This is a genomic window from Ruegeria sp. AA6 (assembly GCF_056542865.1).
In genome coordinates this window covers 115,344-230,686 of sequence record NZ_JBQGAN010000005.1, presented here as the reverse complement: position 1 = coordinate 230,686, position 115,343 = coordinate 115,344, and the positions used below count along the sequence as shown (strand labels likewise).

100 protein-coding genes, 1 tRNA gene, 1 pseudogene and 1 riboswitch (2 of these 103 cut by a window edge) are annotated in these 115,343 nt (G+C 57.6%); of the genes and pseudogenes, 51 read left to right on the top strand and 51 right to left on the bottom strand.

The features are described from left to right. From hisD to ACR0LN_RS09605, 6 genes are all read right to left on the bottom strand, one after another. Positions 1-106: the beginning of a histidinol dehydrogenase gene (hisD, locus tag ACR0LN_RS09630; RefSeq protein WP_480429362.1), read on the bottom strand. It extends 1,226 nt beyond the left edge of the window; only the first 106 of its 1,332 coding nucleotides appear in the window; the start codon lies at positions 104-106; its stop codon lies off the left edge, out of view. A 10-nt stretch (positions 107-116) separates the two neighbouring features. Further along, on the bottom strand, positions 117-647 hold the full coding sequence (locus ACR0LN_RS09625; protein WP_480429361.1) for an ester cyclase: 531 nt from the start codon (positions 645-647) through the stop codon (positions 117-119). A 128-nt stretch (positions 648-775) separates the two neighbouring features. Then, on the bottom strand, positions 776-1,930 hold the full coding sequence (locus ACR0LN_RS09620) for a carbohydrate ABC transporter permease (protein WP_480429360.1): 1,155 nt from the start codon (positions 1,928-1,930) through the stop codon (positions 776-778). A 1-nt stretch (position 1,931) separates the two neighbouring features. Then, the gene (locus ACR0LN_RS09615; protein WP_480429359.1) at positions 1,932-2,954 is read right to left on the bottom strand and encodes a carbohydrate ABC transporter permease; all 1,023 of its coding nucleotides are present in this window, start codon (positions 2,952-2,954) and stop codon (positions 1,932-1,934) included. Between the two features lie 69 nt (positions 2,955-3,023). After that, positions 3,024-4,235, bottom strand: a complete 1,212-nt coding sequence (locus tag ACR0LN_RS09610; RefSeq protein ID WP_480429358.1) for an ABC transporter substrate-binding protein — start codon at positions 4,233-4,235, stop codon at positions 3,024-3,026. Between the two features lie 48 nt (positions 4,236-4,283). Further along, positions 4,284-5,357 carry an ABC transporter ATP-binding protein gene (locus ACR0LN_RS09605; RefSeq protein WP_480429356.1) on the bottom strand — a complete coding sequence of 358 codons (1,074 nt, stop codon included), beginning with the start codon at positions 5,355-5,357 and terminating at the stop codon, positions 4,284-4,286. 164 nt (positions 5,358-5,521) lie between these two features. On the opposite strand from ACR0LN_RS09605, the gene ACR0LN_RS09600 reads away from it, so the two are divergent. After that, the gene (locus ACR0LN_RS09600) at positions 5,522-6,520 is read left to right on the top strand and encodes a nuclear transport factor 2 family protein (RefSeq protein ID WP_480429355.1); all 999 of its coding nucleotides are present in this window, start codon (positions 5,522-5,524) and stop codon (positions 6,518-6,520) included. 36 nt (positions 6,521-6,556) lie between these two features. On the opposite strand, the gene ACR0LN_RS09595 is transcribed toward ACR0LN_RS09600, so the two are convergent. The 4 genes from ACR0LN_RS09595 to ACR0LN_RS09580 are packed head-to-tail and all read right to left on the bottom strand — an operon-like array spanning position 6,557 to position 9,679. After that, entirely contained in the window at positions 6,557-7,573 is a 1,017-nt protein-coding gene (locus ACR0LN_RS09595) for a FecCD family ABC transporter permease (protein ID WP_480429353.1), read from the bottom strand. A 1-nt stretch (position 7,574) separates the two neighbouring features. Further along, positions 7,575-8,522: an ABC transporter substrate-binding protein gene (locus ACR0LN_RS09590; protein WP_480429352.1), complete on the bottom strand. Its 948-nt coding sequence runs from the start codon at positions 8,520-8,522 to the stop codon at positions 7,575-7,577. 18 nt (positions 8,523-8,540) lie between these two features. Further along, on the bottom strand, positions 8,541-9,326 hold the full coding sequence (locus ACR0LN_RS09585) for an ABC transporter ATP-binding protein (RefSeq protein ID WP_480429351.1): 786 nt from the start codon (positions 9,324-9,326) through the stop codon (positions 8,541-8,543). Next, positions 9,326-9,679 (bottom strand): DUF1636 family protein, encoded by a 354-nt coding sequence (locus ACR0LN_RS09580; RefSeq protein WP_480429350.1) that lies wholly within the window; start codon positions 9,677-9,679, stop codon positions 9,326-9,328. The genes ACR0LN_RS09585 and ACR0LN_RS09580 overlap by 1 nt, the downstream gene beginning before the upstream one ends. Positions 9,680-9,772: 93 nt before the next feature. Then, a riboswitch (cobalamin riboswitch) is annotated at positions 9,773-9,979 on the bottom strand. A gap of 220 nt (positions 9,980-10,199) precedes the next feature. Here ACR0LN_RS09580 and ACR0LN_RS09575 point away from each other — a divergent pair. Then, positions 10,200-12,110 carry a DEAD/DEAH box helicase gene (locus ACR0LN_RS09575; RefSeq protein WP_480429348.1) on the top strand — a complete coding sequence of 637 codons (1,911 nt, stop codon included), beginning with the start codon at positions 10,200-10,202 and terminating at the stop codon, positions 12,108-12,110. A gap of 140 nt (positions 12,111-12,250) precedes the next feature. On the opposite strand, the gene ACR0LN_RS09570 is transcribed toward ACR0LN_RS09575, so the two are convergent. Then, complete coding sequence (locus ACR0LN_RS09570) at positions 12,251-13,330, bottom strand: FAD-binding oxidoreductase (RefSeq protein WP_480429347.1); 1,080 nt, start codon at positions 13,328-13,330, stop codon at positions 12,251-12,253. A gap of 5 nt (positions 13,331-13,335) precedes the next feature. Continuing rightward, positions 13,336-13,710, bottom strand: a pseudogene (locus tag ACR0LN_RS09565) (SRPBCC family protein); the annotation flags it as partial. A gap of 35 nt (positions 13,711-13,745) precedes the next feature. Here ACR0LN_RS09565 and ACR0LN_RS09560 point away from each other — a divergent pair. The 3 genes from ACR0LN_RS09560 (at position 13,746) to ACR0LN_RS09550 (ending at position 15,665) form a co-directional block, all read left to right on the top strand. Further along, complete coding sequence (locus ACR0LN_RS09560) at positions 13,746-13,880, top strand: SDR family oxidoreductase (RefSeq protein ID WP_480429346.1); 135 nt, start codon at positions 13,746-13,748, stop codon at positions 13,878-13,880. Positions 13,881-13,891: 11 nt separating this feature from the next. After that, positions 13,892-14,770, top strand: coding sequence for an NAD(P)-dependent oxidoreductase (locus tag ACR0LN_RS09555; protein WP_480429345.1), 879 nt, complete (start codon positions 13,892-13,894; stop codon positions 14,768-14,770). A gap of 178 nt (positions 14,771-14,948) precedes the next feature. After that, positions 14,949-15,665 (top strand): GntR family transcriptional regulator, encoded by a 717-nt coding sequence (locus ACR0LN_RS09550; RefSeq protein WP_480429343.1) that lies wholly within the window; start codon positions 14,949-14,951, stop codon positions 15,663-15,665. A 53-nt stretch (positions 15,666-15,718) separates the two neighbouring features. On the opposite strand, the gene ACR0LN_RS09545 is transcribed toward ACR0LN_RS09550, so the two are convergent. Beyond that, positions 15,719-16,723 (bottom strand): Ldh family oxidoreductase, encoded by a 1,005-nt coding sequence (locus ACR0LN_RS09545; RefSeq protein WP_480429342.1) that lies wholly within the window; start codon positions 16,721-16,723, stop codon positions 15,719-15,721. 259 nt (positions 16,724-16,982) lie between these two features. Between ACR0LN_RS09545 and ACR0LN_RS09540 the strand changes: the two genes are divergently transcribed. Together ACR0LN_RS09540 and ACR0LN_RS09535 are read left to right on the top strand one after the other, a co-directional pair. Beyond that, on the top strand, positions 16,983-17,891 hold the full coding sequence (locus ACR0LN_RS09540; RefSeq protein WP_480429341.1) for a dihydrodipicolinate synthase family protein: 909 nt from the start codon (positions 16,983-16,985) through the stop codon (positions 17,889-17,891). Between the two features lie 4 nt (positions 17,892-17,895). Continuing rightward, entirely contained in the window at positions 17,896-19,419 is a 1,524-nt protein-coding gene (locus ACR0LN_RS09535; RefSeq protein WP_480429339.1) for an aldehyde dehydrogenase, read from the top strand. A 117-nt stretch (positions 19,420-19,536) separates the two neighbouring features. On the opposite strand, the gene ACR0LN_RS09530 is transcribed toward ACR0LN_RS09535, so the two are convergent. The 3 genes from ACR0LN_RS09530 to ACR0LN_RS09520 form a co-directional block, all read right to left on the bottom strand. Then, positions 19,537-20,772, bottom strand: coding sequence for an NAD(P)/FAD-dependent oxidoreductase (locus tag ACR0LN_RS09530; protein ID WP_480429338.1), 1,236 nt, complete (start codon positions 20,770-20,772; stop codon positions 19,537-19,539). 12 nt (positions 20,773-20,784) lie between these two features. Beyond that, the gene (locus ACR0LN_RS09525) at positions 20,785-21,819 is read right to left on the bottom strand and encodes a proline racemase family protein (RefSeq protein ID WP_480429337.1); all 1,035 of its coding nucleotides are present in this window, start codon (positions 21,817-21,819) and stop codon (positions 20,785-20,787) included. A 752-nt stretch (positions 21,820-22,571) separates the two neighbouring features. Beyond that, positions 22,572-22,656, bottom strand: a tRNA-Leu gene (locus tag ACR0LN_RS09520). Positions 22,657-23,305: 649 nt separating this feature from the next. Here ACR0LN_RS09520 and ACR0LN_RS09515 point away from each other — a divergent pair. The 12 genes from ACR0LN_RS09515 (at position 23,306) to ACR0LN_RS09460 (ending at position 39,120) form a co-directional block, all read left to right on the top strand. Beyond that, positions 23,306-23,788, top strand: a complete 483-nt coding sequence (locus tag ACR0LN_RS09515; RefSeq protein WP_480429336.1) for a hypothetical protein — start codon at positions 23,306-23,308, stop codon at positions 23,786-23,788. A gap of 2 nt (positions 23,789-23,790) precedes the next feature. After that, the gene (locus ACR0LN_RS09510) at positions 23,791-25,800 is read left to right on the top strand and encodes a dynamin family protein (RefSeq protein WP_480429335.1); all 2,010 of its coding nucleotides are present in this window, start codon (positions 23,791-23,793) and stop codon (positions 25,798-25,800) included. Positions 25,801-25,808: 8 nt separating this feature from the next. Then, on the top strand, positions 25,809-27,533 hold the full coding sequence (locus tag ACR0LN_RS09505) for a dynamin family protein (RefSeq protein WP_480429334.1): 1,725 nt from the start codon (positions 25,809-25,811) through the stop codon (positions 27,531-27,533). Positions 27,534-27,555: 22 nt separating this feature from the next. Continuing rightward, complete coding sequence (locus ACR0LN_RS09500; RefSeq protein ID WP_480429333.1) at positions 27,556-27,957, top strand: hypothetical protein; 402 nt, start codon at positions 27,556-27,558, stop codon at positions 27,955-27,957. A gap of 23 nt (positions 27,958-27,980) precedes the next feature. Beyond that, positions 27,981-28,841: a hypothetical protein gene (locus ACR0LN_RS09495; protein WP_480429332.1), complete on the top strand. Its 861-nt coding sequence runs from the start codon at positions 27,981-27,983 to the stop codon at positions 28,839-28,841. A 67-nt stretch (positions 28,842-28,908) separates the two neighbouring features. Beyond that, positions 28,909-30,951: a dynamin family protein gene (locus tag ACR0LN_RS09490; RefSeq protein ID WP_480429331.1), complete on the top strand. Its 2,043-nt coding sequence runs from the start codon at positions 28,909-28,911 to the stop codon at positions 30,949-30,951. Then, positions 30,948-32,234, top strand: a complete 1,287-nt coding sequence (locus ACR0LN_RS09485) for a dynamin family protein (RefSeq protein WP_480429330.1) — start codon at positions 30,948-30,950, stop codon at positions 32,232-32,234. Before ACR0LN_RS09490 ends, ACR0LN_RS09485 begins: the two co-directional genes overlap by 4 nt. 338 nt (positions 32,235-32,572) lie before the next feature. Then, complete coding sequence (locus tag ACR0LN_RS09480; RefSeq protein WP_480429329.1) at positions 32,573-34,681, top strand: protein kinase domain-containing protein; 2,109 nt, start codon at positions 32,573-32,575, stop codon at positions 34,679-34,681. 207 nt (positions 34,682-34,888) lie between these two features. Next, positions 34,889-35,893 carry an FHA domain-containing protein gene (locus ACR0LN_RS09475; RefSeq protein WP_480429328.1) on the top strand — a complete coding sequence of 335 codons (1,005 nt, stop codon included), beginning with the start codon at positions 34,889-34,891 and terminating at the stop codon, positions 35,891-35,893. Positions 35,894-35,896: 3 nt separating this feature from the next. Continuing rightward, the gene (locus ACR0LN_RS09470; protein ID WP_480429326.1) at positions 35,897-36,682 is read left to right on the top strand and encodes a PP2C family protein-serine/threonine phosphatase; all 786 of its coding nucleotides are present in this window, start codon (positions 35,897-35,899) and stop codon (positions 36,680-36,682) included. A gap of 21 nt (positions 36,683-36,703) precedes the next feature. Continuing rightward, positions 36,704-37,966: a type 2 periplasmic-binding domain-containing protein gene (locus ACR0LN_RS09465; protein WP_480429325.1), complete on the top strand. Its 1,263-nt coding sequence runs from the start codon at positions 36,704-36,706 to the stop codon at positions 37,964-37,966. A 44-nt stretch (positions 37,967-38,010) separates the two neighbouring features. Then, the gene (locus ACR0LN_RS09460) at positions 38,011-39,120 is read left to right on the top strand and encodes a peptidoglycan-binding protein LysM (protein ID WP_480429324.1); all 1,110 of its coding nucleotides are present in this window, start codon (positions 38,011-38,013) and stop codon (positions 39,118-39,120) included. A gap of 284 nt (positions 39,121-39,404) precedes the next feature. Here ACR0LN_RS09460 and ACR0LN_RS09455 read toward each other — a convergent pair whose 3' ends face one another. The 5 genes from ACR0LN_RS09455 to ACR0LN_RS09435 all read right to left on the bottom strand — a co-directional run bounded on the left by ACR0LN_RS09455 (position 39,405) and on the right by ACR0LN_RS09435 (position 46,314). Further along, on the bottom strand, positions 39,405-41,618 hold the full coding sequence (locus tag ACR0LN_RS09455) for an NADP-dependent isocitrate dehydrogenase (protein ID WP_480429323.1): 2,214 nt from the start codon (positions 41,616-41,618) through the stop codon (positions 39,405-39,407). Positions 41,619-41,969: 351 nt separating this feature from the next. Then, entirely contained in the window at positions 41,970-43,202 is a 1,233-nt protein-coding gene (locus ACR0LN_RS09450; protein ID WP_480429321.1) for an NAD(P)/FAD-dependent oxidoreductase, read from the bottom strand. 133 nt (positions 43,203-43,335) lie between these two features. Next, the gene (locus ACR0LN_RS09445) at positions 43,336-44,295 is read right to left on the bottom strand and encodes a dihydrodipicolinate synthase family protein (protein WP_480429319.1); all 960 of its coding nucleotides are present in this window, start codon (positions 44,293-44,295) and stop codon (positions 43,336-43,338) included. A 157-nt stretch (positions 44,296-44,452) separates the two neighbouring features. Next, a complete protein-coding gene (locus ACR0LN_RS09440) occupies positions 44,453-45,511 on the bottom strand; it encodes an ABC transporter ATP-binding protein (protein WP_480429317.1) in 1,059 nt (352 codons plus the stop codon). Continuing rightward, positions 45,508-46,314 carry an IclR family transcriptional regulator gene (locus tag ACR0LN_RS09435; protein ID WP_480429316.1) on the bottom strand — a complete coding sequence of 269 codons (807 nt, stop codon included), beginning with the start codon at positions 46,312-46,314 and terminating at the stop codon, positions 45,508-45,510. Before ACR0LN_RS09435 ends, ACR0LN_RS09440 begins: the two co-directional genes overlap by 4 nt. 139 nt (positions 46,315-46,453) lie before the next feature. On the opposite strand from ACR0LN_RS09435, the gene ACR0LN_RS09430 reads away from it, so the two are divergent. From ACR0LN_RS09430 to ACR0LN_RS09385, 10 genes are all read left to right on the top strand, one after another. Then, a complete protein-coding gene (locus ACR0LN_RS09430; RefSeq protein ID WP_480429314.1) occupies positions 46,454-47,713 on the top strand; it encodes an ABC transporter substrate-binding protein in 1,260 nt (419 codons plus the stop codon). A 97-nt stretch (positions 47,714-47,810) separates the two neighbouring features. Further along, positions 47,811-48,734 (top strand): carbohydrate ABC transporter permease, encoded by a 924-nt coding sequence (locus ACR0LN_RS09425; RefSeq protein ID WP_480429312.1) that lies wholly within the window; start codon positions 47,811-47,813, stop codon positions 48,732-48,734. Position 48,735: 1 nt separating this feature from the next. Further along, on the top strand, positions 48,736-49,584 hold the full coding sequence (locus ACR0LN_RS09420) for a carbohydrate ABC transporter permease (protein ID WP_170384570.1): 849 nt from the start codon (positions 48,736-48,738) through the stop codon (positions 49,582-49,584). Positions 49,585-49,605: 21 nt separating this feature from the next. After that, complete coding sequence (gene melA, locus ACR0LN_RS09415; protein ID WP_480429309.1) at positions 49,606-50,946, top strand: alpha-galactosidase; 1,341 nt, start codon at positions 49,606-49,608, stop codon at positions 50,944-50,946. Positions 50,947-51,003: 57 nt separating this feature from the next. Then, positions 51,004-52,710: an IlvD/Edd family dehydratase gene (locus ACR0LN_RS09410; protein WP_480429307.1), complete on the top strand. Its 1,707-nt coding sequence runs from the start codon at positions 51,004-51,006 to the stop codon at positions 52,708-52,710. After that, a complete protein-coding gene (locus tag ACR0LN_RS09405) occupies positions 52,710-53,477 on the top strand; it encodes an SDR family NAD(P)-dependent oxidoreductase (protein ID WP_480429305.1) in 768 nt (255 codons plus the stop codon). Before ACR0LN_RS09410 ends, ACR0LN_RS09405 begins: the two co-directional genes overlap by 1 nt. Positions 53,478-53,481: 4 nt before the next feature. Further along, complete coding sequence (locus tag ACR0LN_RS09400) at positions 53,482-54,375, top strand: 2-dehydro-3-deoxygalactonokinase (protein WP_480429303.1); 894 nt, start codon at positions 53,482-53,484, stop codon at positions 54,373-54,375. Further along, a complete protein-coding gene (locus ACR0LN_RS09395) occupies positions 54,372-54,977 on the top strand; it encodes a 2-dehydro-3-deoxy-6-phosphogalactonate aldolase (RefSeq protein ID WP_480429301.1) in 606 nt (201 codons plus the stop codon). The genes ACR0LN_RS09400 and ACR0LN_RS09395 overlap by 4 nt, the downstream gene beginning before the upstream one ends. After that, positions 54,974-55,834, top strand: coding sequence for an SMP-30/gluconolactonase/LRE family protein (locus tag ACR0LN_RS09390; RefSeq protein ID WP_480429299.1), 861 nt, complete (start codon positions 54,974-54,976; stop codon positions 55,832-55,834). The genes ACR0LN_RS09395 and ACR0LN_RS09390 overlap by 4 nt, the downstream gene beginning before the upstream one ends. Continuing rightward, complete coding sequence (locus ACR0LN_RS09385) at positions 55,831-57,750, top strand: beta-galactosidase (RefSeq protein ID WP_480429297.1); 1,920 nt, start codon at positions 55,831-55,833, stop codon at positions 57,748-57,750. Before ACR0LN_RS09390 ends, ACR0LN_RS09385 begins: the two co-directional genes overlap by 4 nt. A gap of 34 nt (positions 57,751-57,784) precedes the next feature. Here the strand turns inward: ACR0LN_RS09385 and ACR0LN_RS09380 are convergent, their stop codons facing one another. The 9 genes from ACR0LN_RS09380 to ACR0LN_RS09340 all read right to left on the bottom strand — a co-directional run bounded on the left by ACR0LN_RS09380 (position 57,785) and on the right by ACR0LN_RS09340 (position 68,713). Then, positions 57,785-59,047, bottom strand: coding sequence for an ABC transporter permease (locus ACR0LN_RS09380; protein ID WP_480429295.1), 1,263 nt, complete (start codon positions 59,045-59,047; stop codon positions 57,785-57,787). Then, positions 59,044-59,964 (bottom strand): ABC transporter permease, encoded by a 921-nt coding sequence (locus tag ACR0LN_RS09375; protein WP_480429293.1) that lies wholly within the window; start codon positions 59,962-59,964, stop codon positions 59,044-59,046. The genes ACR0LN_RS09380 and ACR0LN_RS09375 overlap by 4 nt, the downstream gene beginning before the upstream one ends. A 13-nt stretch (positions 59,965-59,977) precedes the next feature. After that, complete coding sequence (locus tag ACR0LN_RS09370) at positions 59,978-61,090, bottom strand: ABC transporter ATP-binding protein (protein WP_480429291.1); 1,113 nt, start codon at positions 61,088-61,090, stop codon at positions 59,978-59,980. A 118-nt stretch (positions 61,091-61,208) separates the two neighbouring features. Beyond that, a complete protein-coding gene (locus ACR0LN_RS09365; RefSeq protein ID WP_480429289.1) occupies positions 61,209-62,333 on the bottom strand; it encodes an extracellular solute-binding protein in 1,125 nt (374 codons plus the stop codon). A 145-nt stretch (positions 62,334-62,478) separates the two neighbouring features. Beyond that, positions 62,479-64,443: a beta-galactosidase gene (locus tag ACR0LN_RS09360; RefSeq protein ID WP_480429287.1), complete on the bottom strand. Its 1,965-nt coding sequence runs from the start codon at positions 64,441-64,443 to the stop codon at positions 62,479-62,481. Further along, positions 64,440-66,083, bottom strand: coding sequence for an amino acid ABC transporter permease (locus ACR0LN_RS09355; RefSeq protein ID WP_480429285.1), 1,644 nt, complete (start codon positions 66,081-66,083; stop codon positions 64,440-64,442). The genes ACR0LN_RS09360 and ACR0LN_RS09355 overlap by 4 nt, the downstream gene beginning before the upstream one ends. 59 nt (positions 66,084-66,142) lie before the next feature. After that, positions 66,143-66,892 (bottom strand): basic amino acid ABC transporter substrate-binding protein, encoded by a 750-nt coding sequence (locus ACR0LN_RS09350; RefSeq protein ID WP_480429283.1) that lies wholly within the window; start codon positions 66,890-66,892, stop codon positions 66,143-66,145. Between the two features lie 22 nt (positions 66,893-66,914). Further along, positions 66,915-67,961 carry a LacI family DNA-binding transcriptional regulator gene (locus tag ACR0LN_RS09345; RefSeq protein WP_480429281.1) on the bottom strand — a complete coding sequence of 349 codons (1,047 nt, stop codon included), beginning with the start codon at positions 67,959-67,961 and terminating at the stop codon, positions 66,915-66,917. Further along, on the bottom strand, positions 67,961-68,713 hold the full coding sequence (locus ACR0LN_RS09340) for a sugar phosphate isomerase/epimerase family protein (protein WP_480429389.1): 753 nt from the start codon (positions 68,711-68,713) through the stop codon (positions 67,961-67,963). Before ACR0LN_RS09340 ends, ACR0LN_RS09345 begins: the two co-directional genes overlap by 1 nt. Before the next feature lie 196 nt (positions 68,714-68,909). Between ACR0LN_RS09340 and ACR0LN_RS09335 the strand changes: the two genes are divergently transcribed. The 5 genes from ACR0LN_RS09335 (at position 68,910) to ACR0LN_RS09315 (ending at position 73,458) form a co-directional block, all read left to right on the top strand. Continuing rightward, positions 68,910-70,949: a family 1 glycosylhydrolase gene (locus tag ACR0LN_RS09335; protein WP_480429279.1), complete on the top strand. Its 2,040-nt coding sequence runs from the start codon at positions 68,910-68,912 to the stop codon at positions 70,947-70,949. Between the two features lie 39 nt (positions 70,950-70,988). After that, positions 70,989-71,915 (top strand): carbohydrate kinase family protein, encoded by a 927-nt coding sequence (locus ACR0LN_RS09330; RefSeq protein WP_480429277.1) that lies wholly within the window; start codon positions 70,989-70,991, stop codon positions 71,913-71,915. 15 nt (positions 71,916-71,930) lie between these two features. Beyond that, positions 71,931-72,602, top strand: a complete 672-nt coding sequence (locus ACR0LN_RS09325; protein WP_480429275.1) for a D-lyxose/D-mannose family sugar isomerase — start codon at positions 71,931-71,933, stop codon at positions 72,600-72,602. A gap of 114 nt (positions 72,603-72,716) precedes the next feature. Next, the gene (locus tag ACR0LN_RS09320; protein WP_480429273.1) at positions 72,717-72,974 is read left to right on the top strand and encodes a hypothetical protein; all 258 of its coding nucleotides are present in this window, start codon (positions 72,717-72,719) and stop codon (positions 72,972-72,974) included. Between the two features lie 10 nt (positions 72,975-72,984). After that, positions 72,985-73,458: a phage holin family protein gene (locus tag ACR0LN_RS09315; protein ID WP_480429271.1), complete on the top strand. Its 474-nt coding sequence runs from the start codon at positions 72,985-72,987 to the stop codon at positions 73,456-73,458. A gap of 3 nt (positions 73,459-73,461) precedes the next feature. On the opposite strand, the gene ACR0LN_RS09310 is transcribed toward ACR0LN_RS09315, so the two are convergent. The 4 genes from ACR0LN_RS09310 to fabI are packed head-to-tail and all read right to left on the bottom strand — an operon-like array spanning position 73,462 to position 79,217. Beyond that, positions 73,462-74,634, bottom strand: coding sequence for an acetate/propionate family kinase (locus ACR0LN_RS09310; RefSeq protein ID WP_480429270.1), 1,173 nt, complete (start codon positions 74,632-74,634; stop codon positions 73,462-73,464). Beyond that, complete coding sequence (locus ACR0LN_RS09305; RefSeq protein ID WP_480429268.1) at positions 74,627-76,021, bottom strand: bifunctional enoyl-CoA hydratase/phosphate acetyltransferase; 1,395 nt, start codon at positions 76,019-76,021, stop codon at positions 74,627-74,629. The genes ACR0LN_RS09310 and ACR0LN_RS09305 overlap by 8 nt, the downstream gene beginning before the upstream one ends. Continuing rightward, a complete protein-coding gene (locus tag ACR0LN_RS09300) occupies positions 76,018-78,441 on the bottom strand; it encodes a DUF3141 domain-containing protein (RefSeq protein WP_480429266.1) in 2,424 nt (807 codons plus the stop codon). The genes ACR0LN_RS09305 and ACR0LN_RS09300 overlap by 4 nt, the downstream gene beginning before the upstream one ends. Before the next feature lie 11 nt (positions 78,442-78,452). Then, complete coding sequence (gene fabI / locus ACR0LN_RS09295; protein WP_480429264.1) at positions 78,453-79,217, bottom strand: enoyl-ACP reductase FabI; 765 nt, start codon at positions 79,215-79,217, stop codon at positions 78,453-78,455. 321 nt (positions 79,218-79,538) lie between these two features. Here fabI and napF point away from each other — a divergent pair, with 321 nt between their 5' ends. The 8 genes from napF to ACR0LN_RS09255 are packed head-to-tail and all read left to right on the top strand — an operon-like array spanning position 79,539 to position 86,045. Beyond that, entirely contained in the window at positions 79,539-80,054 is a 516-nt protein-coding gene (gene napF / locus ACR0LN_RS09290; RefSeq protein WP_480429262.1) for a ferredoxin-type protein NapF, read from the top strand. Then, complete coding sequence (locus ACR0LN_RS09285) at positions 80,051-80,344, top strand: chaperone NapD (RefSeq protein ID WP_480429260.1); 294 nt, start codon at positions 80,051-80,053, stop codon at positions 80,342-80,344. Before napF ends, ACR0LN_RS09285 begins: the two co-directional genes overlap by 4 nt. After that, complete coding sequence (gene napA, locus ACR0LN_RS09280) at positions 80,341-82,833, top strand: nitrate reductase catalytic subunit NapA (protein WP_480429258.1); 2,493 nt, start codon at positions 80,341-80,343, stop codon at positions 82,831-82,833. Before ACR0LN_RS09285 ends, napA begins: the two co-directional genes overlap by 4 nt. A gap of 27 nt (positions 82,834-82,860) precedes the next feature. Continuing rightward, positions 82,861-83,679: a ferredoxin-type protein NapG gene (napG, locus tag ACR0LN_RS09275; RefSeq protein WP_480429256.1), complete on the top strand. Its 819-nt coding sequence runs from the start codon at positions 82,861-82,863 to the stop codon at positions 83,677-83,679. Beyond that, positions 83,676-84,593 carry a quinol dehydrogenase ferredoxin subunit NapH gene (gene napH, locus ACR0LN_RS09270; protein ID WP_480429254.1) on the top strand — a complete coding sequence of 306 codons (918 nt, stop codon included), beginning with the start codon at positions 83,676-83,678 and terminating at the stop codon, positions 84,591-84,593. The genes napG and napH overlap by 4 nt, the downstream gene beginning before the upstream one ends. A gap of 12 nt (positions 84,594-84,605) precedes the next feature. Further along, positions 84,606-85,043 carry a nitrate reductase cytochrome c-type subunit gene (locus ACR0LN_RS09265; RefSeq protein WP_480429252.1) on the top strand — a complete coding sequence of 146 codons (438 nt, stop codon included), beginning with the start codon at positions 84,606-84,608 and terminating at the stop codon, positions 85,041-85,043. 29 nt (positions 85,044-85,072) lie between these two features. After that, positions 85,073-85,774 carry a NapC/NirT family cytochrome c gene (locus ACR0LN_RS09260; RefSeq protein WP_480429250.1) on the top strand — a complete coding sequence of 234 codons (702 nt, stop codon included), beginning with the start codon at positions 85,073-85,075 and terminating at the stop codon, positions 85,772-85,774. A 13-nt stretch (positions 85,775-85,787) separates the two neighbouring features. Next, positions 85,788-86,045, top strand: coding sequence for a hypothetical protein (locus ACR0LN_RS09255; RefSeq protein WP_480429248.1), 258 nt, complete (start codon positions 85,788-85,790; stop codon positions 86,043-86,045). A gap of 29 nt (positions 86,046-86,074) precedes the next feature. Here ACR0LN_RS09255 and ACR0LN_RS09250 read toward each other — a convergent pair whose 3' ends face one another. Next, positions 86,075-87,007, bottom strand: coding sequence for a GlxA family transcriptional regulator (locus ACR0LN_RS09250; RefSeq protein WP_480429246.1), 933 nt, complete (start codon positions 87,005-87,007; stop codon positions 86,075-86,077). A gap of 97 nt (positions 87,008-87,104) precedes the next feature. Between ACR0LN_RS09250 and ACR0LN_RS09245 the strand changes: the two genes are divergently transcribed. From ACR0LN_RS09245 to ACR0LN_RS09235, 3 genes are read left to right on the top strand one after another with little or no spacing between them, the layout of a single operon-like run. After that, positions 87,105-88,265, top strand: coding sequence for an acyl-CoA dehydrogenase family protein (locus tag ACR0LN_RS09245; RefSeq protein WP_480429244.1), 1,161 nt, complete (start codon positions 87,105-87,107; stop codon positions 88,263-88,265). 2 nt (positions 88,266-88,267) lie between these two features. After that, on the top strand, positions 88,268-90,283 hold the full coding sequence (locus ACR0LN_RS09240; RefSeq protein WP_480429243.1) for an acetate--CoA ligase family protein: 2,016 nt from the start codon (positions 88,268-88,270) through the stop codon (positions 90,281-90,283). Positions 90,284-90,286: 3 nt separating this feature from the next. Continuing rightward, positions 90,287-91,066 (top strand): carnitinyl-CoA dehydratase, encoded by a 780-nt coding sequence (locus ACR0LN_RS09235; protein WP_480429241.1) that lies wholly within the window; start codon positions 90,287-90,289, stop codon positions 91,064-91,066. Between the two features lie 4 nt (positions 91,067-91,070). On the opposite strand, the gene ACR0LN_RS09230 is transcribed toward ACR0LN_RS09235, so the two are convergent. Continuing rightward, complete coding sequence (locus ACR0LN_RS09230; RefSeq protein WP_480429239.1) at positions 91,071-92,312, bottom strand: acyl-CoA dehydrogenase family protein; 1,242 nt, start codon at positions 92,310-92,312, stop codon at positions 91,071-91,073. A gap of 245 nt (positions 92,313-92,557) precedes the next feature. Between ACR0LN_RS09230 and ACR0LN_RS09225 the strand changes: the two genes are divergently transcribed. Continuing rightward, on the top strand, positions 92,558-93,166 hold the full coding sequence (locus ACR0LN_RS09225; protein WP_480429237.1) for a GntR family transcriptional regulator: 609 nt from the start codon (positions 92,558-92,560) through the stop codon (positions 93,164-93,166). Here ACR0LN_RS09225 and ACR0LN_RS09220 read toward each other — a convergent pair. From ACR0LN_RS09220 to ACR0LN_RS09170, 11 genes are all read right to left on the bottom strand, one after another. Beyond that, positions 93,163-93,927 (bottom strand): methyltransferase domain-containing protein, encoded by a 765-nt coding sequence (locus ACR0LN_RS09220; protein WP_480429236.1) that lies wholly within the window; start codon positions 93,925-93,927, stop codon positions 93,163-93,165. The genes ACR0LN_RS09225 and ACR0LN_RS09220 overlap by 4 nt on opposite strands. Further along, on the bottom strand, positions 93,924-94,544 hold the full coding sequence (locus ACR0LN_RS09215) for a pimeloyl-ACP methyl esterase BioG family protein (protein ID WP_480429234.1): 621 nt from the start codon (positions 94,542-94,544) through the stop codon (positions 93,924-93,926). The genes ACR0LN_RS09220 and ACR0LN_RS09215 overlap by 4 nt, the downstream gene beginning before the upstream one ends. Beyond that, on the bottom strand, positions 94,541-95,827 hold the full coding sequence (bioA, locus tag ACR0LN_RS09210; protein WP_480429232.1) for an adenosylmethionine--8-amino-7-oxononanoate transaminase: 1,287 nt from the start codon (positions 95,825-95,827) through the stop codon (positions 94,541-94,543). The genes ACR0LN_RS09215 and bioA overlap by 4 nt, the downstream gene beginning before the upstream one ends. After that, positions 95,824-96,444, bottom strand: coding sequence for a dethiobiotin synthase (bioD, locus tag ACR0LN_RS09205; RefSeq protein ID WP_480429230.1), 621 nt, complete (start codon positions 96,442-96,444; stop codon positions 95,824-95,826). The genes bioA and bioD overlap by 4 nt, the downstream gene beginning before the upstream one ends. Beyond that, complete coding sequence (locus ACR0LN_RS09200; protein ID WP_480429228.1) at positions 96,441-97,574, bottom strand: 8-amino-7-oxononanoate synthase; 1,134 nt, start codon at positions 97,572-97,574, stop codon at positions 96,441-96,443. Before ACR0LN_RS09200 ends, bioD begins: the two co-directional genes overlap by 4 nt. After that, positions 97,571-98,551 carry a biotin synthase BioB gene (bioB, locus tag ACR0LN_RS09195; RefSeq protein WP_480429225.1) on the bottom strand — a complete coding sequence of 327 codons (981 nt, stop codon included), beginning with the start codon at positions 98,549-98,551 and terminating at the stop codon, positions 97,571-97,573. The genes ACR0LN_RS09200 and bioB overlap by 4 nt, the downstream gene beginning before the upstream one ends. Before the next feature lie 147 nt (positions 98,552-98,698). Then, the gene (gene trhA / locus ACR0LN_RS09190; RefSeq protein ID WP_480429223.1) at positions 98,699-99,367 is read right to left on the bottom strand and encodes a PAQR family membrane homeostasis protein TrhA; all 669 of its coding nucleotides are present in this window, start codon (positions 99,365-99,367) and stop codon (positions 98,699-98,701) included. Between the two features lie 57 nt (positions 99,368-99,424). After that, positions 99,425-101,767, bottom strand: coding sequence for a fatty acid cis/trans isomerase (locus tag ACR0LN_RS09185; RefSeq protein ID WP_480429222.1), 2,343 nt, complete (start codon positions 101,765-101,767; stop codon positions 99,425-99,427). A gap of 58 nt (positions 101,768-101,825) precedes the next feature. Next, positions 101,826-102,905: a PLP-dependent cysteine synthase family protein gene (locus tag ACR0LN_RS09180; protein WP_480429220.1), complete on the bottom strand. Its 1,080-nt coding sequence runs from the start codon at positions 102,903-102,905 to the stop codon at positions 101,826-101,828. Positions 102,906-103,028: 123 nt separating this feature from the next. Further along, on the bottom strand, positions 103,029-105,089 hold the full coding sequence (locus ACR0LN_RS09175; protein WP_480429218.1) for an FAD-binding oxidoreductase: 2,061 nt from the start codon (positions 105,087-105,089) through the stop codon (positions 103,029-103,031). A gap of 73 nt (positions 105,090-105,162) precedes the next feature. After that, complete coding sequence (locus tag ACR0LN_RS09170) at positions 105,163-105,786, bottom strand: glutathione S-transferase family protein (RefSeq protein ID WP_480429216.1); 624 nt, start codon at positions 105,784-105,786, stop codon at positions 105,163-105,165. Between the two features lie 124 nt (positions 105,787-105,910). Between ACR0LN_RS09170 and ACR0LN_RS09165 the strand changes: the two genes are divergently transcribed. The 5 genes from ACR0LN_RS09165 (at position 105,911) to ACR0LN_RS09145 (ending at position 109,975) form a co-directional block, all read left to right on the top strand. After that, positions 105,911-106,798, top strand: coding sequence for a LysR family transcriptional regulator (locus ACR0LN_RS09165; protein WP_480429214.1), 888 nt, complete (start codon positions 105,911-105,913; stop codon positions 106,796-106,798). 146 nt (positions 106,799-106,944) lie between these two features. Continuing rightward, positions 106,945-107,613 (top strand): cupin domain-containing protein, encoded by a 669-nt coding sequence (locus tag ACR0LN_RS09160; RefSeq protein WP_480429212.1) that lies wholly within the window; start codon positions 106,945-106,947, stop codon positions 107,611-107,613. A gap of 20 nt (positions 107,614-107,633) precedes the next feature. Beyond that, a complete protein-coding gene (locus ACR0LN_RS09155) occupies positions 107,634-108,695 on the top strand; it encodes a flavin monoamine oxidase family protein (protein ID WP_480429210.1) in 1,062 nt (353 codons plus the stop codon). Between the two features lie 4 nt (positions 108,696-108,699). After that, complete coding sequence (locus ACR0LN_RS09150; RefSeq protein WP_480429209.1) at positions 108,700-109,287, top strand: TetR/AcrR family transcriptional regulator; 588 nt, start codon at positions 108,700-108,702, stop codon at positions 109,285-109,287. Between the two features lie 181 nt (positions 109,288-109,468). Then, positions 109,469-109,975, top strand: coding sequence for a hypothetical protein (locus ACR0LN_RS09145; protein WP_480429207.1), 507 nt, complete (start codon positions 109,469-109,471; stop codon positions 109,973-109,975). A 44-nt stretch (positions 109,976-110,019) separates the two neighbouring features. Here the strand turns inward: ACR0LN_RS09145 and dld are convergent, their stop codons facing one another. From dld to ACR0LN_RS09125, 4 genes are all read right to left on the bottom strand, one after another. Next, positions 110,020-111,723, bottom strand: a complete 1,704-nt coding sequence (gene dld, locus ACR0LN_RS09140; protein ID WP_480429206.1) for a D-lactate dehydrogenase — start codon at positions 111,721-111,723, stop codon at positions 110,020-110,022. Between the two features lie 18 nt (positions 111,724-111,741). Continuing rightward, positions 111,742-112,893: an alpha-hydroxy acid oxidase gene (locus tag ACR0LN_RS09135; RefSeq protein WP_480429205.1), complete on the bottom strand. Its 1,152-nt coding sequence runs from the start codon at positions 112,891-112,893 to the stop codon at positions 111,742-111,744. 12 nt (positions 112,894-112,905) lie between these two features. Then, complete coding sequence (locus tag ACR0LN_RS09130) at positions 112,906-114,969, bottom strand: TRAP transporter large permease subunit (protein WP_480429204.1); 2,064 nt, start codon at positions 114,967-114,969, stop codon at positions 112,906-112,908. Positions 114,970-115,084: 115 nt separating this feature from the next. Next, on the bottom strand, positions 115,085-115,343 hold the final stretch of the coding sequence (locus ACR0LN_RS09125) for a TRAP transporter substrate-binding protein (protein WP_480429203.1). The gene runs 791 nt beyond the window's last position; 259 of the gene's 1,050 nt are visible here — the last part of the coding sequence; the start codon falls outside the window, past its right edge — the gene reads right to left on this strand; the stop codon is at positions 115,085-115,087.

The window sequence follows — 115,343 nt, the reverse complement described above, 5'->3', positions numbered from 1 at the left end:
GGGTTTCGATGTCTTTCAGTGTGGCTTCGACCACGGCGCGGGTTTTGGCGTCATCTTCGGCCCGGTCAGCGTCAGACTTACCGCGTTTAAGATACTCGATTGCCATTTTTCAATCCTCAGTTTGCGGGCCGGGGCGGAACCTTTTCCCCCCGGTCAAATGCTTCCCAGCCTTCACCGTTGAACAGATCGACACCCAGCTGCGCCGCGACATGCGCGAAGTCCACATTCACCCAATTGTCTACGATCTTGCCGTCAACGACTTTCCAAAAGTCCATGTAACGGATTTCAACGCGTTTGCCGGTGGGGGCGATACCCAGAAACTCACCGGAATGGGTAGCTTCCTGACGACCAAACGCAGCCGCCCATTCGCCCATGTAAAGCCGGGCTTCGTCGATGCAGGTCTTGTCCGAAAACGCGGCCTGAAACGGGCGCTGCCAGTTGTCCTGAAACTCTTTCAGGCCGGTCTTGGTGCCGCAGCCCTGATTGCCCATCCAGCGAAATCCCTGGGCAAAGAACTCACCAATATCGTCAATGCGGTGGTCGTTCAGACCGTCCACCATGGTTTCAATCACACGGCGTGTCTCATCCGTTTTGCTGAGATCCGTGTCGCGGGTCAAAACCGCTTGTTCGGGGCGGGAACCTTTCATGTGTCATGTCCTTTCAGGTTTTACAGGGAAGAGAGTGGGGGAAAGGCCCCCAACACTCAGAAAATCCCTTGGCATCCTGTTCAGCGCCGGGTGGCGCGACATGGCGTTATGGCGGGCGTGGTTGCTCATCAGCCCTTCACCGCTCCGGCTGTCAGACCGCTGACAATCTGGCGCTGGAAGATCAGCACAAGGAAGATCAGCGGCGCGGTGATCGACACGGCGGCGGCCACGGCGACGACCTGATCGGTTGTGGTGGTTTCGCGGTTGAACATGCCGACAATGGCGGGAACCATGGTCTGGTTCTGCGCGTCCAGCAGCAGCGAGGTGACAAGAATGTCGTTATACGCCAGCAGGAAGCTGAACAACCCGGTGGTAATCACCCCCGGCCACATCACCGGCATGATCACCCGGCGGAATGCTTGAAAGTGATTGCAACCGTCGACTCGGGCGGCCTCGTCCAGTTCGGCGGGTATGTTCTGAAAGAACGAGCGCAGCATCCAGATTGTGAACGGCTGGTTGATCGCCACCAACACCGCAATCACGGCGAAGGGTTTGCCATAGAGTGTAGGCGCGTTTTCACCAAGGATCGGCGCAAGCCATTCGGACGAGCTGATGAATACCGGCAGGTAGCTGGCAACCAGCGCCGACGGAGGCAACGCGCGGAAGATCAACGCGACGATCAACAGCCAGAAGGCCAAGTTCGAACCTGATCGCGCCAAACCGTATCCCGCCAGCGTACCGACCGAAAGCGACAGAACAACAACACCCGTGGTTACGATCAACGAGTTCTTAAAGTTGTTCGAAAAACCCCGATCAATCCAGACAGTTTTATAGTGCTCGGTGGTCAAGCCTAATATGTCACGCCCCAGCGGGCCGAAAAGCGGGTTTAGAACGCTCAGAATCGCGGGCAGGATCACGAAGAATACCACCAGAAAACCCACTGCTACAGCAAGAATACCGATCACCCAGCCAAACCATTCCTGACCTTCCTTGGAAAAGGCTTTGACCAGCGAAGGCATCTTTTTGAATACCAGAGCAATCGTGCCCCAGATCACAGCTATGCCGAAGATGATATCCAACAGTGACAGCCCGTTACCGTTGGCCAGAGTCGTCGGGCCAAAGATCACGTTCAGGGCGTTGCTGTCGAAGGCATCGACCGGGGATTTGAAGCTCATCACCGTGATCCAGAAGATCGGGAAGATGGCAACAAGGCACCAGAAAGCCAGGAAGATGTTCGAGGTCAGCCGCAGGCTGAGTGGTTGGCGAAGCGCGCGCGAGGACATGTCAGTGACCTCCTTTGTGATCGCGCCATGTCCGGCGCAGCGGGAAGATAAGCAGGATGGCGATGCCAATCATGGTCAGCATGGCGCTGGCCGAGGCTCGGCTGATCGAGCGATTGCCGGCCTGATCCGGCACCAGGAAGTCATAGGTCAGCCATTGCAGCGAGATGACATAACCCTGGCTTGCGAAACCGACGATCTCTTCGAACACCCTGTAGCTGTCCATCAGGTGGATCATCGACACGAAGATGATCAGCGGCATCAGGTGCGGGATGACGATGTACTTCATCCGCTGCCAGCGGGTCGCTCCGTCGATGACGGCGCTTTCCAGACTGTCCTGATTGACAGTTTGCAGACCCGCATAGAACACGATGGCAGCAAAGGGCGCGACGTGCCATACGCGGTAGAGCATCATCAGAATTTCAATAGTCCAGGCTTGCGCAAACAGGGCTATATCCCGGTTTAACCACCACTCAATCAGCGCGGTCAGGATGCCGTCACCGCGGAACAGCCAGTTAACCGAAAGGACACCGATCACGGGGGTAATGATAAAGGGCAGCAACGAGATGAAAATCACCGGCCCCCGGATAGCCTGTGCGGCATTGTTGATCATAACCGCAATCCCCAGCCCGCAGACGATCACCAAAGGCAAGGTGATCAGGGTAAAGGTCAGGGTAAACCGCAACGCCTTCCAGAAATTGATCGTGGACAGCACATTCCAGCTGCCTTCGCTGATTGCGCGCCACGCCCGTTCCGGCTCCAGCACATTGCGATAGCTTTCCCACCCGACAAACCGGGTTTGAGTGATGATCTTGCCTTCCTCATCCAACTGCGGCTGCGAGACGGTCTCGGTCACACAGGTCTGGGTCAGAAAACCGGGTGTGCAGGTCTCGATTTCGACCGACTCATACAGCGGCTGAGTGACGTAAAAGCTTTGCTTGAACACGCTGACCAGCGGGAACGCGATAAAGAGAAGCATCATAAAGACAGAGGGGCCAACAAAGGCGGCAAATGTCCGGAAATTCATGGCTCTGCCTTTCTCATGGTTCTCAAGGGGGACAATGGAAGGGAGGGCCGGAGTCCTCCCCCGGGAGGATCAGTTGTTGATCAGACCAGCTTCTTTGGCAGCGGTCAGATACTCGGCTTCGATGTCCGCCAGAGTGGTCTGGGCATCTTTGGCACCGGTCAAATAATCGGCCAGACCGTTGCCAAGGGCACTGTGCAATACACCCATTGGAGCGGACGCTGGGTAGGCCTTTGCACCGTTTTCTGCCGAAGCTGCGGCACCGGCTGCCAGGTCACCGGGCTTGTAGGCCGGGCTCAGCCAAACAGCGACATCGTTGTTAGCGCTCACCATGTCCCCATCAATGCCTTCCATGACGACGCGGAAAGCAGCATCCGCTTCTTCGTCGCTCATGTTCGCGGCCAAAACGACTCCATCCCACCAAATGGTTGTCGATGGCGCGGCGGCACCCATCGGTGCGGAGGCCATGGTCACTTTGCCAACAACCTGGCTTTCGGCTTCGTCATTCATTGCAGCAGCACGGCTGGCCCACAGGTTCGCCATGGCGATCTTGCCCTGCTGGAACTGCTGCTGAACGTAGGTCGAGTCAGACACCAGATATTCCGGGTCCATGAACGCTGTCATCGCCTTCATGGTCTCCAGAGCTTTGACGCCCGTTTCGTTGTTAATCGAAGGTTGGTTGCCTTCGCCAAAGAACTCGCCACCTTCGCCCATATACATGTTGACGAATTCCTGAGCGAGGTTCCAACCGGTCTTGAAGGTGCCGCCAATCGGATATTCCATGACGCCGGCTTCTTTGATCTTGGCGGCGGCGGCCAGAACGTCGTCATAGGTCTTGGGCTCTTCGATGCCCAGATCGGCCAGAACGTCACTGCGATACATCAGGTGTTGCGCGTTCACCATCATCGCGATCGCCATGATCTGGCCATCCACTTTGATCAGCTGGTTGGGCAGAAGGTCCTGGCCATATTTCTCAACCAGATCATCCAGCGGGCGCAGCGAGCCCGCGTTCAGCAGCGGGATCATAGTTTCGTTAGCAACGCCACCGATCTGATAGAGTGAAGGGTTCGCGGCGAACGCTTCAGGCTGTTTCTCGCGGAATTCCTGATCCAACGAAGCGCTGAAGTTGCCACATTCAGCCATTGCTTCGGTGGCGGCTTTCCAGGCTTCAAACCCGGCCGAAAGCGATTTCAGCGGTACATCATTTTCAAAGGCGCAGTCGGCCCATGCGCCAGCGGCGGCAAGGGACATGGCACCAGCCATGAGGATCGTTTTGAGTTTCATGCGTTTCTCCCTGTCAGGATCGGTCCGTCGTCGACGTCCGGACCGGCGTTATGCCCGTATGGGCTGTTGTTGGGGTTGATCCCCGATCCGCGCACCACTTCCAGCTTCGAAGAGATGACAGATTTCCTTTGGCACCGAGAACGAGACCGGTTCGCCAATCTCGGCGCGGAAGGCCTTATCGGCCTTGACCGAAACCAGAGCGCCACCGACCCGGACCGAGATCATGGTCGCGTCGCCCAGCAATTCCAGCGTGTAGATCGGTGCGGTGATTTCGCCCTGCCCTTCGGCTAGGCTGGCATCCTCGGCCCGGAAACCGAGCGTCATCGGGCCGTCCGGTGCATCCACAGGGATGGCCACATGTTCAGCCCGGAACACACCACCCGAAACTTCACCATCCATCAGGTTCATCGCGGGCGAGCCGATGAAGCTGGCCACGAATGTATTCGCGGGGCGATCATAGATTTCAGTCGGGCTGCCCACCTGCTGCACCACACCCTGCTTCATGACCACCACGCGGTCTGCCAAGGTCATCGCCTCGATCTGGTCGTGAGTCACATAGATGGTGGTGACCGCCAATTCGTGGCTGAGGTTCTTGATCTGCGCCCGCGTCGACACCCGTAGTTTGGCATCAAGGTTCGACAGCGGCTCATCCATCAGGAACACGTTAGGTTCCCGCACAATCGCGCGGGCCAGTGCCACACGCTGCCGCTGACCGCCCGACAACTCGGCAGGTTTGCGATGCAGGAAATCGTCCAGCTCAACCATCGCGCTGGCACGACGTACTTTGTCGTCATGCGTCGCTGGGTCGATGCCGCGCACTTTCAGCGGAAAGCGGATGTTTTCATAGACATTCATGTTCGGGTAGAGCGCGTAGCTCTGAAACACCATCGCAACGTCGCGGTCCTTGGGCTCCAGGTCGTTGACCACTTTGCCATCGACCAGAATTTCACCCTCGGTCACGTCCTCAAGGCCAGCGATCATACGCATCGTCGTGGTCTTGCCGCAACCCGACGGGCCCAGCAGCACCAAAAACTCACGATCCGCAATGGTCAGGTCGAAATTGTGAACCCCGACAAAGGAACCCCAGCGTTTGCCGACGTTGCGCAATTGAATTTCCGCCATGGTGCCCCCTGAAAGGATTCGTTTGCATACGTTTGCAAAACTGTAATTCGCAGATATCAATTCAGGCAAGACTTTTTTGCATACGTATGCAAATATACGCTGAAACACCGAGTCGAACGCGAAGCGGAAGGCCCGTAACGCGTTGCTGTAAAACGGAAATACCCATGAGCTTCCAAACCGAAAAAAAGTTGGTTCAGTCTTTCTACGACGCGCTCGATAGCGCTAAAGGTCCCGAGATAACCGCTGTCATGACTAAATTCTGCGCATCGAATTTGCTTTGGCGTGGCTTCCATCCGTTCGACGAAATCTCCGGCCCGGACGAAGTTGCGCGCCAGTTCTGGCAACCTCTGAAACAGAGTTTGACACGACTGCAGCGCAGACAGGACATCTTTTTCGCAGGCAGAAACTCTCTCAGCGAAGGCGGCGTTTGGGTTGTGTCGATGGGACATCTGATGGGCCTGTTCGACGCGCCCTGGCTAGGGATACGCCCTACCGGTAAGATGGCCTTTCTGCGGTACTGCTCGTTCCACAAGATTTCAGACGGCCTGATCGTCGAAACGGCGATGTATTTTGACATTCCACACCTGATGGTGCAGGCCGGGCAAAACCCATTTCCACCACAAACTGCGGCGCATCTGGTACAACCCGGCCCTATGACACATGACGGTTTGTTGCTGTCAGACCAGCCTGCGGCAGAAGGCGAACAGACACTGGCTTTGATCAACGCGATGATCGCGGATCTTGGGCAATGGCACAGTGGTCTTTCCCTTGAGGATGAACTGGCCCAGACTTGGCACGATGATATGATCTGGTGGGGCCCCGAAGGCATCGGTGCCACCTACACGATCGAACGCTATGCAAAACAACATTCCGGCCCGTTCCGCGCCACGTTCACTGATCGCTCAAAAACAGATCACGTATGCCGTCTGGCCGAGGGTCATTATGGCGGATTCTTTGGTTGGCCAAACTTCACGGCTGTCCCGACCGGCGGCTTCATGGGGATGCCCGCCACAGGCAAACCCGGTGAATTCCGGGTAATCGACATCTACCGCCGCGCCGGAGACAAACTTGCTGAGAACTGGATATTCATCGACCTTCTACATTTCTGGAAGCAACAAGGCCTTGATGTCCTGGGCCGCGCCAGCGGAATTCAACCAGAATAGAGGAAGGGTCCTAGAGCAAAATCCGGTATTAGGCTTTCACCGCCTCTGAGACCTCGCTGTTCGAAACAACAACAAAAATACAAAAACTGACCCGATTGAGGTTGTCACGATTCCAACCGGAAGTTCCTGCGGGGCCAACAATAGCCTGCTCAGAATATCCGATCCCGTCAATAACGCGGCGCCAACCAAGGCCGCCGTTGGCAACAGGCGGTTATGCAAGGGTCCGGCGATGCCTCGGGCGATATGGGGGACCATCAGCCCGACAAAACCGATCACGCCGGCCACTGAAACGAAAACTGCCGTTGCCAGAGCCGCCACGAAAAACATGCTGAACCGCAGCCCTTGCACTGGCACGCCCAGCGTTGAAGCCGTCAAGTCTCCGGTCAGCAGAGCATCCAGCCACCGGCTGCGATACAGCGAATAGGTCAGGATCAGCAACAGACCGGTGCAGACAAGCGGGAACGTCTCCCAGCGCGCCAAACCAAGCCCACCCAACATCCAGAAAATGACCGAATGCGCGGCGCGGCTGTCACCTGCAAAAATCAGGTAGTTGGTGATGGCCGAGAACAGGAAAGACACCGCAAGACCGGCAAGGATAAGTTTTTCCGGCGCGCTTGTGCGCAGCCCATGAACCAAGGCAAGCACGATACCCGACGCCACCAAACCGCCGCAAAAGGCCGCCAGAGGCAGGGTCCAGAACCCCAGCAAGTCTCCGGTCACCGTGATGACAAACACCGCTCCGGCTGCCGCGCCCGAAGACAAGCCGAACAGAAACGGATCAGCCAAATCGTTGCGCGTTGTGGTTTGCAGGACGACCCCGACAATGCCCAAACCAGCGCCGATCACCGCAGCAAACAAGGCGCGCGGCAGGCGCAAGTCAAAGACAATACGATGCGCAGGTTCCATATCTCCTTCAACGAGGCCGGTGCCGAGAAGCACCGCGTTGAAAGCATCGACGGCAGGAATTTCCGTGGTGCCGTACACGGTTGAAATCAGCAAAAGGGCGGCCAGACCGACCGCCCCCAGCATGAGTACAAGGCCAAATCGGCCCATATTAGTTGATGCCCGGATGCATGGCCTGAACCATTTTTGAGATTGCTTCGATATTTGCAGGCCCCGGCGTCAGCTCTTCGTAACGCAGACCGATCCAGCGCTGGTTCTTGACGGCGTCGGTTTGCGACATCACCGGGTGTTCTTGCAGAAATTTGAACGTGTCCGCAGCGCCATTGCCGGTCTGGTAGTCCAGCAATACCAGGAACTCGGGGTTCGAAGCGGCCACGGCCTCCCACGAAGTCCGGCCCCAGCTGGTATCCATGTCATGGGTCACGTTTTCGCCGCCTGCCGCGGCAATCATCGCGTCGGGAATGGCGAACTTGCCTGCGGTGAAAGGCGCATCCGCCGGACCGTCCAGCAAGAATACACGGGGCTTGGGAAGATCCGTTGTCTGGGCCTCGATAGCCGCCAGTTCGTCTTTCCAGCCCTTCACCAGTTCCTCGGCCTTGTCTTCGACATGCATCACTTTGCCCAAGCGCAGAACATCATCGAACAGCAAGTCCATGCTGGCCTCTGGGCGATCTTTGTCCAGATGCACACAGCTTTCGGTCAGGATCATGGTCTTGATACCAAAAGGCTCCAGCGTGTCCGGGGTCACGTCGCCTCCGGGCTTCATGCCATAATACCAACCGGCGAAGAACAGGTCTGGTTCAACCGCCACAAGGTTTTCGACGGTCGGGTATTTTGGTGCAAGCTCGGGGATATCTCCGCGCAGCGTGTCGAATTCGGGGCTGGTCTTGTACCAGCCGGTGATACCGGTCAGGCCGACGATCTTGTCCTGCAGACCCAGCGCAAAGGCCATGTCGGTCATGTTCATATCATGCACGACCAGACGCTCGGGCTGGGTTTCGAACACCAGCGGTTCGCCGCAATTGTCAACCGTCACTTCATGAGCGGCAGCGCCGCCTGCCATTGCTGTGATCAGCGCCGCAGACCAGATGTGTTTCATTCGGGTTATTTCCTTCGATTATGTTGAAACGGTGGTTTTTCGAATATCCAGCGCCGGGATCACGCGGCCTTCGTGGTGAAAGCTCAGGTAATCGACGCCAAACGTATCGCGTACATGATCAGGCGTCAGCACATCGGCCACCGGGCCGAAACTGGTGAGACGGCTTGATTTCATAAGCGCAACATGGGTGGCAAATTCGGGGATCATGACCAGATCGTGGACGATCATCACCACTGTGATACCCAACTCGGCCACCAAAGACAGCATCCGCCCCTTGGCGTCCGGGTCTAGGTGGTTGGTCGGTTCATCCAAGAATAATAGCGATGGGTTTTGCGCCAGAGCGCGCGCAATATGCGCCCGTTGACGTTCACCCCCAGACAGGACAGCCATCTTCTTGTCCGCAAGCATGTCCAAACCTGTCAGTCGCAGAATTCTGGAAAGCTCTGCGGCATGCTCCCCGGCCGAGCGGTCCGAACGTATCGGTATCTGGCCCAAAGCGACGTAGTCCCGCAGCGACAGCCTTCCATCCGGCAATTCCTGCTGACTAACCACGGCGATCATGCGGGCCCGTTCGGCCGCCGACATCTGCCTAAGGCTGTGCCCTTTGATCTGAACATCCCCCAGCACCAGGTCCACCGCACCACATAGAAGGTTCAAAAGCGTTGTCTTGCCTGCACCGTTCGGTCCGGCGATGGCGAGAATAGCCCCCTCGCCCAGTTCGAAAGAAGCTTGCTGCAAAAGGACGTCCCCGTTCAGCGCAAAGTATTCAAGATCGCGGGCAGCCAAAAAGCTTGAGGTCGTCATCAGCTTACCTCCATCTCGATCCGGGGCATTCGAGACAGAGTTTTCTCGAACAACGGGCGCGGTCTGTCGGTCGCGTTGGTCCAACCATCAGTGCTTTTTTCGAATTGCTGTGCAAACTCAGCCAGTGCCTGGATGTCCTGCTCGGTCTCAATATCACCAAACAGGTATTGCGCTTTGTCAATCGCCTGAAAGCCGACGGTTGTTGGGCGGCCGCAACCAGCCATGCAGGAAACCATACGTATGGAATACCCGGGTGAAAGTTGGCCCGTCAGGGCATCACGAATTGCATTCGCTTGTTCTGCGCCTTTGCAGGTCTCGCATATCAGCAGGAAATGTTCGTTACTCGTTTGCATAGCCCGCTCCGCTTATTGCCGAAGCGAGATAGTTGCAATGTAATAACGTAACGCAGTCGCCACTTCGCCTCCTTCCGGGACACCCCGCCCCGGGTTGGTTAAAACGTGATGGCAGGTCTCCTGACTTGCGGGTCGATGCTTGGCCGTCCTTCCCGGCCCGTAGGCCAGTGGGTATTTGGCGTCGCTCACCGCTTACAGTTGCGGGGGCAGTTACGGACTTGGCGCCATTCGGCCAACCTCACCGTATTCCCTTTTCATCCCGCCGTAGCACCGGTGGGAACCATCAAGGGATACGACTGCCCGAGAACCGTGATTGGGTCAATACGGTTTTTCAAATGTAAAAGCAGTTTTCTCGGCTCTAACCCATAAGCCGTCGTTCGCCGAGATCGGAGCGCCCCTTCGCAATCGGCGCTTATCAACCCTATACATCCGCCTCTTCTCTCAGTATGGACAGCGCTTCGACGTTGATCCGTCTGTTGGACGCTCTGAGGGTGGCCGCAGCATCCAAAAGAGCCGAACCATGAAACAGACCATTGCAGATGCCCTTTCACGCAAAGGGTATACAACGCTGACTCCAGTCCAAGAGGCCGTATCAGCCCCAGAACTTCAAGGGCGGGACCTGCTGGTCTCAGCTCAGACCGGATCGGGTAAAACCATCGGCTTCGGGTTGACTATCGCATCTACCATTTTGGGTAAAGCTGAGGTCTTTGACGCCAGCGGCGCGCCATTGGCTTTGGTTATCGCACCGACGCGAGAGCTGGCCATGCAGGTGAAACGGGAACTTGGGTGGCTTTACGCGGATGCAGGTGCGTTTATTACATCCTGCGTTGGCGGCATGGACATGCGCGATGAGCGCAGGGCGCTGGCCCGTGGCGCACATGTCGTGGTGGCGACACCCGGTCGCCTGCGCGATCACATCATGCGCGGCTCGATTGATCTGACGGCGGTACGAGCCGTAGTGCTGGACGAAGCCGACGAAATGCTTGATCTCGGGTTCCGCGAGGACTTGGAATTTATCCTCGAGGAAACGCCGACAGACCGGCAGACTCTGCTGTTTTCAGCAACCGTACCGCGCGCCATCGCGAACCTTGCAACCCGCTACCAACGCGATGCAGAACGTGTGAGCACCGTCAGCGAACGGACCCAACACACAGATATCGAGTATCGAGCGTTGAAGGTCGCCCCACGCGACGGGGAAAACGCGATCATCAACGTTTTGCGCTACTACGAAGCACCAAACGCCATCGTCTTTTGCAACACTCGTGCCATGGTAGGGCGTCTGACTGCCCGACTGTCGAACCGCGGGTTTTCGGTGGTGGCTTTGTCTGGTGAGTTGACACAAGGTGAGCGTTCAAATGCTTTACAAGCAATGCGCGACGGACGCGCCCGGGTCTGTGTCGCAACAGATGTCGCGGCACGAGGGATTGATCTGCCAAACTTGGATCTTGTGATCCATGCCGAGTTGCCGAACAGCCACGAGACCCTTTTGCATCGTTCGGGCCGCACCGGACGTGCCGGGCGCAAAGGCGTCAGCACTCTGATCGTTGCACCATCCGCGTTCAAAAAAGCCGAGCGGCTTTTGAAATTTGCCAAACTCACGGCGCAATGGGGCGCGGCGCCGTCCGCAGACGAAGTCAACGCACAGGACCTGGCGCGAATGTTCGCATCTGAGGACTGGGAAGTAGACGTTGCTGATAGTGAACGCGCTTCGGTGAACGAACTGGTGGCGAAGTTCACGCCAGAACAGCTCGCTGCCGCGTATGTCCGCCAATACAAACGCCAGCATTCCGCGCCCGAAGAACTAAGCGAAGTTTCTACCGCATCGCCAAAACCACAGGCCGCCTTTGGGCCGAGCGTGTGGTTCTCTCTGTCCGAAGGGCGCAACCAAAACGCATCTCCTCGTTACCTTCTGCCTATGGTGTGCAAGGCCGGAAATATCACCAAAGCTGACGTCGGCGCGATACGCATCGCAGACGATGTGACCTACGTTGAAATTCTTGAAAGCAGCGTTCCCAGCTTTTTGGATGCCATTGGGCCAGAAATGAAGATCGAGGGCACAAAGGACATCGTGCGACTGGAGACAGCGCCCGATCTCTCAAAGCCCACTAAACCGGCCCCAAAGCGTGGCGCAAAGGGTAAAAGAGGCCCGGCAAAGTTCGAGGACAGACCGCCTCGACTCGCTGAACCGCAGCCTGCAAAACCGCGCAAGAAGAAAGCGGCTACCGGGCCTGAGAAGGCCGAGGCGAATGCCAAGTCTGACCGCGATGGCACCAGCCGCGTCGGGACGGCCAAAAAGCCAAATCGAAAACCTAAAACCGATCGCCCGAAAGGCCCGCCCCCGCCTAAGGGGAAGCCAACTAGCAAGAAAAATCGCGCGCGTGCGGCGGCCTCGAAAAAGGGTGGCAACGCAGTGCCCATGCGCAAGAAATAAGTTGGGGGCGCTCGGTCGCTGATGACGCACCATATGGGTTTTGACCCGGTCGGCTTCCCCCATGCGGGCACCGGTCGAAATCAGCGGCAGTAGTCCAGCGTCCAAGTGGGGAAGCGTTCACACAACGCTTCCCCTGCGCTTCAAACTTCGACTTCGACTTTGCCAATCGGGTTCGAACAACAGGCAAGAATATACCCGGCCTCAATGTCGTCTTCCGAAATCCCGCCATTATGGACCATGTGAACCTCGCCGGTGGTCTTTTTATCCTTGCAGGTTCCGCAAACACCAAAGGTACAGCCTGACGGGATGTTCAGCCCGACCGAACGCGCGGCGGACAGAACCGTATCGGTCTCGGCGACTTTGGCAGTGACACCAGAGTTCGAGAACACAATCTCGGCCCTGCTATCATCGTCCGGTATGATGTCATCCAGTTCCGGCTGGTCCGCCTCGGTCTGAATTGGCGCGCCAAAGCTTTCCTGATGATAATTAGCCATGTCAAAGCCCAGACCGGCAAGCGCCTCGCGCACCGCCTGCATGAAGGGTTCCGGGCCACAGCAATAGACTTCTCGGTCGAGATAGTCAGGCGCCATAAGACCCAGCATAAGCTGGTTGAACTGGCCCTGATACCCGGTCCACGGACGGTACGGGTCGGGTTCTTCGACAACGAATTTCAGGTCCAGCCCGGACGTCCGGCTGGCCATCTGTTCCAATCGCTGGCGGAATATGATCTCGGAAGGCCGCTTGGCGCAGTTGATGAAGACAACATCCAGATCGCGGCCTTCGTCCCACATGCAGGTGGTCATCGACATCATTGGCGTGATACCTGACCCGGCTGAGATGAACAGGTATTTCCCCGCTTTGCTTTCGGCGTTGCTGAACAGACCTGCGGGACCAATGGCTTTTACGCGCATACCAGGTTGCAGGTTGTCCAACATCCAGCACGTACCTATGCTTTCGGGCTGTGCTTTGGCGGTGATCGTGATCGACCGTGGCCGTGAAGGAGAGGACGAGATCGTATAGGTGCGATGCACCACGCCGCCTGGCTGACCCGGAGCCGGAATTTCCAAGGTCAGAAACTGCCCGGGCTGATAGGCGAATTGCGCCCCGGACGGCGCGCGAAACGAAAAGCTGGCTGTGTTCGGCATCTCGGGAACGATTGATACACATTCCAGTGTTTCATCGTCTTGCCAAACAGTTGCTTGCGCAGTGAGATCTTTCATCGCCGTCACTCTGCAGCCATTGCGTCAGGTGCCAAACGACCCGCCAGTGTGTCGCAGTACCAGTCGACAAACTGCATCACACCAGACTCCTGCTTGGCGGAATAGGGACCTGGTATATATGCCGGGCTGTTGATCCCATGCTGATTGTCTTCGACAACCTGACGATCTTCGTCATTGGTGGCCATCCAGACCTCGGTCAGACGTTTCAGATCGTAATCGACACCCTCAACCGCATCCTTGTGGACCAGCCATTTTGTAGTGACTTCGGTTTCCGTCGGGCTGATCGGGGTAACGCGGAAGACGATCGAGTGGTCCGCAAGAAAATGGTTCCACGTTGTCGGATAATGAAACTTCAACAGCGACCCTGCGTCCGCAAAGGGTGCAAGGTGGAAATTTCGAAGAAGCCTATGAAAGGATGCTCGACCGGCAACCGACACGTGAAATGGCCGAGCCGATGGATATCGCGCATATGGTCGTTTTCCTGGCCTCGGACGAATCCAAATTCGCCACGGGTCAGTTCTTTGTCGTCGATGGCGGCTGGACCACGTAGGGAGCGTAAACATGCGTATCGGTATCGTAGGGTTGGGCGCCATGGGGTTTGGCATGGCCTCCAACATCCTGAAAAAACACGGCCAGTTGAACGTCCTTGGAAACCGGAATCGGACGCCTGTCGAAACCCTCGTCGCCGACGGTGCTGTTGAGTGCAGCGATGCAGCCGAACTTGCGCGCAACAGTGACTGCATCATCCTATGTGTGCCGAACTCAGCCATCATTGAGCAGATCGTCGATGACATGGGCGAGGATTTGAGCGTCGGGAAAACTCTGATCGACACCGGAACCTCTTCGCTGCCGGCAACAGAACAGCTTTCTCAGCGATTGATGCAGCGCGGCGTTAAATTCGCCGAGGCGCCTCTGACCGGTGGGATCAAACAATCGGCGGCCGGAGAGCTTGGGGCGCTGGTCGGTGCGGACACCGAAACTTTCGATCAAATCGAACCAATCCTGCGGCATTTCTGCGTGTCCGTACAGCATTTCGGTGATGTCGGCTCTGGCGCTCAGGCTAAATTTGTCAACAATTATATGGTGATGGGGATTGTCGCCCTTGTGACCGAGGCGTTCCACGTTGCAAGCGAGTGTGATCTGGATTGGGACAAACTCTATGACGTTGTCATTCGCGGTTCCGGCGATTCCGGCGCGTTTCGGCGGATCATCGGAAATGGCCGCAACGGTGATTTCAAGGGGTATGTCTACTCGGTTGAGGGTGGACAAAAAGACATGACCTACATTTCCGAGTTTCTGGAACAGTTCGGTCGTAACACGCCGCTGAGTGAATCCGTTTTGGGGCTGTATGCGGATGCTGTCGCAGCCGGACACGGAGACCTTCTTCTGAGCGAAATGCTACGACCTGACATTCGAAAAGAGCTATTCGGAGCCAAATGATGGCTCATTGGAAGAATTGGCGTTATACCCTTGGAAAACGCATTGCTGGTATCAAGTCGACTCTGAAAGGTGCAAATTGGCGATTTCTTGTGCACACAGTTGCAATCTGCAAAACTGCTTGTTCGACTGTGGTTGCCGGTGACAGCTGAGGTCGGCCCATTAAGAGGAACGCAAGCAGATGGCAAAACAAAAACCGGAAGACATTAAAACGAAAGGGCGAGGATACAGCGCTTTCAATATCTACAAGCAAATCCGGGATGAGATTCTGGCTTTGAAACTGGAGCCCGGCCAGCTTGTCGATGAATCGAGTATTGCAAAACGTTTTGAGACTTCAAGGTCACCGGTTCGCGAAGCATTGGTGCGGCTGGTGTCGGACAACCTTCTTTTGACATTGCCGAATAAAGGGACAATCGTCGCCCCGCTTCGGGTCGAAGAATTTCCACAATACCTGGATGCGCTTGATCTTGCGCAACGGGCGACCACCCGCCTGGCAGCTGAATTTCGCAGTGCCGAAGACCTGATTGCGATCCGGGCGGAACAGGAACAGTTCATCGACAGCCTGAAACAGGGCGACGTTTTGCGCATGATCGAAACCAATCGGAATTTTCATGCACAGATCGGCGTTGCCTCTGGCAATCGGTTTCTTGGGTCGGCGTATGAGCGTCTCTTGGACGATGGTCGGCGTTTTCTTCGGCTTTATTTCAAGTCTTTTGGTGATGTGATGCCGTTGACTATGGCTGACAGTCATGAAGAGTTGATTGACGCCATCGAAAAGCAGGACGTTGAACGTGCGGAACGGTTGGCGCACGAACATACGGAAGAGGTCCAGAAACGCTTTCTTCAATACCTGGGGACCCGCAGGATGGCTGACTTTTCGATCGAATTGCCTGCCTGACCCGCGCGCCAGAACCTGGCTGGCGCAGGATTGCGGCGCCAGTCAATTGCGCCTCAGGATTCTTTGAGGGACTTGATCTTATTCAACAGATCCTCATTCACGGCACGGGGACCATCGTCCTTTCTATGTACAAAGCGACGAGCACCCGGCAGCCGCGCGCCGTCAATTGCCGCGTATTTATCGACGAACCGATCCGTTTGCGCGGTCCATTCCGCATCGGAAAAAACATCCGGTGACAGCGCCATCAGGAATTGCCCGCCCTGAACGGGGCCGCCATCGCCATTGTCGCGCTCCAGCGATTCATAGGAAAACGTCTCGCCCACCATCGGACCCGCCAGCAGTTCGATCATCAACGCCAGCGCCGATCCTTTGTGACCGCCGAATGGAAGCAGCACGCCGTCTGCAATCGCCGCCGCGTCGGTCGTCAGCTCGCCTGACGCAGACAGGCCGGTACCAAGCGGAACTTCGTGGCCTTCCCGGGCGGCGATTTGAATCTCGCCCATCGCCATGGCTGCTGTGGCCATATCAATCACAATCGGATCATTATCCGGGCGCGGCCATGCAAACCCAAAGGGGTTGGTGCCGAAGATCGGGCTGGTGCCGCCATACGGGGCAACCCAGGGCAGGTAAGACACGCAGGTGATTCCAACCAGCCCAGCCTCGGCCAATGCTTCAACCTCGGGCCAAAGCGCGGCGAAGTGATGGGTACGCTGAATGGACACCCCAGCCAGCCCGTATGTTTTGGCCGCCTCGATCAGTTGTGGAATACAAGCCTTGTGGGCCATCGGCGCAAAGGCGTTTTTTGCGTCACAGCTCAGAACCGCCGGAGTTCGGTTCGACACCACCGGGCGCGCCTTGCCGTCTACCTTACCGCTGTTCAGAGCAATCACATATCCGGGTACGCGGAACAGGCCATGTGAAAGCGCACGGTCCCGTTCAGCCTTGGTGACCGTTTCGGCGACCGCCTCGGCGTTTTCGGTATCCGCACCATTTGAGACAAGCACAGTTCTCGTAAGATCAAATATCTCGTCCAGTGTAAGATCGACAACCGCGTTCATTCGGGTCTCCTTGTTGATGTCTCGTTCGGTTCAGGGTCGCGACGGCCCGACAAACAGGGTGCGTATAGCGCCGCCACAATGGCTGAATCGTGTGGCTGTGAATAGGGATGCTCGTTCTATTAGCCGTGATTTTTTCCTGCACAGCCAGATCGAACAGTCTTGAGTTCTGTTGGGATGTTATCTAATCTTTACTTTGCATACAATCTGTCGGCAATTTGTCACGCAGCCGTCGACAGCTTTCGTTTACAGGAGATCGAAGATGAGATTCGAAGGAATCTACACTCCGATCATCACTCCGTTTCTCAACGATGGAGAGATTGATTGGAATGGCTACGCCGATGTTATCGAATGGCAGATCGAAAACGGTGTGTCGGGCATCATCGCCGGCGGATCGACAGGTGAGTTTTACGCGCTGAGCAAGGAAGAACGCATTCAGCAGTTCAAGTTTGCGGCAGAGCGCATCAATGGGCGCGTTGAGCTGATGGCCGGGGTCAATGACATTCGTGTCCCGGAGTGTATTGAAATTGCCAAGGCTGCACGTGACGCGGGTGCGCAATCCCTTCTGGTCGCGGCGCCGCCCTATTCGCTGCCATCCGAGTACGAGCTGGCGGCGCATGTCCTGAAAATCGATCAGGCCGTCGATTTGCCGATCATGCTGTATAACTATCCGGGTCGTGTTGGCGTTGAGATGGGCGAGGAATTCCTTAGCCGCGTGGCGCAAAGCGCGAATATCTGCGGCATCAAGGAATCCAGTGGCGATTACGGTCGCCTGCCCTTCCTGCACCGCAACTTCCCGCAGATCGAACTTGTGGTCGGCGGTGAAGAACAAGTGCTTGAGTTCGCCGCCTGGGGTGCAAAATCCTGGGTCTGTGCCACCGCCAACATCTTCCCGTCGGAATGCGTCCGGTTCCTGGATGTGCTGACCAAGGAAAAGGACTTTGACAAAGGCCGTCGCATCATGACGGCACTGTTGCCGCTTATGAGCATCCTCGAACAGGGCGGCAAGTTCCTGCAATGCGTGAAATACGGGTGCGAGCTGCAGGGTCGGCCCGGCGGCATGGTACGCGGCCCGATGCGTCCGATGAAAAAGGAACTGGCCCGGGAAATGGACGAAGTCGTCCGGGCGATCCGCGTCACCGTGAACTCAATTCTTGACGAGAAGGCGTAATCCAATGAGCGAACTTCTTACCCACGAAGAATACAAGGCCATTGCCGCGCAACTGACCTTCCCGACCAATGCTTTTATCGACGGGGCCTTCCAAAAGCCGAAATCCGGCAACACCATGGACACCGTGAACCCGGCGACCGGCGAAGTTCTGGCCAAGATCGCGGCCTGCGGCCCTGAAGATGTCGATCTTGCGGTCGAAAAGGCGCAGAAAGCCTTTGACGCTGGCCATTGGTCGCGCATGCACCCGGCCGAGCGCAAGGAAGTGCTGATCAAACTGGTCAAGTTGATCAAACGCAACCGGCATGAGCTGGCGGTGCTGGAAAGCCTGGAAAGCGGCAAGCCGATCGCGGAATGCCAGTTGACGGACATCCCCGAAACGATCAATACCATCAGCTGGCACGCCGAGGCGGCCGACAAGATGTACGACCAGATCGCGCCTGCCAATGACGATGGCATCGGCCTGATCGTCCGGGAACCTCTGGGGGTTGTCGGCTGTGTCCTGCCCTGGAACTTCCCCATCATGACGATGGCCTGGAAGATCGGCCCTGCGCTGGCGACCGGCAACTCGGTCATTGTGAAACCGGCGGAACAGACATCCATGACCGCGCTGCGCCTGGCTGATCTGGCGAAAGAAGCCGGTCTGCCCGACGGTGTTCTGAACGTGCTGCCCGGTCTGGGCACGGATGTGGGCGAGCCGATGGGTCGTCACGACGGAATTCAGGCGATTTCCTTCACCGGCTCGACCGAAACCGGTCGTCGCTTCATGCAGTATTCTGCGGAAACCAACATGAAGAAGATCGTGCTGGAATGCGGTGGCAAGAACCCGGCTGTGGTTCTGTCGGATGCGGAAGATCTGGATTCGGTGGCCAAGCACGCGGTGTTCTCGGCCCTGTGGAACATGGGTCAGAACTGCACCGCAAATTCGCGCCTGATCGTTCATAAGGACGTCAAGAAAGACCTGATGGCCAAGATCAAGCTGCAGCTGAAGAACTGGAAAACCGGCGATCCGCTGGATCCCACCAACCAGCTGGGCGCCATCGTCTCGCGCGAGCAGTTCGACAAAGTCATGGGCTATATCGAAGGGGCCAAGGCGGACGGTGCCAAGGTCATCACCGGCGGCAACGCGATCGAGTCCGATGCCGGTCTGTTCATCGAACCCACCGTTTTCGACGATGTGACCCCGGACATGACCTTTGCTCAGGAAGAAGCCTTTGGCCCGGTCGCCGGGATCATGACCGTCGGATCGGACGCAGAAGCCATCGAACTGGCCAATGACACCTGCTATGGCTTGCAGGCATCCCTGTTCACCTCATCCGTCAAGAAGGCGATGCGCTACAGCCGTGCGTTGCAGGCGGGCACGGTGACGGTGAACTCTTACGGCGAAGGCGACATCACCACTCCGTTTGGCGGCTATAAACTGTCCGGCTTTGGCGGGCGCGACAACTCGCTGATGGCGCATGACCAGTATTGCGAGGTCAAGACGATCTGGATCGACATCTCGGACGATCCGGTCGACGACGCCGTATAACGCTCCTCCCCTGATCGGCGTAGGTCTTGCAACACACGCCGATCTCCTTCTCCCACAACAGCGGGAGGAAAGGCCGCCGCTCCTCCGGCGGCCTTTTTATGTGACATGTAATGAGGCTCAGAACCGTGTGATGGAATACATCTCGGCGGCTGGGTCAGGGTCGTGCGACAGCAAGGATGACAGCAGCTTGGCAGACCGCGCCGAATGCGTCAGGCCATAATGCCCATGCCCGCAATTGTAGAACACCCGGTCGCTGTGGGCCGAGGCGGAAACAACCGGGCAGGAATCCGGGAATGACGGGCGATTTCCCCACCACTCCAGGGCGTTTGACGTGTCCAGGCCGGGGAACAGTTCCTGGCTGATACGGTAGAGGGACTTGAAATAAGACAGGTTTGGCGGCCTGTCCGGGTCGACATATTCGGCCCATCCGCCAATCCGCAGACCGCCCGTGATCTGCGTCGCCACAATCCCCCGATCTGCGAAGATAATGGGCAGCTTCAGATCGCCTATCCCTGCATTCGGGAAGGTCAGATTGTACCCTCGCTCTGCCGCCAGCGGCAGCTTGTCCCCCAGTGCGTGCGCAAGTCGGGTCGAGCGGACACCTGCGGCGACGACACAATAGTCGAACTGCAACCGTTCGGCCCCTGCTTCGACGTCAACCCCTTTGGACGTGGCGCGAATGCCATCAACCTTCTGCTGCCGGAACTCGGCACCCAAGCCACGAGCCGCCGCCGTGATGTCCCGCACAACTTCAAGCGAGTCCGTTACCGAGCCCCAGGATTTTTGCCAAACCGCGTGCTGGAATGCCGGATTCAGGGCTGGCAGCACAGTGCGGAGCTTGGCGGTATCCCATAGCTCGGACCCATGGCCTGCGGCAGTTTTGGCCGCCCAGGCAGGCTGCGATGCGTCAAAGCTCTGACGTGAATCATAAACACAGGCGGCACCGTCAAAGGCGATCTTGTGCCCGATCCCGGCGGCCTCAAACATTGCTGTCATATCCGCGACGGATGTGCGTCCCAGTTCGGTCATAGCTGCGGACGCACGTTTGAACCTCTCACCCCGCGACGTCTGCCAGAACCGCCAGAACCAGCCGATCTGCCCGGGCATGTCTCGCAATGGAACCTTCAGCGCGCCATCGCGGTCCATCAGCATCTTCAAGGCCGTCCAGTGAATGCCCGGTGTACTAAGAGGATGGATATCGCCATAGCCAATTTGACTGGCGTTTCCGAAAGACGGCCCCCCTTCGCCCGGCGGGAAGGGGTCAAAGACGGTGACATCGTAACCAGCGCGGACCAACTCGAACGCGGTGGCGGTTCCGATAATCCCGGCACCGACGATTGCAACGGATGTCATAGCGATCTTCCCCTAGTCCAACAGGTCAAACGCATCGCCCCAGCAATCGGCAACCATGTATCCAAGCGGGAAAGGATCTGTCGGGTCGATGCCGATCTGATGCATGCCGTGGATCCACCCACGACCCGAGATGCGCGGCAGGATGGCCTGTTTGCCCGCAACGGTTGTCTCGCCAACAAATTCCACCTGAAACTTACTGTCGATGATCGACCGGGCAATGGCCTTGTGGCCCACTGACACCTCGCCCCGCGCGGCCTGCACCGCCATGCGGGCCGCATTGCCGGTGCCGCAGGGCGAGCGGTCAATGCGGCCCGGCGGCAGAATGGTTGCGCCCTTCATCACGCCGTCGGCATCATGGCCAACGAACATGGTGTAGGAAATCCCCTCAAGCCCATCCAGCGTTGGGTGCTGAATGTCCAGTTGCGCATTCACGGCCCGGTGCACACGAGAACCGATGTCTACAAGCTTGCGCGCAGTCTCGGTTGTGATGGCCATATCGAACTGACCGGGATCGATCAGCGCATAGAAAATCCCGCCAAAGGCGATATCGACCGTGACTTTGCCCAGCCCTTCGACCTCAACCACGGCGTCCAGTTGATCCGCATAGCAGGGCGTCATGTCCAGCGTGACCCGCTCGCATTTACCGTCCTTGCAGGTGGCCGTTGCGCGCACCAGACCCGCAGGCGTGTCCAGGGTGACGATTGTCTCGGGCTCGCGCATTTCCACCATGCCGGTTTCCAGCAAAACAGTGGTGACACAGATCGAGTTCGATCCCGACATCGCATGGGCTTTGTCGCCCTGCAAGATCATGAAACCCGCATCCGCTTCGGGCTGGGACGGCGCAAACAGCAGATTGGTCGACATCTGGGCAGACCCGCGGGGTTCAAACACCAGAAACCGACGCAGGCTGTCATCGACCTGATTGAGATAGTTCATCTTCTCAAGCATGGTCTTGCCAGGCAGATCAACCACGCCGCCTGTGACAACCCGCCCAACCTCACCTTCAGCGTGAGCTTCGATCATCGAGATCGTTTTTTTCCAACGCATACAACAGCCTTTCCTGAGGTTCGCAAAAATCTATCTTGTCGACAATCAGAAGACAATCAGTATCTCCGAAAAGACCCGCAACCCCAATTCCCCGCGCCGACCCAGAAAATCAATGACAGAAAACTACTGAGCCCAGCGACCAAAAATTACACAAAAAACAAAACCGTCAGAAGTGATGAGGACAATCTGCCTTCTGTCAGCCGCCCGAAACTAGTCTTCTTGTAGACGCGAGAGATCGACGCACGTCTATATAACCTCTTATCATGCATCAGTTTCTTCCCTGTTCTGCCACATCATCCAATCGCAGAATTTGATCACCCCGGCGACAAAGTGATACGCGCAAGGTATAACCAGATAGTAACTTGGCATCTTTTCCAAAAGCATGCCGCGTAGCAAACCCTCTTTCAGTAGAGCGCCCAGATCACCTACACGAACAGAATTCCTGTGAGCTGTTTGGATCTCCGCAGACATCTGAGGCGCAAGCACACCCCCCGATTTGAAAACGTTACGGCTTTGAACTTACGCCTTAGACCGAAGCAATCCGTCACCGGACATAAGACCCTTGAAGTGTTTTATAGGCACCGCACCCAGACAAACCAGAAACACCCGTCGAAGCGCGTGCAGTCTCGACCAAAGTGACTCGGGAACGCACCAAGACCAAAACGTGAAACTGGGGAATTAAGTGGGAAACCGGAAATTCATGGGTCGCGACAAAACAGAGGTAGACCTGAGTTTTCCTAGTTATATCAGCATGGTGCGGGTGGAGGGACTTGAACCCCCACGCCTTGCGGCGCCAGAACCTAAATCTGGTGCGTCTACCAATTTCGCCACACCCGCAGTGCCAACCCAATGAGCCGGATTGACGTGGTCAATAACAAAGCCTGCGGTGGAGTGCGAGAGGTAAAATTACGTTCGTCGAAGTTTATTTCTCGCTCTCCCACAACTATCCAGTCTTCGGCAAAACACACCTCAATTCCGAACAAGAATGATTTCATTCCGCACCCGAACGATCGAACCCAGTTCAAATTTCTAAAGTGCCACTGTGCTAGAAAAACCAGAGAGGACTTCCTTCGATTTCAAGCGCTGAACAAGTAGTTTTCGTTTCAAGGTCGCTTCAAATCACCTCTTAAATCAAACGCGCTTACGTTGAGTAACCTGATATGCAAAGCGCTAAGACAGGTAAGTCGAGTGTAAGCAATCGCCTCTTCTCAAGAGCTGGCGAACTTTGGCTCCCGTGCCAGGTTCTTTTACTTTTCTTTCTATACAACCACTTAAGAACTAAAAAGCACAATAAATCTACGCGTTCGAACGCTTGGCCTTCGACGTGACACCAAATCCAAAAAAATATTCAAATTTACGAATTCGACCAAAGGTTGAGGGTCTCCGCGGGTCCGGATCATATTTGCGCCACATTTCAAACGCCAAAAAATCTTATTCGCGTCAAAATAACACCGCGTTGCCAGTAATTGATGAAGCGTGGGAGTTAATGAGTCTTTTTGCCTACGGGTACAGTACCAGTTTTTTGCTCAACTCGAACACAAGGGTCTTTGCCGTGACCAATACGATGAATGCCGCTGCTACCGAGCAAGACGCCGTTGGTCTTGCACGCGAAAGTTTCCTTGGGGAATTGAAATCACTGAACCGGAACCATCCGAATACGGGGTTTGGGGTCTCATTGCGCACCCATTCCGGGGGGCACTACCTTCTCGCCAACTCGCGCATGCCACTGCCCAAGACCAAGTCCCAGGGTTTTCCGACAGGCCGACGTCTGGCCATGCTGGAAAACAGCGAACAATTCAGCTCGATCGAGGTTTTGGCGGATTCTAATGCCTATGAAGAGATCGCGCCGGATGTCGAAGCAGAAATTCTGGGCAACGCCCTGAATCTGATCGCCCGGATCGATATCCTGACCAGCAACCCGGATTGTCAGGATCAACACCCCATCGCTGCTACTGGAACCGGAGGCTAACCATGGCGCGCAACGACCATCTTCTGTCCGTTGGCAACGAGGCGCTGACGCCGATGACTTCGGCCATGGCTGCGCTGTCGACGCAGATTGATCAATTGACAGAGGTGGCAGACGCGCGGTCCTCGGCGCGGCTTGCGACGCTAAAGACGCGGATGGAAAACTTTACGGCCAGTGTCACGCTGGTCGGGCAGGTTAAGGCTGGTAAATCCTCGATCGTGAACATTCTGGCCGGACGCCCTGCCCTTCTGCCTTCGGATGTGAACCCGTGGACATCCGTGGTCACGACGCTGAACATCAACACCCGCACCGAAGGCGACAAAAAGGCCAAGTTCACATTCTTCGAACAGGAAGAATGGGACAACCTCATGGTCGGTGGCGGCCGTCTGGGTGAGTTGGCCAACCGGGCTGGCGCCGATGATGAGATGGAGGATATCCGCCGTCAGATCGGTGCAATGAAGGCCAAGTCCGAGTCACGTCTGGGGCAGCATTTCGATCTGATCCTGGGCCAAAGTCACCAATATGACTATTTCGACGAAGAGCTCATCCAGCGTTATGTCTGTCTGGGCGATGAAGACGACCCGGATATCAATCCCAAGACCGGGCGCTTTGCCGACGTCACCAAATCGGCGGAATTGTTCATGGACATTCCGCAGTACCCGATCTCACTGAAACTCTGCGATACGCCGGGCGTAAACGATACTTTCATGGTGCGCGAACAGATCACCCTGCGCAGCTTGCGCGGGTCTGAAGTCTGTGTGGTCGTACTGGCCGCCAGCCAGGCGCTGACCACTATGGATATGGCGTTGATGCGGATTATCGCGCAGTTCGAGAACCGTCAGATCATCCTGTTTGTGAACCGGATCGACGAACTATCCGATCCGGTCAATCAGGTGCCGGAAATCCGTGACCGGATTCAGGACACGCTGAAACAGAACAATATTGACACCAACACCAGCGTTGTGTTTGGTAGCGCGCTTTGGGCCGAGGCCGCTCTAACCGGCAACCCCGACATTCTGAACGAAGATTCGCGCGAAGCACTGAACACTTTCTATCTGGCCGCAGGGTTCGGGGATCAAGCACCCTCGCTTGATAAAATCTGGGCGCTGTCCGGCCTGCCTGACCTGCTGCTGGCCATGAACGAGCGTATCGCCGAAGGCGCAGGCACACGCTTGCTGGATCGTGTCCGTCACCGGGCCCGCAATATTGCCAGCCAAATCCGCGCGACCGCAGTGGCCAAAAACCTTTCCGACGGTCAAGGCGTTGTTCGTGACCTGGATGGTGTAGCACCAGAAGAGGCCATCGCCAAAGTAACCGAAGAATACGAAAAGAAAGCCGCCGCATTGGTCACGTCGTTGCGTGACAAAGTGCTGGAACGCCTGAAGTCAGCCGAGGAAAACTTCGTCAAGCGCGCTACGGATTCTTTGATTGCGCACCTTGAACAAAATGGCGAGCAAGGCACCTGGCAATACGACCCGGCTGGCCTTCGTACGCTTCAAAAAGCGGCCTATTTCAGCTTTGCACGTTCGATGCGCAAAGAGGCTGGTGCGCTTTACAGTACTGCTGCATCGGATGTTGAGGCTCTGTACCAAAAGTTGCTGGGCAACCATCTAGGAGAATTCAGCATCGAGGCACCAATCGTCCCCCGCGTCCCGCCGCCACTTGGTATCGGGCGCACCATCGCTTTGGACCTGCAAAGCACGTGGTGGCGTCGCTGGTGGCAGCGTCGGAAAGGGTTCGAAGCATATGCCGCCGATTACACACGCCTGATCGCATCTGAGGCAAACTCGATCACTAAGGACATCGAGGAAAATCAGATCGCAGCGGTTCTAGAAAACGTCCGGGCCGGTTTGGCCGACTTCCTGCGCGAGCAGAAAGAGACCTTGCTGAATATCTCCGCCTCGACCGAGCAAGACCCGAACCAAGCGGCTCTGATGGCGGGTGTCGCACCCAAAAAATCGCGTGACGACATTCTGGGCGACATCCTGAAAGATCTAAGTAACGAGGCAGCATAAGTAGCGATATGGCAAAAGATTCACAAACCCGCTTCGTATCCCCCAAGGCATGGAACCGCATCGAGCAGTGGTCCAGACGCAAACCAATCTTTGCGTTGATGGGAGAATTCAGTGCCGGAAAGTCGACGCTGATGAACTTTTTGCTGCGATCGCACGCGCTTCCGACACAGGTCACAGCTACGCAATTGCCGCCCGTCTGGTTCAGCTGGGGCAAACAATCAGCCTATGTTCAGCGCCCCGATGGTAGCCGTGAAAACATTGCCGTGGATCAGTTGGATACTGTTGGTGTCAACGACGCCCAGTTCGTTCGCATCTATCTGGAATCCGACATTCTGGAAGCCGTGGATCTGATTGACACCCCCGGAATTTCCGACCCCAAGATTTCCAGCGACGTCTGGCGCCGAGCGGTTGGGCATGCAAATGGCGTGCTGTGGTGCACCCACGCGACCCAGGCCTGGCGTGAAACCGAGCGGGCAACTTGGGTGTCACTGCCGGAAAGACTGCAACATAACTCTCTGCTATTGGTAACGCGTGCGGATGTTTTGGGGCAGAAAGACCGCCAGAAAGTTCTGCGCCGTGTCAACCGCGAAGCGGGCCATCTGTTCAACCGCTCGATCCTGTTCTCGGCCCGCGATGCAATCACTGCCCGCGACAAGAGTGGCGATGCCGAGCTTTGGGCCCGCAGCGGCGGCGGCAAGATGGTCGACAGCTTCCTTGAGATCACCGAACAGATCATGGACAATCGTGCCGATCTGCTGTCGCGCTATCAGATCGACAACACCTTGTCCGCGGCTCCTCGCGTCCAGCCCATTCGACCTAAACGCAAAGCGGAACTGGATGATGAGCCAACACAGCTGAAACTGGTGAACCCAGTCTCGGAGGCAATTGACGAAGACGAAGTTGTAACCAACTTTCCCATTCGTCCCACCCGGGTTGAGCGTCGTACGGAAGATGTCGACCGCGAAGAACGTATTGACGCTGCCGAGGCCGAACGCCTGCGCGCTGAAATGACGTCCGAAGAACCAAGCACAAGCCCGGACCAAGCCGCGGATGAGAACGAGTTGCGCGCATTTTTCAGGGATACGCCCAATAGCAGTCTGAACTTGTCGGAATTTGTAGAATCTCCGGGCAATGAAGACTCGTTCGATCTCTTGGACGAAGATGAACGGGAAGACGAGGACGATCTGCTTTCCGAGGCAGAACCGGTAGAAGAGACGCCCGTTTCGACCCCAACTAATTTCAGCCCATCGCTGGAAGACGATCTGGCAGACACGCCAGAGCAAGCGCAGGCTGCGTCGGAAGAGCCTGAGGAAATGCGGGCTGGGAAGTCGGTCTCATCGATCGCCGCGTTACTGGCCGAACAATCAAACGAAAGTGACGAAGAGTACGAACCGGAACCGGAAACCAGCGGCCTGATGGATATGCAGGTTGTGCCTTTGTCCAAATGTAGCACATCGGAAAAGGCAATTTTAGCCAGCGAAGACAACGAAAAACTGCAAAACTTGCTGAGCGTCCCAGCGGGTGCACCGCTCAGTGCGGCGTCAATGTGGCGCGAAATCACGGCGGACGAAGAGCTGCCTGACAGCGTTGAAGGTATGAAGAACATCTTCAGCGCCTTCCTCGAAGAGTTTGACCAAATCTCGGCCGAGCATTTCGCGCGTCGGGTCAAGGAAAAGGGACATCCGGTCCCAAATGGGTCAAAAAACGGTGGTGCGGAATACCATGTGTTGTGACCAGAAGCGCGGGTGAACGGCGATGACGATCAAAGCCGCACTTAACTCTGCAATGAAAACCATACCCGACTGCATCGCAGCCGGGTATGTCGATATGGAGACAGGGATGTTGCTGGGGACCAACACCTCGGACCCCGACAGTACGGACGTTCTGGACAGTCTTGCCATTGCCGTGGCTAACCTGTTCCAAGGACAGGGAATCAAAGCCTTCGAAGAATTGATACGTACAGCCGACTCCGAAGTCTCTGAAAACCCGGGATTTGGGGAAATCGCGGTGTTTTCGAACGATCGACTGAACATCTTTTTGCGGACCCGGGCGTACCCCGATCATGTGGTCTGCTACATCTGCCGCAGCAGTGCCAATGTTGGTTTGGCGTTGACGAAATCTCATCTGAGCCTCGGTTCCGTCGCGGCCGCAGTTTAGACCGGATCTGAGGGGGTCACGGGATGATGGATACAGACATACTTGAAATGCTTGACGACATCGGGCGTTCGTCTGTAGCGCGAATGACTCCGGCAGTGACGATTGCGGGTGAAACCGCGCAGATACGGCGCGAAAAGGTTTTGCGCACCATACGCGGCACGATTCTGCCCCGTCGTCTGGAGTTCACCGCGGCCAATGGCGATTGCCTCGCCATCGAGGTCAATAGCTCTCGTGTGACGGATGTTTTCCGTGTGCAGTCAGGGGTAGCCCCGGATTTCGAAACGGAATCGCGTGAAGAACTGGCAGGCAAATTGGCCCAACTTGTCAGTGACATCGCATGCTCTCCCGCCCCCTTGGAGTTGATTTCGCTGCAACCGGACACCGCGCTAGAGGCCGATGATGTCGGCATTACGTTCAGCGAGATTGAGGTCGCATGCAAAGGCATCGAGTTGCCTACCGATCCGGTCATTTCTATTGTCGCTACCGACCCAGAGCCAGATTACGCAGAACACAGGCAAGACGCCTCCACCTCTCTGGCGGCTCTTTTCTACGAAGGGTCCGAGCAGTTTGCGCAAGGCCGTGTTCTGGTCGATGGATCGGGTGGCGCACCGCAGCGCGCCGATGGTTCATTCCAAGCAGGTGAACCAATGCACCCGGATGCAGACCTGTTGTCCCGCTTTGCCCAAGACCTTGCCGGATGGGATGGGGATGCGACCACTGCAATGGACCATCCACAACTGATCGTCATGCGCCCATCGGGCGGCAAAGGAACCGGTGTGGCCGTTCTCAACGACGGCGAAAACTTCGCCATGGCCGTTCATGAGGCGCGTAAATTGGGCGCGGTTGTCAGTCTTTGGACTTCTTTAAAGAGGCCGGACGGATGACTACGCCCAAATTGTTCAATTTTTCGATGAATTCGATCCGTGATTACAAGTTACCAGGGTAAGGTTTATGAGTGAAAGCAACCGTCTTGAGTTAATCCGAATTGCCGAGGACATGAACCGGAGCTCTAACGAAGAGACCCGCCAGTTCATCTCGCGCATTGTCAGCGACCTAACAAACCTGAAGCCCTCGATTGCCTTTGTCGGGCAGATCAAGGCGGGCAAATCTCGTTTGATCAACGGCTTCACTGGGCAGGCCGAATACCTGCCTTCGGATGTAAATCCGTGGACGACTGTGATCACCGATATGCACTTCGGCCATCCATCGGGCCGCACCAAAGGTGCTGAATTCCACTTTTTCGATAATCGCCAATGGCAGGCGCTGATCGCCGAGGGCGAAGAACTGCGCAACATGTTCCCTGATGACGAGGACAGCTACAAGCGCGAGATGATCGAAGAACAGGTCGAGGCGATGAAAACTCGCGCCCAGCTGCGATTGGGCGCGAGCTACAAGCATCTGCTGGGTCAGCATCACGACCTTGATGAACTGACTTCGGACGATCTGGCGCGTTATGTCTGCGCCGGGGACGACCCAACCGAGGACGGTGAACACGATCCAGGGTCGGATCGCGGCCTTTACAGTGACATCACGCGAAAGGCCGAAGTCTATTTCGACATTGGCCACTTCCCTTTCCCATTGACGGTGACGGATACACCGGGTGTGAATGACCCGCTTTTGATCCGCGAGGAAATCTCGCGCCAATATCTCAAGGAATCTGACTTCTTTGTCGTGGTTCTGTCCGCGCATCAGGCGCTGTCGCGCGCTGACTTGAAACTGTTCCGCCTGATGCAGGCGCTGGAATTGGGTCAGATCGTCGTCTTTATCAACCGCGTTGATGAACTGGGCGGCGGCGCCGACGATGCAGGCAAAGTCCGGGCGGACGTTATGGATGGTCTGGAAAGGGCGCTTGGGAACTCGGATATCGACGTGTTGATGGGCAGCGCACAATGGGCGCACTACGCGCTGACCGGCGATGACACAGGCATCAACCACGATGAAGTTCTGGCCTGGTTGCGCGCACATCCTGCGCAGATGAAGCAATATCTGGACGGCGTGGAAGAGATCAAACAGGGATCGGGTCCGATCAGCCGCGAAGGTGTTTTGCGTTTTGCCGCGATGATCGCCTCGGGGCTGCCGGACCTGCGTCGCCATGTCACCAGCGCCCTGACCGAAGGTCCCCGCAACGAGCAGTTACGGATGGCCTGGCAGCACCTGAACAGCTTCGCGCAAGGCGAACTTGAGCGCAGCAAAGCTCATCTCCGCGCAATCGAAGATGACATCAGTCCAAATGCAGAAAGCGACGGCGAAAACAACAAGACTCTGACCGAGCTGCGGACACTGGTGACACAAAAAACCGCAGATATCGTCAACGACATGGACGACGTTCTGGCCAATCTGCGCGGCGTGATGGATGACACGGTGGCTGAGTCCGTCTCGGCAGTTGTGCGTGGCCCGAACGGCGATTCACCGTTGCTGGCCAAAGGCGGTGAAACTGAGCTGAATTTTGGTCCCCTGCGCGACCGTATGCGAGAGCTTGTTCAAGGCGCCACGCAGGTGGTCCGCCAACGCATGCTTAGCGAGTTGTACTCGATCGACATGCAAAGCAACGCGGCTCTGCGCGCCCTGCCCGGCTGGCAGGATCCGACGGACAATCGCATGAATACCAGCGCCGTACGATGGTTCCGGCCGGACACTACGGCTCTTACCCGCGGCATTACGGTTGAGCTTCGGGTGACCTGGCTGTCGCGGCTTATCTCACGCAAAAGCGTTGTAGCACGCGCCGAACGCCTGATTGTGCAGGAATTCGAAATGATCGGTGACGATCTGGTCGACACTGCGCGCAGTGATCTGATCGAGCGTTTGAACACGGTTCTGGATCATTTTCTTGCATTGCTGGCTGGGCATCTTGAACAACGGGCCGGAACCGGCCAAACCAATGAACGAACCGAGGCTCAGGCGTCATTTGACCAGGCTCAGCGCATCAGCGAAGAGCTGGGCGCGATTTTCGGCGCGGATGACGTAGACAAAAGACTAGCAGAGGCTGCGGAATGATTGAATTTCCCGGAACCGAACAGGAAGTAAGACAATTTGAACGCTTTCTGAACGCGACCGAAAAGCTGCCAACCGACCCGAATCTGGACAAACTGCGCGAGCGCGCTCTGGCCCATGCCGAGCGGTTGTCCAACGCGGTTAACATCGGTTTTGCCGGAGAATTCGGAGCCGGAAAATCAAGCCTGGCTAATATGTTGGCCGGAGCGGATATTCTGCCCACCGGGCCGCAGCATTTGAAGCTGCCCCTCGTCATTGTTGCCTATTCCGAAATCCCCGAAACCACGGTTGGTTGGTGGGATCGCGAACCCAAAGTTTATTCGGGTATCGCGCTGGAAAAAGCCGCAGTGGACGAACCTGACTTTATCTCAGTCGGTCTGAACACCCCTGCGCTACAGGAAATTTCTTTGTTCGATCTGCCGGGCACGGGTGCGTTGGACGATACGTATAAGGCCACGCTCGATCTTCTGAAGTTTGTCGATTGCGCGATTTGGTGCACCAACGGCACCAATGCCTGGCGCGAGACCGAGCGCCACCTTTGGGCGCAAGTGCCGCAAGAGTTACGCGCGAACAGCCTGCTGGCCGTCACCCACACCGATCTGCCCCCAGTGCGAGACTCGTTAGATCGCGTTGTGTCCAGATTGAACAAGGAAAAGGGGGATTTGTTCCGATCGGTCGTACCCATAGGAACACCGGTTGCTGTGCGCGCCATGGAGCAGGAACCCGAGCCCGATTTTGCCCTGTGGGAAACCTGTGGCGGTCAGAATTTGGCGGAACAGGTTCTGCAAATCGCGTCAGACCGCCGCGCTGCAGATATCGAGGCCGCGCGGAACGATCTGAAGCAGGAATTCCTGCCTTATCTGGAAACATTGGGTGAAGTTGAGCCCGAAGTGGAACCAACGGGCACGGTGACCATGCAATCCACGCTGGAAGCCGCTCTGCCACCGCTTGAAAATCCGATCCTCGAAGACTGGCTGGCGGCCATTGCCAGCATCTACGAAGACCTACGCGAGTCGTCCGACATTGAACCAGCGGCCTTCCTGCACGCGTGTCAGGAAATCGTGGAGGACTTTGCTGAACGCCTAGAGCAAGGTGGTGAAATCGACCCTGCGGCGGACTGGATTCCTGGCGAGTTCGAAAAAGCCACCGACCTGTTGTTACTGTTGCAATTCGAAAGCGGCGACGCGCCTTTGAAAGATGCGATCAGCATTCTGGCACAGCTTAGCGACAACCTGGCCTGGGCCGGTAGCCGCGTAGAGACGGCTCAGCCAAAAACCGGCACTTAATAATTTCTCGTTAAAATTTAGCCGCGAAGCAGCGATTCGAGAGGCCCGGAATCGGGCCTCAATCGCAGCGAGTCCGTTGACTAAGCGGAGACAAACGAGGGCTAACACTACATTTTGTGCAGAGAGAAAATCAACATATTGCATCACCATGGGCCGGCGAACCAATATCTAGTTTTTTCGTAATAACGATCCTTAGTGAAGCCATCAGGCGGCCCCAATAAAGTCAAATTTGAAACGTCTAACCGTCTTAAGTGTCCTGCGGTTGTTTTTGGTTGTGAGTATCGGGGCGATTTAGCCCAGTTGAATTACCGCAAAATGTTTAGAACGGGCGGAATGAAATGAGCCACAACCAGGCTGTCGGTGCATCGCACGACGAACCGAAAATTGAAGGACTTGAACCTGGCGCCAAACTGTTGCGTGGGCAGTACGAAATTCTGCGTTTCCTCAGCAACGGCGGGTTCGGAATTACTTATCTAGCGCGCGACAGCCTTGAGCGGGACGTTGTGATCAAAGAATGCTATCCGGGTGCTTTGTGTGTCCGCGACGGCGACACAGTCGAAGCGGTAAATCCAGACCACAAGGACGACCTGCGCGCCATTATCGACCTGTTCATTCTTGAGGCCCGCAACCACGCGCGCCTGGTGCACCCCAACATCGTCAACGTTCATCAGGTCTTTGAAGACAACAATACCGCATATATTGCGATGGACTTTATCAAGGGCTGCGATCTTCTGGACTATGTCGAAGATTCCGGCAATGAGGCTGGCCCTGATTTTATCGTTCAGGTCACAGAAAAGATGTTGTCGGCGGTGTCGTTCATTCACCAAAGCGGCATGCTGCACCGGGACATCTCACCCGACAATATCCTAATAAACGAAAATGGCGATCCTGTCCTGATTGATTTTGGTGCCGCGCGCGAACAGGCCGCGCATCAGTCCACCGCACTGCTGACGCTGCGGGTAATCAAAGACGGATATTCACCGCATGAGTTCTACGTACGGGGCGCCGATCAGGGGCCAAGCAGTGACCTTTATGTTCTGGCGGCAACTTTATACCATGCCATCAGCGGCGAACGTCCAATTGACGGCCAAACCCGCCTGAACGCCTTCAACAACAGTCAGGAAGACCCCTACGCTCCGCTGGCCGGGCGGTTCAAGGGATATCCGGATGGCTTTCTTGAAGCGATCGACAAGGCAATGGAGGTACATGCCACCGATCGCCTGCAGACCGCTTTGGACTGGCTTCGTATGTTCCGCGGACCGGACGTTATGTTCGACACATTCGACTATCGCCCTGTTTCGGTAATTGTCGCGATGGACCGCAAGGATGAAGAAGCCGAGAAAGCCCGGATCAAGGCCGAAAGCGAAAACGCTGAAGCCGTCGTTACTGCCCTGCTGGCGGGCAACGCCGATCTAGTCCTTGGCAACGAAGACAAGCAAGAGGACGAGCTTGCCAAGTTCACCCCCAAAGAGGAAACCGCGGTCGCCGTGGATACCGTGGTAAAAAGTGGTTCGGGCGGCAACGGCAAGCTGATTGCGGGCGCGGCAGTTGTAGTCGTTGGACTGGCCGCTGGCGGTTTCTTTATGTTGTCAGGGGGCAGCGATGCACCAGAGCCAGAGGTCGCCGCCGCGCCTGAAACGGTACGTACGGAAGACCCGGAAGATACAACAGCTGCCCAAACTGAGGCTGCGGAACCCCAACTTGCGCCGGAACAAGATGAACTGGCGCCTGTACAGGCAAACTCCACTCCGGCACCTGTCGAGCAGGTGAAGGCCGAGACGGCTGTCACAGAAGAGGCTCAAGCCCAGACAGCCGCGCCGGCCCCGGCCGCGTCAGGAACCCCAGCGGACATACAAATTGCGTTCTCGCATTGGGATGTCAAGATTCCTTTCCAGACTTCGCGCAGGCGCGGCTCGACCGGCAGCATCATTGCCGTTACCGGCATCGACCCGAACCAGGATATGTCTGTCGTCGGAGACTGGGTGAAACGCGGTGCGGCGATCTATACGCTGAACGGCGAGCCAGTTCGCGAGAACGCCAGTTTTGCCGCGCAGGTTCTGGACGATTTGTCTGTCGATCCCGACGGATACATCCGCGTGACTGCACGTTATCGACCCTTGGGTAAAACGTTGGCGCAAAACGGTTTGCTGGCGCTACCTGCAATTCGCGTGGTTGGGTTGGAAAACGGCCACGAATTTTCGGTCCGTAACGAAGGCGGCCAGGGTTGGAAAACTGTCGTTACCGCCGTTCCGGCAGACGCAGAAAGCGGCCTGCAGCGCGGAGACGTAATTCTCAGCGAAACGCAAACAGGAACCACCATCGACGGGCAGGAAAGTCTGGACGAGGTGTTGCAGGTACTTGTTGCCGAGAAACAATCTCAGGCCCGTTTGAGCGTTATGCGCAACGGCGCCGAAACGGACGCCGTGATGCAGCTGGCACAGGAGTAATATGACCGGTTCGTAAGTGATCTGTCGCTATGTGAAAACTAAGGGTGGTGCCCGGAAATCCGCCACCCTGACGGGGACCGGCCCGTCGCGACAGGAGCAGTTCGTTTGATTTCCGTTTTTTAGTGCCGTTGTGCCGATGCGCGCAGAGGCGAATAGCAGTCCCACAGGACGATAAGCCCTGTGTCAGAAAGCAAAGGTGTCGACACCATGTTCAAATATAAAAGCCCTCTCAGCCGGCTTCTCGAAGGTGCCGGCAAACCCAAAGAAGCTGAAACTGATACCGAAGCCTCGGTTGAAGAAATCGCAACACCCGAGGACGAAAAACCTCAGCCGATTGCTGATTTTAACGCGCTGCGTAACGCGCTGGCGGGTGGAAACATGTCTTCGGAAACCTACGATGACTCTGATCAGCTCATCCCCGAAGAAACGATGCCCAAATTTGATGAGGGCAAAGAAGAGGCGGAAGACGAATTCGTGATAACGGAGGTCGTCTCAGAAGCGCAAGACAACATCTTTGATGCACCCGAAGCACAGCCGGAACCGGAAGAACAGATCGTAACTCTGCATGTGGCTGCGGAAGAAGAACCCGTCGAGGTGGATGCGCCACAGGCTGAAAACCCCGACGTAGAGCCCGTTGTTGAAGCTGTTGTAGAAACGGAGGAACCCACACAGGCCGAACCCGTTGCGCAGGCAGAGCCAGCACCCGAAGTTAAGCCAGAACCGCAGATTTCTGAACCGGCACCGGCGCCAGCGGACCGTCGCGGTCGCGTCAAGACCACATTCCTGGGCTTTGAACGCGCCGACACGCATGTTCAGGACCTGATGGAAAGCTCGGAACCGGTAGCAAAAACCGAGGCCGCGCAAGAGACATTTCCCGTTGGCTGGCTGGTCGTTGCCTCCGGTCCGGGCCGTGGTTCGTGCATTACTCTGACCGAAGGTCTAATGCAGATTGGCCGCAACGACGACCAAGCCATTCAACTGGATTTCGGCGATACTGGTATTTCACGCAGCAACCACGCTGTGATCGCCTATGACCCTGAAGATCGCAAATGTTATCTGGGACATGGCGGCAAAGCCAATCTGGTTCGTCTGAACGGCAAGCCAGTGCTGAGCACCGTGGCGCTGAACAGCGGCGACCTGATCCGGATCAGTGAAACTTCGATCCGCTTCACCGCCTTCTGTGACGACGGCTTTGACTGGCGGGATGCCTGATAGATGCTGGCAACACCGGCATATGATATTGCGCTGATCCTGGATCAGGGTCAGCGCGACACGCAAGAAGACGCGGTCGCAGCACGGATGTTTGATGCGGCCAATTCCGGTTACGTCGTGATTGCGGACGGAATGGGCGGTCACGCGGCGGGCGAAGTAGCATCAGACCTGGTTATCTCGGCCTGGCGCGAAGCGCTTGATGCCGAACTTGAAGGCGGCGCACCGACCGAAGCCGCCTTGATTGATGCACTACCGCTGGCTGCGATGCAGGCCAATGCCCTGATCGCCAATCATTGCGAGGAACAGGGCGAAGGTTTCAATATGGGTTCAACCCTGTTGGGCGTTCTGCTGCGTGACAATCGTGTGTTTTGGATCTCGGTCGGAGACAGTCCGTTGTACCTGTTTCGTGATACAGTACTGCGTCAGGTCAACGAAGATCATTCAATGGCACCGGTTATCGACGCACAGGTGGCCGCAGGCACACTGACCGAAGCCGAAGGCCGGGATCATCCCGACCGCAATCAGCTGACATCCGTCATCATGGGGGGCGCGATCCCCAAGGTCGACTGCCCCGAGGATGCGCTGACGCTAACTGCTTCGGACGTGTTGATACTGGGCAGTGACGGGCTGCAATACCTCAGCGATGCGGAAATCCAAGGCATTCTGCAAAACAATGCCGAAGCTTGGGCGCAGGACATCGCAGATGCGCTGTGGCAGGCCCTTCGTGCCAAAGGCGACCCGGATCAGGACAACGTTTCAATTGGCGTTGTGAAACTTACAAGAAACTAACCAAGGCAAAGATACAGGACCATGAGACCCCATCTGTTCATATCCAGCCTGGCACTTGCTGCCGCGGCCGGAACGGCCTCGGCGCAAGAGGCTTGCTCGACCTACGAAATCCAGCGCGGCGACAGCCTTCGGGAATTGACGATCGAAGTCTATTCGACCGAAGACTTCCGTATCATCTTTGATGCCAACCGTGATGTAATCGGCAACAATCCGAATGTCATCCGTGTCGGCGACGTACTGACCCTGCCCTGTCTGGAAGATATCGGGCGGGCACCTGCCGCGCCGCAAACCGAAGCTGAGGCGATGGCCGCCGAAATGGCAGCGGAACTGGTCAAAGCCGCCGAGACACGCGCCGCCAAGGCTATTGCTGACGCGGAAGCTCGGGTCGCCGAAGCGGAAGCCGAAGCCAAAAAGGCGAGTGAAGAAGCAGTCATTGCGGCCAAAGCCGCGGCTCGCGAGGAAATCGAAGCCGCACGCGCCGAAGGTGCCGCGCTGATCCGCAACGCGGATGCGGGTGATCGACCGGAAATCCGTGACCGACAGTTGTTGCTGATCACCGGCGGCAACTATGCGCCGTTTACCGATGAAGACCTACCCCATCGCGGGCTGTACACCAACCTTGTGGAAACCGCGATGCTTAGGGCCGCCCCAGAGCAATCTTATAAGATCCAGTTCGTCAACGACTGGTCCTCGCATCTGGATCTGCTGATGCCGACGCTGGCCTTTGACGCGACCTTCCCTTGGTCCCGTCCCAATTGCGAAGAGGCCGAGGCGTTGTCCGACAAGGATCGCGAGCGTTGCGAAACCTACAATTTCTCGAACCCGTTCTACGAAGTTGTGGACACGTTCTTTGCCCGTGAAGGATCGGGTTATGAACAAACCCTGACCCATGCCGATTTCGCAGGCACAACGATCTGCCGCCCCGAGGGCTGGTCGCTGTCACACATGGATGCAGTTGGTCTTTATGAGCCCGCAATCGATCTGATACGCCCGGTTTCGCCGGATGACTGTTTTCACGCACTGATGGAAGGCGCCGCGGATATCGTTGCCATCGAGGCCCATCTGGCTGTCGAGGCGATCGGTCGTCTGGGCTATGAGCACCGCATTATCGAAAACCCCAATCTTGCGGCGATTAAGTCGCTTAACATAATGACCCACAAAGACAATCCGGATGGGGAAGCGATCCTTGAGACGCTCAACCAGGGTCTGGCGATCATGCAACAATCTGGCGAATGGCGTGACATCGTGTCGACAGCGCTGCGTCATCAAATGGAAAACGGCTAGGGCCCGAGCAGGCCTGACAACTACAAAGTCTGGAGGAAGTGGACATGTTTGAATTCAATCTGAAAAAGGTCGTGATGTCGGCCACCGCCGTCACCGCCCTGAGTGCTGGCGCGGCTGCCGCACAGGAAGCCTGTACCAACTACACCGTTGAGGATGGCGACACGATGGCCACTATCGCCATCGCCGCCTATGGCACCTCGAACTATCAGCCGATCTTCAACGCGAACCGGAACGTCATCACCAACCCGAACGCCTTAGAACCGGGGCTGGTTCTGGCCCTGCCCTGTGCAGACGGCAGCCTGCCGAACGGTCAGTCCGCTCAGGAAATCATTGCCGCCGAAGAAGCACGTGCAGCCAGCGTTCAGCGCTCCAGTGTCTATCAGCCGCCGATCAAACTTGTTACTGGTAACGGCTGGGCCCCTTTTGCCGATGAATCGCTGAACGGCGGCGGCGCAATCACACGTCTGGGCACCACTGCGCTGCAGCGTGGTGGCAACGCGCGCGACTATTCGGTCAGCTTCGTGGACGACTGGAACTCGCACCTTGAAACGCTTCTGCCGCTGGGCGCATTCGACGTTTCCATGGCTTGGAACATGCCGGATTGCACCAACCGCACCTATGAATGGTCGTGGGAGACCGAAGTGCGTTGCACCCAATTCGACTCGTCCGTGCCGGTTTATGACATCGTGGTTGGCTTCTACACCCTGCCTGAAAGCGAATATGCAAACGCCACAGCTTTTGATCAGCTGGAAGGCTCGACAATCTGCCGAATGGATGGCTGGTTTATCCACGACCTCGAGCAGGAAGGCCTACACAATGGCGACACCATAACCCTGATGCAACCGATCACTGCGCGTGAATGCCTGGACGCTGTTCTGACGGGTACAGCAGATGTTGCGACTTTCGAAGTTCAGCTGTTCTCTGACACTATGTCAGAAATGGGCCTGACTTCGAACGACCTGGTCGAAAACCCGTTTGTGACGTCGCTGTCCTCGTTGCGTTTCATCAGCCACCGCAGCAACCCGTTCGGCAAGCAGTACCTGGCAATGCTGAACAAGGGCCTGAACGAAATGCGTGAATCGGGCGAATGGTACGCCATCGTGTCCGACACCCTGCGCGAGCACAATGAGAAGCTGATGGCTGCGTCGAACTGATCATTAGGTTCACATAAACAAGACAGGGCCGTTCCAAGGGCCGGCCCTATCAATTCATTGAGTTCCAGCTAGAACCGTCTGTTTCAGAGGTATTGAGGATTTGACTACGGGAATCCCCTAATACCCTCGATAGTTGTAGCTGATACTATGAAAGTAACTTCACCGGAGAGGCGTCGCCTCCCCACTCACTCAAAAAGGGGCCGACTTTTGGGGGTCGGCCCCTTTTTCTATTCGGCAATCAGTTTCCAGGCCGAAGCCACGCCTACTGGCCTGGCTTCGTATTATTAACCGATGATCGCGTTCAGAGTTGCGCTAGGACGCATCACAGCTGCAGTTTTGGCCGGGTCTGTGTGGTAGTACCCGCCCAGATCGGCAGGCGTGCCTTGCGCGGCAGCGAATTCACCCAGAATCTGCTCTTCCTTATCAGCCAGCTCCGTGGCAACCGGCGCGAATTCGGCGGCTAGGTCGGCATCCTCGGACTGCGAAGCCAAGGCTTCGGCCCAGTAACGCGCAAACCAATAGTGGCTGTCACGGTTGTCGGGCTGACCTACCTTCCGGCTGGGTGATTTGTTGTTGTCCAGAATGCCCTGAGTTGCAGTCTCGGCTGCGGCACCCAGTACACCCGCCTTGGCGTTGCCCTTGCTGTCAGCGAGGAAGTTCAGCGATTCACCCAGCGCGCAGAACTCGCCCATCGAGTCCCAACGCAGGTGGTTTTCTTCGACCAATTGCTGCACGTGTTTCGGAGCCGACCCACCCGCACCGGTTTCGAACAGGCCTCCGCCATTCATCAGCTTGACGATAGACAGCATCTTGGCCGAGGTGCCCAGTTCCAGGATCGGGAACAGGTCGGTCAGATAATCCCGCAGCACGTTGCCGGTAATGGCGATCGAGTCGTTACCCGCGGTGATCGTCTTGAGGGTTTGCAGGGTTGCTTCACGCGGGGCAAGGATCTGGAACTTGTCGGCCACGCCAGCGGCCTCAAGCGCCGGTTTCACGTATTTAATCAGCTCGGCATCGTGGGCGCGGTTTGCGTCCAGCCAGAAGATCGCCTCGGAACCCGTCAGACGCTGACGGTCCAGCGCCAGCTGAATCCAGTTCTCGATCGGCGCCTTCTTAACGGTGCAAGACCGCCAGATGTCGCCTTTTTCAACTGCATGCTCATGCAGTGTGTCGCCATTGGCCAGAACAATACGGATCGTGCCGTCAGCGGGGGCTTGGAACGTCGTCGCGTGCGACCCATACTCCTCGGCCTTCTGGGCCATCAGACCGACATTGGCGACGGCCCCAGCAGTCGACGGGTTCAGCGCGCCATTGGCTTTGAAGAATTTGATGGTCTCGTCATAGACACCGGCATAGCAACGGTCAGGGATTACGCAGTTGGTGTCACCCTTGGCACCGGTCTCATCCCAACCCTTGCCGCCTGCGCGGATAACGGCGGGCATCGAGGCGTCGATGATCACGTCCGACGGCACGTGCAAGTTGGTGATGCCTTTGTCGCTGTCGACCATATACATGGAAGGACGGTCAGCCTTCAGCGCATCAATCGCTGCCACGATCTCGGCATTGTCTTTGACGCGATCCAGCAGATCACCCAGACCCGAGTTCGGGTTCACACCCAACGCGTCCAGTTCAGTGCCAAACTTCTCGAATACCGGGGCTAGCCACGCTCTGACCGCAAAGCCAAAGATAATCGGGTCAGACACTTTCATCATGGTCGCTTTCATGTGAAGCGAGAACATGGTGCCGTCTTTTTTGGTGTCTTCGATGGCCTCGGCCAGGAAGGAAGACAGGGCTTTGACCGACATGAACGTCGCGTCGGCCACAGTGCCTTCTTCCAGCGCCCAGCCGTCTTTCAGTACGGTCACGCCGCCGTCTCTGCCAACGAATTCGATTTTCGCATCACCCGCCTGAGCTGCGGTGATGGTTGCCGATTTTTCATTGGCATAGAAATCATTGTCCGACATCGACGAGACTTTGGTCTGGCTGCTCGACGCCCATTCCCCCATCGAATGCGGGTTGTTCTGAGCGTAGTTCTTTACGGCCTTTGCCGCGCGGCGGTCGCTGTTGCCCTCACGCAGAACCGGGTTCACGGCAGAACCTTTGATGGCATCATACCGCGCGCGGATCGCCTTTTCTTCGTCAGTCGAAGGCTCTTCAGGATAGTTCGGGATGTTGTAGCCTTGCGATTGCAATTCCTCGATTGCGGCTACCAGCTGTGGGACCGAGGCCGAGATGTTCGGCAGTTTGATGACGTTTGCCTCGGGCGTTTTCACCAATTCACCCAGTGCGGCCAGATCATCGGAGATGCGCTGCTCATCCGTCAGGTTCTCGGGAAAGGTCGCCAGAATACGGCCGGCCAGTGAAATATCCTTGGTGCCAACACTGACACCCGCCGCCGAGGCGAATTTGCGAATGATGGGCAGGAACGAGGCGCTGGCCAGTTCGGGCGCTTCGTCTACAATGGTATACAATATATCGAAGTTCGATTTTTCTGCCATATTCTTTTACCTTTTTTAAGCCTTTCGGGGCGTGCGATCCAAGAGTGTGCCACATCTGTGTGGCTTGAGCTGGGGCGCGCGTATCCTACCGCCCCAATGGTGACTCTGATTTGACAGGGCTTCCCTTAGAACAGGTTGCGTTTCGGATCAATCCTCAAGTGGCGGCGCAAATTGACACGGTTTGGGAAAAACTGAAGCTACGGCAATAAAATAGGCAAAAATCGCAGCCCAAAACCCAGGATATTGCCACGTCGCCTTCTACCTGACCATGAACCGTCCAGAAACCAGCATGCGTGGATGGGTCGAGGAGATCCACCCATTCGCGTTGATGCTGCGGTACCGGTCGAGCCCTCAAAACCGCGAGGCTGAAAACGGGGTAAGTGAGATCTGGGGGTGTTGGCCGTCGACCAATGCACCAACCAATTCGGCTGTCCCGGGCGATTGGGTCAGCCCCACGTGACCATGGCCGAAGGCGTAAATTACGTCCGGCACGCGTGGCGAGGCTCCAATGACCGGCAAACTGTCTGGCAGCGATGGGCGAAATCCCATCCATTGCCGCCCGCCTTCGGTTTTCAGGCCGGGCATGAATTTTGTGGCTTTGTTCAGCAACGTATCGGACCGCTTGAAATTCGGAGGCAAGTCCAGCCCACCAAGTTCGACCGCTCCACCGATCCGCACACCGCCATTGATCCGGGACACAACAAACCCATGGCCCGAAAAGGTCAGCGACATACGCAGATCAAACGCGCCCTCAGGGAGGGTTGTGTTGTAGCCGCGCTCTGTCTCGAGCGGGATGGTGTCACCTATTGTGCGGGCAATGTGATGAGACCACGCACCGGCGCAAACGACCACCTTGTCGGCCTCGGTTTCACCATCCGGCAAAACAGCCCGCACTCCGCCCTCAATCGATTGCAATGCCCGGATTTCTTGATTTTCGATCCGCCCTCCCCGGCTGCGGAATACTTGTGCCAGGTGCTCGACCCATTTCTTTGGATCGACAGTATTGATCCAAGCTGGTGTGTAACCGGCATGAGTGATACCGGGGCTGAGACCGGGTTGCCGTTCAGCAATCGCCTCACGATTTTGCAGCAGTTCAAATTCAATCCCGTATTGGCGGCGCAATTCCCAAGCCGGCAAGCTGGCGCGATACTCGGCTTCACTTTCATAAAGCTGCATCTGTCCGTCGCGTTGTATCATCGGCTCTCCGTCGACATCAGCGATCAGACGGGTCAATGCGGAGGACGACTGTTCCATCAGGCTAGCCTGAGCGCGCAAACTGACTTTATATGGCCCCGGTCGGCTCGCCTGCCAGAACCGGAACATCCATGGGGTGATCTTCAGCGCATAGGCCGGAGGAATAGACAATGGCCCGAGCGGGTCCAACAACCATTTCGGCGCTTTTCGAATGATTCCGGGTGTCGCCAAAGGTTCAACTGTGGAAAACGCAAACGCGCCCGCATTTCCAGCCGAGGCTTGTGCAGCGACACCATCGCGATCCAGAACCAAAACATCATGACCGCGGCGCTGCAATTCAAGCGCCGTCGTGATTCCAATGACACCGGCACCAATAACCAGAACCTGCATCGTCACAGCTCGTTGTATAAACTGAGAGAGTAAGCGGGCCGAAACACAACGTCATCAGGCTCATGATATGAGCCTGCACTGAAATTAAAATGGTGACGGACCCGTTTCGCCCTTCGTCCTGTATGGCTGTCGTTCACATGCATTCAGCGATCACTCCGCCTTGTTTGGACCAGTCAGCGAACCAGGTTCGGAACAAGTCATATTGCTGTTCGCAGTAATTGCGCTGCGCATCAGTCAACTCATCGGTTTCGTTGAAGTGCATGCGGTATTCGTGCTCTCCGTTCAGCACCAGAAGATGCTTGTAGTACAGCACCAGATCTGGACCTTCGTCAAAGCTTGACAGAACATGAATCGCCTCGGTCAGCTCCTGCGCCCGCAAACGAGCTTCGGCGTTACCCTTGGCGGCCTTTTTGGATAAAGCGGCAAGCAGCAAAGCCTCTTGCGGCAAAGCCGTGCCGATCCCGGTAATAGATCCGGTCGCGCCACAATTTACAAAGCCGTGGTAAACCTCGGTATCTACGCCCACCATCAAAGTGACCTGATCATCCTGACTGGTAATGTTTTCGGCCGCATAGCGCAAATCGTCCTTGCCGCCGAATTCCTTGAAGCCGATCAGGTTAGGGTGTTCGGCCCGCAGTGCAAAGAACAGATCCGCCCGCGTTGCAAAGCCGTAATACGGGCTGTTGTAGATGATGGCAGGCACGTCAGGCGCAGCGGATAGGATCGCCTTGAAGTGATTCTTTTGCGCGGCCGGAGACGTGCCACGCGACAGCACACGCGGGATTACCATCAAACCCACGGCCCCAACCTTTTGGGCATGGGCAGCATGGGCGACCGCGGATTTGGTGTTTATCGCGCCTGTACCAACCACAACAGGTAGCCCGTCTGCGACCAATCTTTCGACGCCTTCCATCCGCTGCTCGTCGGTCAACAGGGGCCAATCCCCCATTGATCCACAATAAACCACTGCGGACATACCAACATTGATCAATTCCCGGCCTTTGCGCACCAGCGCGTCAAAATCAGGCGTACGGTCGGCCTTACAGGGCGTCATAAGCGCAGGCATGGTGCCGGTGAAAACATTGGTCGACATCGGGGCTTTCCTTCCAAAATGCGGACAAAGAGCGGCTTAGTACGGCACTACGACTCGCCTTAACGGATATTGGATACAAAACAAGAAGAATTGAAGCCAAGAAAAAACGCGCCGGTTTAGTGAAACGGCGCGCTCTGTTCGTGGCGGAGACCTACGACTATCGGAACCTTTGACCCGTCTCGGGGTCAAACAGCATGGCGCGGTCTGGCCGGGCGATGATGCCGATCCTATCCCCCTGTCTGCTGCGTTGGTCGTCACGTTCTTCCACGATCAGTTTGTCGCCATTCGGTGCCAGCAAATAGGAATAGCTCACCCCGCCAAGGGCTTCGGTCAAATCGACGGTGCAGGCATCTCCAGCGCGGTCAATTTCAATATGCTCGGGGCGAATACCCAGTGTAACCCGCGTCATACCCGCAGGCACATTTACCGTCATTTCCAGCGGTGCGCTAAGCGCCGGGTGTGAGACTTTGCCGTCGGCATAATCGCACTCCAAAAAGTTCATCGCCGGAGATCCGATGAACCCCGCCACGAAACGGTTATCCGGGTCCCGGTACAGGTCCATCGGCGCACCGACCTGTTCAATCCGACCGTCCCGCAATACAACGATCTTGTCGGCCATGGTCATGGCCTCAACCTGATCATGGGTCACATAGATCATCGTCGCGCCGATTTCGTTGTGCAGCCGCGCAATCTCGACCCGCATCTCAACGCGAAGTTCGGCATCGAGGTTGGACAAGGGTTCATCAAACAAAAATACTTCAGGCCCCCGCACAATGGCGCGACCGATGGCCACCCGCTGACGCTGACCACCGGACAGGGCTTTGGGTTTGCGTTTGAGGTATTGATCCAATTTCAGGATATTCGACGCCTGCTGCACCTTCTGGTCGATCTCGGATTTGGCGACGCCGTTCATGCGCAGACCAAAGCCCATATTCTCGGCCACTGTCATATGAGGATACAAAGCGTAGGTCTGAAACACCATCGCCACGCCCCGCTTGGCCGGGTCCATGTGAGTCACTTCACGTGCACCGATATGGATCTGCCCCTCGGTTGTTTCCTCTAGCCCCGCGATCATCCGCAGCAAGGTCGACTTGCCGCAGCCCGAAGGCCCAACGAACACACAGAATTCACCATCCTCGATTTGCAGATCAATCCCATGAATAACCTGCGTCTCGCCATACCGCTTGATCGCTTGGTTCAGAGTTACACCCGTCATGTCGCTTTTATCCTGTCTTTGTCGGCGTTTTGGCGGGTCTCGGGGAACCGCCAGGCCTGTGCTTCGGCTCCGATCTGTTCGGCCACACGGCGAACACGGGGAACCCAGGTTTCCAACTGTTTAAAGTTCATTCGTTCGGTCGATCCGGTCACGGAAATCGCCCCAAGCATCCGCCCGCCCGATGTCAGGATCGGACAGGCGACGCAGATAATGCCCGGCTCGTGCTCTTCATCGTCGATGGCGTAACCACGGCTGCGAATCAGGTCGAGATCGGCACGCAGCGCGGCCTCAGAGGTCAGAGTCTTTTCGGTGAACCGGTGATAGCTTTGCTGGGATACGGCACGGTCCAAAGCCGCCTCGTCCAGAAAGGCCATCATCGCCTTACCAACTCCGGTACAATAGGCCGGACCGACCTTCCCGGCCTGCGAATACATCTCGACCGGTTGGGCGGCATTGCGCTTGTCGACATACAACACCTGACTGGAATCAAGCTGCGCCAAATGCACTGTCTCGCCGGTTTCGGCGCTCAGCCCATCCAAAAACGGGCGCGCGATCGGGGCCAAAGAGCTTTGAGTCCACGCGGCATGCGCCAACCGGACCAGCCGCAAACCCGGCGTGTAGGTCTGACGCTCTGGATCGTAAGACAACATGCGCTGATTGGTCAGTGTCTGCAGAAATCGGTACAGCGTTGCCTTGGGAAAATTACTGCTTTCCAGCAATTCCGCGAATCGGACGGGGCGCTGAAACGCCGCCACCTGATCCAGCACATCACATGCTTTTCCTATTGTTCCGTCACCTGACATGGGTGCGTAATTCTCCTCCCTTTGACCCAAGGCCGTTGCACGAGGGTCTTGACAAGACTAGCCGAGTTGATGTGTAGTTTTCAATATATAAAACAAAGTTTCACTATTTGGAACTAAATGGGAGCTAAGGGAGGAAACCATGCATTCCATGTTCAAGCGCTCTGCCGCAGCGCTGGCAGCCAGTGTCACACTAGCTGCGCCCGTCGCAGCCGAACTCACCGGTGAGCTTCGAATCTTCCTCGATACGTCGAACCCGGCGCCGCGTGCGACAATGGAAGCGATGATCGAACGGTTTGCAGCACAGCATCCGGGGCTGGAGATCGAAACCACTGTGATCGACCGCGAGGCCTATAAGACGCAGATCCGCAACTTCCTGACGGCGGATACGCCGGATGTTGCAACATGGTATGCAGCCAACCGCATGAAGCCCTATGTCGAGGCCGGTCTGTTCGAGGACGTCTCGGACCTGTGGGCAGAACCTGAGATTGCCGACAATCTTGGGTCGACTAAAGGTGCGATGACCATCGACGGCAAGCAGTGGGGTGTGCCCTATACCTACTACCAATGGGGCGTTTACTACCGCAAAGATATCTTTGACGAACTGGGCCTGAGCGAACCGACAACCTGGGAAGAAGAACTGGCAAACTGCCAGAAGATCGTCGATTCCGGTCGTGCCTGCTATACCATCGGGACCAAGTTCCTGTGGACCGCGGGCGGCTGGTTCGACTACCTCAACATGCGCACCAATGGGTACGACTTCCACAACCAACTCGCCAATGGCGAGATCAGCTGGGAAGACGACCGGGTCAAGCAGACCTTCGCCAACTGGAAGCAGCTGATCGACATGGGCGCGTTCATCGACAACCACCAGACCTATAGCTGGCAAGAGGCGCTGCCCTTCATGGTCAACGGTGAAGCCACCGCCTATCTGATGGGCAATTTCGCCGTCGCCCCGCTACGCGAGGCTGGCTTGACTGACGACCAGTTGGATTTCTACCAGTTCGTCGCCATCAACCCCGACGTTGAACTGGCAGAAGACGCCCCGACCGACACGTTCCACATCCCGGCCAACGCGTCGAACAAAGAAGCTGCACGCGAATTCCTGCGCTTCGTTGTTTCGCCTGACGAACAGACCGAAATCAACAACGGCGCGAATCTGGGGCAGCTGCCAGTGAACGCCAAATCGGCGGTGGATGACGACAAGTTCCTGCAACAGGGGTTTGCTATGCTGTCCTCCAACAGCCCTGGCGGTGTAGCACAATTCTGGGATCGTGACGCACCTGCTGAAATGGCCAAAGTGTCGATGGAAGGCTTCCAGGAGTTCATGGTCAAGCCGGACAACGCCGACCGCATTTTGGCGAAGCTGGAACGCGCCCGTCAGCGCATCTACGACAACTAAACCGGTCAGGTCGGGCAACAGCCCGGCCTGCACCTAAAACCTGCGTAAGGCGGGTACAAACCCGCCTTACTCCTTCTACTCAAACCCGAGTTAGCTCATGTCAGCCGTAGACGCCCCCGAACAGGAAAGCTGGTTCCATCGCAACCAACAGCGCATCGCGCCTTGGCTGTTTCTGGCTCCGGGCCTGTTGTTCTTCATGGTCTATGTGATCATCCCGGTCTTCCAATCCTTCAACCTGTCACTCTATGAGTGGGACGGACTTGGCGCCGCCGAATACGTAGGATTCCGAAACTACGAAGACCTTTATTGGGAATGGGTCGACCGGGATGCGTTCTATATCTCGCTCAAAAACAACCTGATCTGGCTGATCCTCTATCTGGCTGCGATCCCCGCAGGCCTGTTTATCGCTCTGTTCCTAAACCAGACGGTCTGGGGCATTCGCCTGTATAAATCCCTGTTCTTTTTTCCTTTCGTCATCTCTCAGGTCGTCGTCGGGTTGGTATTTACGTGGTTCTATGACCCGACCTTCGGCCTGTTGAATGAGTTCTTGGGACTTTTCGGCCTCGGACCTCTGAACGTATTGGGGGACGAGCGGTTCGTCACGTATGGCATCATCTTTGCCGGGCTATGGCCGCAGACCGCCTATTGCATGATCCTCTACCTCACCGGCCTGAACGCCGTGGACCCTGAACAGATCGAGGCCGGACGTCTTGACGGTGCCAAAGGCGCGCGGATGCTGTGGCACATCATCCTGCCACAACTGCGTCCCGCAACTTTCATTGCCTTTGTTGTGACCATCATCGGAGCGCTGCGCAGCTTTGACCTGATCTCGATCATGACTCAGGGCGGACCCTTCGGCTCGTCCCGCGTGCTGGCCTATTACATGTTCGAGGTCGCCCTGTCCGAATACGGCTTCCGCATGGGATATGGTGCCGCCATCGCGGTCATCCTGTTCCTCATCATGCTCTGTTTCATCGCCTACTTCCTGTGGTCGATGTACCGCGAAGAAAGGGGGCATTGAGATGTTTCCCAAACCTATCGAAAAACAATCCCGCGCAGCGCAGATCAGCTATCAGGCCATGTTGCCACTGGCTTTGCTGTTGTGGCTGGGGCCGCTGCTGGCGGTCGCCCTGTTCTCGGTCAAACCGGCGGCGGATTTCACCAATGCCAATTATTGGGGGATGCCGTCCAGCTTTGAGGGCGCGTTCAACTACGGGCAGGTTTTCTTCAACTCCGACATGCCCAGGTATTTGCTGAACTCATTCCTGATCACCATCCCCACCGTGATCGGATGCGTCGCGCTCAGCTGCATGACGGGCTTTGCACTGGGGATTTACAAGTTCCGCTCGAACCTCTGGATTTTCTTCCTGTTCGTCGCGGGCAACTTCGTGCCCTTCCAGATTTTAATGGTTCCCGTCCGCGATCTGACGCTGCAACTTGGCCTCTACAACACCAAAACCGGGCTTGTCCTGTTCCACATCGCCTTCCAGACGGGCTTCTGCACCTTGTTCATGCGCAATTTCATTCGCGCGCTTCCGTTTGAACTGATCGAAGCCGCGCGGGTCGAAGGCATCAGCGAATGGCGTATCTTCTGGTACGTCGTCCTGCCACTCATGAAGCCTGCGATTGCCGCGCTCAGCGTGCTGATCTTCACTTTCATCTGGAACGACTATTTCTGGGCCGTGGTCCTGACCCAAGGCGCCGAAAGCCAGCCTGTGACGGCGGGCATCACCAGCTTCAACGCCCAGTTCCGGGCCGCCTATCAGTTAATGAGTGCAGGCTCCATCGTCGCGGCTTTGCCGCCGGTGGCCATGTTTTTCCTGATGCAGAAACACTTCATCGCGGGCCTGACCCTTGGTGCCGTCAAATAACCCCGAACCGGAGTTCGCCACATGACCAAGATCACCTTTATTGGTGCGGGTTCCACCATTTTCATGCAGAACATCGTAGGTGATGCGCTGCTGACGCCAGCTTTGGCCGACAGCCACTTTGCGCTGATGGATATCGACCCTGAACGTCTTGCCGAAAGCGAGGCTGTGGCCCGCGCCATGATCCGTTCCGTCGGGTCGGGTGCAACTATCACGACCCACACTGATCGCCGCGCCGCTCTGGATGGGGCGGATTTCGTGATCACTGCTTTTCAAATCGGCGGATACAAACCCTGTACAGTGACCGACTTCGAAATCCCCAAACAATACGGCCTACGCCAGACCATCGCCGACACGTTGGGCGTTGGCGGCATTATGCGGGGCCTGCGCACAGTTCCGGTTCTGTGGGATGTCGCACGCGACATGATGCAGCTCTGCCCCAACGCAACGCTTCTGCAATACGTCAACCCGATGGCCATCAATACCTGGGCACTGGCCGAGCAATTCCCGACGCTGAAACATGTTGGTCTCTGCCACTCGGTCCAGAACACGGTCGAGGAATTGGCACACGATCTGGACCTGCCCAAGGATGAGTTCCAGTATAAGGTCGCAGGCGTAAACCACGTGGCATTCTTCCTGCGGCTGGAACATCAGGGCCGTGACCTCTACCCAGCTTTGCGGCAAGGCTATGCCGGTGGTCAGTTCCCTAAAGCTCCACTTCTGATGCCCCGCTGCCCCAACAAAGTGCGGTACGAGGTGATGGACCATCTTGGCTATTTCTGCACCGAAAGTTCCGAGCATCTGGCCGAATATGTGCCGTGGTTCATCAAAGACGGGCGGCAGGATCTGATCGAGCAGTTCTCAATTCCGTTGGACGAATACCCCACCCGTTGCGTCGAACAGGTTGAAAACTGGAAAGAACAGGCCAAGACCCTGACCGATGGCCGCGACATTGAAGTCTCTCGCAGCCACGAATTCGCCGCCGACCTTATGAACGCCATTGTCACGGACACGCCTTACACGGCCTATGGCAACCTGCCCAACACCGGCCAGATCCCGCAATTGCCCCTTGGCGCGGCGGTCGAAACCCCCTGTCTGGTCGACAGCAACGGCGTGCAACCTTCGGTCGTCACAGACATCCCGCCGCAACTGATCGCGTTGATGCGCAGCCAGATCAATGTGCAGGAACTGACAGTGCGCGCTCTGGTCGATCAGAACCCCGAATTCATCTACCACGCCGCCATGATGGACCCGCACACCGCAGCCGAGTTGGACCTTCGCCAAATCCAAAACCTCGTCACCGATCTTCTGACCGCCCATTCCGATTGGCTGCCAGACTGGTGCCGCCCAGCCAAAGCCGCCTGATCTTCATCTTTTCCAAAATACTCAAATCCTGATCCTGCCACAAAAAGCATCGCCAAAATGACAAAACGCCGTTCACAACACTGGTACGGGAAGCTCGACAAAGACGGGTTCATCCACCGGTCATGGATGAAAAACCAGGGCTTCCCCGATCACGCCTTTGACGGGCGACCGATCATTGGCATCTGCAATACGTGGTCGGAACTGACCCCCTGCAACTCGGGCCTGCGCGATCTGGCCGAAGGCGTCAAGCGCGGTGTGTGGGAGGCCGGAGGGTTCCCCGTCGAATTTCCGGTCATGAGTTTGGGTGAAACCCAAATGAAACCCACCGCTATGTTGTTCCGCAATCTGCTTGCGATGGACGTCGAAGAATCCATTCGCGCCTATGGAATCGACGGCGTCGTCTTGCTGGGCGGCTGTGACAAGACCACGCCAGGGCAACTGATGGGCGCAGCCTCGGTGGATTTGCCATCAATCGTGGTCAGTTCCGGCCCGATGCTGAATGGCAAATACCGTGGGCAGGATATCGGTTCGGGCACTGATGTCTGGAAATTCTCCGAAGCCGTGCGCGCCGGTGAGATGACCTTGCAGGACTTCATGAACGCCGAATCCGGCATGTCCCGCAGCGCAGGCGTCTGCATGACCATGGGCACAGCCTCGACCATGGCCTCGCTGGTCGAAGCGATGGGCATGTCATTGCCCACCAACGCCGCTTTGCCCGCAGTCGACGCCCGCCGCATGGCCTTGGCGCATCTGACCGGCAAGCGGATTGTCGAGATGGTGGACGAAGACCTCAAACCCTCGGACATTTTGACCAAAGAGGCGTTCGAGAACGCCATCCTCGCCAATGCCGCCGTGGGTGGGTCGACCAATGCGGTGGTTCACCTGTTGGCGCTGGCGGGTCGCGTGGGGGTGGACCTGACGTTGAAAGACTTCGAAATCGGGTCGGAAATCCCCCTGCTTGTGAATTGCATGCCCTCAGGCAAATACCTGATGGAGGACTTCTGCTACGCAGGTGGCGTGCCGGTGGTGCTGAACGAACTTAAACCCTTCCTGCGCCCGGCCAAAACAGTTTTGAACAAAGATATCTCAGCCCACTACGAAGGGGCCGAGTGTTTCAATTCAGACGTCATCCGCCCCTTCAACGACCCGGTGAAACCCGCCGCAGGTCTGCGCGTATTGCGTGGCAACCTAGCGCCGAACGGAGCCATCGTAAAACCGTCGGCGGCGACAGACGAACTGCTGGAGACCGAAGCCGAAGCCTATGTGTTTGAGAATATCGAAGACCTTAAAGCCAATATTGACCGCGACGACCTGCCGGTGACACCCGAGACCATTCTTGTGCTCAAAGGCTGTGGACCCAAGGGCTATCCGGGCATGCCAGAGGTCGGCAACATGCCGATCCCGGCAAAGCTGGTGAAGGAAGGCGTCCGCGACATGATCCGCATCTCCGACGCCCGCATGTCCGGCACTGCATACGGCACCGTCATCCTGCATGTCAGCCCAGAGGCACAGGCCGGCGGCACGCTAGCACTGGTCAAAACCGGTGATCGAATACGCGTGTCGGCCGGCAACGGCACGCTGGACCTTTTGGTCGATGAAAAGGAACTGGACGCACGCCGAGCCGCATGGCAACCGGACGATCCGCATTACACCCGCGGTTACGCAAAACTCTATATTGACCACGTACTGCAGGCCGATCAGGGCGCGGACCTAGATTTCCTTGTCGGCAAAGACACCCGCCTTGTGACCAGAGAGAGCCACTGATGGATCAAACAGCCACCTTTCACGATCTCAATGGCGCTTCGGTCTATATTACCGGCGGCGGTTCCGGTGTTGGCGCGGCTCTGACCGACGGGTTCTTGGCGCAGGGCGCCAACGTGGCCTTTATCGGACGTTCGGACGCCAGTTCTTTTGTCGACGAAATGCGCGAAAAACACGGTCGCGCGCCTTTGTTCATGCAGGGCGACATGACCGATACCGAATTGATGCACGCCACCATGGCCAAGGCCGCCGAGGCGCATGGACCGCTCAAGGTGCTGGTCAACAACGCGGCCAATGACAAACGCCATTCGCTTGAGGAAACTACCACCGCATTCTGGGACTGGATGATCGAGGTCAACCTCAAGGCCTATTACTTTGCCTGTCAGGAGGCCGCGCGTCAGATGCAGGGCGAAGGCGGGTCGATCATAAATTTCAGCTCGATCAGCTACATGATGGGCAACGCAGGCTATCCGATCTATACGACGTCCAACGCTGGGATCACCGGTATGACGCGGTCTTTGGCGCGCGAGCTGGGGCCGCAGAACATCCGCGTCAACGCTTTGGCACCGGGCTGGGTACTGACGCAAAAACAGTTGGACATGTGGGCCACGCCTGAAGATTTGGCCGCCCATATGGATCGCCAGTGCCTGAAAGAACACCTGACGCCAGAAGACATGATTGCGCCGACCTTGTTCCTGGCCTCACAAGCCAGTAGGGCCATGACCGGTCAGTGCATAGCCGTCGATGGCGGCGTTGTCGTAACGGGGTAGAGCCATGAAGACAGAATGGATTGCGGTCGACTGGGGGACGTCTCATCTGCGTGCTTGGGCGATGCAGGGTGACAAAGTTCTGGACCAAGCTCAGTCGGACAAAGGCATGGCGCGGGTAAAGCGAGATGAGTTCCAACTTGCCCTGTTCGAGCTGATTGAGGGTTGGCTGGGCAAGGCACCAATCGACGTGGTCGCATGCGGTATGGTCGGAGCCCGGCAAGGCTGGGTCGAGGCACCCTATTCCACCGTTCCCTGCGACCCCACCCCGGTTACGCCGTTTCGCGTGCCTGGCACCGACCCCCGCATCCGGGCCTTTGTAGTGCCTGGGCTGAATCAGGTCTCTCCGCCGGACGTGATGCGGGGCGAAGAAACCCAAATTGCCGGTTTTCTGGCCACTCGCCAGAACTGGGATGGCGTGATCTGCCTGCCGGGGACACACACCAAGTGGGTGCAAGTCAGCGCCAGTGAGGTTGTCAGTTTCCGAACCTTCATGACGGGCGAGATGTTCGATCTGCTGCAAGGGCAATCGGTTCTGAAACACTCGGTCGGTGATGGCTGGGACGATGCCGCCTTTTCCGAGGCAATGTCGGATACCCTGTCAAAACCGGAACAACTGGCCGCGCGATTGTTCGGTCTGCGGGCTGCCGATCTGCTGCAGGGGCAGGATGGCGGCGTCGCAAAGGCCCGGCTGTCGGGTTATCTGATTGGCGCCGAGCTGGCCGCGACCCGCCCGTATTGGCTGGGTCAGCAACTGGCGATCATCGGGGCCGAGGGCCTGTCTGAAATTTACGCCAAAGCACTGCAACAACAGGGCGCTTTTGTTGAAACCGCCAACAGCACGCAATGCACATTGGCAGGTCTGCAACAAGCCCGCAATCTGACAAGGCAAACCGCATGAGTCGCCCCATCATCGCCATTCTGCGTGGCCTGACCCCTTCTGATGCCTTGGCCACAGGTCAGGCTCTGATCGACGCCGGCATCGACAAAATCGAAGTGCCGCTGAACTCTCCTGATCCTTTGGAGTCAATCGGCCTGATGGCCAAGAAATTCGGAGACCGTGCCCTGATCGGCGCTGGCACCGTTCTGACGGTTCAACAGGTCGATGCCGTGGCGGGTGTAGGCGGCAAGCTAATCGTGTCGCCGAACTGTGACCCCGAAGTAATCGGGCGCACCCACAATCTGGGTTTGGAAAGCTGGCCGGGCATTTTCACCCCGACCGAGGCTTTTGCTGCTCTCAAAGCCGGGGCAACGGGGCTGAAGCTGTTCCCCGGTGCATTGGCTGGTCCAGCAGGCTTGGCCGCCCTGCGCGCAGTGCTGCCAAAGGGCACGCAGGTCTATGCCGTGGGCGGTGCGGGTCCAGAAAATTTCGACCAGTGGATCAAGGCCAGCGCAGATGGATTCGGCATCGGCTCGGCGTTGTTCAAACCCGGTATGGCCGTCACTGAGGTCGCAGAACGGGCGGCGCAGATCGTGGCCGCGTATGATGAGGCCGCCGGATGAGCTCTGTCTACGACGATCGTCCTTGCGAGTTGGGCGAAGGGCCTTTGTGGCACCCGGCACGCCGACAACTATTCTGGTTCGACATCGCGGGCAAACGCCTGATGACACAGGAAAACGATGCTCCCAAGAGTTGGCAGTTTGACGAACATGTCTCGGCGGCGGGCTGGGTTGATCGAGAAACGTTGTTGATCGCCTCTGAAACGGGACTGTGGCGCTTTAGCCTGACGGACGGCCAGAAAGAACTGGTTACGCCGCTTGAGACCGACAATCCGGTCACGCGCTCGAATGACGGGCGCGCGGACCCGTGGGGCGGGTTTTGGATCGGAACGATGGGCAAAAGTTCCGAACGCGGCGCTGGTTCGATCTATCGTTTATATCAGGGTGAGTTGCGGCGGTTGGTGCCCGACGTCACCATCTCAAACGCGATCTGCTTTGCCCCGGATAGGTCCTGCGCTTACTACGCGGACACGGTGACAAAGCAGGTTAAGCGCTGGCCGCTGAACTCAGATTCCGGCTGGCCGGAAGGTGACAGCGAAGTATTTCTGGACCTCCGCGTCGACTGTTTGAACCCCGATGGGGCAGTGGTGGACGCTGAAGGCAACATCTGGATCGCACAATGGGGGGCCAGCCGTGTCGCAGCCTATACCCATGCAGGTCAATTCCTGACCGCCATTTCATATAACGCTGCGCACACGTCTTGCCCGGCATTCGGCGGCGAGGATCTGACCACACTGTTCTGCACCACAGCCCGTCAAGGTTTGGACGCCGACGCGCTGGCCGCTCAACCCACCAATGGCATGACCTTTGCGGCCACCGGCGCTGGCAAAGGACAGGCCGAACACAGAGTCCTCTTATGAACCCCGAACTTGGCGTTTGCTATTACCCTGAACATTGGCCCGAAAAAATGTGGGCCGAAGACGCCGCCCGCATGGTCGAGACCGGCCTGACATGGGTGCGGATCGGTGAATTTGCCTGGAGCCGGATGGAACCGACACCCGGTGAGATGCACTTTGACTGGCTGGACCGCGCGATTGATGTGTTGGGGGCAGCGGGGCTGAAAGTGGTTCTGGGTACGCCAACAGCCACGCCGCCGCGTTGGATGCTTGAGAAGCATCCCGACATGCCGGCCGTCGATGCGCAGGGGCAGCCCCGCAAGTTCGGCTCGCGCAGGCACTATTGCTTTAGCCATCAGGACTACATCGTGGAATGCGTCCGCATTGCACGGGTCATGGGCGAACGATATGGCCGCAACCCGCATGTCGCCGCGTGGCAGATCGACAATGAATATGGCTGCCATGATACGACCGTCAGTTACAGCCAACCGGCTTTGCACGCGTTTCGGCTCTGGCTGGCAGACCAATACGGCTCGGTCGAAGCCTTGAACGACGCATGGGGCAATGTGTTCTGGTCGATGGAATACGACAGCTTCGAACAGATCGATCTGCCTAATCTGACCGTGACCGAGCCAAACCCCGCGCATGTTCTGGCCTTCCGTCGGTTCAGCTCTGATCAGGTGGCTGCATTCAACAAGGCGCAGGTTGATGTGCTGCGGCCGCTGACCGATGCACCGCTGCTTCACAACTACATGGGCCGGGTTCTGGATTTCGACCATTTCAAGGTGGGCGAGGATCTGGATATCGCCACATGGGACAGCTATCCGATCGGGTTCCTGTCTGACCGGCTTGAGGCGGATGACGCGCATAAGACCGCCTTCCTGCAACAGGGCGACCCGGACATGCAGGCATTTCACCACGACCTCTATCGTGCTGTAGGCCGGGGCCGGTGGTGGGTGATGGAGCAGCAACCGGGTCCGGTGAACTGGGCACCCTACAATCCTGCACCCCTGCCGGGCATGGTGCGCCTATGGTCGCTTGAGGCCGTGGCGCATGGGGCCGAAGTGGTCAGTTATTTTCGTTGGCGTCAGGCCCCGTTTGCACAAGAACAGATGCATGCCGGATTGTTCACAGCGAATAACAAACCCGCCCCGGCACTGGCAGAGGCGCGTCAAACTGCCGACGATCTCGCGCAGCTCGGCCCGGTCACACAGGTACAAGCAGACGTGGCGATTTTGTTCGACTACGCGTCGGACTGGGCCTGGGCGACACAGCCGCAGGGCGCAGGGTTCGATTACTTCCGACTGGTGTTTTCCGCCTATCGCGCATTGCGACGAGCAGGGTTGTCAGTTGACTTCATTTCGCCGACCCAAACACCCAAGACGGGCTATAAGCTGATCCTGGCCCCCGGATTGGCCACACTGAACGATGATTTCGCGCATCGTCTGACCGCATGCAGCCAATTGACCATCCTCGGCCCCCGCAGCGGCGCGATCACGCATGATTTTCAGATACCGGAAACAGGACGCCCCGGCCTGTCCGGTCTGGATTGCGACGTCGATCTGGTCGAAACCCTGCCTCCGAACGTGCAACGGGACGTGACCGGAGGCGGCGCGGCGCTGCACTGGATCGACCGCCTCTCTGGTAGCGCGGCGGACCTTCTGACCTATGTAGACGGAACGCCGGCGCTCAAAGGGCAAGACGGCCTTTGGTATCTTGCGGGTTTTCCAGATGAGACCCTTTGGGATCGCATCATCACCATGGCGGCGCAGCAGGTCGGTCTTGCCTTGAATCCGCTGCCGCCGGGATTGCGCAGACGCGAGACTGAGCGACACGTGTTTCTGATGAATTACAGCGCCGAAACCGTTCGATGGGACGGGCACGAAATCGCGGCATGCGACGTCGCCATCCTGCAAAATGGCACGCCCGAAGAGGGTTAACTCTCCGGGCGCGTGTTGGTTGTGTTGACCAGTGTTACTGGTCGTTCTGCAGCGAGTTGGGATCGAAGGCACCGCCAAATCCACCATTGCTGGCGGGTGGCGTCTCGGGCTCTGCTTCGCCCTCTTCGTCACCGCCAAGTGTATTCGGCGCAAACACGTTGCCAAAACCACTGTTGTTGGATGGTTTCGGGGCAGATTGCTGCGCACCGCCCTGTTCTGCTTCTTCGGCTTCACGCTGTTTGCGGCGTTCTTCACGCTGCTTGCGCAGCTCCTGAATGCGCTGTTCGGCCTCAAGCTGCTTTTGCTCTTTGACGTTGGCGATGCACTGGGCCGGGTTGTAGGCCGTCGCGGTGCCGACCACCGTGATCGTGGCAACAGCGAAGACAACAACCAAGACCGCAGCCATATTACCTGCAAAGAAGCTGGGCAATTTGATCTTGCCTGCCAGTTCTTCGACCGTGGCTTGCTTGCGCGCAGCAGCAACCAGTTCCTGACGTTTCAGCTTGGCTTCGTTCAGCAAGGCAAAGAACACGGTCAATGCCACAATGATGAAAGCCAGTGCCGAGATTGACGGCGTGATCCCATACCGCACCTTCTGCGCCAGTTCGATGGTCAGCGTCGGGTACTCGCCGAAGGTGAAGGTGGTGGTGTTGTAGTTCTCGAACGAAGCGAGGAACGCCAACACCGCCGCTGACGCAATCGCCGGGCGCATGAAGGGCAGCAGGATCTTGCGGAAGGCCTGCGCATGGCTTGCCCCCAGATCCAGCGCCGCCTCGGTCAAGGCGATGTCATAGCGCTGCAGCCGCGCCACCAGCACCAGCATGCAGTAGCTGGCGATAAAGGTGGACTGACCAATCACAGTCAGGAAAATCCCGTTCGACAACACACTGTCTGCGCCCAGCCCCAACATTCGGTTGATCCGGTCCCAGAACACCAGCGTCGAGATACCCAGCACCACGCCCGGGATCAGGATCGGCGCGATGATGATCGTGTAGTAGGTCGCGCGCAGTTTCGGCCAGATCTGGGTCAGCATCAATGCGCCCGCCAGACCCATCGCCACCGACAGAACCACTGTCCCGGCGCCAATGATCAGCGAGTTCTTGATGCCGTTCAGGATGCGCTGATCCTGAAACAGCTCTCCGAACCACTGGAACGTCAGGCATTCCCACGGCGTCATCCTCGGGAACACCGAAGAGTTGAACGCCGTGACCGACATGATCACCAACGGGCCCAGCAGGTATAGGAAGAAGATGACCAGATAGACCCAGATGCTTATGCGGAGGAAGGAATTGTTCATTTCCCGATATCCCCCATGTTCACCTTGAACACGCGCATCATTGCCAGCACGAACAGGATACAGGTCACCAGCAGCACAATCGCGTATGCGGCCCCCTGCGGCCAGTCGTTGTTGTCATTGAACTGCTGATAGATCAGCTGTGTGAACCACAGGCTGGACGGCCCGCCCAGAATCTGCGGCGCGGCCAGTGCACCGGCAGACAACATGAAGACCATCGTACAGCCTGAACTGATCCCCGGTTTTGCGTAAGGAATGACCACCCGCCAATGAATCCGCCACCAAGGCGCACCCAAATCCCGCGCGGCCTCGATCTGGTTGCCGTCCAAGCTTTCGATCACGTTGTAGATCGGGAAGATCATCAGCAGGATATAGGCGTAGCCCAGACCGGCATAGAGAGCGATATCATTGCGGATGAAGTCAAACGGCGTATCCCAAATACCCAACCCGACGAACAGAGTGTTCAAAACGCCAGTTTCACCAAAGATGATCCGCAGGGCAAAAGCTCGCAGGATCTCGTTGATCCAGTAGGGGATGATCAGCATAATTGCGAAGATGCGGATATGGTTGCCCTTGGACTGGCCAAGATAGTAGGCAATCGGATAACAAATGATCAGGTTAAAGATCGTAACACAGACCGCAGCCAGCAACGTCCGGAAAAAGACGCGCAGATCGACAGCGTTATAGTCCTGACTACCGCCTTCGGGACCGTAGATCAGGTATTTGTAGTTCTCCAGAGTATAGACGTCCTTTGGCCCGCCAATCTCGGGCGGTGGAAGGTTCGGACGGAACGAGAAATCCAGCATCGACAGCTGCGGCAGGATGATCAGGCCGATGGTCCAGAACAGGACCAGACCCAGGATCGCCAGCCCCATGCCGGTGCCGTTGCGGTTGAAGAATTCCTTCAGGAACTTGGGCATGTGTCAGACCCTCTTATTCCGCAGCCAGTTCACCCGCTGGTACCAGAACCGCATTATGCGTCTCGTATTCCAGCGTGATGTTCTGACCGGTGTGGTCCTTGAAGGACTGACCGTGGTTCGGGATCGACACCTTGATTTCTTTGCCACCCTCACCTTCGGTGAAGATGTTGAAAACATTGCCCTCAAATTCCTCGTGGTTCACGCGAGCGTTGACAAAATGATCTCCGGTCGCGCCGTCGGCGGCGATGGCAAAGGCTTCGGGGCGGATGAACAGCATGGCGTCATCTCCCTCTTTCATCTTGCCTTGGTTCGCTGTGGAGACTCGTGCCACCAGATCGCCCGAACGGTTGGTTGCGATCATCGCCTCGTTCCCCATGACCTGCTTGATCTTGCCACGGAACACGTTGTTTTCACCCACGAACGAGGCCGCAAAGGCCGTGTTCGGGTCGTTGTAGATGGTCTTGCCATCGGCAATCTGGTCGATCACGCCGGCGCGCATGACGGCGATATTGTCCGACATAGTCAGCGCCTCACCCTGATCGTGGGTGATGTAGATAAAGGTAATTCCCACGCGCTGTTGAATCTCGCGCAGCTCGGTCCGCATATGCTGGCGTAGTTTCAGATCCAGCGCCGACAGAGGTTCGTCCAGCAACAGCACGTCCGGCTCAGCGCAGAGCGCACGCGCAATGGCGACCCGCTGACGCTGTCCGCCGGACAGTTCGCTGGGCAACTTGTCGCCCTGCCCCGGCAGCGCGATCATGTCCAAAAGCTCATCAGCACGCTTGCGGCGTTCCTTGGCGCTGGCGCCCTTGATCTCCATCGAGAAGGTGATGTTTTCCCAGACTTTCATCAGCGGGAACAGCGCGAGGTTCTGGAAAATCAGCGCTGTAGGACGCTTATTTGGACCTATACCCTCCATGTCGTTGCCGCCGATCAGAACCCGCCCTTCGCTGGGGTCCAGAAAGCCCGACACAGCACGCAGGATCGTGGTCTTGCCACAGCCCGAGGGGCCAAGGAACGAAAAGAAGTCGCCCCCGTTGATGTTCACATTGGCATCCCTGACGGCGACAAAATCGCCGAAACGGATCCACAGGTTTTCCAGATCTACACCGACCCCTGCACTCATTTTAGGTATCTCCGTCTGGTGCGGCGGCTGACCGCACCGAAATAGCATCCGTTACGCCATGGCGGCGCACAGGTTGAAAGCCCCCCGCGCAATCGCGGAGGGCATCTTTTCAAAGCGATCAGGCGCTTTTGAACTTGTTGACGAACTCGGTCCGGGTTTCCGCATACCAAGGTGCTTCGGCCGGCCACGGGTTGAGGTTGGCCAGTGAGTCACCCGGATAAGCTTCGGCAAAGTTCTTCTTGTAGGTATCGCCAGAATACTGGTCGGCACCCAGAACGGGCGAGTTGTAACCGTGGCTGTCAATCGCCACACCGGCCGGTTTCGCCTGATAGGCGAAGTCGATGAAGGCATAGACCTGGTCGATGTTGGCCGCGCCCGAGGGCATCGACATACCGTCCACCCAAGCCATCGCACCTTCAATCGGAGCTTGATAATGCACCGGCTCACCTGCGGATTTCAGCGCCAGTGGCGGCCCATCCCATGTCTGACCCACAACCACACCTTCGTTCAGCAGGCCGTTCTTTTGGGTATCCGCATCGTTCCAGATCAGCTTGATCCGGTTCTTGCGTTCGATGCACCAATCGGTGATCTGACCCCAAACCTTGCGCATGGTTTCTTCGTCGCCATATGCGGCCCAGACCGAGCCCGGCTCCATTTCACCTGCACGCTCCATGTAGAGACCCGCGCCCAGCATCATCGAATGCGCGCGACCCATGGTCTTACCCGCGTTTTCTTCGGACCAGACATCGCCATAAGACGGCGCGTCGCCCTCGGGCAGCCACAGATCGGTGCGATAGGCGATCCCTTCGGTGCCCCAGATATGCGGCAGCCAGTGCGCGCCGCTGTCACCAAAATTCCAAGCATCGGTGCCAATTGCTGCCATCGCCGGGTTCACCAGATCAATCGGAACCTTGTTCATATCGAACGGCTGCAGCAGTTCCAACGGCTCCCACTGCAGCGAGCGGTTATTGGTGGGCGAAACGATGTCAAAGCCCTGACCCTTGGTCGCCTTCATCTTGTTGATGATTTCTTCGTTCGATCCGATGCCGGTGTAATTCACCTTGATACCGGTCAGGGTTTCGAATTCCTGAATAAACGAAGGCGGCAGGTAGTCCGACCACATCAGAATGTTGATCTCACCCGAAGATGCCAGTGCGCTTTTGCTGTAAAGCGGCGCCGCAAGGGCAGCGGCCCCCGCACCTTTCAGCACTGTGCGTCTGGAAAGAGTTTTCCGTTCAGCCATGTCCGATTCTCCCGTTATTGGACTGTTTTGATTTTTTTGATTGCCTGCACGCTAGAGCTTTGCGGCCAGCCTGTCAGTTATAAAATGCAGCGACCCTAGTTCAAAGTTATGCTTTGCAGCCAACAGGTTTGGTGGTTCGACAAGATCACAAATCCCGCCAGACCGAAACACCATAAGGTGGGATTTCTGAACCTCCAAACAGATACTCACGCGCGCTGTCAGACAGTAGCGACAGTGCGCTTGGACCATAGTTAAAGGCAAATCCCAACTCTCCGCGATAGGTGATCCGTAAATCCGGATCGCAGTCTGTGACAACAATATTCGCCCAGTTCAATGCCTCGGTCAGGACGGTGTGCAAAAAGCGGCCACGCGGGATCATCGCCAGGTACATTGCGCGGTCAGAGCGCACGATCGCCGGACTTCCATCCCGATATACGCTGGAAAAACAGGCAATTACAGTTTCCCCGCTCTCCACGATTTCGCGCCAGCCCGTAAATTCGTGCGTCGTGCCGTCCAAAAGTCGAACCGATTCACCCGCCAGATCCGGTAACGATTCCACACGCTGGACCTTGACCCCAATCAGATCGGTCAATTCGCCGGGCGGCAAGTTCGGCGGCGTGTGCATGTTCGCCGTCTTACTGCCTGCCCGCGCGCCGATCAGCAATTTGGCCTGGCTGTCTCGCAGTCGCGCAGCGAGTTCAGGTGAGACAATCATGCTTTGAGGGACAACAATCAGAGCATATCCGGTCAGATCATCCTGAGGCCCGACAATATCCAGATCAACGCCAAGCGCGCGCAACCCCGCATACCACTCACGAAAGATCTGAGCATTCGGAAAGGCATCATCATGCGGCAGGATATCCGTTGCCCAGATGGACTCGTAGTCCATCAACATAGCGACCCGCGCCCTAGCGCGCGTGGTTGCTGGCAAAGCCGCACGCTCGGACACCACCTGAGCCAACTCTACCGCCGCTTGATCCAAACTGCCGTCAGACCGCAGCAGCGCGGTATGATATTGCTCTTGCGCGCATTTGGCTTGTCGCCAGCGAAAGAACATCACCGCCTGCGCGCCGTGGGCATAAGCGGCCCAAGTCCACAGGCGCACCATGCCATCCGCGGGTGAGGGGTTCTTCTCGGCCCAGTCCACCGGGCCGGGCTGCTGTTCCAAAACCCACATGCGCCCCCTGCCTTGAGAGCGATAAAGATCGCAGTGAAAACCCTGATAATCTGGTGCACCTGTGCGCAGATAGCGTCGTTTTTCCGTGTCAGTAAGGGTCGAGCCCAACAGGTTGCCCAGCGGATAACTGTCGAACCCGACGATATCCAGATCAGCGGCAACGGCGTGGTGATCGAACTCGAAACTACCCGCCATGAAATTATGCGTGATATCCCGGCCCGGCGAGAATTCTCGCAGCACATCCACCTGTGCTCGGTTGAACAGCCGTACCCGATCCGATGAATAGCGTGCGAAGTCCAGCGCATGGGTCGGGTTGGGGCTGGCGACCAGCCCGTTCGGCAGTTCGATCTGGTCGAAACTGGAATAGAGCGATCCCCAGAACACTGTTCCCCAAGTTTGGTTCAGTTCCTCAATCGTTCCATATCGTTCTTCCAACCAGCGTCGAAACCCGTCCCGCGCGGCGTCCGAATAGCTGAGCACCGTGTCGTGGTCGTTATATTCATTGTCGATTTGCCAAGCCTTAACATGCGGGTTCTGACCATATCGACGCGCGTATTCGGTGGCGATCCGGCGGGCCTCGGCCAGATAAACTTCGCTGGAAAAACAATAGTGCCTGCGCGAGCCGAAACCCCGTACCCGCCCGTCTGGACCAACCGGCAAAATCTCGGGGTGTTCGTCAATCAGCCATTTCGGCGGCGCGGCAGTGGGCGTGGACATCATGACGCGCAGGCCGGCCTCGCCCAAAATACCGATCACCTCATCCAGCCAATCCCAGTGGAAGGTCCCTCGCTGGGGCTCGATCAAACCCCAGGTGAACTCGGCTATGCGCACCCAGTCCAAACCCATCTCGACCATTCGCCGGGCGTCGTCACGCCAAAGCGACCGGTCCCATTGTTCAGGGTAATAGCAGACCCCCAGTTCCAGTTTGCTCATCTGTCTTCCCGTGCCGTGCGGCGTTCGATCCATTTGAGGAAGCTGGCGCAGCCCAGCGTGATCACGACATAAAGGATCGCGGCGGTGTTAAACGGTGCAAAGGGCAGGAAGCTCGCCGCCTGAAACTCGCGCATCCGCTGGGTCATGTCGCGGACCGACAGGATCGACAGCAGTGAGGTATCCTTGATCATCGCAATGAATTCATTGCCCAAGGGCGGCGTCACGATGCGCAGCGCCTGCGGCAGGATGATCAACCGCGCGGTTTGCCAGCGGGACAGGCCGAGCGAACCGCCCGCCTCGATCTGCCCCCTTGGGATGGCTTCTATGCCGGATCGGAAAATCTCGGCCATATAGGCAGAATAGCCCACAGATATGGCGATGATCCCGCGTGTCATGTTGGTCATGTCGATGCCGCCGCCGGTGGCATCCTTGACCGCCCCCGCCAGAGGCAGGCCGATATAGAGGATGATCACCAGCATCGGAATGCCTCGGATCGTGTCGACAAAGAACTCGGCCCCAACGGCCAGCGGGTGCAGCTTGTGTTGTGCCCCGCCCACGGTCAGCGTCAGCAGCAGGAAGCCGAAGACGGCAAACGTAAGCGCCGGATTGCGATATTTGTCGGGCAGGAATTGTGTCTGCCAGATCACCGGGTAGCCCTTGGTGTTGGTGCCGACCGGAACAAAGGCCCCCGACACACTGTCGACGGTTTCAATCTGTTCCACCGCGCTGGCCGCGTCCGGGGCACTGCGAATGCGATATTGCTTGTCTTCGCCGCCTTCGAATTCACCAAACCGGATCACATCAGCCTGCGCCTGCGGCGTCCCACGCACAATCGCGATGCGGGCGTCCAGGGTGCCGATCAGTTCGTATTTCACCTGCGGCTGCATGAAGAAAAATGCCGAAATGGCGAGCAAAGCCAGACTGATACAGCCATAGACAACCGTCGTCCTTGCCTTGGGTTTGAACGATTGCAGCCCGACCCAGATCAAGCCCAGAATGGCCGCGAAGATATAAGCAAAGATGGCCGCGCGAAACGTGATGGCCACGCCCGTGGCAAACTGCCAGTGCGCCATGAACAGCAAGTAAAACAGCGCCGCTCCGGTCAGGATTTCGAGCCCCAGTTGGGCGTATCCCCTGATCCTGGCTGGCAATCTGTTCGAAAGCAGAATGGCCGCGATCACCAACGCATAGAACAGCAGCAATACCTGAAGGCCACGCTGCACCTGCGCGACGACCTCGGGGAACAGCACCCAGATCTGCGAAGATCGGTCGATAAGGGTCGAGGTATTTTCACTAAGCGCGTGAAAGAACACGGAGTCGGCAAAAGGCATCAAGACCTGCGGTGCGATGAAACCCAAAGCGGCAAGGCCAATTGCCGCTGGAAGCGCAACCCATGCCGCGATGCGCAGCCATCCCGGCGCGGCTTGAAACCGCGCTTTGCGGGCGCAGAGATAGCCTAGAATGGCCACCACCAGCACCAGCAGAAACCCGACAAAGATCGGACCCGCATTATTCCCGATCCCCAAGATCGCGACTAGCGACCGCAGGTATTTCGAAGAGGTTGCGAATAGGTAGATGATGAACGGGGCCGCTGCGAGCAGAACAAGATTGCTCGGGCGGATCGAGCTTAAACGCGTCATGGGACCTCTCTTCAGGATGCGGCCCGGCTGCGCATTGCGCCGGGCCGGTTCGGTCTGACTTATTCGGTGCTCCAATATTTGCCGATCAACTTCTCCAAAGTGCCGTCGGCCTTGATCGCCGCCAGTCCTTCGTTAATCGCATCCACCGTGGCGTCGCCCTCCTGAAACACGATACCAAGCGGGTCAGATTGCAGACCGGTGATGCCGACCGTCAGTTCGCCCGCGAACTCCTGCTCATAAGCAGAAGCCGAAGTGCCGTCGATGATCACACCCTGAACATCGGCGTTCTGTAATGCCAGAATCGCGGCTGAAAAGTTGTCGTACAGGCTGACATTCTCACGCCCGACCAGTTCCTCGGCCAGTTGCGCGTTGGTTGTGCCCGTTTGCGCCGCCAGCTTCTGACCGCCAGCCTTGAAATCGTCCAGCGTCATGTCTGCATTGTCGACTTGCAGCAGGATGGCCTGGCTGACCACAATGTAAGGTTCCGAAAAGTCCATCGTCTCTTCGCGCTCTGGCGTGATGGATACGCCCGAGATCACCAGATCGAATTCGCCCTGCTGAAGCGCTGCAAAGATGCCATCCCAAGCGGTGTTGACGAAATTCGGAACGCAATTGACCTGCTCGCAGATGGCATTCATTACATCAACGTCAAAGCCTACGATTTGCCCGGTTGTCTCATCAACCGTTTCCATTGGCGGATAGGTCGCGTCTGTTCCGATCTTTAAAACGCGGCCTTCCAGATCTGCGGCGAAGGTCGCCGGTGCTGCCATTGCGGTCAGCGCCGCTGCGGCCAGTAAGTTCCTGAACATGTCCAAATACTCCTCTGTTGGTTCAATTTGTGGGCGCCGTTTGCAGCGCAGGGGTGTCAGGTTGCCGCTCGATAAGCGTGGCCCTGATCTTTTTCTGGGTTTCGGAGGGGTCAGCGCCCTCCAAAGCTTTCAACATATATTCGCCAAGCAGGCGGCTGCTGTCTTCGATGGGGACATAGTACGTGCTGGGCGGTGGCACGAAGTAACGGCTGAGTTGCAGATCATCCGTGGAGATCACCACCAGATCACGGCCTACGTGCACCCCTGCCGCGTGGGCAGCGGATAAAACGCCCAGAGTCATCGCCTCATTTGCGCAGATACAGGCCGAGGGCCGATCCGTTAGCTGCATCATCGCCTCGAAACAGCGTTGCCCGGTGCGCGCGGTGGTGGGACCGTTGAAAACCAGCGTCGGGTTCGTTGTTAATCCCGCTTCGGTCAGGGCTTGTTCGTATCCGGCCTGACGCTGCGAGGCGTAAACCAGTTCGGATGGTGGGTTGACCAAGGCAATTCGTCGATGCCCCAGCCGCACCAACCGCTCGGTTGCATCATACGCCGCAGCCTGACTGTCAATGTCGACAAAGGCATGAGGTATATCGGTTTCGCTCATTCCCATGGTCACGAAGGGGAAAGCGTTTTCCTGCAAATAACCGATGCGAGGATCATCATGCAAAGTGCCCGAGAAAATGACACCATCCGCCAGACCGTCCTGAACGATGCGCGACAAGGTCTCCATCGTATTGGACATATCTGCCACGTTGAAAACGCTCATCTCATAACGTGAGCCTTGCAGAGCCCCGGATATCCCGGCCAATATGCGGGTAAATTCCACGCCCTCCCATTCTTCGGCCGCATCCGACGAGACGCTGACCAACACCGCGATCCGATAGGATCTCTTGGTGCGCAACTTTAACCCGTCCATGTTGACGCGATAACCTAAACGCGCGGCCACGGCTTGGATTTCCTGCCGCGTTTCTTCTCTGACAGATCTGGCACCGCGCAATGCATTCGAGACGGTTCCGACGGAATAGCCGGTCTCTTTCGCGATGGACTTGATCGTAGCGCGCGCCATCACCCGACCCTCGGCATGAGTTGGCCCGACAGGAATTTTCGACCTGTCAGCAAGGTTTCCGCGTGGTCTGACGTTTCGTCATGTTCGACAAACAGATCAGAACAGGGGCTGTTCTCAAGGATGCTCAACAGTCGGGGCCAGTCCACCACGCCGTGCCCCAGATTGCGCCACCGCGCATCCCCCTGCCCCGCCTGTGGGTTGGCATCCTTTGCATGTACCGAAATGATCCGGTCTGCGTGTCGCTGCAAAAGATCGGCCGGGTTCGGCACGGAAACAGCCAACCAACCGATATCGGGCTGCCAGTACAAGTTCTGATGCGAAAGAATCTGGTCCAGAGGCATTTCCCCGGCCTCGCCTACAAGATCGAAGTCATGATTGTGATAGGCCAAACGAACACCATGCTGAGACAACCGTTCGGCCCATTGTGAAAGTTGTTGCCCCATCGCGGCCCATCCGTCTGACGTGCTGGGCCTGTTTTTGGGGGAAAGCCATGGCATGACAGCCACCGGACAATTCAAGAGGTCGAGCAGAGCGAGAATGTCTTCGAACCGGGTTTGGAACTCTTCCCATTCAAAATGCACAGACCGAACAGTCAGGCCTGACTGCGCCACCAGCTGCACCATTTTTTGTGGGGGTAGATCGTGGAAGCCAACCGCCTCGATATCCGCAAAGCCGCAGGAACGGACCAAATTCAGCTGGGCGATAAAATCGCCAAGCTGCCTGACAGTATAAAGCTGCGCCGCGATCCGCATACCCACAGGTCAAACCTTTAATTGAAACGTTTCAATTAGGGTGAAGCACCAACGCCCTATCTGTCAAGTACCGCTGCCTCGTGGCTTGAAACGCGCCCAAAAAGCGCTCAAAACGAAAAATGATACCGCTAACATCTAGTATGCAGAAGGATGAAATGATAGTTGGCGGCGCAACCAGCCCACACAGGTTTTGACCATGAACTACAACCGCTCTGATTTTCCCAAGGATTTCCTGTTTGGCGTCGCTGCCCCGACCGAGCAGAATTTTGATCTGATGCGAGAAGCTGGCGTTGATTGTTTTCAGTTTCAGATGCGTTGGGCGCAAGTTCAACCGGAAGGACGCGGCGCGGCAGATCAGGCGGGCTTGGATGCCTACGACCGGCTGGCTGACGCACTTCTAGAGCGCGGCATTCGCCCTTGCGCAACGCTTTCTGACGGTGAGTTGCCCCCTGCGCTGGATGATTTAGGCGGATGGCGCAACCGCGACATCGCTGATTGGTTCGCTGACTTCACCGAAATTGTTATGAGCCGCATTGGTGATCGGATGTTTAGCGTTTCGCCGATCAGCTTGCCCTCGCGCATCAGCGATCTGGGTCAGTGTGACAGCGCCCGCGCGACCGCCCGCGCGATCCATCACGTATTGTTGGCTCATGGTAAGGCGATCGGCGAAATGCGTAGCCTTGGCCTGTCTAACCTGGGTGCAGCATTTGATCTGGATCGGACTGATTTCGCCGTCGACTCCGGAGATCCCAGCTTGACCGCACGTGACACCCTTCTCTCGCGGTTGTTTCTGGGCAGTATTTTCGAGGGTGCCTACCCTGAGAATGAACTCGGCGACCTAGAGCAGCACCTTCCTGCGGGTTGGCAGGAAGACTTCAAGACGATCAGTGATCCGGTCGACTGGTGCGGCCTTAATTTCCTCAGCCGTGACCCGGCCGATCCCTCAGCACTAGCGCAGCGCATAACAGGCGTCAGGAACGAATACACTGGCGACATGCCGATCTACGTCACTGCTTGTGACCTGCCTGCCTCTGACCAAGCGCAGGCAGACAGCCTCAACCGCCATCTGACAGAGACAAAAAACGCTGTACAGCAAGGTGTGCCAATCCAAGGTATCTTTGTAGGTCGGACCGCAGTGGCTGGAGCCGGAGATGAAAAAAACAAACTTGGCTTCGTTGATACAGGCTTTGATGCCCTGAAGATGGCGTTTTCAGATGGTTCGGTCTCACTGCCATTGGCACAACCTGCCGGCGCTATGCAAAAACACTGGAACCTTGTTGCGGATATCGGCGGGACCAATACCCGCTTGGGCGTTATCTCTGACGGCAAGTTAATCGATCTGCGCAAATACCCGACTGGCAGTCTGCCCGAACTTCTGGATGCGTTTCACACCTTGCGCGACGAGATTGGCACTAACCCTCGCGCTGTCGTGGCGGCGGGGGCTGGGCCGGTGCATAACGGAACGATCCGGCTGACAAATGCCCAACTCGATCTCTCGGAATCCGACGTCGGCAAAGCCACGGGCGCACAGCACACCTTTGTCATCAATGACTTTACGGCGGCGGCTTGGTCAGTGGCCGAGATCACCCGGGATGATGTCGAGGTTTTGCAGGGCGAAAAGACCCCACCGCCGGGAACACGTCTCGTTGTCGGCCCCGGCACTGGGCTTGGGGTTGGGGCCTTACTGTATTCCGAAGGACGCTATCACACCGCATCTGGCGAAGGGGGCCATATCGGCCTTTCCCCACGGCACGCAGACGAGGTCGAGATTTTCAGGGCCGCGCGCCACATCGCGCCGGATTGCTTTTTTGATGATACGCTGGTTCTTGAAGCCGAGATGTTCCTCAGCGGAACTGGATTGCCAATCCTCTACCAAGCCGCCGGAATGGCTGCAGGGCAAGCCCAGACGCCCGTGCGCAGCGCCAAGGATATTCTGGAAGATGCCCGCGCGCAGACCGACCCTATCGCCGAAAAGGCCGCGCAAATGTTCACCACCCATTTTGGTGCCGTTATGGGAGATCTGGCCGTAGTTCTCATGCCGATGGGCGGTGTGTTCCTTGTGGGTGGCGTGGCCGAGAAAAACCGATGGCTGTTCAAGGACGCTTTCCGAGATGCCTTCAACGCCGGTGGGCGGTTCAGCGCATTGCGGCGGTCAATGAACCTGTATGTGTCGGAACAGGACGAATTTGGCATTGTTGGCGCTAACAATTTCTGCAAAAGTGCGCTCGCGCGGTAAACTGGCCGCCTGATCCCTTGAATCAGAAAGGACCACGGCATGATCCTATGCTGCGGAGAAGCCCTGATCGACATGATCGCCGCCCCGACGGTTTCGGGTGGCGAGGGGTTCGTGCCCCATTCCGGTGGAGCAATTTTTAACACGGCCATTGCACTGGGGCGGCTGGGGGCTCCGGCGGGGCTGCTGACAGGTCTGTCCTCGGATATGTTCGGTCAACAACTGGCCGACGCGTTGCAAGCCAGCCATGTGGATGCCAGCCATGTGATCCGCTCGGGCCGGCCTACGACGCTGGCCTTTGTGCAGTTGAAGGATGGGCACGCCACCTATAGCTTTATGGACGAAAATTCAGCTGGTCGCATGCTGACGCCCGAAGACATGCCGCCGCAACTGCCCGCGGTGTCAGCGCTGTATTTTGGCGGCATCAGCCTTGCCTGCGAACCCTGCGCGGATGCCTACGCCGCATTGCTGAACCGGCACGGGGCAGACCGCGCCGTGATGATCGATCCGAATATCCGCCCGGATTTCATCAAGGACCAGACCCGGTATCGCACCCGCCTGAACCAGATGATTGCGCAGGCTGATATCGTGAAGGTGTCGGACGAGGATCTGGACTGGATCATTCCCGGCCCGGAAAGCATCGCCGAGAAAGTTCCCCTGCTGTTGCAAGCCGGACCTGCCGTGGTCATCGTGACGCGCGGTGGTGACGGCGCATCTGGCTATCTGGCAGACGGATCGGAAATCTCGGTTCCTGTTCAGAAAGTCGAGGTGGTCGATACCGTCGGTGCGGGCGACACGTTCAACGCCGGAGTATTGGCGGAACTGGAGCGCGGCGGTCACCTGACCAAATCCGCCCTGCGCAGCCTGACCAGCGAAAATCTACGCGCGGCTCTCGCCAAAGGTGCCGAGGTCGCCGCCGTCACCGTATCCCGTGCCGGGGCCAATCCGCCCTGGGCGCACGAGCTTTGACCCACAGGGGACATCATGAAACGTTCTGACATCAACGCAATCAAAACAGAGGCCGAAGCCTTTATCCGTTCCTTCGGTGCGGTGCTGCCACCTTTTGCCAATTGGTCCCCTGATCAGATGCGCAGCGACCAAGCGGCAGGCATTCGCGAGCGCGGTCTGGGCTGGGATATCACCGACTATGGACAGGGGCGGTTCGACGAGCTGGGCTTGTTCCTGTTTACCCTGCGCAATGGCGATGTGAGTGACCTGAACAGCGGTCGGGGGATGCTTTATGCTGAAAAGCTCCTGGTTTCGCGCGACAAACAACTGTCGCCGATGCACCGTCATATCATCAAAGCCGAAGACATCATCAACCGCGGCGGCGGTGATCTGGTGATGGAGCTTTACGCCTCGGACGCCGAGGGCGGCATTGACCGCGACAACCCCGTTGTGGTTCCCAGTGACGGATGCCCGGTCACTATCAAACCCGGTGAGTTGCTGCGCCTGAAGCCGGGTGAAAGCGTGACCCTGATGCCTAGCATCTGGCACGCCTTCTGGGCAGAAAAGGGCGATTGTCTGATCGGCGAGGTTTCAACCGTCAATGATGACCGCACCGATAACGTGTTCGAAGACCCGATCCCGCGTTTCGCGACCATCGAAGAAGATGTGGCACCGGATTTCCTGCTGGTTGCGGATTACTACGTCTGAAAAAAGATAAGTCCCTTTTCTAAAACCGGAAAAGCGCATTAACATGGTCCTCGAAGCCGGGGTTGAGGACATTGCTCTCAACCCGCAGGCACCAATTGCAAGAGGACCGATCCCATGGTCACGAAAGCCGAACTTGAAGCCGAGGTCGCCGACCTGCGCCGCCAACTGGCTGAGCAAACTGAGGCCAGAGAGAAAGCTTCTGCGTCAGAGCCCCATGACACGGTGGTCGACAAGATTGCCGAAAATATCGACGGCTGGACCGGCCAACTCGAAGAAGCGCTGACCGAACTGGAAGACCTGCCTCACCAGCGACCGATCCTGTTTGCGCTTGGCATTTTCACGCTTGGCTACCTGCTGGGCCGGTCTCGGTAGGAGCCTGATCATGAGCCGTATTTCTCGCAATATTTCGATTGTTCTTCGGGCCGAAAGACTGATCGCGCAACGGCATCTTGCCGTCGCTGCCCGGCGCACCGGCTTTTACGCAGCGGCGGGGCTGGCTGTTGGTCTGGCCGTCATCATGTTCAATGTCGCAGGGTTTTTCTGGTTATCTGCAACACTGTCCAAACCTGTGGCCGCTTTGATCGTGGCAGGAGCCAACCTGTTGCTGGCCCTGATCCTGGCGCTGCTGGCCAATTCGCAAAACGCGCAGGCCGACACGACAGCAGCGATTGAGTTGAGAGACATGGCCCTGCAGGACATCGAGACCGAGGTTAAAGACACTCTGACCGACGCCCGTAACACCGTGACCGGCATCCGGCGCGACCCGCTGGGCGCGCTGTCACCTGACATCATCAGCGCTGTTTTGGGCGTGCTGATCAGATACGCCAAGCGCCGCAAAGACAGCCCCGATCAATAGACGTTATTGCACCAGCCGTGCCGCCGCTCGGGCGATCACCATCTCTTCGTTCGTGGGAATTGCCAGAATGCGGACCCGGCTGAAATCCGTCGACAGAACCGTTCCGTTGTCGGCATTTCGATTAGGGTCCATCTCAATCCCGATCCAGCGCATTCCTTCACAGACCCGCTGTCGGATCAGCGCCGCGTTCTCACCGATCCCGCCGGTAAAGACCACCGCGTCAAGTCCTTCCAAAGCGGCAGAGAGGGCCCCCAATTCCCGACGGATACGGAACACGTAATAGTCTATGGCTCGGCGCGCTTCAGGCGTGTCCGCCGATAGCAGCGTGCGCATGTCAGAAGACATCCCCGACAAACCCAAAAGCCCGGACTTGCGATAGAGCATGTCGGCGATCTCATCCGCGCTCATGCCTTCTTGCTGCATCATGTAGAGGACAACGCCTGGATCCAGCTGACCACTGCGCGTGCCCATCGGCAAGCCATCCAGCGCCGAAAACCCCATAGTCGAGGCAACGGCTCTGCCGCCCGACACAGCGCACATGGATGCCCCATTGCCTAAGTGAGCGATGACAACGCGACCATCATAAAGGCTCGGGGCGATTTCCTTGAGTTTCTGCGTGACGTAGTCATAGCTCAGACCGTGGAACCCATACCGGCGCACACCCTTGTCGTAATAGCTTTGTGGCAGCGCAAAGGTATCGTTGACCCAAGGGTGGGTGCGATGAAACGCGGTGTCAAAACAGGCGACCTGCGCCGTCCCCGGAAAAGCGTCACTGGCCGCGCGTATACCTGAAAGGCTGTACGGTTGGTGCAATGGCGCGAAGGGAATGAAATCAGCCAAAGTGTCCCGAACTTTTTCGTCGATCTGCACAGGTTCCCAATAGATCGTTCCACCATGAACGACCCGGTGACCGATGGCACGAATGCTGATATCCGGCAAATACTCGCGCGCCATGTCCAGAAAAGCATGGATCGCTTCATCGTGGCCACGGGCATTGGACAGGGGCTGGTTGACGGAACGCCCTCCGGCGGATTCTGCCACCAGACGGGGGGCGCTCCCCAGACGCTCGATCTGGCCATGCCAGCGCATGCTGGGGCGATTGTTTTCGACCAGTTCGTACAACCCGAATTTCAACGAAGAAGATCCGGCGTTCAGCGCCAGCACATGGTCAGCCATGAATTTTACCTTTGCTCGCCTGCGCATGCAGGGCCGCCACCGCACAGGAAGCCAGCCGCGAGGCATCATCATCCGCCCGCGACGTCAGAATGATTGGCGCAGCCGCGCCGACCACGATCCCCGCTGCCTCGGCGTGCGAAATATAAGTTAGCTGTTTTGCCACCATATTCCCCGCCTCAATATTCGGAGCCACAAGAATATCGGCCTCGCCAGCAACAGGGGACGTGATACCCTTGGTTCGCGCCGCCTTCAGGTCCACCGCATTGTCCATCGCCAGAGGGCCATCGACCAGACCGCCGGTGATCTGGCCGCGTTCCGCCATTTTCGACAGCAGCGCGGCGTCTACGGACGAAGGCATATGCGGGTTTATCGTCTCAACCGCCGACAGAACGCCAACCTTCGGGGTTTCAATCCCAATTGACTGCGCCAAATGAATGGCATTCTGCACGATATCGGCCTTGGTCTCGAGGTCCGGGGCAATATTCACGGCCGCATCCGTCACCATGATGGGCCGGGAAAAGCCGGGTACATCCATCACAAAAACATGCGACAAGCGACGGCCCGTCCGCAGACCCTTTTCGCGGCGCAAAACCGCGTGCAACAAAACATCCGTGTGCAGATGCCCTTTCATCAGGCTCTGCGCTTTGCCTTCGACGACCAGGTCCACGGCGCGGTGAGCTGCCATTTCGTTGCTGGGAACGTCTATGATTTCAATCCCAGACAGGTCGGCTTCAAGCTCGTCAGCAGCCGCCGCGATTTTTTTGGGGTCGCCCAACAGGATCGGCGTGATGATCTGCTTAGACTGCGCAAGCAATGCACCGCCCAAAGAATTCGGCTCTTCCGGCGCAACCACAGCCGTGGGCATCGGGTCCATCGGTTCAGCCTTCGCGATCAGCGCATCGAAATGGCGATGACGCTCAACAATCAATCCGGGCACTTCGACCGAGTCAAAGGTCATGTGTTTGGCTGGCGGCGTCACCTGAACCTCACCGCTAAGGATCAGCGCGTTGTCGCCCACACGGCGCACTTCGGCGGCGCAGAGCAGATCGCCGTCATCGCGCTTTTCGATCACGGTTACAAACGCGGTCACTTCGTCGCCTGCCACAACCGGAATATGAAAGGACAGGTTCGCCCAGCGGGTCTGTGTACCGGCACCGGGCAGGATATTGCCCAGAACAGCCGCGATCAGACCGGCGGGCCAAAGCGCCGGGGCAACGGCTTCGGGGTGGCCATCGCCATCGCCGTCGTAGCTGGCCAGATGCAAAGGGTTGTGATCACCCGAAGCAGAAGCAAAGGCGTAAAGGTCATCGACAGTGCACAGGCGCGTAACCTGCGCCTCATCCCCGACCTCAATCTGTGCGTAGGTGCGGTTTTCCTTTACGTTCATTTCGTCTTGGCCTTGTTCGCAGCAGGCGCCTTGCGCGTCCGAGTCCTGGGTGCAGGCTTGGGCGTAGCCGCGGATTTCTGTGTGATTTCACCAAGATCAAGAATGTCGTACAGCTCTTGCGCCATCTCGACAAGCTCGGGTGTGGGGTTCTCTATCTCGCCGATAGCGCCTTTAAGCATGTCAACGGCTCGCTTTCTGTCCGAGGTCAGCGGCAATAGGTCCGGCAGTGTTTTGATCGCGCCCTGTTCGTCAAAGGTAACAATCACGGTCTGCTCGCGCAGCATACGCTGACGTTGGTCTACTGTCAGATCCTTGAAGGGCGCTTCATGTTTGAACACATACGCCCAACGGTGAAGAATTTCGGCCCGGAAGCTCTGGTTGCTGGCTGCAAGCAAAAGCAGCAACCGGATCACGGCCTCAGCCAGTCCGCCCTGCTTCATATGAGCCAGCGCCGCCTCGACCTCGGGCAGTGCCTTGAGGGTTTCAGGATCGGGCAAGGTGCGGTGTGCCGCGTATTTCTTTCCAAACCAAGCGGCCAACGGGCCGCCCCAAAGCGAGAAGAACAATCCTTCGTACCAGGCGTCGCGCAGATCACGATTGAAATCCATGATCTGCTCAACCCAGTCCGCCGTCAGCTTTTCGAATGCAAGAAACGGGTTATCCGGGTCAACGGGTGCGCGTTGTTCACGGGTCGTTTCCGCCAGTTGCTCTACGCCCTTCATAACAGGACTTGCAGACGACATGGACGCCCGCTGTACGCGTAAAGGATGCAGGTCTCGCAGCGCCTTCGCCCCGATCGGAGTTGCAACGGACCGCACCAAAGGTCGCCCGAATGTTTCATAGGCATTTGCCTGCACCTCGGACATATGCGCCACGGCGGCAAAGCTGGCTTCGTCCTGCTGCCCGTCATCCAGCGCGGCCAAATCCTCGAGGCTCCGGTCGTAGAAGCGGACTTCGAACTTTTTGTCCTGCCCTTCGCCTTCGGTGTTTTCGATCACCATCTCATAGAGCCCCGGGGCCATTGCCTCGACTGTTTCCAGGGTCGAGGCCAGTTCCGTATGCTCTTTGCGTGCCACTTTGGATGAGACGAAAATGCCCAGATGGCCAACCTCATCATGCAGCATGTAAATGATCCGCTGACCGCGCAGGCGGATGTCCTCTTCATCCGCATAGGTCGCGGGGATCCAGTTCAGCGCCTGTTGCGGAGGCGTGATGTTGTCGCCCTGACTGGCAAACACAAAGATCGGGCCTTTGACCGCTTTGATGTCAATCGGCACACCGGCTTCCAATTGTGCCGTGTTCTTGACCAGCCGGTTGCCGACGAACAGCTGTTCAACGATCCAGTGGATTTCCGCCTCGTTCAGCAGGAAGTAACCGCCCCACCAGCGCTCGAAGTCGATAAATCGTTTTCGCCCGGCTTCCGGGTTTCGATAAAGGTCGAAATACTTGCCGAAATAGTTACGGCTGGGATTCAGCTGTTCGAAGTTCATCACCAGATTGGCACCATCGAACTTGCCCGCGCCGATATCCGACCAGAACATCGGCTGCCAGGTTCCGCCCAGAACACCGGCGTTGTAGCGCATCGGGTTCTCGCCCACTTCGCCCGACCATGGCGCAATGGGGGCACCGTTCAGGATCAAGGGCCCGGTCAGGTCGGGATTGCATGCGGCCATCAGCAACGTCGCCCAACCGCCCTGGCAATTGCCCGTCACCACAGGTTGCGGGCTGTCGGGATGGCGCGCGCGGACGCTACGGACAAACCCGGCCTCGGCATGCATGACATCAGCAAGGGTCTGGCCCGGCACCGGATCGCGCCCGAAGCTGACGAAATAAACCGGATGCCCTTTGGACAGGGCGACACCAACCTGACTGTCCTGCTTGAAGCCGCCAATGCCACCGCCGTGACCCGCGCGTGGGTCGATGATGATATAAGGGCGGCGGGCGTCGTCGACCGAAACGCCTTCGGGCGGCAAAATACGTAACAGTTGATAATTGCACGGACGTTTTAGCGCCTTGCCATCAACAATGACCTCATAATCATAGTCAAGAACGGGGGGACAGCCCTGCGCCTCATGCTCCAGAAACACGTCGCCACGCTCGCGCAGCGCATCCATCGTCAACACTACACGCTGGGTGGCGTCTTTCAGATACGCCGCCCAATCGCTGACAACGGATTGCGAGCTTGCGATACGCTGCGACACATCGGTAAAACCTGCCATCAGGTCGCGCGCCCGCTCGGCATGGGTTTCAGTGATTTTCGCGGATTGCAGCTCGACCGATCGGGCCAACAGGCCCCACTGAATACCCGACCGGTCCAGCGCGCGGGCCACGATATCTGCTGTTCGGTCTTGCACTTCGGCCGCGCTGTCAGCCATTTCAGCGCCAAGTTTCAACGACGTTTTTTGTGCATCTGAAATCATAAGCCTCTCCTCTACCCGACGATGTTATAACCGCCGTCAATCAGGTGAATGCCGCCGGTAACATTAAAGGCCTCGCGGCTGGCCAGGAATGCGGCGTAGGCGCCGACATCTTCGATTGTCGCAAGATGGTGGGTCGGTGCCCGCGCCGCGGCGTCCTCAAGAAGGGCATCGAAGTCGGACAGGCCAGAGGCCGCGCGGGTCTTCAATGGTCCGGGTGACAGCGCGTGAACGGAAATGTGTTTCGACCCCAATTCAGCCGCCGCGTATCGCACCGAAGCTTCCAGTGCAGCTTTTATCGGCCCCATCACGTTGTAGTTTTCAACCACTCTCGTCGAACCAAGGAAGGACACTGTCATGCAGGTTCCACCTTGCTCCATCAGCGGTTCCGCCAGGCGGATCATGCGCAGGAAAGAGTGCACCGATATATCCATCGCCAACCCGAACCCTTCGGGCGAGGTATCAATGACGCGCCCATGAAGGTCCTTGCTGGGGGCAAATGCAATGGAATGCACCAACGTATCCAACCGCCCCCAGCGGCGGGCGATTTCGTCGAATAACGCGCGGGGCTGATCCGTGTCGCGCACATTCAGCGGCATCACAATCGGGGCGTCGATCTGTTCCGCCAGTGCCCGAACATGCGGTTCTGCCTTTTCGTTCAGATACGTAATCGCCACCTCGGCGCCCTGCATATGCAGCGCCTTCGCGATGCCCCACGCGATGGATTGGTCATTGGCGACACCCAATACGACTGCTTTCGAGCCTTCAAGGCTGAACATCCCGCCGATCCTTTCCTGCCTTCTGCACCGCAGCATATCTTGTTTCGATATGATACTCAATTTCAATGCTGCAATGCCGCATAGTGGATAAATGTAACAGCTTCGCGTTTTCCGTCGAAAAACAGGCAGGTGCACAACGTCTAACTTCGCCGCTTCGTGCAGGATTGGGGAGCTTTCCAAGTTCAGGCCCAGGCACCTCGGAAAGTTTTTTAAGTGACGGAAATTAAAGCTCACAAAATATGATCTGCATCAAAAAGCATCACATTCAAAACCGCTATTGGATTATCCTAGAAAGGGAATCAGCGCGAACAGTCCAGCCATATGAGCCAACTGACCAGCCGACGGGCGTTTCTGAGCGCCAGAATGTTCCAGGATGACAGCAGTATTGTTCGTCCTCCGGGGTCAGTTGCGTCCGGCTTTACGGATCAATGCACCAAATGCGGCGATTGCGCTGAGGCCTGCCCGGAAACGGTAATATCCTTTGATGCCAAAGGGTTCCCGGTTTTCCAACCGGTCGACGACCCCTGCACCTTTTGTGGCGAATGCGCCAAAGCCTGCCCCACGGACGCGCTGCAGATAGAACAATTGGCAAGTTGGCCGTGGCGCGCCGAGCTTCAGGAAAACACCTGTCTGTCCATGAACGGAATAAGCTGCCGGGTCTGTCAGGACAATTGCGAACAAAACGCCATCCGCTTTCGCCTGCAGTTGGGTGGGCGGGCCGCGCCGTCGCTGGACGTCGACGCCTGCACCGGATGCGGCGCCTGTGTGGCCCTTTGCCCGGTCGATGCAGTTGCACTTGGCCGCCAACCCATCCCTCAAACGGAAGCACAGCAATGAATGTCTGCGGTTGTCTCATCCATGTCGCCCCCGATCAGGCCGAAGCCGCAGCGCAGTCCATGCGCGCCACACCGGGGGTCGAGGTCCATGCTCAGGCTGATGACGGCCGGTTCGTGGTCGTCGTCGAAGACACATCCGATCGCCTCGCGTCCGAGATCATAATGGATCTGCACCAGATCCCCGGGGTGATCTCGCTGACGCTGACTTATCACCATTTCGAGGATCTCGCGGAAAGTGCTCCGCATCCCGATGCCCCAAGCCAAACCACCAGCCGGAGGCTCACGCTATGACTACATCAGAATCTCGCCGGACTTTCCTCAAGGCCTCAGCGGCGGCCGCTACTGCCTCTGCCGCAGGTATTCCACTGGCCACCGGTCAGGCCAATGCGCAAATCGGGGTGCCTGACATTCGATGGGACAAAGCCGCGTGCCGGTTCTGCGGCACCGGTTGTTCGGTTCTGGTCGGCACCAAGGACGGTCGCGTTGTCGCCACGCAAGGCGACCCCGACGCGCCCGTGAACCGCGGCCTGAACTGCATCAAGGGCTATTTCCTGTCCAAGATCATGTACGGCAAAGACCGCCTGACCACGCCGCTGCTGCGCAAAACCAATGGCGAATACGACAAGAATGGTGAATTCGAACCGGTCAGCTGGGACGAAGCCTTCGACGTCATGGCAGCGAAATGGAAAGAGGCTCTCGCCAAGAAAGGGCCGACAAGCGTTGGCATGTTCGGCTCGGGTCAGTGGACGGTCTGGGAAGGCTATGCCGCATCCAAGCTGATGAAGGCCGGATTCCGGTCGAACAACATCGACCCCAACGCACGGCACTGCATGGCCTCGGCTGTGGTCGGTTTCATGCGCACTTTCGGTATTGATGAGCCGATGGGCTGCTATGACGATCTTGAGCACGCGGATACCTTCGTGCTGTGGGGATCGAACATGGCCGAGATGCACCCGATCCTGTGGTCGCGCCTGACCGACACGCGCCTGACCAAACCGGGTTGCGAGGTGCATGTGCTGTCGACCTTCGAGCATCGCTCGTTCGAGTTGGCCGACAACGGTATCGTGTTCGAACCTCAGACCGATCTGGCGATCCTGAACTACATCGCGAATTACATCATCCAGAATAATGCGGTGAACGAGTACTTCGTCAGGAACCACGTCAACATTACGAAGACCGCGACGGATATCGGGTACGGCCTGCGTGAAACCAATCCGCTGCAGCAAGAGGCCGCGAACCCGGACTCCGGCAAGCTTGAGCCAATCAGCTTTGAGGAATACGCCGAAGCCGTTGCGCCTTATACATTGGAATACACGTCTGAATTGTCCGGCGTTCCGGCCGAGCAGTTGGAGCGCCTTGCCCAGCAATATGCCGACCCGACCCGGAAGGTCATGAGCTTGTGGACCATGGGCTTCAACCAGCACACCCGCGGGTCGTGGGTGAACTCGCTGATGTACAACGTCCACCTGCTGGTCGGTAAGATCTCCGAGCCGGGGAACTCGCCTTTCTCGCTGACAGGTCAGCCCTCGGCCTGCGGAACGGCACGTGAGGTCGGCACCTTTGCCCACCGCCTGCCCGCCGACATGGTGGTGGCGAATGACGAACACCGGAAGATTTGCGAAACTGCTTGGAACATCCCCGAGGGCACCATTCCGCCCAAGCCCGGTTTCCATGCGGTGCTGCAGCACCGCAAGCTGAAAGACGGCGATCTGAACGCCTATTGGGTGCAGTGCAACAACAACATGCAGGCCGCGCCCAATATTAACGAGGAAGGCTATCCCGGTTATCGCAACCCGGACAACTTCATCACCGTATCGGACCCCTATCCAACGGTCACTGCCGTTTCCGCCGACCTGATCTTGCCCACCGCCATGTGGGTCGAAAAAGAAGGCGCGTATGGCAACGCCGAACGCCGCACTCAGTTCTGGCGGCAGCAGGTAAAAGCGCCGGGTGAGGCAAAGTCGGATCTGTGGCAGCTGATGGAGTTCTCAAAACGCTTCACCGTTGAAGAGGTTTGGGGTGAAGAGCTGCTGGCCAAGATGCCCGAGCATCGTGGCAAGACTATGTATGACGTGCTCTATGCGAACGGCAAAGTCGATCAGTTCCCACTGTCCGAGACGGCAGAAGGCTTTGACAACGACGATGCCGAGCATTTTGGTTACTACGTCCAGAAAGGTCTGTTCGAGGAATATGCCGATTTCGGTCGTGGCCACGCGCACGACCTTGCTCCGTTCGAGATGTACCACGAGGCGCGCGGCATGCGTTGGCCGGTCGTGGACGGCAAAGAAACGCTCTATCGGTTCCGCGAAGGGTATGATCCCTACGTGCCCGAAGGGGCGGACGTAAAGTTCTACGGTCACAAGGACGGCAAGGCCAAAATCATCTTTGCGCCGTATGAACCCGCCGCCGAAGTACCGGACGAAGAATATGATCTGTGGCTGTCCACTGGTCGCGTGTTGGAGCACTGGCACTCGGGCTCGATGACCCGTCGCGTGCCGGAACTGCATCGGGCTTATCCGTCTGCGGTCGTCTACATGCACCCCGAAGATGCCAAGGATCGCGGTCTGCGTCGTGGGCAAGAGATCGTTCTGTCCACTCGCCGTGGCGAGGTCACCAGCCGGGTTGAGACTCGTGGGCGCAACAAGGTACCGCGTGGTCTGGTCTTCATGCCGTGGTTCGATGAGCATCAGCTGACCAACAAGCTGACGCTGGACGCGACCTGCCCGCTGTCGAAAGAGACCGACTTCAAGAAGTGCGCCTGTAAGGTCGAGCGCGCGTAACCGGACCGGATCGCACAGGTAGTCCCCATGTCTCTGGTCGGTACACCCCTCTCGCCGCAACGGCGCCGTTTCCTGCAGGATACGGCGCGCGCGGCAGGTGGCTGCGCGGTCGCCGGGTTTGCGCTGGCCTGGCTGGCCCGCGACGCCCGCGCGTTGCCGGCTGAGGCATTGCGTCCGCCGGGTGCCTTGTCAGAGGAGACGTTCCTGTCGGCCTGCATCCGCTGCGGGTTATGCGTGCGGGACTGCCCTTACGATACACTGAAACTGGCCGAGCTTGGGGTGGATGCCGTCGCCACCGGCACGCCTTATTTCACAGCGCGCGATGTGCCTTGTGAGATGTGCGACGACATCCCCTGCGTCGCCGCCTGCCCCACAGGCGCGCTGGACCCGGGGCTGGAAAATATCGACGACGCAAAAATGGGCGTGGCGGTTCTGGTCGATCAGGAAAACTGCTTGAACTTCATCGGGTTGCGTTGCGACGTGTGCTACCGCGTCTGCCCCGTCATCGACGAGGCGATCACGTTGGAAACCGCGCATAACGAGCGATCCGGTCACCATGCAATGTTCATCCCGACTGTGCATGCCGACCGCTGTACCGGCTGCGGTGTGTGCGAGAAAAGCTGCGTTCTGCCCGAAGCCGCCATCAAGGTTCTGCCGGCACGGCTGGCGCGCGGCAGCAGCGCGGATCACTATCGCAGAGGCTGGGAAGAAAAAGAGGCGCATGGAGGCCCTCTGGTCGAAGGCGTCATCGACCTGCCCGACCGTCTACCGGGGCCAGGCACGGATAATCTGACAACCCCGGGCGGTTTCACGCCGTCCTATGACTTGCCGGGGGTGGGACAATGAGCGCCCGCACAGGTATCCCGGTCGGTCACGAAGCGATTGAAGCCAAAGGCTGGATCGGTGCGCACCGTTTTCTGCTACTGCGCCGCGCGAGCCAGTTGTTCTTTCTGGCCCTGTTCCTGTTGGGCCCATGGTTTGGCATCTGGATCGTACAAGGCACTCTGGCCGGTTCGCTGACCCTCGGTGTGCTGCCCCTGACCGACCCCTTAGTCCTGCTACAAAGCATAGTTGCCGGACACTGGCCTGAACTAACCGCTTTGGTCGGCGGGCTGATCGTACTGGCCGTCTACGCTCCGATCGGAGGCCGCGTCTATTGCTCGTGGGTCTGTCCGATCAACCCTGTGACCGACGCCGCCAACTGGCTGCATCGTCGGCTGGACCTGCCGAAAGGCTGGCAACCGAAACGCGTTACACGCCTTTGGGTGCTGGCCACCGTGTTGATCGTCTCAGCCCTGACAGGCGTGATCGCGTGGGAGTTGGTCAACCCGATCACCATGCTTCACCGCGGACTGATCTTCGGCACAGGCTTCGTCTGGGCGATGGTGGCAGCGATCTTTGTCTTTGACGTGTTTGTCTCACGCCACGGTTGGTGCGGGCACCTGTGTCCGGTTGGCGCGTTCTACGGCCTAATCGGCAGCAAAAGCCTGCTGCGCGTCAGCGCGTCAAACCGGGCCGCCTGTGACGATTGCATGGACTGCTATGCCGTCTGCCCGGAAAACCAGATCATTTCCCCCGCACTGAAGGGGAAACCGGGCACGACGCCCCTGATCCTGTCCCCGGACTGCACCAATTGCGGCCGCTGCATCGATGTCTGCGCGGTCGACGTTTTCACCTTTACTCACCGGTTCGACGACCAGGTCGCCGCACCTACTGATCCAATTTCCGCGCCTGATAAGCGCGCAGCCAGACCTATCTAAGGGAGTGCCAAGATGAAAAAATCAATCGTGACAGGCGGAATTGCCCTGATCCCCGTTTTGCTCCTGAGCGGGTTCGCCCTTGCCCAGTCCGCCCAGGTGGAAACCTTGCGAGGGGCAGACGTAGATGAACCCATCCCGCTGGACCAGGTCCACAAGACAATCGAGGGACGGATGGTGCGGAATTATCGCCAACAACCGCCCCTGATCCCGCATTCGATCGAGCAATATCAAATCGACACGCGCACCAATCAGTGCCTGTCCTGCCATGATTGGACCAAGGCAGGCGAACGCAACGCGCCGACCCTGTCGATGACCCACTACCTGGACCGTGAAGGGAACGAGTTGGACCACATCGCGGGCACCCGTTATTTCTGCAATCAGTGCCACGTGCCTCAGGCAGATGCACCAGCGTTGGTCGACAACGTGTTTGAGCCGTCGTCCGGCAACTAATCCAACGCAAATCTGAAAGGAGCACCCATATGGCAGACTCCCCCGAAAACCGCGGTTGGATTGGCCGCATCTGGAACGCGATCTGGACTCCGACCGTGCTGTTCAGTTCCGGCTTTCTGGTTCTGGCCGGATTTCTGGCCGGCATCCTGTTCTGGGGTGGGTTCCACTGGACGCTGGAACTGACCAATACCGAGGAATTCTGTACCTCGTGCCACACGATGGAGGTCAATCTGGGCGAATATCGCGAGACAATCCACTACAACAACCACTCGGGCGTGCGTGCGATCTGTTCCGACTGCCATGTTCCGCACGAGTGGAACCACAAAATCAAGGCCAAGATCATGGCCGTGAAAGACGTCTATCACGAGCTGGCCGGAACCATCAGCACCCCCGAGAAATACGAGGCGCATCGTCTGAGCATGGCTTCGGCCGTCTGGAAAAAGATGAAAGCGTCAGACAGCCGCGAATGCCGGAACTGTCATAACTTCGACTATATGGACTTCACCATTCAAGAGACCCGCGCCGCGTCCGAGCATCAGCGCGCCATCGACGAAGGCATGACCTGCATCGACTGCCACCAGGGCATCGCGCACAGCCTGCCGCCGAACTACCTTGAGACGTATAAAGAGATTACCGACCAATTGGCAGGTGAAGCCTCGGGGTCTGTTCACGATCAGGTCGCAGATGGCGGCGCGGAAATCAGATCATTCCTGACCAACAGCGCAGATTGATGAGGGGCAAGATATGCTGGAACTTCTGGGAACAATCGGAGCCAACATCATCAGCCTTCCGGGCATTCTGGGGCTTGCGCTTGGTATGATGACCCGCCGCCTCTGGTTGGGGGGCGTGATGGGTGCTGTGGTCGGTATTTTGGAAACGTTGATCTTTGCGCATTGGAATTTTGCCAATGTCGGGACCATTGAACTGTTGATCGCTGTCGTTATCGGCCTGTGCGCTGGCACGCTGGGTTCGGTGATCCGCATTAAGGGTGCCTCTGTCTGATCCAGTTTCAGTTTAGGCCTCGGGCAACCCTATCCACGATCATCAAGGGCCCCGCTGCGGAATGCAGTCGGGGTCTTTCCAAATTCTGATTTGAACGCTCGTGTCATTGCACTGGCATTTTCGTAACCGCAACGGCTGGCGATTTCCGCGATGGATTGCTCGGTCTCTTCCGCCAGTTTCCGCGCCAGATTCAGTCGCAACCGTCGGTACAGCGCCTGCGGCGTGGTGCGCAGTTCGGCCTGAACGCGCATCTCGAACTTTTTTTGCGAGCACCCGATCTTGCGGGCGACGTCCTTGATTACAAGCGGGGTTTCAAGGTTTCCCTGCATCACGGTCAGCGCGCGGTTGACCAGCGTATCCTCGGATTTCAAGGGCAAGGCGTATGAGTCGGTCGCGCTGCGGCTCATCAAAAGTTGCGCGACCTCCATCGACAATAGCGGGCCGTGATCGCGGCGTATCAGGGCAGAAGCCAGATCAAACGCGGCCATTGCACCGGAACAGGTCAGCCGGTTGCCATCGATAACAAAGCGTTCTTGCACCGCGTCAACGGCTGGGAAGGCTTCTTCAAACCGGGACAGCTCATCCCAATGAATCGTTGCGCGGTGATCATCCAGTAAACCTGCCCGCGCCAACAACCAGCTGCCGGTATCCAAACCCGCCAGTTGCGTGTGCTTTCTTGCTGCTGACAACAGGGCGCGTATCGTCGCGCGGGTATCCAGCTTGAGATACCCATAGGACGGCATGACAACCAGAACATCACCGCTCTGATCATTCAAAACGCCATGCGGCGCGACAACCAGACCGCTTGAGCTTTGGACTGTTTCCCCATCAAGCGAACAGAAGCGCCACGCATACAGGTTTTGCCGGGACAGCATATTGGCGGCACGCAGCGGTTCGACCATGTTTGCAAGGCAATGGTTCGAAAAACCATTAAACAGCAAAAAATTATAACGGCGTGTCAATTTTTTCTATCTCTGCATGATAACTGGCCAACTTTGCATGCCATGAACCTGACTGGTGACGTTTCATTCGTCAACCACCATCCAGGGAACACGCGCCATGCAGTTTGGTCTGTCAGATGAACAGGACATGATCGTTTCAACGGTCCGCAGCTTTGTCGAAAACGAAATCTATCCCCACGAGGCCGAGGTTGAACGTAGTGGCACCGTGCCGCTGGAGCTTGGCGAAGAGATCAAGCAGAAGTGCATCGAATTGGGCTTTTACGCCTGCAACTTCCCAGAAGAGGTCGGCGGTGCCGGTCTTTCACACCTCGACTTTACCCTTGTTGAGCGTGAGTTGGGCCGTGGCTCGATGGCTCTGACCCATTTCTTTGGTCGCCCTCAGAATATTCTGATGGCCTGCAACGACGATCAGCGCGAACGTTATCTATTGCCCGCTGTGCGCGGCGAAAAGATGGATGCGCTGGCCATGACCGAACCCGATGCCGGGTCGGATGTGCGCGGCATGAAATGTCAGGCTGTGCGCGATGGCGGTGACTGGGTTGTCAACGGGTCGAAACATTTTATCTCGGGCGCAGAGCACGCGGATTTCTTCATCGTGTTCATCGCCACTGGTGTGGATGAAACCCCTAAAGGGCCAAAGAAACGGATCACGACCTTTCTGGTGGATCGCGGAACGCCCGGCTTTGAAGTGCGCGAAGGCTATAACTCGGTCAGCCACAAGGGGTACAAAAACTACATCCTGTATTTCGACAATTGCCGCCTGCCCGATGCACAGGTTCTGGGCGAAGTCGATGGCGGCTTTGCGGTTATGAACGAATGGCTTTACGCGACCCGCCTGACGGTTGCGGCATTTTCAGTCGGGCGTGCGCGGCGCTGCTTTGACTATGCTCTGAACTACGCGGCCGAGCGCAAGCAGTTCGGCCAACCCATTGGCAAGTTTCAGGGTGTCGGTTTTCAGATCGCGGACATGATCACCGAAATTGACGCCGCTGACTGGCTGACGCTGTCCGCTGCGTGGCGTCTGGATCAAGGTTTGCCTTCGAACCGTGAAATCGCCTCGGCCAAGCTCTATGCGTCCGAGATGCTGGCGCGGGTCACGGATACCACTCTGCAAATCTTCGGCGGCATGGGCCTGATGGATGACTTCCCGATCGAGCGCTTCTGGCGCGACGCCCGCGTTGAGCGCATCTGGGACGGCACCAGCGAGATTCAGCGCCATATCATCAGCCGCGATCTTCTGCGTCCGCTGGGCGCCTGACGATGAGCAAGGACCTGACGCGCCTGCTACGCCCGAAGTCCATCGCCGTCATCGGCGGCGGCGCGTGGTGTCAGCAGGTGATCCTGCAATCGGAACGCATGGGATATGCAGGCCACATCTGGCCGGTTCATCCCAAGGCCGCCGATATCGCGGGGCACAGAGTATTCTCCCGCCTTGAAGACCTGCCCGAACCACCGGATGCCGCATTCATCGGCATCAATCGACACGCCACGATTGACGCCGTGCAGGCGCTTGCCAAGATGGGCGCGGGCGGTGCGGTGTGTTTCGCCTCGGGCTTTTCCGAGGCAATGGCTGAGGACAACACTGGTGGAGACCTGCAGGATCGACTGATCACTGCTGCGGGCGACATGCCCATTCTGGGACCAAACTGTTATGGCTTTATCAATGCGCTGGACGGCGCTTTGTTGTGGCCCGATCAGCATGGAGCCACACCGGTGGACAAAGGCGTCGCGATCCTGACGCAAAGTTCGAACATCTCGATCAACCTGACCATGCAGAAACGCGCCCTGCCAATTGCCTACATGGTAACGTGCGGAAACATGGCGCAGACCAGCCAGGCGGAAATTGCCTCGGCCCTGATTGACGACCCGCGCGTGACGGCTGTGGGTCTGCATATCGAAGGTTTCAAGGATATCCGACAGTGGGAAGCGTTGGCGGCAAAGGCGCATGAAAAAGGCGTTCCGCTGGTCGCCCTCAAGGTCGGTGCGTCCGAGCAGGCGCAGGCGGCGACGGTCTCGCATACCGCGTCTTTGGCAGGCAGCGATGCAGGCGCACAAGCGCTGTTGGACCGGCTTGGCATTCCGCGCCTTTCTGCCTTGCCCGACTTTCTGGAAACGCTGAAACTGCTACATTGCTACGGCCCGCTGCCGGGTGGCCGGATCGCTTCGATCAGCTGCTCAGGGGGCGAGGCGAGCCTGATTGCGGACATGGCCGTTGGCAGCGGTCTGACCTTCCCGCGTTTGACACACGACCAGAAGACCCGATTGCGAAACGCGCTTGGCCCGATGGTCGCGCTGAACAACCCGCTGGACTATCACACGTATATCTGGCGCAACGAGGAAGCGATGGCGCAAGCTTGGTCCGGGATGACTGGGGGCGAAATCGACATGACAGTTTCAATCGTTGACTACCCCACCACCGACCCGACCGACTGGACCTGCGCGTCCCGCGCCGCGCTGAAGGTTCGCAATGAAACCGGTTCAAGGTTTGCAATTGCCGCGACCCTGCCTGAACTGATGCCCGAAGATGTCGCGCAAGAGCTTGTATCTGGTGGCGTAGTCCCTCTGATGGGCCTGCGCGAGGCCTTGTCGGCCATCCGCGCGGCGGGGCAAGCCGCCGCTCCAGCCAAAGATCCGGTGTGTTTGCCCGGTACTGCGGACGCGACGCGCACCCTGACCGAGGCCCAAGCGAAACAGGCACTGGCTGAGTATGGCCTGCGCGTTCCGCAAAGCCGCACGGCGCGCGGCACAGAAGAAGCGAAGGCAGCTGCACGCGGCATGACCGCACCCTTTGCCGTAAAAGGCGTAGGACTGGCACACAAATCCGAACATGGTGCGGTGCGTCTTGGCATTCAGGTCGAGGACGTCGGCGATGTTGCCGCTGAAATCGGAACGGATACGGTCTTGATCGAAGAGATGATCACCGGCTCGGTGGCCGAGCTGTTGGTGGGGGTCATTCGCGACCCGGCGCATGGCTTCGTTCTGACCCTTGGCGCGGGCGGTGTTCTGACCGAAGTGCTGCGCGATACAGCCTCATTGCTGGTGCCCAGCACGCCGGATGACATTCGTGCTGCCCTTGGAAACCTAAAAATCGCGCCATTGCTGGCTGGCTATCGCGGCCAGCCGCCGGCTGATATGGATGCAATCATCGCTGCCGTTCAGGCCATTCAGGCCTATGTCATGCAAAATGCCGACACGCTTGGCGAGGTCGAGATCAACCCGCTTCTCTGCACGCCCGACACGGCGGTTGCAGTGGACGCCCTCATTCGAAAGGCCTGAAACATGGACCCGATCAAAACCAGACGCGAAGGCGCGATCCTTGAGGTAACGCTGGACCGACCCAAGGCCAATGCCATTGATCTGGTCACCAGCCGCATCATGGGCAAGGTTTTTGCCGAATTTCGGGACGACCCCGATCTGCGTGTCGCCATCCTGACGGGTGCCGGTGAAAAGTTCTTTTGCCCCGGCTGGGACCTGAAAGCCGCCGCCGATGGCGATGCCGTTGATGGCGATTATGGCGTGGGGGGGTTCGGCGGCCTGCAGGAACTGCGCGACTTGAATAAACCGGTGATTGCAGCCGTGAACGGCATTGCCTGCGGCGGTGGTTTGGAACTTGCACTGTCGGCCGACATGATCCTCGCTGCTGACCATGCCACCTTCGCTCTGCCCGAAATCCGCTCGGGCACGGTTGCGGATGCGGCCAGTGTCAAACTGCCCAAGCGCATTCCTTACCACATCGCGATGGAGCTGCTGCTGACAGGCCGCTGGTTCGATGCCGAAGAGGCCAATCGCTGGGGTCTGGTGAATGAGATCATCGCCGCTGACCAGTTGATGAACCGTGCGTGGGAACTTGCACGGCTGCTGGCCTCGGGTCCGCCGCTGGTGTACGCGGCCATCAAGGAAATCGTCCGCGATGCAGAAGATGCCAAGTTCCAGGACGCCATGAACCGCATCACCAAGCGCCAGTTGCGCACGGTTGATGTTCTATATGCCAGCGAGGATCAGCTGGAAGGCGCGCGTGCTTTTGCGGAAAAACGCGACCCGGTCTGGAAAGGTAAGTAAGAAATCAACGCTTCGGCGGCGTCAGCCACTGTGCTGACATGCCGAAGTTGGACTCTTTAATCTCTTGCTTTGCGATGGCCTGCAGGTGCACCTCGTCCGGGCCATCCGCATAGCGCAACGCCCGTGCCCACGTGTAACTGTCGGCCAGCGGCGTGTCCGGCGTCATGCCCATGGCGCCGAATACCTGCATCGCCCGATCCGTCACCTTGGCGTGCACATTCGGCGCCACCACCTTGATCAGCGAAATCTCGCGCCGCGCCGCTTTCGCTCCGACCTGATCGATCTTCCACGCCGCCTGCAGGGTCAGCAAGCGCGCCTGTTCGATCTCAAGCCGTGATTTTGCGATCCACTCGCGGATCACACCCTGTTCCGAGAGCTTTTTGCCAAATGTCGTCCGCTCTTGCGCACGTTCGACCATCAGGGACAATGCCATCTCGGCCGCGCCGATCGAACGCATACAGTGATGGATACGCCCCGGCCCCAACCGCGCTTGCGCCAAGGCAAACCCACTGCCCTCTTCCCCTAACAGGTTGCCAGCAGGCACACGCACATCCTTGAACACCAGTTCTGCGTGACCCTCGGGGTCATGCATGTTCAGAATTGTCGGATTGCGCACAATCTCAAGGCCGGGCGTGTCCTTTGGAACAATAACCATGCTCTGTTGCTTGTGCCGATCTGCATTGGGGTCGGTCTTTCCCATGACGATGAACATCCGGGTGTTCGGATGGCAGGCATTGGTAATGAACCACTTGCGACCGTTGATGACATACTCATCCCCCTCACGCCGGATCGAGGTGGTGATATTGGTCGCGTCCGAGCTGGCCACGTCCGGCTCGGTCATCGCAAAGGATGAGCGGATTTCGCCGTTCAGTAGCGGCACCAGCCATTGCTCACGCTGCTCGGGGGTTGCGAACATGTGCAGCAGTTCCATGTTGCCCGTGTCTGGCGCATTGCAGTTGAACACTTCGGACGACCAACTGACCTGCCCCATCAACTCGGCAAGCGGTGCATATTCCAGATTGCTCAACCGTGTGCCGGGTTCATCGTCACGCAACGCCGGTAGAAAAAGGTTCCAAAGCCCTTCGGCACGGGCCAATGCCTTGAGATCCTCCATGAAAGAGACTGGAAATGTGCCCGCCTCGATCTCTTCCTTATGTTCGCGGATACGGGGATAGATATGTGCTTCCATAAAGCGTTTAAGCTGGTCGCGGAATTCCACGGCTCGCGGCGAAGGGGCAAAATCCATGGCGGTCCCTTTTCAGGCTGTTGAGGTTCCCCGTAGCCTAGCCGCGACCAATGCGTTTGTGAAACCTACTTGCCTGTTATTCCAGTCCTATTCCGTTAGGTCATTCCAGTTAAAGATCCTCACGCCACACCATTTTGAGTTGTCCGCAAGGCACGATCTGGAGCATTACAGCTCTGTTGCTCAACCTTCTGCTTAGCGATAATCCTCGGGAGTTATTAAAGCTGCGCCAAAGTGACGGAGACCTCGTGTCCGAAAAACAGATCAAGAAATCGGATGACATAGCGCATAAACTGTCCGCGCGAATTGTCAGCGGCGCTTTGAAACCGGGCGAAAAACTGCGACAGGACCTGATCGCACGAGAGTTTGGGGTCAGTCAGGTGACCGTGCGCGAAGCCTTGCTGCTTCTTGCCTCCAAGGGATTGGTGGTCGGCTTGCCACGACGGGGCATGTGCGTAGCCCCTATGGATCAAAGCGCTATTCAAGAGCTTCGGGTCATGCGTCGTGCGCTGGAACCGGTGGCGTTGCTGCATTCCGTACCGAACCTGACCGCACGCCAGATTGCAGATATCGAGCGGGTGCACGAAGAATGTGACAACGCTCAGTCAGCGGAAGATTGGGAGGATGCCAATCAAAGTTTTCACATGGCTGTCATTGCGGCCTGCAGCATGCCGCGCATGATCGCTGAAATCCAAAACCTGCAGCTGCTATACGCGTGGCATTTCAACAATTTGCACACAGGCAAATGGAGACAGCGCGCCGACCCGGACCACGCGGCCATTTTGGCCGCCATCAAGGATCGCGACGCGGCCAAAGCGCATTCCGTCATGCAGCGACACCTGACCCGTCTACCCTAATCCACTGCCGGCTTTCGCGCGATGATCCAAGTCGGGTGATACGTCAGCGATACCCCCTGTGCATCACCAAAGCGCCGGGAATAGTCATTGCTGAACGCTAGAAGACTGGATTTTGTCCATGGCTTCTGCGCGCGCCCATTCACACCGGTTTTGCGCAGATGGTCCAGCACCTTTCTGGGCGTGGAGAAACGCATCTGCCGTTCATCCTCGCCAAATGCAACGACGTCCAATATCCCGTCCACCGCGGCGACCAAATCCTCGGCCCCGCACAAACCCGGTGCCTTGGCTGACGAACCGACATGCAGCAATTCACGGTACTGCCCCGGGCCGAAACCTGAAACCGCCAGCCACCCCCCCGGTGCCAATGCGGCGGCCGCTCGGCGCAGGAATGTAGCGGGGTCAGGAAGCCATTGAATCATAGACGCTGACACAATCAGATCCGGGTGCATGGGCCATGCGATCTTCTCGGCGTCGCCGCACAGAAAATCCGCACCATATTCATAGGCCGTTTCCTGCGCTTCGGGGGCCAAATCATTGATTGTCAGCTTTTCAATCGCAAACTGCGCACAAAGCCGCTGGGTCAGAAGGCCCGTGCCACAGCCAAATTCCAAACCTGACGCAAATCGTTTCGGCGCACCGCTATTGCTCAGGTCTTGCGCCAGACGTTCGGCGATCCGGGCCTGTTGGCAGGCCGCATCGTGATACGAATGAAAACTGCGGCTGAAACTGCGTTGAACGCGATCGATCAAGGGGGCATTCATACGAGCCACTCCTGCCAGTATTGCCCGGCTCCAAAGGGGACATGATGTCCGGGAATGGATCGGACCGCGTCTTTTTGCGTGGCCCAGGCCGCGTGTTGTGCCTGCGATGGAATGATCCGGTCATTCTCAGGTATCCAGATCCGGTCAAAGCTGATATCGGGCGCTGCGCCGCGCTCGATCACCGAATAAAGTTCGGCCCTTGCCGCATCTATGTCGATCTCGGGCGCGGGACCGTTCAGTCCTGCCCGACGGCAGAACTTGCCAAAACTGGCAGTGCTCAGATTGTCCGCCGTAGCACGGATCATGTCTGGTGCAATGCCGCGTGCAGAATCCGCTGGGAACAGGGTCCCACTCACAGCGATCATGCGATCCGGGCGCAGACCGGTTTGCGCCAACCAATGCGCCGCCGACGCCACGCCAAATGAAAAGGCAAGCAGGTTGATCCTGTCATATTGCGCGAGATCAGTCAGTGGATCATCCAACTGGGTGAAATCCTCGACCAGCAGAACATCCATGTCCCCCGCCATTCCTTCGAAAGGCGCTGCACCAAGAGCCCACCCCCCGAAGACCACAAGCACCTCATCGGTGCCCAAGCGAGACAACCAGCGCTGTTTCATGACATCCCCCGCGCCAGCGAGACCATGGCCAACGTCACGCGGCCGAGTTCGTCCGGGGACATGATGTAGGGTGGCATGCAATAGATATTGCGCGCAAAGGGGCGCAGCCACACGCCGGTTTCTTTAGCCAGTCCATGCGCAACCGAAGGATCAACCCAGCCTTCCATTTCGATAACACCGATAGCGCCCAGAACACGCACATCTGCGACACCGGGCAAGCCCCGCGCCGGGGCCAGTTCCTGCGCCATTTGCTCGGCAATACCCGCAACTTCGGCACGCCAATCCCGGACAGAAAGCTGCTCGAGGCTGGCTACTGCCGCAGCGCAGGCCAGCGGGTTGGCCATGTAGGTCGGGCCGTGCATCATGACCCCGGCCTCGCTCTCGCCGATCCGACGGGCGACTGTTTCGGTGGTGACGGTTGCAGCCAGAGTGATATGTCCGCCGGTCAGCGCCTTACCAAGGCACAGGATATCCGGAACAACACCTGCGTGATGCAGGGCAAACAGCTCTCCGGTGCGGCCAAAGCCGGTGGCAATCTCATCGAAGATGACCAGCACGTCATGCGCCTTGCACATCTCGTATGCCCGTTGCAACCAGGTCGGGTGATAGAAATACATCCCCCCTGCCCCTTGTACGACGGGTTCAAGGATCAACCCCGCGATCTGATCGGCTTTGATTTCCAGCAGTTGTTCCAGCGCGTTCAGGCCGTTCAGATCACCATCCTCGGACCAGTCCTGTCCAAAGGCGATCTGCGGGCGCGGCAAAAAGTGCTGAACGGACAGAGCGCCCGCAAACAGCCCGTGCATGCCGTTGACCGGGTCACAGACGCTCATCGCTTTCCACGTGTCACCATGATAACCACCCCGAATGGTGGCGAATTGCGTACGTTCTTTGCGGCCCCGCGCCATCTGATATTGCACCGCCATTTTCAGCGCGACCTCGATGGCTACCGAGCCACTGTCGCTATAGAAAATGCGATCCAGCCCATCGGGCAACAGGTCAACCATCTTGCGGCCCAGCTCAATCGCCGGAAAGTGGGTGAGCCCTCCGAACATCACATGCGGCATCTGATCCAACTGCGCCTGCATCGCCTTGATGATCGCCGGGTGACGATGCCCGTGTACTGCACACCACCAAGATGACATTGCGTCGATCATCCGGGTTCCGTCGTCGGCAGTCAGCCAAACGCCCTCGGCCCCGGTGATCAGGTGCATCGGGCCGGGTTGCAGCACGTTGGTATACGGGTGCCACAGGTGGCGGGCGTCAAACTCAAGCGGGGTCACAGGGCGCTCCGAATTGCTTCGACGTCGATACCGGTAAATGCCTCGGCCAGGCTGTCGCGGGACAACGGATCAATAAACGGCAGTCGGCCCAGATGTCGGGCTTTGTTCATGTCGGCAATGGTCTGTTCAACATCCGGCTCAGCATCGCCGACAAAGGCAACCCCGACCACATTGCAGCCAGCATTGCGCAGCGCCATCAGGGACAGAGTTGTGTGATTGATCGTACCCAAAGCTGTACGCGCCACCAGCACCACCGGAACCTGCCACTGCGCGATCACATCAAGGAAAAACACCCGGCGATTGAGCGGCACCATCAGCCCACCCGCACCTTCGACGACCAAAGTGCCGTTTACCTCCGGCAGTTTCAGGCGCGCGGGATCAATCTCAATCCCCATATCCTCGGCGGACAAATGCGGCGACGCCGGCATGTTCAGCCGATAGGCTTCGGGCAACACTTCGGCCCCGGACAAATCCTTTACAATCTGCGAATCCGTCGCCTCTTCCAGCCCCGATTGCACCGGCTTCCAATACTGCGCGCCAAGGGCTGCGGTGAGGCCCGCCGCGAATACTGTTTTGCCAATACCGGTGTCTGTCCCGGTGACAATGACGGTGCTCATGCGGCCTCACTTTGATGCTGTGCCAAGGATTCAAACAGGGCAGAGATATCGGACATCGAGACATTGCCAGTGACCGATACACGCAAACGCGACGTGCCGCGCGGAACTGTTGGCGGGCGAATGCCTCGAACATCGAACCCCTGCCCCTGCAACTTGGACGCCATTGCCATTGTCCGCGCATCATCCCCCAGAATGACCGGGATGATCTGGCTGTTCAGTGTGTACTTGGGCAAGCCTATGCGCACGGCTTCAATATGGGCGTGGTGCATGCGTGTTACGGCGGCCTCGGGTAATGCGGTGTCGGATTGCATATGCTCTAGCACTGCCCGCACCAGCGCCGCGTTAAACGGCGACGGGGCGGTTGCAAAAATAAACGGGCGCGCGCGATTGATCAGCGTGTCGATCATGACTTGCGAGCCACAGATCAAACCACCCGAAACGCCCAAACCCTTGCCGCAGGTGTGCAATGTCAGAACTTCGGACTTCAGGCCATGCGCCAACCCTCGGCCATTGGGCCCAAAAACACCGGTCGCGTGGGCTTCGTCGACGATCAGAACAGCGTCGTGCTCGACGGCCAGATCGGACAGCGCATTCAAGGGAGCGATGTCCCCTTCCATGGAATAGACGCTTTCGACAGCGATCCAGATTTGGCCTGCGCCGCCACCGGCCAGCCAGTCGGACAGAACGCGCCGTGCATCTGCCGCATCATTATGGGCAAAGGCGCGCGTGTCGGCCCGGCCCATGCGCATGCCCTCGTGGGCGCTGGCATGGACCAGATCGTCATACAGGATCAGGTCTCCGGCTGCGGGCAGGGTCGAAAAAATCGCCTGATTGGCTTGAAACCCACCCCCCATGAACAAAGCAGCCTCAGCCCCGAAAAACGCCGCGGCCTCCTGCTCCAATGCTTCATGTTCCGGGTGGTTCCCGCGCAACAGCCGCGATCCCCCCGAGCCAAGAGGAACATCGCGCTGCAATGCCTTCTGCGCAGCGTCACGCAGAAATGCGGATTCTGCCAAACCAAGATAGTCGTTTGACGCGAAGTCCAAGCCGCGCCTCGGGGACAGCACCCGGCGGCGATGCCGGGCACTTAGCGTTTCAAGCATCGAGTTCAGGCGACCCAATGCTTTCATTCAGCCGCTTCCGCGCAGCTTTGCCCCGCTACGGTTTCAGCTTCCAGCCCGAGCTTGGCAAACAGGACAGCGTCCTTGTCTTCCTCGGGGTTTTCTGCGGTCAACAGCGTTTCACCCACAAAGATCGAGTTAGCACCGGCCAGGAAACACATCGCCTGATGCTCATCGCTCATATCGCTGCGGCCTGCCGACAGACGCACATAGGATTTTGGCATCATGATGCGGGCGGTCGCGATCACGCGCACAAACTCGATCGGGTCGATCGGCTTTGCGTCGGCCAGAGGTGTGTCTTCCTGTGGCATCAGCATGTTAATCGGAACGGATTCAGGTGCCGGGTCCAGATTGGCCAGCGTTAGCAGCATATCGATGCGGTCTTTGATTTCCTCGCCCATGCCAAGGATGCCGCCGGAACAGACTTTGATTCCTGCCTCTTGCACACGTTGCAGTGTATCAATCCGGTCCGCAAAGGTACGGGTGGTGATCACCTCGGGGTAATAGCGCTCGGACGTGTCGATGTTGTGGTTGTAATAATCAAGCCCCGCGTCACGCAGACGGAAGACCTGATTTTCGTCCAGCATGCCTAGGGTCATGCAGGTTTCCATGCCCATTTCACGGACACCTTCAACCATAGCCACCAATGCATCCATGTCGCGCTCTTTCGGCTCACGCCAGGCCGCGCCCATGCAGAACCGGGTCGCGCCGCCATCTTTCGCTTTGCGCGCTTCGGTCAAAACCCGCTGAACTTCAATCAGTTTCGAGGCCGACAGTTTTGAGCCGTTGCGGGCTGACTGCGAGCAATAGGAACAATCCTCGGCGCAGCCGCCTGTCTTGATCGATAGCAGCTTGGAGGTCTGGATCTTGTTGGGATCAAAATTCTCACGATGTACGGTTTGCGCGCGGAACAGCAAATCCATTAGCGGAAGATCATATACGGCCTGAGCCGCCTCGCGGGTCCATGTCGGGGAGGTGTTTTCCATTTTATCGATAATCTGTCCAAAACTCCATGCCTGACATCTGTAATATCGATACAAGGCTAAACTACAACTGAAAACTGCCCGACCGGAAAGAAACGCGCGGCTATGACGCGCATTTGCCTATGGCTCAGCCTGGGGCTTCGCTTCGGTTCAGGCAATCCAGTGCGGAACAAACAAAACTTGAACGGAAACTGCGATGAAGAACGACACGCTACCGGTCAGCACGAAGGCATGCCAAATGGTGTTGTGAAAGGGCAGCCGCTCAAAAAGGTAGAATAGGACGCCTACGGTATAGACTACGCCGCCCGCGATAATCAGCCAGACCACAGCCGGGGACAGCGCGGCCAGCATGGGTTTTCCGGCCCAGACGACCGCCCACCCCATCATCAGATACAGCGCCAAACCGAACCAGCGAAAACGCCCCGGATCGATCAACTTCAGAACAGACCCCAACGTGGCCGACGACCATAGGCCAATCAGAAGCCCCGGCGCCTGCACACCCGGTAGCAATAGAAACGGCGTGTAGGTCCCCGCAATCTTAACATAGATACCCGAATGATCGAGACGGCGCAGAAGATCGGACCATTTCTCGCTTTCTATCATGTTGTAAAGTGCCGAAAACGTAAGCATCAGCACCAGCGCGATGCCATAGATAGAAACACCCAGCACCGCTTCGGGCTCGGGCCGGTTCTGAGCAGTCGTCGTGATCAGGATCGGAACCGCAACCAAGGATGCCGAAACACCCAAAACATGCACAACCCCATCGCTTACGCGCTCGGCTCGGCTGTAGGCCGGGCGGATATGGGCGAAGGACCACATAGTTAAAACGTAAGTGCCGCAAGGCGGTCGGGCAAGTCTATGGCACGTTAGGCCAGTTCAGTTGGGCGCATCCCCCGGCTTGGGGTCTTTGTACCTGCTTAGATCGAAGAGCCCGGCCTGGATGGGTTTCTGGTCCAGAAACATCTCATTAACCCGGTCGCTCAACGCCCAGAAATTCGGGCTTGTCCGGCGTACCCCATACTTGGCCACCACGTCCATGTAATCGCCTTGCGACCGGATGGATTTCAGCGCGCCTATGAAAGTAGGCAGCTGATCCTGTCTAAGGTTGAAAAAGAAATTCGGATAGCTGCCGATCAGCCCCGGAAGAACTGTCAGGACATCCGACCTGGGGTCTCGTCTTGCCTTTTCATCAAACAGGAAAGCCACGTTGAAATGCGCCTTGTCATGGACAACGGTAAAAGGCTGCGTCACTCCGGCGTCCTGTTCAACGATCAGAACAGACAGGTCGGGCAGGTATTTTACCCACTCGCCCGTTTGATCAGCCAAACCGCGCAAGTCTGCAGTCAACGGATCCGAACTGCAATCACTGTCGAGACACCTGTTGATCGGGTCCGTTGTAGGCCACAGCCCATCGCCGCGTTCCAGCAATGTCAGCAGGAATTCCTGTTTGGGCGCAGCAGTTTCAAAAGTGATCCCTGTGGGGAAGCTGTTTTCGACACGCCGCCGATGCCAATAGGTGTGCAGCTCGGCCAGCGCCCCCTGATACCAGCGTTCATGCATCTGCGGCCGCACGTCCCTTGGCATGAAGAACAGAAAGGTATCTTCGCTCTCCATCCGCAGCTCATCCATATAAAGCCGCGTGGCCAGTTGATGCTCGACTCGACCGAACACATCGTATCCTGCCACTAGGTCGTAGTAGATGCGCTCAAAAATAGGGAAGTCGATGACCCAAGCGGTTTCAGGGACGCCACCATGAAACCCGGTCATGGCCGAGGCGTTGTCGAAATGGCGAAACACCGTAATCAGCGCGTTGGGGTTGGTACCCTCGCCGTCCCAGATCGAACCATAGTCAAATCCGGTCTCGTGGAACGGAGAGGCCCGATATCGCGTATCCCTGAATTTTAGATACTGCGCTTGGTTCTTGTGCGAGAACCCCTGCAAAGCGCCCAGTACACCAGCGTCGGCTTTCGAAACGGGCAGCTCAAGATAAGCGGCTCCGTCTTGCAGGTAGCTGGGATCTGTAGTCGACAAATCCGCATCGGGGTCAAGGAAGCTGACCCAGAACCGGTCTTCGATTACGTCGACTGCGGTTTCGCCGTGGCAGACAGGACCGCGTATAAAGCTGCGTACAAAGAACAGCGCATCGTCCAACAGGAATTGATAACGGCTTTTGGCCGGTATCTGCATGAAAGTCGTGAACGGATTGCCGCCCTCGGCGTCTCCGTACGGGGGCAGTTCCGTCACCGTCCATTCCGGGTCAAGGAACAACTGTCGGTAGCGCGCCATGCGGTCTGGCCCCAACTTGTAGACCAGATGTTCCTTGTGCATGATCGTTTCAGTTACCTGCTCGATACGGTAATAAAAAGCGCCAGAGCCCGGATCATCAAAAGGTCGCCGTGTTGCGATAATCCCGATGGCCTCCCCCGGCCCCGTGGTCGAGCGGACGAGCTGAAAGAAACGCCTCGGGTCGTCACCCACAAAATGAAGTCGCGCCAGAAACAGATGTTCATACAGATAGCGGCTCATCAATTGGCTGCGCAGATCATCGGCGTTCAGAAACGCCTCCCATTTGGTGATCTGGTCCTGAATCTCATCCGGTATGTCGGGAAGCGCGGCTGGAAGCGGCGCACCGCTGCGCGCCCAGCCGATAAGGGTTTGATACTCTGCCTCCGCAAGGGGCGCAGTGCCATAGGGCATGCCCGCCTTTGCGTGGTGCCGGCTGAACACATCAAACTCGGCAGAGGTCGGGCAGACCAGAGGACGGTCGAGGGCAAGGCCAAGCTCATCCGGTAGTGGCGCGTTGACCGGTAACGCATTCTGGCGCCCCAATTCGAGATAGCGTTCCAATAGGCCTGCGGCATCGCCCTGCCCCGGCTCCCGAGTGACCGAATGAAACCCCAGCGCACGCCATTCGGGCACGGTCTGCGCGTCAATCCCCAACCGGGTGGGTTGGGCGTCGGTCAGACGTTCGGTATGGTAGACGGCCTCTTTGCTGGCCCCGCGCAGCACACCTTCAGGCGAGGTCAGCTTAAGCTGACAGGGCCCGTCATAGCAGCTGTGGCAGACGACACAGCGGCGATCCATGATCGCTTTTACGTCGCTCTGTGTCCGGTCATTGACCGACGGTATCGTCTCATCCTGCGCTTGGGCCTTTGACGTGAGCCCGCAGGCAATCGTCAATACGACTGCAACTGTCAGAGACAATAGACCTGTTCGCATGAACGCCCCCCCGTAACCTGCCAATATCATTGCAGTTCAGAAGGGCGTTACGCAAGCATCAGCCGATGTGGTATCCGGGGGTCGAGCGTGAGATTTCTGTTTCTTCATCCGTCATCTCGACAGGGAAATCGTCAAAAAGAGGCGTGCTCAGATACCGCTCTCCGGTATCGGGCAGCATGCACAGAACGGACGCGCCGGGCTCGGCCTGTTCGACGATTTGCATTGCAACGGCAAATGTTGCGCCGCCTGAAATTCCGGTCAGAATACCCTCTTGGCTGGCAAGTTTTTGCGCCCATTCCACGCCTGTTGGACCGGGCACGGGGATCAGCTCGTCAAAATAGCTGTTGTCGATGGATTCCTGCAGAACTGCCGGGATGAAATCCGGTGTCCAGCCCTGTATCACATGCGGCTCAAACGCTGGGTGGCTTGAGACGGGGTCGCTGTCCTTGCCGCGCTCGGTCGCGATACCACTTCCCACCAATTGCGCGTTGGCAGGCTCAGAGAGGATGATCTTTGTGTCGGGCCGCTCGGTACGCAAAACCCGCGCAACACCTGTGACTGTGCCACCTGTGCCATAGCCCGTCACGAAATAGTCCAGCCGTTCCCCATTGAAGTCACCCAGAATTTCCCGCGCTGTTGTTGCGGCGTGGATCTCGGCATTCGCCTGCGTTTCGAACTGGCGCGCCAGAAACCAACCGTGTGCCTCGGCCAACTCAGCGGCTTTGCGGTACATGCCTAAACCTTTTTCAGCCTTCGGCGTGAGCACAACCTTGGCCCCCAGCATGCGCATTAGTCGGCGACGCTCGGTCGAAAAGCTTTCGGCCATGGTGACCACCAGCGGATACCCTTTCTGGGCACAAACCATAGCCAGACCAATGCCGGTGTTACCACTGGTCGCCTCAACAACCGTCTGACCGGGTTTCAATGCGCCGCTGCGTTCGGCAGCCTCGATGATGTTCACGGCAAGGCGGTCCTTGACCGACCCGGCGGGATTAAATGCCTCGAACTTAACGAACAGATTGACGCCCTCTGGCCCCAGATTGTTGATGCGGATCGTGGGTGTATTGCCGATGGTATCGAGCACGCTGTCAAAGATTCGGCCATTGCCCGATGTGGTTCTAAGCTTGGGGTCGGTCATTGGATTTCCTCACATTTTCGGCTGAGCTTTCAGACCTTTCTACCTGCCGCACGCGTCAATGTCCCGAACCGTTTCCAGGAAGTGCCAAATGGCCCGATTTTTCTACCAACTACGCGAGAGAGGTCAGAGGTCGAGCACCACCTTCTCCGAACCTTCGGCGGGTACGGCACAACAGATCAAAACCTCATCTTCGAAATGGCCCGCGGTTGGCTGGGTACGATACGCGACTTGGCCCGCGATTTTGCGCGTCAGGCAACTGCCACATGATCCGCTGCGGCATGAGAATGACGGTGCCAGCCCCTGCGCCTCGGCTGTTTCCAACAATGTGGGGCCGCCCTTTTTCCATTGCGTGTTTTTCCCACTGGCCCCAAATGCGACGATGGCCTGTTCCGCCTCCGGCTCTGGGTGGAAGGAACCAATCGCCCCATCCGAACGCCTTTTGAGCGCGGCGGGGCCAAAGCTTTCTGCAAAAATACGGTCGTCGCGCGCACCCAGATCGCGCAGCATGTCGTAGACCGACTGCATGAAGGGCGGTGGTCCGCAGAGATAGAAATCATAGTCATCCAGTGGCAGCGTGTCTTGGATCAATTCGGGCGAGACGTACCCCTTGGCATCAAAATCCGATCCTTCACGAGCATCACGCTCGGGCCGGGAAATAACCGAGACATAGCGGATGTTGCCGCCGCTGGTGGCTTCGGCCCTGCGCAGCTCGGTGTGGAAAGCCCGCTGGGAAACTGTCTGCGCCGCATGAAAGATAGTCAGTCGACGCGTTTGGCCGGTCCGCTGCCCTTCGGCAAGGACATGGCGGGCCATCGACACCATCGGCGTGATCCCAACGCCGCCCGCGAACAATGCGGCGGGACGGGTGCTTTCTGCGTTCAGGTGAAACTCACCTTGTGGCGCTTTGACCTCGACCAGATCCCCAACGGATATCGTATTGTGAAGGTAGTTCGAAACGACACCACCGGGTTCACGTTTAACAGAAACACGATATCCGACGTCACCGGGCGCCGATGAAACCGTGTAGGTCCGCGTCACCGGATTTTTGCCGTCAGGGCTGATGCGGATTGTCAGGAATTGACCTGCCTCAAAGGGCAGCAAAGGCAACCCGTCCGCAGGCTCGAAGGTGAAAGAACGTATCGTCTTGCTTTCATCCTTGACCGAGGCCACGCGCATGGATCGCCACTGTCGCCGTAACGCCTCGGCCTTTTGCCGTGCCTCGACCGCCTGCCAGCTATCCGCCATCAAGCTGTTGGGCGAAAACTCCTGAAATTCGGCCCTGAATGGCAGCGCATCATAGATGCGCAAACCGTGATACAGATGAAACCGCCAAGCCCGGCTTGCCCCTTGGAAACCCGCGATATCGGGATGGTTTTCCGGCAGAACTTCGACCGTCCCGGTCAACATCAGCACATCGCCGGTCTGGTAGTCAGGGAACAGCAAACCTGCACGTGGGTTCACCAGAAAATTGCCCAACGTGTTGAAGAAATTATTTCCGGCGAAATCCGGAACCAGCAGACTGTTGCCGTCGACCTTGACGAACCCCGACTGCCCGCCCCGATGCGAAACATCCACACCCGTGTGATCCGGGGTGTTTACAGAACTTGCGACATAGAACGAATTGGCCGAGGCGATCATTGCGCTGGCTTCAGCGTCCAGGTCAAAGAACCGATCACTGCGGCGTCGTTCGACAATGGCTTCAGGGTCCCGAACAAACGAGACCTCGTGGGTCTGGATGTATTGCGGGCAGTTGCCGAAGGATTGCACCACATCCAGCGAAAAGCCATCGTCCTCAACTTGACCCACGGTGGCATTCATGCGGTTCCGGCGGCGCGTTGACAGCTCAACCCCGACCACCCCAATTGGCGCACCGGGTTTCAGTGCTGCGTTCAGCGGATCGTCCGGCAGCGGGCGGATATCGACGTCCAGTCGCCGATCGTGCGGCGATTGAATAAACCCTGGCCGCCCCGAGATCATCGACGCCCAGGGCCACCCATCCGAGTTAACGCTGCCCACGACGACGAACGGAAGCTGGCCAAAGAACTCTCGATGTTGGTCGGGCATGAACGGGCGAATGAAGTTGCGCCCAAGTTCCTCGATCTTGTCCCGTTTGCCGACCCGAGATTGCATATCCCGTTCGCCTGCGTGAAACGGCGAATGTTGCACTGTGACCGAAGCATTCATGGCGAACCTCATATGTCTTTGGGGATGAAAGGCCAGCCGCGCCCGCGCGCGGCTGGCCAAGGGCGCGTTCGGATCAGGCGGCGTTGAGGCCAGCTGCCGTGCTGGGCATCGGAACAAAGCCCTTCAACGCCTCAATATTGGAAAGCAGGCGGCGCACATTTGCGTAGGGTTCCAACGACACACCGCCTTCGGGTGCATGCGCGGTATAGCTGTATATCGCCACATCCGCGATGGTCGGCGTATCGCCAACAAGCCAGTCACGCCCTTCAAGATGCGCATCCAGTTTTTTCAGGACAGTGGCGGCGGTTGCATGGGTAAAGTCCGTGTCATAAGGGGCGTTGAAAACGGTGATAAGACGGGCCGCAGCCGGGCCAAAGGCGATCTCACCGGCTGCGAGGGTCAGGAATTTCTGTACCTCGGCCTCAAGAACCGGATCCGATGGCAAGTAGGACGGCGCGTATTTCCGAGCGAGATAGACCAATATGGCGTTGCTGTCCGTGACGACCACTTCACCGTCTTCAAGAACGGGTACCTGCCCCACGGGGTTCAGCGCAAGAAATGGCGCGCGCTTGTGTTCACCCCCGGCAAGGTCGACGTTGATAACGTCGTGTTCGATACCGGCCAGACTTGCAAACAGGACGGCGCGGTGGGCATGGCCCGAAAGCGGGAAGCTGTGGATTCGGATCGTATTGGACATCTGATAGCTCTTTCTCTGGTCTTGGGTTCGGCTGAGGGTCAGCATCTGAGAACCAGACTTAAATTGCTTTGCCGCAGGCGATAATATACTTTCATGGTGAATTACTATGAACATGGCGTAGACAATGGACACCATCCAAGGCATGCGTGCTTTCGCGGCAGTGGCGGCACATTCCTCATTCACCGAAGGTGCAAAGCAGGTCGGCATCAGCACGAAATTGGCCAGCAAATATGTCGGCCAGCTAGAGGACCGACTGAACGCGCAGCTGTTCAACCGCACGACCCGCAGCGTAACCCTGACCGATACTGGACGCTCGTACTTTGAACGCTGCCTGCCGCTGCTGGAGCAGTTCGATGAACTGGAAGGCCTTGTCCAACAGCGGCAGACTGAACTTGCGGGGCGCATAAGGATCACTGCGCCGACCGGCTATGGCTCGGCGGAATTGATCCACCTGTTGAAGCCGTTTCAAACCCGGCATCCAAAGGTTTCCGTCGAACTTCACCTCTCGGATCATCACGTTTCGATGGTTGAGGAGGGTTACGATCTGGCTATTCGGTTCGGCGCGCTGAAGGATTCAACCCTGGTGGCACGCAAACTCATGGATATGCGGATCGTGTGTTGTGTTTCGCCCGACTATTTAGCGCAGCACGGCACACCAACTGAGCCTGCGGCACTGGCCACCCACAACTGCCTCATGCAAACCGCTGGAGCCAATGTTGACCACTGGGCCTTCAAGGGGGCGGAAGGTGCTTACACAGTTGCGGTTTCAGGCAACTTCCGCGCAAATTCCCCCCGCGCCGTGGCGAATATGGCAGCAGATGGGTTGGGAATTGGGCGCATCCCCTTGTACACGGCACAACCTTTTCTAGCCTCGGGCCAATTGAAATTGTTGTTTGAATCGCAAGAGGCCGTTTCGTTGGGGCTTTACGCTGTCTACCCTCAGAATCGCCACCTGACCGCGCGCATACGCGCCCTGATCGAGCATTTGTTTGCGCAATTGCGCGGATCGTAAGGTTCGACGCACTCACAACCCTGTGCGCCAAAATTATGGCGCAGTGTCTGTTGAAAAATTATCTACCTACCACTAGGTAGTTTACTCAAATGCAGTCCCCAAACGATTACCTTACTAGAGGCTCGCTGTCGAAAGGAACCTTTCTCATGGAACTCAACGCGGACTTTTCCTCTCGTGTCGTTGTTCACTCTGATCAACTTGAATGGCAGGCCTCACCAATGAAAGGCGTGGACCGGCGCATGTTGGATCGGTTCGGTGGCGAAGTCGCGCGTGCGACGACCATCGTCCGCTATGCACCAGGCAGCCACTTTTCGGCTCATACCCATACCGGCGGCGAAGAATTCATCGTACTCGAAGGCGTCTTTCAGGACGAACACGGCGACTACCCTGCTGGGACCTATGTGCGCAATCCGCCCACCACATCGCACACGCCGGGGTCTGAACCTGGCTGCACCATCTTCGTCAAGCTTTGGCAATTCGATATGGAAGACCGTAACCAGTTCCGTAAAAACATGGTCGACGAACTGTCCTCCTCGGTTAACGGTGTAGCAACTGCAATCCTGCACAGCGACGCGCGCGAAACCGTAACCTACAGCCACCTTGACCCGGGCACATCTTTTGACTCTGACGCGGCGGGGGGCATCGAACTTTTGGTCATAGACGGAACCATCACATCCAAAGAGGATGTACTGCACCCGACCAGTTGGCTACGCCTGCCTGAAGGCGAAAAGCTGTCCATCACCGCCGGCACGGAAGGCGCTAAAATCTGGATGAAGTCCGGCCATTTGCCATTCGCGCAAGCACCGGCTGTTTGATACTTCAGCAGATGCCACAGGTGGAAACACAGGTTTTAATCATCGGCGCCGGGCTTTCCGGGCTAAGTCTTGCGACGCAGCTTGTTGATCGCAGGCACGATGTTCTGTTGGTAGAAGCGCGGGATCGCCTAGGCGGCCGTATCCTGACTAAACGGATCGGAAGCGGCTATTTCGATCTTGGGCCAGCCTGGTTTTGGCCCGGACAGCCACGCATAGCCGCTTTGATAGAACAATTTGGTTTAAAGTGGTTCGAGCAATTTTCCACTGGCGCGCTCAGCTACGAAGATGAAACCGGGCGCGTCGAAAGGGGTCGTGGTTTTGCCTCGATGCGGGGGTCTTACCGCGTTGAAGGGGGGATGGCAGCAGTGACCGATGCTCTGGCCGCCAAACTTCCTGCGGATCGCATAGAGCTATCCACACCGATCACCGCTTTGACCCGGAATGGCGATGAAGTTTTAGCCACCACGGAAGGTGGCCAAACGATCAAGGCGCGACAGGTGGTTCTGGCTATACCACCTCGCGTGGCCAGCAAGATAACGTTTTCGCCTGCCCTGCCCCAAAGAACGCAAGAGACTATGGCCGGGATCGCGACATGGATGGCCGGTCAAGCCAAAGCCATCGCTATCTACGAAACGCCCTTCTGGCGTAGCGACGGCCTGTCCGGCGACGCGATGAGTCGCCTTGGACCGATGGTGGAATTACATGATGCCTCGCCCGCAGCAGGTGGACCTTATGCTTTGTTCGGTTTCATCGGTACCCCGCCTCAGGCGCGCCGCGACGTACAGCGTTTAAGGCAGGCGCTTTTGGACCAACTGATCCGACTATTCGGCCCGGAAGCTGCCGAGCCAAAATCCTTACGGATTTTGGATTGGGCTTTTGATCCTTTCACTGCAACCCCACTGGATCAGCAGCCTGTTTTTGCGCACCCACGATATGGCCTGCCACGTGCATTAGCTCGTATTTGGGAAGGTCGACTGATCTTTGCCGGAACCGAGGTCGCGCCGCAATTCGGCGGGTATCTTGAAGGCGCGCTTGAGGCTGCGGAAAACGCGTTGGCACTGATCGAAACAGAAAAGGTTTGAACGCATGACGCGCGATACCAAAACCGCATTGCTGGACGTGGCCGAACAAGCGGCACGTGCGCGTGGATTCGACGGGTTCAGTTATGCGGATCTGGCCGAGGCCGTGGGTATTCGCAAGGCATCCATCCACTATCACTTTCCCACCAAAGCCGCCCTGTCGGTCGCACTGATGGAGCGGTACTACACCACGTTTGAGCACGAATGCCACAAGATCGAAGCGTCCCATCACACAGGGGCTGGACGTCTGCTGGCATTGATCAAGCTGTATCGTGATGCCTTGAATGAGGGCAAAACACTGTGCTTGTGCGTCTCGCTGATCAGCAGTCGCGAAAGCCTTTCAGTCGACGTAATCCAAAGGATCAAAGCCTTTCAAGCGATGATGACGACACAGATCGAAGCTATATTCGAGTTGGGGCGGAAAGACAGGACAATCGCAAACATTGCCGCCCCCAAGGCCGAAGCCCACGCCACATTGGCGTTGTTGGAAGGCGCACATTTGAATGCGCGGGCCGCGGAAAACCTAAAGCCCTTCGACGCAGCCCTTGACCTTTTGAAGTCGCGTTGCCGGGCACCAACCGAAGAAAATCTTTGAATTGCTCGGTGTTACCTGAATACAGGTCACGCGAACAGGGTAGCTGTCCGACACCACAGTTTTGTTTCAAAAACCCGCTCGCTGTCACCTGTGCGTGAAAGCTCTTTCAATGCGTTGAAATCATCCTCCGCTTCCCGATTTAAGGACGGCAACCAAGGTTAGTGGAAGGAAGGGCTACCCCATGACGATGTCAGAAAGTTCGAAAATCTCTGCGGGGCTGTTCCCAAGGTTCAATATCCCGCTTTTGGGGATGATGTTCATTTCTGGTTTCTTCGCCTCCAATGCGTTCGACCTGTGGGGACAGTTGATCAGCCCAGCCTTAGGCTTGGCCAACTTGTCGCCGCATGGCCTGGCGCGTAGCCTGCTTGGCAGTCTCGGCCTGCCTAACGGCGAGTTTGCGGGCTATTTCGTACATTTCTATCTGGTGGGACTGATTGGATATCCGATTGGCTGGCTTTATGTGTTCAACCCGATTTGGACGTCGATCTTCAACGGCCGCCACATCTTACTGGGTTCGGCGATCTATGGGTTCGGGCTTTGGGTCTTTGCCATCGGCGGTATTACGGCCATTGCTGGCCTGCCCTTTTTCCTGAACTTCACCGGCATCACCTGGGTCGCCCTGGTCGGGCATGTGCTTTATGGCATCGTGCTGGTCTGGGTCATCCGCCTGATTGAACGGCGGTCCTAAGACCAACTCTCTGGCCGGGAGAGCAAATCACCCGGCCTTTTGCATCATGACGGTCCAGCGATGCGCTCTTCTTTGTAGTTCCGCGCCTTGGACATCTTTCCAATCCCCGGATTGAACGAATTGGTCGGATCACAGCATTTGTAATGTGACGCCAGATCGGGTTTGGCTTGATACAGATGTCCGACGTTATGCTCTGCCGGATATTCCGCGCCGCGTTCGTCGAACAGTTCCAGCATCGCCGCCTTCAGCGCCTTGGGGTCGGCACCTTTCCTGACCACATAATCCTGATGCATCACGTGGCACATGAAATGGCCGTAGTAGAGTTTGTGAACCAACTGGTCTTCAATCTCAGGCGGCAGTTTTTCCAGCCAATCCTGATCGTTGCGTCGTAGCGCTACGTCTAAGGCGATAATGTCCTCAACCTCATTGGCATGGATCGCCATATACCGCACAGCGGCACCAGCAGCAGCGAAACGGTGCAAACCTGCGATCTTGGCCTCGCGCCCGGTGCATTCAAAGAAATCCGCGTCGCGGTCTTTCAGAAATGAAGGCAGCCATTCCGCAGCCTCGGCGATCCCGTCATCCTTCATCTTCAGGATCAGATGGTGTTCGTAGCGGTCCCGGAAGTCCACCATGCGTTTCGGCAAAACCCGCGGCCACAGCGCAACCGCCATCTGCATAAACCGGTCAGTGAAATTGCTAAGCAGCGGGATGCGCCGCAACCGCGCGTCTACCGCACCCTTCATGGCAAAGAAAAACGGCAAACGATCCGTGCCCAGCTTGTCGATCATCACCACAGTGTCCTTGCCGTATTTTGCGGTGATGTCGAACACTTCGCGCTGCATATATTCGGCCGATACAGGCAGTGAGGTAAACTGCGACAAGATATGACGGCGCAGCGCCGCCAGATCATCGGGGTCGTTGGCGCCGATGTAAAAAACCTTTTCTGCCTCGTTCTTCGGGAAGGTATCAAGGCGTACAGCGAAGACCGCCAGCTTGCCCGCCGACCCGGCAGATTCGAACAGTTTCCCTTTGTCCGCGTTGAACCGCGCAGGCGTTTCCGCATCAACATCACGCACGATCTGTGCGTAGTCACTGGCCGAAGCGCGCTTGTTCGTGGCCCCCGGGTTCCGGTCAAATGTGCCCGCCTCAAGGGCAGTCAGGATTTCCTCGGGCGTTTCACCCAGATCAATACCCAGATGATTGACCAGTTCCAGCTCACCTGCCTCGGTGATCTGCGCATAGACAGACAGTTCGGTATAGACTGGCCCGCGTTCCACCAATGATCCGCCCGAGTTATTACAAACCCCGCCCACAATCGAGGCCCCAATGCAGGACGAACCAATCACCGAATGAGGCTCGCGCCCAAGCGGGGCCAGCAGTTTTTCCAGCGCAAACAGGGTGGCCCCCGGAAAGCTGACAATCTGTTCGCCGTTGTTCAGCGGTACCAGTGCATCCATGCGGCGGGTGTTGATCAGTACCACGTCGCGATCATAGCTGCCTGATGGTGTGGATCCTTCCGTCAGGCCGGTATTGGCGGCCTGCATGATCACGATCTTGTCGGACGCAACGCAAGCCTGCAGCACTTTCCATTGTTCCAACAACGTACCGGGTTGGATAACGCACAGCGCCTCACCCTCGCCGGAACGGAAACCGCGCCGAAACCGCTCGGTCGCGCGCTCGCCGGTCAGGACGTGGCGCGATCCGACGATAGAACGGAAATGTTTGATCAACTCGTCATTGGTCATGGCAGCCCTCGTTTAGGGTTATGCGGCGCGAAAACGAATGTTGTCGCGGCTCAGCTGGTCAATGCTTGTGACGCCCATCAGTTTCATGTCGCGTTCGATCTCGGCCCGCATCAGGCCCAAAGCGCGCTCGACGCCTGGCTGACCTGCCGCGGCAAGCGGGTACAGATAGTGCCGCCCGACCCCAACGGCCTTGGCACCAATCGACAGCGCCTTGAGCACATGGGTGCCGCGTTGGATGCCGCTATCCATCATCACGTCCAGCTTGTCGCCGACAGCATCGACGATCTCGGCAAGTTGGTCGAAGGGCGTGCGTGAGCCGTCCAGTTGGCGGCCCCCGTGGTTCGACAGAATGATGCCGGTGCAGCCTATCTCGGCCGCGCGTTTGGCATCTTCGACAGTCATGATGCCTTTGAGGCAGAACTGACCATCCCAATCGCGCACCATCTGCGCCACGTCATCCCAGTTCATCGACGGATCCAGCATGTCGGTGAAGTACCCACCGATGGAACTGGCCCCACCGCCCATATCCACGTGTTCTTCCAACTGCGGCAGGCGAAATTTCTCGTGAGTGACGTAGTTGATCCCCCACATGGGCTTGATCGCAAACTGGATCATGCCGCCCAGTGTCAGGCGGAACGGGATAGAAAACCCCGTGCGCAGGTCGCGTTCCCGGTTGCCGCCGGTGATGCTGTCCACGGTCAGCATCATCACTTCGACCCCCGCCTCTTTGGCGCGCTGCATCATGGCCGAGTTCAAGCCGCGATCCTTGTGGAAATAGAACTGATAGACCTGCGGGTTTTTGTGTTTCTGCCGCAGCTCTTCCAGCGATACAGTGCCCAGTGAGGACACCCCGAACATGGTCCCGTATTTCTCAGCCGCCGCAGCCACCGCGCGTTCGCCCTGATGGTGGAACAAGCGCTGCAAGGCAGTGGGTGAGCAATAGACCGGCATGTCCAGCTTTTGCCCCATCACGGTGACGGACATGTCCACGTCGGACACCCCACGCAGGACCGAGGGCAACAGGTCGCAACGGTCGAACGCATTGGTGTTTTCCCGATACGTCACCTCATCATCCGCGCCACCGTCGATGTAGTTGAAGATCGGCCCCGGCAGCCGCTGTTTGGCCAGCCGCCGGAAGTCATGGAAGTTATGACATTGGCTCAGACGCATCGGTTCCGTTCCTTAGTAAGCGACCGAGGGCAGCCACGTGGCAAGGGTCGGCCACAGGAACACCAGAGCGAGACCTGTCAGCTGCAGCAGCACGAAGGGAATGATGCCCTTGTAGATGTGCATCAGCTTGATCTCGGGCGGGCAGACGCCTTTCAGGTAGAACAGGGCAAAGCCAACCGGCGGTGTCAGGAAGCTGGTTTGCAACGTCACCGCGACCAGGATCACGAACCATACCAGCGCCGGTTCATCCAGAACGCCAAAGCCGGGGATGTCGATGCCAAGCCCGTTCACGATGGGACGCATCAGGGGCAGTACGATCAGCGTGATCTCGATCCAGTCCAGCACGAAACCCAACAGGAAGACGATGAACAGGATGAAGAGGACCGTTCCATTGGCACCAAAGCCGGTGGATTGCACCACATGCTCGATCAGCTCGTCGCCACCCAGTTCGCGCAGAACATACGAGAACACGGTCGCGCCCAGGAAGATCGCGAAGATATAGGCGGTGGTGTTGAAGGTCGACACCAGCACGTTCCACAGCTTGGCAAAGGTCAGCTTGCGATAACCAAGCGCCAGCAAGGTCGCACCCAGCGCACCGATGCCCGAGGCTTCGGTCGGCGTGGTCAGACCCGCAAAGATCGAGCCCAGCACGGCGAGGATCAGCATCAGCGTCGGGATGACGGCGATCAGCACGTCCTTGACAGCGGCCCAATCGGGGGCTTTAGCACCTTCGGGCACGGGGGCCGCGTCGCGCTTCACCAAAGCAAGGATGAAGATATAAGTCAGATACAGGCCACCGATAATCACACCGGGGAAGACCGCAGCCATGAACAGGTCACCCACTGACAACGCCATCTGGTCGGCCATGATCACCAGCATGATCGACGGCGGGATCAGGATACCCAGCGTGCCGGAGGCCGAAACCACACCTGCGGCCAATGTCGGCTGATACTTCTGCTGCATCATCGAGGGCAGCGACAGCACGCCCAGCAGAACCACGGACGCACCAATGATGCCGGTCGAGGCCGCGAGAATGATGCCGATCAGCGTAACAGTGATCGCCAGACCGCCGCGCACGGTACCGAACAGGCGCTGCATCGAAGACATCAGACGCTCGGCCACACCGGATTCGTCCAGCATCAGACCCATGAAGATGAACATCGGCAGGGCAACCAGAACCGCGTTGGACATGGTGGCGTAGACACGGTTCACCACAGCGCCCAGGGTCAGGTAATCGAGCCCGGTAAAGGTGCTCTCAAGCCCGGTCCACAGCATCAGATCGTTGTCGAACAGATAAGCCAGACCGCAGTATGCCACGCCCACACCGGCCAGCACCCAAGCCACCGGATAGCCGGTGAACAGCAGCGCAATGAAGGTCAGGAACATCGCGATGACCAGCTTTTCCTCGGTCGTTTCGACAAGGAAAGTCAGACCGACACAGACCGCCGCAAAAACAGCCAGCACCAGCAGAATGCGACGCAGCGGCGCGCCTTCACGCTCGGATTCCGGTCCGTAGAGCAGTGCATGGCCGTCGTGGATCAAGCGGGCCAAGGCCGCAAGTGCCAGCAGGATAAAGCTGATCGGAATGACCGCCTTGAAAGCCCAGCGTGCCGGAAGACCCGTGGGGCTGTCCGAACGTTCATTGACGCGGAAGCTTTCGTAGAAATAGTCAAAACCCTGATCGACCATCAAATAGATGAACGGTGTCAGCAGGGTCAGGATGCCGATCACCTCGATCACCCGCTGGGCGCGGCGCGAAAGTTGCATATGCAGCACGTCCACGCGCACATGGCTATCGGTGATCAAGGCATAAGAAATACCGATCATCGTGACGATGCCATAAAAGTGCCACTGGATCTCGTCCAGTTTGGGATAGTTCTGGCTGAACAGGTAACGCAGCGACACTTGGGCGAAAATCGCCCCCATTAGCAGCACGTTTGCCCACATAACCACATGACCGATAGCCTTGACGCTGGAGTCGATAGCTACGGCGATTTTCTGACGGTCAGTCTCGGGGTGTTCCAGGAGGCCTTCATAGGCTTCTACCGGATCGTTGAGGTTCTTTTGATTGGCCATGGTCATTCCTCGCTCAGCAGCCCGACATGCGGTCAGTGATTGGTTAGAAATTCCGAGTATAAGAGGGTTTTACCGGAGCGGGGATAAAGCCGCTCCGGTTTCGTCAGTCGGGAGGTTACTGACGAGGGAGGAAAGCGTTGGTTTTCCACAGGTCGTAGCCGTCACGGAACTCGTTCATGTCGGCCAGGACTTTTGCAAAGTAGGCGTCATTGGCAGCCTCTTCTGCGGCAACCTCATCCCAGGTTGCGCGGAAGGTATCCAGCATTTCAGGCGACCACTGCTTGATGGTGACTCCATTGTTTTCAACGTTGTCGATCAAAGCAGAGTGCTGAATGGCTTCACCTTCGGCAAAGCTGTCTGCCATCGATGCCTTA

Coding starts and splice junctions, on each gene's coding strand:
- ACR0LN_RS09625 (WP_480429361.1), bottom strand. CDS start 647: ATGAAAGGTTCCCGCCCCGAACAAGCGGTTTTGACCCGCGACACGGAT.
- ACR0LN_RS09620 (WP_480429360.1), bottom strand. CDS start 1,930: ATGTCCTCGCGCGCGCTTCGCCAACCACTCAGCCTGCGGCTGACCTCG.
- ACR0LN_RS09615 (WP_480429359.1), bottom strand. CDS start 2,954: ATGAATTTCCGGACATTTGCCGCCTTTGTTGGCCCCTCTGTCTTTATG.
- ACR0LN_RS09610 (WP_480429358.1), bottom strand. CDS start 4,235: ATGAAACTCAAAACGATCCTCATGGCTGGTGCCATGTCCCTTGCCGCC.
- ACR0LN_RS09605 (WP_480429356.1), bottom strand. CDS start 5,357: ATGGCGGAAATTCAATTGCGCAACGTCGGCAAACGCTGGGGTTCCTTT.
- ACR0LN_RS09600 (WP_480429355.1), top strand. CDS start 5,522: ATGAGCTTCCAAACCGAAAAAAAGTTGGTTCAGTCTTTCTACGACGCG.
- ACR0LN_RS09595 (WP_480429353.1), bottom strand. CDS start 7,573: ATGGGCCGATTTGGCCTTGTACTCATGCTGGGGGCGGTCGGTCTGGCC.
- ACR0LN_RS09590 (WP_480429352.1), bottom strand. CDS start 8,522: ATGAAACACATCTGGTCTGCGGCGCTGATCACAGCAATGGCAGGCGGC.
- ACR0LN_RS09585 (WP_480429351.1), bottom strand. CDS start 9,326: ATGACGACCTCAAGCTTTTTGGCTGCCCGCGATCTTGAATACTTTGCG.
- ACR0LN_RS09580 (WP_480429350.1), bottom strand. CDS start 9,679: ATGCAAACGAGTAACGAACATTTCCTGCTGATATGCGAGACCTGCAAA.
- ACR0LN_RS09575 (WP_480429348.1), top strand. CDS start 10,200: ATGAAACAGACCATTGCAGATGCCCTTTCACGCAAAGGGTATACAACG.
- ACR0LN_RS09570 (WP_480429347.1), bottom strand. CDS start 13,330: ATGAAAGATCTCACTGCGCAAGCAACTGTTTGGCAAGACGATGAAACA.
- ACR0LN_RS09560 (WP_480429346.1), top strand. CDS start 13,746: ATGCTCGACCGGCAACCGACACGTGAAATGGCCGAGCCGATGGATATC.
- ACR0LN_RS09555 (WP_480429345.1), top strand. CDS start 13,892: ATGCGTATCGGTATCGTAGGGTTGGGCGCCATGGGGTTTGGCATGGCC.
- ACR0LN_RS09550 (WP_480429343.1), top strand. CDS start 14,949: ATGGCAAAACAAAAACCGGAAGACATTAAAACGAAAGGGCGAGGATAC.
- ACR0LN_RS09545 (WP_480429342.1), bottom strand. CDS start 16,723: ATGAACGCGGTTGTCGATCTTACACTGGACGAGATATTTGATCTTACG.
- ACR0LN_RS09540 (WP_480429341.1), top strand. CDS start 16,983: ATGAGATTCGAAGGAATCTACACTCCGATCATCACTCCGTTTCTCAAC.
- ACR0LN_RS09535 (WP_480429339.1), top strand. CDS start 17,896: ATGAGCGAACTTCTTACCCACGAAGAATACAAGGCCATTGCCGCGCAA.
- ACR0LN_RS09530 (WP_480429338.1), bottom strand. CDS start 20,772: ATGACATCCGTTGCAATCGTCGGTGCCGGGATTATCGGAACCGCCACC.
- ACR0LN_RS09525 (WP_480429337.1), bottom strand. CDS start 21,819: ATGCGTTGGAAAAAAACGATCTCGATGATCGAAGCTCACGCTGAAGGT.
- ACR0LN_RS09515 (WP_480429336.1), top strand. CDS start 23,306: ATGAGTCTTTTTGCCTACGGGTACAGTACCAGTTTTTTGCTCAACTCG.
- ACR0LN_RS09510 (WP_480429335.1), top strand. CDS start 23,791: ATGGCGCGCAACGACCATCTTCTGTCCGTTGGCAACGAGGCGCTGACG.
- ACR0LN_RS09505 (WP_480429334.1), top strand. CDS start 25,809: ATGGCAAAAGATTCACAAACCCGCTTCGTATCCCCCAAGGCATGGAAC.
- ACR0LN_RS09500 (WP_480429333.1), top strand. CDS start 27,556: ATGACGATCAAAGCCGCACTTAACTCTGCAATGAAAACCATACCCGAC.
- ACR0LN_RS09495 (WP_480429332.1), top strand. CDS start 27,981: ATGATGGATACAGACATACTTGAAATGCTTGACGACATCGGGCGTTCG.
- ACR0LN_RS09490 (WP_480429331.1), top strand. CDS start 28,909: ATGAGTGAAAGCAACCGTCTTGAGTTAATCCGAATTGCCGAGGACATG.
- ACR0LN_RS09485 (WP_480429330.1), top strand. CDS start 30,948: ATGATTGAATTTCCCGGAACCGAACAGGAAGTAAGACAATTTGAACGC.
- ACR0LN_RS09480 (WP_480429329.1), top strand. CDS start 32,573: ATGAGCCACAACCAGGCTGTCGGTGCATCGCACGACGAACCGAAAATT.
- ACR0LN_RS09475 (WP_480429328.1), top strand. CDS start 34,889: ATGTTCAAATATAAAAGCCCTCTCAGCCGGCTTCTCGAAGGTGCCGGC.
- ACR0LN_RS09470 (WP_480429326.1), top strand. CDS start 35,897: ATGCTGGCAACACCGGCATATGATATTGCGCTGATCCTGGATCAGGGT.
- ACR0LN_RS09465 (WP_480429325.1), top strand. CDS start 36,704: ATGAGACCCCATCTGTTCATATCCAGCCTGGCACTTGCTGCCGCGGCC.
- ACR0LN_RS09460 (WP_480429324.1), top strand. CDS start 38,011: ATGTTTGAATTCAATCTGAAAAAGGTCGTGATGTCGGCCACCGCCGTC.
- ACR0LN_RS09455 (WP_480429323.1), bottom strand. CDS start 41,618: ATGGCAGAAAAATCGAACTTCGATATATTGTATACCATTGTAGACGAA.
- ACR0LN_RS09450 (WP_480429321.1), bottom strand. CDS start 43,202: ATGCAGGTTCTGGTTATTGGTGCCGGTGTCATTGGAATCACGACGGCG.
- ACR0LN_RS09445 (WP_480429319.1), bottom strand. CDS start 44,295: ATGTCGACCAATGTTTTCACCGGCACCATGCCTGCGCTTATGACGCCC.
- ACR0LN_RS09440 (WP_480429317.1), bottom strand. CDS start 45,511: ATGACGGGTGTAACTCTGAACCAAGCGATCAAGCGGTATGGCGAGACG.
- ACR0LN_RS09435 (WP_480429316.1), bottom strand. CDS start 46,314: ATGTCAGGTGACGGAACAATAGGAAAAGCATGTGATGTGCTGGATCAG.
- ACR0LN_RS09430 (WP_480429314.1), top strand. CDS start 46,454: ATGCATTCCATGTTCAAGCGCTCTGCCGCAGCGCTGGCAGCCAGTGTC.
- ACR0LN_RS09425 (WP_480429312.1), top strand. CDS start 47,811: ATGTCAGCCGTAGACGCCCCCGAACAGGAAAGCTGGTTCCATCGCAAC.
- ACR0LN_RS09420 (WP_170384570.1), top strand. CDS start 48,736: ATGTTTCCCAAACCTATCGAAAAACAATCCCGCGCAGCGCAGATCAGC.
- melA (WP_480429309.1), top strand. CDS start 49,606: ATGACCAAGATCACCTTTATTGGTGCGGGTTCCACCATTTTCATGCAG.
- ACR0LN_RS09410 (WP_480429307.1), top strand. CDS start 51,004: ATGACAAAACGCCGTTCACAACACTGGTACGGGAAGCTCGACAAAGAC.
- ACR0LN_RS09405 (WP_480429305.1), top strand. CDS start 52,710: ATGGATCAAACAGCCACCTTTCACGATCTCAATGGCGCTTCGGTCTAT.
- ACR0LN_RS09400 (WP_480429303.1), top strand. CDS start 53,482: ATGAAGACAGAATGGATTGCGGTCGACTGGGGGACGTCTCATCTGCGT.
- ACR0LN_RS09395 (WP_480429301.1), top strand. CDS start 54,372: ATGAGTCGCCCCATCATCGCCATTCTGCGTGGCCTGACCCCTTCTGAT.
- ACR0LN_RS09390 (WP_480429299.1), top strand. CDS start 54,974: ATGAGCTCTGTCTACGACGATCGTCCTTGCGAGTTGGGCGAAGGGCCT.
- ACR0LN_RS09385 (WP_480429297.1), top strand. CDS start 55,831: ATGAACCCCGAACTTGGCGTTTGCTATTACCCTGAACATTGGCCCGAA.
- ACR0LN_RS09380 (WP_480429295.1), bottom strand. CDS start 59,047: ATGAACAATTCCTTCCTCCGCATAAGCATCTGGGTCTATCTGGTCATC.
- ACR0LN_RS09375 (WP_480429293.1), bottom strand. CDS start 59,964: ATGCCCAAGTTCCTGAAGGAATTCTTCAACCGCAACGGCACCGGCATG.
- ACR0LN_RS09370 (WP_480429291.1), bottom strand. CDS start 61,090: ATGAGTGCAGGGGTCGGTGTAGATCTGGAAAACCTGTGGATCCGTTTC.
- ACR0LN_RS09365 (WP_480429289.1), bottom strand. CDS start 62,333: ATGGCTGAACGGAAAACTCTTTCCAGACGCACAGTGCTGAAAGGTGCG.
- ACR0LN_RS09360 (WP_480429287.1), bottom strand. CDS start 64,443: ATGAGCAAACTGGAACTGGGGGTCTGCTATTACCCTGAACAATGGGAC.
- ACR0LN_RS09355 (WP_480429285.1), bottom strand. CDS start 66,083: ATGACGCGTTTAAGCTCGATCCGCCCGAGCAATCTTGTTCTGCTCGCA.
- ACR0LN_RS09350 (WP_480429283.1), bottom strand. CDS start 66,892: ATGTTCAGGAACTTACTGGCCGCAGCGGCGCTGACCGCAATGGCAGCA.
- ACR0LN_RS09345 (WP_480429281.1), bottom strand. CDS start 67,961: ATGGCGCGCGCTACGATCAAGTCCATCGCGAAAGAGACCGGCTATTCC.
- ACR0LN_RS09340 (WP_480429389.1), bottom strand. CDS start 68,713: ATGCGGATCGCGGCGCAGCTTTATACTGTCAGGCAGCTTGGCGATTTT.
- ACR0LN_RS09335 (WP_480429279.1), top strand. CDS start 68,910: ATGAACTACAACCGCTCTGATTTTCCCAAGGATTTCCTGTTTGGCGTC.
- ACR0LN_RS09330 (WP_480429277.1), top strand. CDS start 70,989: ATGATCCTATGCTGCGGAGAAGCCCTGATCGACATGATCGCCGCCCCG.
- ACR0LN_RS09325 (WP_480429275.1), top strand. CDS start 71,931: ATGAAACGTTCTGACATCAACGCAATCAAAACAGAGGCCGAAGCCTTT.
- ACR0LN_RS09320 (WP_480429273.1), top strand. CDS start 72,717: ATGGTCACGAAAGCCGAACTTGAAGCCGAGGTCGCCGACCTGCGCCGC.
- ACR0LN_RS09315 (WP_480429271.1), top strand. CDS start 72,985: ATGAGCCGTATTTCTCGCAATATTTCGATTGTTCTTCGGGCCGAAAGA.
- ACR0LN_RS09310 (WP_480429270.1), bottom strand. CDS start 74,634: ATGGCTGACCATGTGCTGGCGCTGAACGCCGGATCTTCTTCGTTGAAA.
- ACR0LN_RS09305 (WP_480429268.1), bottom strand. CDS start 76,021: ATGAACGTAAAGGAAAACCGCACCTACGCACAGATTGAGGTCGGGGAT.
- ACR0LN_RS09300 (WP_480429266.1), bottom strand. CDS start 78,441: ATGATTTCAGATGCACAAAAAACGTCGTTGAAACTTGGCGCTGAAATG.
- fabI (WP_480429264.1), bottom strand. CDS start 79,217: ATGTTCAGCCTTGAAGGCTCGAAAGCAGTCGTATTGGGTGTCGCCAAT.
- napF (WP_480429262.1), top strand. CDS start 79,539: ATGAGCCAACTGACCAGCCGACGGGCGTTTCTGAGCGCCAGAATGTTC.
- ACR0LN_RS09285 (WP_480429260.1), top strand. CDS start 80,051: ATGAATGTCTGCGGTTGTCTCATCCATGTCGCCCCCGATCAGGCCGAA.
- napA (WP_480429258.1), top strand. CDS start 80,341: ATGACTACATCAGAATCTCGCCGGACTTTCCTCAAGGCCTCAGCGGCG.
- napG (WP_480429256.1), top strand. CDS start 82,861: ATGTCTCTGGTCGGTACACCCCTCTCGCCGCAACGGCGCCGTTTCCTG.
- napH (WP_480429254.1), top strand. CDS start 83,676: ATGAGCGCCCGCACAGGTATCCCGGTCGGTCACGAAGCGATTGAAGCC.
- ACR0LN_RS09265 (WP_480429252.1), top strand. CDS start 84,606: ATGAAAAAATCAATCGTGACAGGCGGAATTGCCCTGATCCCCGTTTTG.
- ACR0LN_RS09260 (WP_480429250.1), top strand. CDS start 85,073: ATGGCAGACTCCCCCGAAAACCGCGGTTGGATTGGCCGCATCTGGAAC.
- ACR0LN_RS09255 (WP_480429248.1), top strand. CDS start 85,788: ATGCTGGAACTTCTGGGAACAATCGGAGCCAACATCATCAGCCTTCCG.
- ACR0LN_RS09245 (WP_480429244.1), top strand. CDS start 87,105: ATGCAGTTTGGTCTGTCAGATGAACAGGACATGATCGTTTCAACGGTC.
- ACR0LN_RS09240 (WP_480429243.1), top strand. CDS start 88,268: ATGAGCAAGGACCTGACGCGCCTGCTACGCCCGAAGTCCATCGCCGTC.
- ACR0LN_RS09235 (WP_480429241.1), top strand. CDS start 90,287: ATGGACCCGATCAAAACCAGACGCGAAGGCGCGATCCTTGAGGTAACG.
- ACR0LN_RS09230 (WP_480429239.1), bottom strand. CDS start 92,312: ATGGATTTTGCCCCTTCGCCGCGAGCCGTGGAATTCCGCGACCAGCTT.
- ACR0LN_RS09220 (WP_480429236.1), bottom strand. CDS start 93,927: ATGAATGCCCCCTTGATCGATCGCGTTCAACGCAGTTTCAGCCGCAGT.
- ACR0LN_RS09215 (WP_480429234.1), bottom strand. CDS start 94,544: ATGAAACAGCGCTGGTTGTCTCGCTTGGGCACCGATGAGGTGCTTGTG.
- bioD (WP_480429230.1), bottom strand. CDS start 96,444: ATGAGCACCGTCATTGTCACCGGGACAGACACCGGTATTGGCAAAACA.
- ACR0LN_RS09200 (WP_480429228.1), bottom strand. CDS start 97,574: ATGAAAGCATTGGGTCGCCTGAACTCGATGCTTGAAACGCTAAGTGCC.
- bioB (WP_480429225.1), bottom strand. CDS start 98,551: ATGGAAAACACCTCCCCGACATGGACCCGCGAGGCGGCTCAGGCCGTA.
- trhA (WP_480429223.1), bottom strand. CDS start 99,367: ATGTGGTCCTTCGCCCATATCCGCCCGGCCTACAGCCGAGCCGAGCGC.
- ACR0LN_RS09185 (WP_480429222.1), bottom strand. CDS start 101,767: ATGCGAACAGGTCTATTGTCTCTGACAGTTGCAGTCGTATTGACGATT.
- ACR0LN_RS09180 (WP_480429220.1), bottom strand. CDS start 102,905: ATGACCGACCCCAAGCTTAGAACCACATCGGGCAATGGCCGAATCTTT.
- ACR0LN_RS09175 (WP_480429218.1), bottom strand. CDS start 105,089: ATGAATGCTTCGGTCACAGTGCAACATTCGCCGTTTCACGCAGGCGAA.
- ACR0LN_RS09170 (WP_480429216.1), bottom strand. CDS start 105,786: ATGTCCAATACGATCCGAATCCACAGCTTCCCGCTTTCGGGCCATGCC.
- ACR0LN_RS09165 (WP_480429214.1), top strand. CDS start 105,911: ATGGACACCATCCAAGGCATGCGTGCTTTCGCGGCAGTGGCGGCACAT.
- ACR0LN_RS09160 (WP_480429212.1), top strand. CDS start 106,945: ATGGAACTCAACGCGGACTTTTCCTCTCGTGTCGTTGTTCACTCTGAT.
- ACR0LN_RS09150 (WP_480429209.1), top strand. CDS start 108,700: ATGACGCGCGATACCAAAACCGCATTGCTGGACGTGGCCGAACAAGCG.
- ACR0LN_RS09145 (WP_480429207.1), top strand. CDS start 109,469: ATGACGATGTCAGAAAGTTCGAAAATCTCTGCGGGGCTGTTCCCAAGG.
- dld (WP_480429206.1), bottom strand. CDS start 111,723: ATGACCAATGACGAGTTGATCAAACATTTCCGTTCTATCGTCGGATCG.
- ACR0LN_RS09135 (WP_480429205.1), bottom strand. CDS start 112,893: ATGCGTCTGAGCCAATGTCATAACTTCCATGACTTCCGGCGGCTGGCC.
- ACR0LN_RS09130 (WP_480429204.1), bottom strand. CDS start 114,969: ATGGCCAATCAAAAGAACCTCAACGATCCGGTAGAAGCCTATGAAGGC.